Source organism: Arthrobacter nitrophenolicus (genome assembly GCF_045833485.1).
Lineage (GTDB): Bacteria > Actinomycetota > Actinomycetes > Actinomycetales > Micrococcaceae > Arthrobacter > Arthrobacter nitrophenolicus.
This window is the reverse complement of sequence record NZ_CP174504.1, coordinates 1,243,384-1,354,664: the sequence shown is the minus strand read 5'-3', so window position 1 is coordinate 1,354,664 and position 111,281 is coordinate 1,243,384. Positions and strand designations below refer to the sequence as shown.

General features: G+C 67.9%; 104 protein-coding genes, 1 pseudogene and 1 riboswitch (1 of these 106 running past the window's edge). Of the genes and pseudogenes, 49 read left to right on the top strand and 56 right to left on the bottom strand.

Annotated elements, in window-relative coordinates:
- The 5 genes in view from hpaH to ACJJV6_RS06360 are tightly spaced (at most 33 nt apart) and all read right to left on the bottom strand, a layout consistent with a single transcriptional unit that may run on beyond the window.
- Nucleotides 1-192 carry the 5' end (the start) of a 2-oxo-hept-4-ene-1,7-dioate hydratase gene (gene hpaH, locus ACJJV6_RS06380; protein WP_407710201.1) on the bottom strand. 594 nt of this gene lie to the left of the window's left edge, so 192 of the gene's 786 nt are visible here — the first part of the coding sequence; its start codon is at nt 190-192; the stop codon falls past the left edge of the window.
- A 3-nt stretch (nt 193-195) separates the two neighbouring features.
- The gene (gene hpaD / locus ACJJV6_RS06375) at nt 196-1,281 is read right to left on the bottom strand and encodes a 3,4-dihydroxyphenylacetate 2,3-dioxygenase (protein ID WP_407710200.1); all 1,086 of its coding nucleotides are present in this window, start codon (nt 1,279-1,281) and stop codon (nt 196-198) included.
- A gap of 33 nt (nt 1,282-1,314) precedes the next feature.
- Nucleotides 1,315-2,826 carry a 5-carboxymethyl-2-hydroxymuconate semialdehyde dehydrogenase gene (gene hpaE, locus ACJJV6_RS06370; RefSeq protein WP_407710199.1) on the bottom strand — a complete coding sequence of 504 codons (1,512 nt, stop codon included), beginning with the start codon at nt 2,824-2,826 and terminating at the stop codon, nt 1,315-1,317.
- An 11-nt stretch (nt 2,827-2,837) separates the two neighbouring features.
- Nucleotides 2,838-3,521 carry a GntR family transcriptional regulator gene (locus tag ACJJV6_RS06365; protein WP_407710198.1) on the bottom strand — a complete coding sequence of 228 codons (684 nt, stop codon included), beginning with the start codon at nt 3,519-3,521 and terminating at the stop codon, nt 2,838-2,840.
- Entirely contained in the window at nt 3,521-4,984 is a 1,464-nt protein-coding gene (locus ACJJV6_RS06360; protein WP_407710197.1) for a fumarylacetoacetate hydrolase family protein, read from the bottom strand. The genes ACJJV6_RS06365 and ACJJV6_RS06360 overlap by 1 nt, the downstream gene beginning before the upstream one ends.
- Before the next feature lie 220 nt (nt 4,985-5,204).
- Between ACJJV6_RS06360 and ACJJV6_RS06355 the strand changes: the two genes are divergently transcribed.
- Nucleotides 5,205-7,124: an FAD-binding monooxygenase gene (locus ACJJV6_RS06355; RefSeq protein WP_407710196.1), complete on the top strand. Its 1,920-nt coding sequence runs from the start codon at nt 5,205-5,207 to the stop codon at nt 7,122-7,124.
- Here the strand turns inward: ACJJV6_RS06355 and ACJJV6_RS06350 are convergent.
- Both ACJJV6_RS06350 and ACJJV6_RS06345 read right to left on the bottom strand, forming a co-directional pair.
- Entirely contained in the window at nt 7,097-7,951 is an 855-nt protein-coding gene (locus tag ACJJV6_RS06350; RefSeq protein WP_133347638.1) for a prephenate dehydratase, read from the bottom strand. The two genes, ACJJV6_RS06355 and ACJJV6_RS06350, sit on opposite strands and share 28 nt — an antisense overlap.
- Nucleotides 7,952-9,043: 1,092 nt before the next feature.
- Nucleotides 9,044-9,628 (bottom strand): annotated as a pseudogene (locus ACJJV6_RS06345) (alpha-amylase family glycosyl hydrolase); the annotation flags it as partial.
- Nucleotides 9,629-10,006: 378 nt separating this feature from the next.
- On the opposite strand from ACJJV6_RS06345, the gene ACJJV6_RS06340 reads away from it, so the two are divergent.
- Complete coding sequence (locus tag ACJJV6_RS06340; RefSeq protein WP_009357360.1) at nt 10,007-10,390, top strand: VOC family protein; 384 nt, start codon at nt 10,007-10,009, stop codon at nt 10,388-10,390.
- A gap of 10 nt (nt 10,391-10,400) precedes the next feature.
- Here the strand turns inward: ACJJV6_RS06340 and ACJJV6_RS06335 are convergent, their stop codons facing one another.
- Nucleotides 10,401-11,069: a GntR family transcriptional regulator gene (locus tag ACJJV6_RS06335; RefSeq protein ID WP_407710195.1), complete on the bottom strand. Its 669-nt coding sequence runs from the start codon at nt 11,067-11,069 to the stop codon at nt 10,401-10,403.
- 126 nt (nt 11,070-11,195) lie between these two features.
- On the opposite strand from ACJJV6_RS06335, the gene glyA reads away from it, so the two are divergent.
- From glyA to purU, 7 genes are read left to right on the top strand one after another with little or no spacing between them, the layout of a single operon-like run.
- The gene (gene glyA, locus ACJJV6_RS06330; RefSeq protein ID WP_407710194.1) at nt 11,196-12,536 is read left to right on the top strand and encodes a serine hydroxymethyltransferase; all 1,341 of its coding nucleotides are present in this window, start codon (nt 11,196-11,198) and stop codon (nt 12,534-12,536) included.
- On the top strand, nt 12,533-13,753 hold the full coding sequence (locus tag ACJJV6_RS06325) for a sarcosine oxidase subunit beta family protein (RefSeq protein ID WP_133347647.1): 1,221 nt from the start codon (nt 12,533-12,535) through the stop codon (nt 13,751-13,753). Before glyA ends, ACJJV6_RS06325 begins: the two co-directional genes overlap by 4 nt.
- A gap of 28 nt (nt 13,754-13,781) precedes the next feature.
- Nucleotides 13,782-14,192, top strand: a complete 411-nt coding sequence (locus ACJJV6_RS06320; protein WP_407710193.1) for a sarcosine oxidase subunit delta — start codon at nt 13,782-13,784, stop codon at nt 14,190-14,192.
- Nucleotides 14,189-17,131, top strand: coding sequence for a sarcosine oxidase subunit alpha family protein (locus ACJJV6_RS06315; RefSeq protein WP_407710192.1), 2,943 nt, complete (start codon nt 14,189-14,191; stop codon nt 17,129-17,131). The genes ACJJV6_RS06320 and ACJJV6_RS06315 overlap by 4 nt, the downstream gene beginning before the upstream one ends.
- Nucleotides 17,124-17,768: a sarcosine oxidase subunit gamma gene (locus ACJJV6_RS06310; RefSeq protein ID WP_009357355.1), complete on the top strand. Its 645-nt coding sequence runs from the start codon at nt 17,124-17,126 to the stop codon at nt 17,766-17,768. Before ACJJV6_RS06315 ends, ACJJV6_RS06310 begins: the two co-directional genes overlap by 8 nt.
- Entirely contained in the window at nt 17,768-19,183 is a 1,416-nt protein-coding gene (locus tag ACJJV6_RS06305) for an L-serine ammonia-lyase (protein WP_133347654.1), read from the top strand. Before ACJJV6_RS06310 ends, ACJJV6_RS06305 begins: the two co-directional genes overlap by 1 nt.
- Nucleotides 19,184-19,186: 3 nt before the next feature.
- On the top strand, nt 19,187-20,083 hold the full coding sequence (gene purU / locus ACJJV6_RS06300) for a formyltetrahydrofolate deformylase (protein ID WP_407710191.1): 897 nt from the start codon (nt 19,187-19,189) through the stop codon (nt 20,081-20,083).
- A gap of 74 nt (nt 20,084-20,157) precedes the next feature.
- Here the strand turns inward: purU and ACJJV6_RS06295 are convergent, their stop codons facing one another.
- Nucleotides 20,158-20,763 (bottom strand): TetR/AcrR family transcriptional regulator, encoded by a 606-nt coding sequence (locus ACJJV6_RS06295; protein ID WP_407710190.1) that lies wholly within the window; start codon nt 20,761-20,763, stop codon nt 20,158-20,160.
- Between the two features lie 157 nt (nt 20,764-20,920).
- Between ACJJV6_RS06295 and ACJJV6_RS06290 the strand changes: the two genes are divergently transcribed.
- The 3 genes from ACJJV6_RS06290 to ACJJV6_RS06280 all read left to right on the top strand — a co-directional run bounded on the left by ACJJV6_RS06290 (nt 20,921) and on the right by ACJJV6_RS06280 (nt 24,169).
- Nucleotides 20,921-21,265 carry a cupin domain-containing protein gene (locus ACJJV6_RS06290; protein ID WP_009357351.1) on the top strand — a complete coding sequence of 115 codons (345 nt, stop codon included), beginning with the start codon at nt 20,921-20,923 and terminating at the stop codon, nt 21,263-21,265.
- A gap of 8 nt (nt 21,266-21,273) precedes the next feature.
- Nucleotides 21,274-22,602, top strand: a complete 1,329-nt coding sequence (locus ACJJV6_RS06285; RefSeq protein WP_407710189.1) for a flavin monoamine oxidase family protein — start codon at nt 21,274-21,276, stop codon at nt 22,600-22,602.
- A gap of 91 nt (nt 22,603-22,693) precedes the next feature.
- A complete protein-coding gene (locus ACJJV6_RS06280) occupies nt 22,694-24,169 on the top strand; it encodes an APC family permease (protein ID WP_407710188.1) in 1,476 nt (491 codons plus the stop codon).
- On the opposite strand, the gene ACJJV6_RS06275 is transcribed toward ACJJV6_RS06280, so the two are convergent.
- A complete protein-coding gene (locus tag ACJJV6_RS06275; RefSeq protein WP_407710187.1) occupies nt 24,166-24,798 on the bottom strand; it encodes an AmiS/UreI family transporter in 633 nt (210 codons plus the stop codon). The two genes, ACJJV6_RS06280 and ACJJV6_RS06275, sit on opposite strands and share 4 nt — an antisense overlap.
- Before the next feature lie 196 nt (nt 24,799-24,994).
- Here ACJJV6_RS06275 and gdhA point away from each other — a divergent pair, with 196 nt between their 5' ends.
- On the top strand, nt 24,995-26,332 hold the full coding sequence (gene gdhA / locus ACJJV6_RS06270; RefSeq protein ID WP_407710186.1) for an NADP-specific glutamate dehydrogenase: 1,338 nt from the start codon (nt 24,995-24,997) through the stop codon (nt 26,330-26,332).
- A 17-nt stretch (nt 26,333-26,349) separates the two neighbouring features.
- Here the strand turns inward: gdhA and ACJJV6_RS06265 are convergent, their stop codons facing one another.
- The 3 genes from ACJJV6_RS06265 to ACJJV6_RS06255 all read right to left on the bottom strand — a co-directional run bounded on the left by ACJJV6_RS06265 (nt 26,350) and on the right by ACJJV6_RS06255 (nt 29,137).
- The gene (locus tag ACJJV6_RS06265; protein WP_407710473.1) at nt 26,350-27,267 is read right to left on the bottom strand and encodes a helix-turn-helix domain-containing protein; all 918 of its coding nucleotides are present in this window, start codon (nt 27,265-27,267) and stop codon (nt 26,350-26,352) included.
- A 176-nt stretch (nt 27,268-27,443) separates the two neighbouring features.
- Nucleotides 27,444-28,550, bottom strand: coding sequence for an alanine racemase (locus ACJJV6_RS06260; protein WP_407710185.1), 1,107 nt, complete (start codon nt 28,548-28,550; stop codon nt 27,444-27,446).
- Nucleotides 28,547-29,137 (bottom strand): TetR/AcrR family transcriptional regulator, encoded by a 591-nt coding sequence (locus ACJJV6_RS06255; RefSeq protein ID WP_407710184.1) that lies wholly within the window; start codon nt 29,135-29,137, stop codon nt 28,547-28,549. The genes ACJJV6_RS06260 and ACJJV6_RS06255 overlap by 4 nt, the downstream gene beginning before the upstream one ends.
- 123 nt (nt 29,138-29,260) lie before the next feature.
- On the opposite strand from ACJJV6_RS06255, the gene ACJJV6_RS06250 reads away from it, so the two are divergent.
- Both ACJJV6_RS06250 and ACJJV6_RS06245 read left to right on the top strand, forming a co-directional pair.
- Nucleotides 29,261-31,213, top strand: coding sequence for a primary-amine oxidase (locus tag ACJJV6_RS06250; RefSeq protein WP_407710183.1), 1,953 nt, complete (start codon nt 29,261-29,263; stop codon nt 31,211-31,213).
- Nucleotides 31,194-31,616 carry a hypothetical protein gene (locus ACJJV6_RS06245; RefSeq protein ID WP_407710472.1) on the top strand — a complete coding sequence of 141 codons (423 nt, stop codon included), beginning with the start codon at nt 31,194-31,196 and terminating at the stop codon, nt 31,614-31,616. Before ACJJV6_RS06250 ends, ACJJV6_RS06245 begins: the two co-directional genes overlap by 20 nt.
- On the opposite strand, the gene ACJJV6_RS06240 is transcribed toward ACJJV6_RS06245, so the two are convergent.
- The 7 genes from ACJJV6_RS06240 to ACJJV6_RS06210 all read right to left on the bottom strand — a co-directional run bounded on the left by ACJJV6_RS06240 (nt 31,613) and on the right by ACJJV6_RS06210 (nt 39,702).
- Nucleotides 31,613-33,298 (bottom strand): alkaline phosphatase D family protein, encoded by a 1,686-nt coding sequence (locus ACJJV6_RS06240; protein WP_407710182.1) that lies wholly within the window; start codon nt 33,296-33,298, stop codon nt 31,613-31,615. The genes ACJJV6_RS06245 and ACJJV6_RS06240 overlap by 4 nt on opposite strands.
- 74 nt (nt 33,299-33,372) lie before the next feature.
- Nucleotides 33,373-34,119 (bottom strand): ThuA domain-containing protein, encoded by a 747-nt coding sequence (locus ACJJV6_RS06235; RefSeq protein WP_407710181.1) that lies wholly within the window; start codon nt 34,117-34,119, stop codon nt 33,373-33,375.
- Nucleotides 34,119-35,213 (bottom strand): Gfo/Idh/MocA family protein, encoded by a 1,095-nt coding sequence (locus tag ACJJV6_RS06230; protein ID WP_035752305.1) that lies wholly within the window; start codon nt 35,211-35,213, stop codon nt 34,119-34,121. The genes ACJJV6_RS06235 and ACJJV6_RS06230 overlap by 1 nt, the downstream gene beginning before the upstream one ends.
- Before the next feature lie 76 nt (nt 35,214-35,289).
- Nucleotides 35,290-36,204, bottom strand: a complete 915-nt coding sequence (locus ACJJV6_RS06225; protein WP_407710180.1) for a carbohydrate ABC transporter permease — start codon at nt 36,202-36,204, stop codon at nt 35,290-35,292.
- Nucleotides 36,201-37,133, bottom strand: a complete 933-nt coding sequence (locus ACJJV6_RS06220; RefSeq protein ID WP_407710179.1) for a carbohydrate ABC transporter permease — start codon at nt 37,131-37,133, stop codon at nt 36,201-36,203. The genes ACJJV6_RS06225 and ACJJV6_RS06220 overlap by 4 nt, the downstream gene beginning before the upstream one ends.
- Before the next feature lie 2 nt (nt 37,134-37,135).
- Entirely contained in the window at nt 37,136-38,491 is a 1,356-nt protein-coding gene (locus ACJJV6_RS06215; RefSeq protein ID WP_407710178.1) for an ABC transporter substrate-binding protein, read from the bottom strand.
- 212 nt (nt 38,492-38,703) lie between these two features.
- Nucleotides 38,704-39,702 (bottom strand): LacI family DNA-binding transcriptional regulator, encoded by a 999-nt coding sequence (locus tag ACJJV6_RS06210; RefSeq protein WP_407710177.1) that lies wholly within the window; start codon nt 39,700-39,702, stop codon nt 38,704-38,706.
- Nucleotides 39,703-39,942: 240 nt separating this feature from the next.
- On the opposite strand from ACJJV6_RS06210, the gene glnT reads away from it, so the two are divergent.
- From glnT to ACJJV6_RS06180, 6 genes are all read left to right on the top strand, one after another.
- Nucleotides 39,943-41,364: a type III glutamate--ammonia ligase gene (glnT, locus tag ACJJV6_RS06205; protein ID WP_407710176.1), complete on the top strand. Its 1,422-nt coding sequence runs from the start codon at nt 39,943-39,945 to the stop codon at nt 41,362-41,364.
- Between the two features lie 41 nt (nt 41,365-41,405).
- Complete coding sequence (locus ACJJV6_RS06200; RefSeq protein WP_407710175.1) at nt 41,406-42,326, top strand: glutamine amidotransferase; 921 nt, start codon at nt 41,406-41,408, stop codon at nt 42,324-42,326.
- Nucleotides 42,314-43,057 carry a protein glxC gene (locus ACJJV6_RS06195; RefSeq protein ID WP_407710174.1) on the top strand — a complete coding sequence of 248 codons (744 nt, stop codon included), beginning with the start codon at nt 42,314-42,316 and terminating at the stop codon, nt 43,055-43,057. Before ACJJV6_RS06200 ends, ACJJV6_RS06195 begins: the two co-directional genes overlap by 13 nt.
- A gap of 9 nt (nt 43,058-43,066) precedes the next feature.
- On the top strand, nt 43,067-44,437 hold the full coding sequence (locus tag ACJJV6_RS06190) for an FMN-binding glutamate synthase family protein (RefSeq protein ID WP_407710173.1): 1,371 nt from the start codon (nt 43,067-43,069) through the stop codon (nt 44,435-44,437).
- Between the two features lie 98 nt (nt 44,438-44,535).
- Nucleotides 44,536-45,207, top strand: a complete 672-nt coding sequence (locus tag ACJJV6_RS06185; RefSeq protein WP_009359414.1) for an XRE family transcriptional regulator — start codon at nt 44,536-44,538, stop codon at nt 45,205-45,207.
- Between the two features lie 218 nt (nt 45,208-45,425).
- On the top strand, nt 45,426-46,715 hold the full coding sequence (locus tag ACJJV6_RS06180) for an ammonium transporter (protein ID WP_009359415.1): 1,290 nt from the start codon (nt 45,426-45,428) through the stop codon (nt 46,713-46,715).
- 116 nt (nt 46,716-46,831) lie between these two features.
- Here ACJJV6_RS06180 and ACJJV6_RS06175 read toward each other — a convergent pair whose 3' ends face one another.
- Entirely contained in the window at nt 46,832-47,839 is a 1,008-nt protein-coding gene (locus ACJJV6_RS06175; protein ID WP_354175720.1) for a glycoside hydrolase, read from the bottom strand.
- A gap of 194 nt (nt 47,840-48,033) precedes the next feature.
- On the opposite strand from ACJJV6_RS06175, the gene ACJJV6_RS06170 reads away from it, so the two are divergent.
- The 3 genes from ACJJV6_RS06170 to map all read left to right on the top strand — a co-directional run bounded on the left by ACJJV6_RS06170 (nt 48,034) and on the right by map (nt 51,677).
- Entirely contained in the window at nt 48,034-49,080 is a 1,047-nt protein-coding gene (locus ACJJV6_RS06170) for a DUF808 domain-containing protein (RefSeq protein ID WP_009359416.1), read from the top strand.
- Between the two features lie 54 nt (nt 49,081-49,134).
- A complete protein-coding gene (locus ACJJV6_RS06165) occupies nt 49,135-50,823 on the top strand; it encodes a DUF222 domain-containing protein (protein ID WP_407710172.1) in 1,689 nt (562 codons plus the stop codon).
- Nucleotides 50,824-50,894: 71 nt separating this feature from the next.
- Entirely contained in the window at nt 50,895-51,677 is a 783-nt protein-coding gene (gene map, locus ACJJV6_RS06160) for a type I methionyl aminopeptidase (RefSeq protein WP_407710171.1), read from the top strand.
- Between the two features lie 65 nt (nt 51,678-51,742).
- Here the strand turns inward: map and ACJJV6_RS06155 are convergent, their stop codons facing one another.
- Nucleotides 51,743-55,267: a DEAD/DEAH box helicase gene (locus ACJJV6_RS06155; RefSeq protein WP_035753838.1), complete on the bottom strand. Its 3,525-nt coding sequence runs from the start codon at nt 55,265-55,267 to the stop codon at nt 51,743-51,745.
- Nucleotides 55,268-55,486: 219 nt separating this feature from the next.
- Here ACJJV6_RS06155 and ACJJV6_RS06150 point away from each other — a divergent pair, with 219 nt between their 5' ends.
- The 4 genes from ACJJV6_RS06150 (at nt 55,487) to ACJJV6_RS06135 (ending at nt 58,683) form a co-directional block, all read left to right on the top strand.
- A complete protein-coding gene (locus tag ACJJV6_RS06150; RefSeq protein ID WP_009359420.1) occupies nt 55,487-56,338 on the top strand; it encodes a hypothetical protein in 852 nt (283 codons plus the stop codon).
- Nucleotides 56,339-56,496: 158 nt separating this feature from the next.
- Entirely contained in the window at nt 56,497-57,177 is a 681-nt protein-coding gene (locus ACJJV6_RS06145) for a protein tyrosine phosphatase (protein ID WP_354175718.1), read from the top strand.
- Nucleotides 57,178-57,374: 197 nt separating this feature from the next.
- Entirely contained in the window at nt 57,375-57,938 is a 564-nt protein-coding gene (locus ACJJV6_RS06140) for an RNA polymerase sigma factor (protein ID WP_009359422.1), read from the top strand.
- The gene (locus ACJJV6_RS06135) at nt 57,931-58,683 is read left to right on the top strand and encodes a hypothetical protein (RefSeq protein WP_407710170.1); all 753 of its coding nucleotides are present in this window, start codon (nt 57,931-57,933) and stop codon (nt 58,681-58,683) included. The genes ACJJV6_RS06140 and ACJJV6_RS06135 overlap by 8 nt, the downstream gene beginning before the upstream one ends.
- A 55-nt stretch (nt 58,684-58,738) precedes the next feature.
- Here ACJJV6_RS06135 and ACJJV6_RS06130 read toward each other — a convergent pair whose 3' ends face one another.
- Complete coding sequence (locus tag ACJJV6_RS06130) at nt 58,739-59,302, bottom strand: hypothetical protein (protein ID WP_407710169.1); 564 nt, start codon at nt 59,300-59,302, stop codon at nt 58,739-58,741.
- A gap of 177 nt (nt 59,303-59,479) precedes the next feature.
- Between ACJJV6_RS06130 and ACJJV6_RS06125 the strand changes: the two genes are divergently transcribed.
- Nucleotides 59,480-59,977, top strand: coding sequence for a sigma-70 family RNA polymerase sigma factor (locus ACJJV6_RS06125; protein ID WP_407710168.1), 498 nt, complete (start codon nt 59,480-59,482; stop codon nt 59,975-59,977).
- Entirely contained in the window at nt 59,974-60,633 is a 660-nt protein-coding gene (locus tag ACJJV6_RS06120) for an anti-sigma factor family protein (protein WP_407710167.1), read from the top strand. The genes ACJJV6_RS06125 and ACJJV6_RS06120 overlap by 4 nt, the downstream gene beginning before the upstream one ends.
- On the opposite strand, the gene ACJJV6_RS06115 is transcribed toward ACJJV6_RS06120, so the two are convergent.
- Together ACJJV6_RS06115 and ACJJV6_RS06110 are read right to left on the bottom strand one after the other, a co-directional pair.
- Entirely contained in the window at nt 60,620-61,105 is a 486-nt protein-coding gene (locus tag ACJJV6_RS06115; RefSeq protein ID WP_407710166.1) for an SRPBCC family protein, read from the bottom strand. The genes ACJJV6_RS06120 and ACJJV6_RS06115 overlap by 14 nt on opposite strands.
- 42 nt (nt 61,106-61,147) lie before the next feature.
- Nucleotides 61,148-61,996, bottom strand: a complete 849-nt coding sequence (locus tag ACJJV6_RS06110) for a DUF1206 domain-containing protein (RefSeq protein WP_407710165.1) — start codon at nt 61,994-61,996, stop codon at nt 61,148-61,150.
- 259 nt (nt 61,997-62,255) lie between these two features.
- Here ACJJV6_RS06110 and ACJJV6_RS06105 point away from each other — a divergent pair, with 259 nt between their 5' ends.
- Together ACJJV6_RS06105 and ACJJV6_RS06100 are read left to right on the top strand one after the other, a co-directional pair.
- A complete protein-coding gene (locus ACJJV6_RS06105) occupies nt 62,256-63,833 on the top strand; it encodes a hypothetical protein (RefSeq protein ID WP_407710164.1) in 1,578 nt (525 codons plus the stop codon).
- Between the two features lie 2 nt (nt 63,834-63,835).
- Entirely contained in the window at nt 63,836-64,279 is a 444-nt protein-coding gene (locus ACJJV6_RS06100) for a hypothetical protein (protein ID WP_407710163.1), read from the top strand.
- Between the two features lie 26 nt (nt 64,280-64,305).
- On the opposite strand, the gene trmB is transcribed toward ACJJV6_RS06100, so the two are convergent.
- Together trmB and ACJJV6_RS06090 are read right to left on the bottom strand one after the other, a co-directional pair.
- Nucleotides 64,306-65,229 (bottom strand): tRNA (guanosine(46)-N7)-methyltransferase TrmB, encoded by a 924-nt coding sequence (gene trmB / locus ACJJV6_RS06095; RefSeq protein WP_009359575.1) that lies wholly within the window; start codon nt 65,227-65,229, stop codon nt 64,306-64,308.
- A 95-nt stretch (nt 65,230-65,324) separates the two neighbouring features.
- On the bottom strand, nt 65,325-65,759 hold the full coding sequence (locus ACJJV6_RS06090) for a hypothetical protein (protein ID WP_407710162.1): 435 nt from the start codon (nt 65,757-65,759) through the stop codon (nt 65,325-65,327).
- Between the two features lie 134 nt (nt 65,760-65,893).
- Between ACJJV6_RS06090 and ACJJV6_RS06085 the strand changes: the two genes are divergently transcribed.
- Both ACJJV6_RS06085 and ACJJV6_RS06080 read left to right on the top strand, forming a co-directional pair.
- Entirely contained in the window at nt 65,894-67,210 is a 1,317-nt protein-coding gene (locus ACJJV6_RS06085) for an MFS transporter (protein ID WP_407710161.1), read from the top strand.
- 9 nt (nt 67,211-67,219) lie between these two features.
- Nucleotides 67,220-68,605, top strand: coding sequence for an MFS transporter (locus tag ACJJV6_RS06080; protein ID WP_407710160.1), 1,386 nt, complete (start codon nt 67,220-67,222; stop codon nt 68,603-68,605).
- A gap of 2 nt (nt 68,606-68,607) precedes the next feature.
- Here ACJJV6_RS06080 and ACJJV6_RS06075 read toward each other — a convergent pair whose 3' ends face one another.
- On the bottom strand, nt 68,608-69,357 hold the full coding sequence (locus ACJJV6_RS06075; RefSeq protein WP_407710159.1) for a class I SAM-dependent methyltransferase: 750 nt from the start codon (nt 69,355-69,357) through the stop codon (nt 68,608-68,610).
- A gap of 316 nt (nt 69,358-69,673) precedes the next feature.
- Here ACJJV6_RS06075 and ACJJV6_RS06070 point away from each other — a divergent pair, with 316 nt between their 5' ends.
- Nucleotides 69,674-71,563, top strand: a complete 1,890-nt coding sequence (locus tag ACJJV6_RS06070; protein ID WP_133347728.1) for a DEAD/DEAH box helicase — start codon at nt 69,674-69,676, stop codon at nt 71,561-71,563.
- Nucleotides 71,564-71,618: 55 nt separating this feature from the next.
- Here ACJJV6_RS06070 and ACJJV6_RS06065 read toward each other — a convergent pair whose 3' ends face one another.
- From ACJJV6_RS06065 to ACJJV6_RS06035, 7 genes are all read right to left on the bottom strand, one after another.
- Complete coding sequence (locus ACJJV6_RS06065; protein WP_407710158.1) at nt 71,619-72,269, bottom strand: MBL fold metallo-hydrolase; 651 nt, start codon at nt 72,267-72,269, stop codon at nt 71,619-71,621.
- A 36-nt stretch (nt 72,270-72,305) separates the two neighbouring features.
- The gene (locus tag ACJJV6_RS06060; protein WP_407710157.1) at nt 72,306-73,298 is read right to left on the bottom strand and encodes an aldo/keto reductase; all 993 of its coding nucleotides are present in this window, start codon (nt 73,296-73,298) and stop codon (nt 72,306-72,308) included.
- A gap of 29 nt (nt 73,299-73,327) precedes the next feature.
- A complete protein-coding gene (locus ACJJV6_RS06055) occupies nt 73,328-73,954 on the bottom strand; it encodes a nucleoside/nucleotide kinase family protein (protein ID WP_407710156.1) in 627 nt (208 codons plus the stop codon).
- A 46-nt stretch (nt 73,955-74,000) separates the two neighbouring features.
- Nucleotides 74,001-74,390, bottom strand: a complete 390-nt coding sequence (locus ACJJV6_RS06050) for a DMT family transporter (protein ID WP_407710471.1) — start codon at nt 74,388-74,390, stop codon at nt 74,001-74,003.
- Entirely contained in the window at nt 74,390-74,713 is a 324-nt protein-coding gene (locus tag ACJJV6_RS06045; protein WP_009359585.1) for a multidrug efflux SMR transporter, read from the bottom strand. Before ACJJV6_RS06045 ends, ACJJV6_RS06050 begins: the two co-directional genes overlap by 1 nt.
- Before the next feature lie 9 nt (nt 74,714-74,722).
- Nucleotides 74,723-74,788, bottom strand: a riboswitch (guanidine-III (ykkC-III) riboswitch).
- Between the two features lie 88 nt (nt 74,789-74,876).
- Entirely contained in the window at nt 74,877-75,407 is a 531-nt protein-coding gene (locus tag ACJJV6_RS06040) for a ferritin (RefSeq protein ID WP_009359586.1), read from the bottom strand.
- A 109-nt stretch (nt 75,408-75,516) separates the two neighbouring features.
- Nucleotides 75,517-76,101 (bottom strand): HutD family protein, encoded by a 585-nt coding sequence (locus tag ACJJV6_RS06035; RefSeq protein WP_407710155.1) that lies wholly within the window; start codon nt 76,099-76,101, stop codon nt 75,517-75,519.
- A 107-nt stretch (nt 76,102-76,208) separates the two neighbouring features.
- On the opposite strand from ACJJV6_RS06035, the gene ACJJV6_RS06030 reads away from it, so the two are divergent.
- Nucleotides 76,209-76,820 (top strand): phosphoribosylanthranilate isomerase, encoded by a 612-nt coding sequence (locus tag ACJJV6_RS06030; protein ID WP_407710154.1) that lies wholly within the window; start codon nt 76,209-76,211, stop codon nt 76,818-76,820.
- A 112-nt stretch (nt 76,821-76,932) separates the two neighbouring features.
- Nucleotides 76,933-77,334: a YccF domain-containing protein gene (locus tag ACJJV6_RS06025; protein WP_009359589.1), complete on the top strand. Its 402-nt coding sequence runs from the start codon at nt 76,933-76,935 to the stop codon at nt 77,332-77,334.
- A gap of 14 nt (nt 77,335-77,348) precedes the next feature.
- Here the strand turns inward: ACJJV6_RS06025 and ACJJV6_RS06020 are convergent, their stop codons facing one another.
- Both ACJJV6_RS06020 and ACJJV6_RS06015 read right to left on the bottom strand, forming a co-directional pair.
- Nucleotides 77,349-78,191 carry a 2-phosphosulfolactate phosphatase gene (locus tag ACJJV6_RS06020; protein WP_407710153.1) on the bottom strand — a complete coding sequence of 281 codons (843 nt, stop codon included), beginning with the start codon at nt 78,189-78,191 and terminating at the stop codon, nt 77,349-77,351.
- Nucleotides 78,188-79,057: a DUF4031 domain-containing protein gene (locus ACJJV6_RS06015; protein ID WP_407710152.1), complete on the bottom strand. Its 870-nt coding sequence runs from the start codon at nt 79,055-79,057 to the stop codon at nt 78,188-78,190. The genes ACJJV6_RS06020 and ACJJV6_RS06015 overlap by 4 nt, the downstream gene beginning before the upstream one ends.
- A 119-nt stretch (nt 79,058-79,176) precedes the next feature.
- Between ACJJV6_RS06015 and ACJJV6_RS06010 the strand changes: the two genes are divergently transcribed.
- The 5 genes from ACJJV6_RS06010 to clpB all read left to right on the top strand — a co-directional run bounded on the left by ACJJV6_RS06010 (nt 79,177) and on the right by clpB (nt 85,044).
- Nucleotides 79,177-79,587: a molybdopterin-binding protein gene (locus tag ACJJV6_RS06010; RefSeq protein ID WP_407710151.1), complete on the top strand. Its 411-nt coding sequence runs from the start codon at nt 79,177-79,179 to the stop codon at nt 79,585-79,587.
- Nucleotides 79,584-80,381, top strand: coding sequence for a molybdate ABC transporter substrate-binding protein (modA, locus tag ACJJV6_RS06005; RefSeq protein ID WP_407710150.1), 798 nt, complete (start codon nt 79,584-79,586; stop codon nt 80,379-80,381). Before ACJJV6_RS06010 ends, modA begins: the two co-directional genes overlap by 4 nt.
- Nucleotides 80,378-81,226 carry an ABC transporter permease gene (locus tag ACJJV6_RS06000; RefSeq protein ID WP_407710149.1) on the top strand — a complete coding sequence of 283 codons (849 nt, stop codon included), beginning with the start codon at nt 80,378-80,380 and terminating at the stop codon, nt 81,224-81,226. The genes modA and ACJJV6_RS06000 overlap by 4 nt, the downstream gene beginning before the upstream one ends.
- Nucleotides 81,223-82,281, top strand: a complete 1,059-nt coding sequence (locus tag ACJJV6_RS05995) for a sulfate/molybdate ABC transporter ATP-binding protein (protein ID WP_407710148.1) — start codon at nt 81,223-81,225, stop codon at nt 82,279-82,281. The genes ACJJV6_RS06000 and ACJJV6_RS05995 overlap by 4 nt, the downstream gene beginning before the upstream one ends.
- 123 nt (nt 82,282-82,404) lie before the next feature.
- Entirely contained in the window at nt 82,405-85,044 is a 2,640-nt protein-coding gene (clpB, locus tag ACJJV6_RS05990) for an ATP-dependent chaperone ClpB (RefSeq protein WP_407710147.1), read from the top strand.
- A 63-nt stretch (nt 85,045-85,107) separates the two neighbouring features.
- Here clpB and ACJJV6_RS05985 read toward each other — a convergent pair whose 3' ends face one another.
- Nucleotides 85,108-85,827, bottom strand: coding sequence for a septum formation family protein (locus tag ACJJV6_RS05985; protein WP_407710146.1), 720 nt, complete (start codon nt 85,825-85,827; stop codon nt 85,108-85,110).
- Nucleotides 85,828-86,101: 274 nt separating this feature from the next.
- Here ACJJV6_RS05985 and ACJJV6_RS05980 point away from each other — a divergent pair, with 274 nt between their 5' ends.
- Together ACJJV6_RS05980 and ACJJV6_RS05975 are read left to right on the top strand one after the other, a co-directional pair.
- Nucleotides 86,102-86,335: a DUF3073 domain-containing protein gene (locus tag ACJJV6_RS05980; protein ID WP_009359485.1), complete on the top strand. Its 234-nt coding sequence runs from the start codon at nt 86,102-86,104 to the stop codon at nt 86,333-86,335.
- 257 nt (nt 86,336-86,592) lie between these two features.
- Nucleotides 86,593-87,366, top strand: coding sequence for a VOC family protein (locus ACJJV6_RS05975; RefSeq protein ID WP_407710145.1), 774 nt, complete (start codon nt 86,593-86,595; stop codon nt 87,364-87,366).
- A gap of 69 nt (nt 87,367-87,435) precedes the next feature.
- On the opposite strand, the gene ACJJV6_RS05970 is transcribed toward ACJJV6_RS05975, so the two are convergent.
- From ACJJV6_RS05970 to ACJJV6_RS05955, 4 genes are all read right to left on the bottom strand, one after another.
- Entirely contained in the window at nt 87,436-87,741 is a 306-nt protein-coding gene (locus ACJJV6_RS05970; RefSeq protein WP_407710144.1) for a hypothetical protein, read from the bottom strand.
- Nucleotides 87,742-88,122: 381 nt separating this feature from the next.
- A complete protein-coding gene (gene purM / locus ACJJV6_RS05965; RefSeq protein ID WP_133347754.1) occupies nt 88,123-89,280 on the bottom strand; it encodes a phosphoribosylformylglycinamidine cyclo-ligase in 1,158 nt (385 codons plus the stop codon).
- Complete coding sequence (purF, locus tag ACJJV6_RS05960) at nt 89,280-90,947, bottom strand: amidophosphoribosyltransferase (RefSeq protein WP_009359483.1); 1,668 nt, start codon at nt 90,945-90,947, stop codon at nt 89,280-89,282. Before purF ends, purM begins: the two co-directional genes overlap by 1 nt.
- A 47-nt stretch (nt 90,948-90,994) precedes the next feature.
- Nucleotides 90,995-91,309 (bottom strand): hypothetical protein, encoded by a 315-nt coding sequence (locus ACJJV6_RS05955; protein ID WP_009359482.1) that lies wholly within the window; start codon nt 91,307-91,309, stop codon nt 90,995-90,997.
- Between the two features lie 240 nt (nt 91,310-91,549).
- On the opposite strand from ACJJV6_RS05955, the gene ACJJV6_RS05950 reads away from it, so the two are divergent.
- The 3 genes from ACJJV6_RS05950 to ACJJV6_RS05940 all read left to right on the top strand — a co-directional run bounded on the left by ACJJV6_RS05950 (nt 91,550) and on the right by ACJJV6_RS05940 (nt 95,731).
- The gene (locus ACJJV6_RS05950; RefSeq protein WP_407710143.1) at nt 91,550-92,653 is read left to right on the top strand and encodes an S-(hydroxymethyl)mycothiol dehydrogenase; all 1,104 of its coding nucleotides are present in this window, start codon (nt 91,550-91,552) and stop codon (nt 92,651-92,653) included.
- Nucleotides 92,653-93,273: an MBL fold metallo-hydrolase gene (locus ACJJV6_RS05945; protein ID WP_407710142.1), complete on the top strand. Its 621-nt coding sequence runs from the start codon at nt 92,653-92,655 to the stop codon at nt 93,271-93,273. Before ACJJV6_RS05950 ends, ACJJV6_RS05945 begins: the two co-directional genes overlap by 1 nt.
- A gap of 109 nt (nt 93,274-93,382) precedes the next feature.
- Nucleotides 93,383-95,731 (top strand): FdhF/YdeP family oxidoreductase, encoded by a 2,349-nt coding sequence (locus ACJJV6_RS05940; RefSeq protein WP_407710141.1) that lies wholly within the window; start codon nt 93,383-93,385, stop codon nt 95,729-95,731.
- Nucleotides 95,732-95,794: 63 nt separating this feature from the next.
- Here ACJJV6_RS05940 and ACJJV6_RS05935 read toward each other — a convergent pair whose 3' ends face one another.
- The 4 genes from ACJJV6_RS05935 to uraD form a co-directional block, all read right to left on the bottom strand.
- Nucleotides 95,795-98,302, bottom strand: a complete 2,508-nt coding sequence (locus tag ACJJV6_RS05935; protein WP_407710140.1) for an FAD-dependent oxidoreductase — start codon at nt 98,300-98,302, stop codon at nt 95,795-95,797.
- Nucleotides 98,303-98,526: 224 nt separating this feature from the next.
- Complete coding sequence (locus ACJJV6_RS05930) at nt 98,527-99,336, bottom strand: IclR family transcriptional regulator (protein ID WP_009358422.1); 810 nt, start codon at nt 99,334-99,336, stop codon at nt 98,527-98,529.
- A gap of 144 nt (nt 99,337-99,480) precedes the next feature.
- Nucleotides 99,481-99,819, bottom strand: a complete 339-nt coding sequence (gene uraH / locus ACJJV6_RS05925) for a hydroxyisourate hydrolase (RefSeq protein ID WP_133347763.1) — start codon at nt 99,817-99,819, stop codon at nt 99,481-99,483.
- Complete coding sequence (gene uraD, locus ACJJV6_RS05920; protein WP_407710139.1) at nt 99,816-100,313, bottom strand: 2-oxo-4-hydroxy-4-carboxy-5-ureidoimidazoline decarboxylase; 498 nt, start codon at nt 100,311-100,313, stop codon at nt 99,816-99,818. Before uraD ends, uraH begins: the two co-directional genes overlap by 4 nt.
- 260 nt (nt 100,314-100,573) lie before the next feature.
- Here uraD and ACJJV6_RS05915 point away from each other — a divergent pair, with 260 nt between their 5' ends.
- Nucleotides 100,574-101,800, top strand: coding sequence for a GAF domain-containing sensor histidine kinase (locus tag ACJJV6_RS05915; protein ID WP_152419587.1), 1,227 nt, complete (start codon nt 100,574-100,576; stop codon nt 101,798-101,800).
- Between the two features lie 62 nt (nt 101,801-101,862).
- Here the strand turns inward: ACJJV6_RS05915 and ACJJV6_RS05910 are convergent, their stop codons facing one another.
- From ACJJV6_RS05910 to ACJJV6_RS05895, 4 genes are read right to left on the bottom strand one after another with little or no spacing between them, the layout of a single operon-like run.
- A complete protein-coding gene (locus ACJJV6_RS05910; protein ID WP_009358426.1) occupies nt 101,863-102,288 on the bottom strand; it encodes an ATP-binding protein in 426 nt (141 codons plus the stop codon).
- Nucleotides 102,281-102,613 carry an STAS domain-containing protein gene (locus ACJJV6_RS05905; protein ID WP_009358427.1) on the bottom strand — a complete coding sequence of 111 codons (333 nt, stop codon included), beginning with the start codon at nt 102,611-102,613 and terminating at the stop codon, nt 102,281-102,283. The genes ACJJV6_RS05910 and ACJJV6_RS05905 overlap by 8 nt, the downstream gene beginning before the upstream one ends.
- Nucleotides 102,613-104,574 (bottom strand): glycosyltransferase family 2 protein, encoded by a 1,962-nt coding sequence (locus ACJJV6_RS05900; protein WP_009358428.1) that lies wholly within the window; start codon nt 104,572-104,574, stop codon nt 102,613-102,615. The genes ACJJV6_RS05905 and ACJJV6_RS05900 overlap by 1 nt, the downstream gene beginning before the upstream one ends.
- Complete coding sequence (locus ACJJV6_RS05895) at nt 104,571-105,683, bottom strand: PP2C family protein-serine/threonine phosphatase (RefSeq protein ID WP_009358429.1); 1,113 nt, start codon at nt 105,681-105,683, stop codon at nt 104,571-104,573. Before ACJJV6_RS05895 ends, ACJJV6_RS05900 begins: the two co-directional genes overlap by 4 nt.
- A 259-nt stretch (nt 105,684-105,942) precedes the next feature.
- Here ACJJV6_RS05895 and ACJJV6_RS05890 point away from each other — a divergent pair, with 259 nt between their 5' ends.
- Complete coding sequence (locus ACJJV6_RS05890; protein ID WP_009358430.1) at nt 105,943-106,326, top strand: hypothetical protein; 384 nt, start codon at nt 105,943-105,945, stop codon at nt 106,324-106,326.
- 199 nt (nt 106,327-106,525) lie between these two features.
- Here the strand turns inward: ACJJV6_RS05890 and ACJJV6_RS05885 are convergent, their stop codons facing one another.
- The 6 genes from ACJJV6_RS05885 to phnD all read right to left on the bottom strand — a co-directional run bounded on the left by ACJJV6_RS05885 (nt 106,526) and on the right by phnD (nt 111,271).
- Entirely contained in the window at nt 106,526-107,236 is a 711-nt protein-coding gene (locus ACJJV6_RS05885; RefSeq protein ID WP_009358432.1) for a peptidase M10, read from the bottom strand.
- A 74-nt stretch (nt 107,237-107,310) separates the two neighbouring features.
- Nucleotides 107,311-107,946 (bottom strand): TetR/AcrR family transcriptional regulator, encoded by a 636-nt coding sequence (locus tag ACJJV6_RS05880; RefSeq protein ID WP_009358433.1) that lies wholly within the window; start codon nt 107,944-107,946, stop codon nt 107,311-107,313.
- Complete coding sequence (locus tag ACJJV6_RS05875) at nt 107,943-108,704, bottom strand: tyrosine-protein phosphatase (RefSeq protein WP_407710138.1); 762 nt, start codon at nt 108,702-108,704, stop codon at nt 107,943-107,945. Before ACJJV6_RS05875 ends, ACJJV6_RS05880 begins: the two co-directional genes overlap by 4 nt.
- Nucleotides 108,701-109,564: a phosphonate ABC transporter, permease protein PhnE gene (gene phnE / locus ACJJV6_RS05870; RefSeq protein ID WP_407710137.1), complete on the bottom strand. Its 864-nt coding sequence runs from the start codon at nt 109,562-109,564 to the stop codon at nt 108,701-108,703. Before phnE ends, ACJJV6_RS05875 begins: the two co-directional genes overlap by 4 nt.
- A complete protein-coding gene (gene phnC / locus ACJJV6_RS05865) occupies nt 109,551-110,366 on the bottom strand; it encodes a phosphonate ABC transporter ATP-binding protein (protein ID WP_407710136.1) in 816 nt (271 codons plus the stop codon). Before phnC ends, phnE begins: the two co-directional genes overlap by 14 nt.
- The gene (gene phnD, locus ACJJV6_RS05860) at nt 110,366-111,271 is read right to left on the bottom strand and encodes a phosphate/phosphite/phosphonate ABC transporter substrate-binding protein (RefSeq protein ID WP_407710135.1); all 906 of its coding nucleotides are present in this window, start codon (nt 111,269-111,271) and stop codon (nt 110,366-110,368) included. The genes phnC and phnD overlap by 1 nt, the downstream gene beginning before the upstream one ends.
- Nucleotides 111,272-111,281 lie beyond the last annotated feature (10 nt).

Sequence of the window (111,281 nt, the reverse complement as noted above, 5' to 3'; positions counted from 1 at the left end):
GAGGCCGATCTTGCGCCCCACCAGGGTCCTGCCGGCTTCCTCGTTGCGGCGCCGCCACAACTGCTGCACGGCGTAGGAATCCTCCACGGTCATGCCCGGGTACCGGGCCGTCAGGAGGGGAACAGGGGTGCGGGTCCGGCCGGCTTCCACCAGCTCGTCCGCGATGGCCTCAATCGTCGTCGGCTCCAGCATGGGTCAGACCTGCACTCCCAGCTTGAACCCGGTCCGGTCACCTTCCGGTGAGCCGTCCTTGCGGGTGTAGGAGAAGCCGTCGGCGCCCACTGTCACTGCCATTTCGGACTTTTCCTCGCGCTCGATGACCGGCTGCGGGTTGCCGTCCAGGTCCAGGACCAGGGAGGCCTCGGTGTACCAGGACGGGACCACGGGGTTGCCCCACCAGTCGCGGCGCTGGTTGTCGTGGACGTCCCAGGTGATGGTGGGGTTGTCCGGATCGCCGGTGTAGTAGTCCTGGGTGTAGATCTCGATGCGGTGGCCGTCCGGGTCCAGGATGTAGAGGTAGAAAGCGTTGGACACGCCGTGCCGGCCGGGGCCGCGTTCGATCCGGTCGCTGATGCGCAGGGCGCCCATCTTGTCGCAGATCTGGATGATGTTGTGCTTCTCGTGCGTGGCGAACGCGACGTGGTGCATGCGGGGGCCGTTGCCGCCGGTGAGGGCGGTGTCGTGGACGGTCTGCTTACGGTGCATCCACGCGGCGTACGTGACGCCGTCGGAATCCTTGATGTCCTCGGAGACGCGGAAGCCCAGGTCCTCCAGGTACTTGCGGCCGCGGGGGACGTCCGGGGTGACCTGGTTGAAGTGGTCCAGGCGGACCAGCTCACCGGCGGAGTACAGGTCGTAGCGCTGGGTGAGGCGCTCCACGTGCTCCACGTCGTAGAAGAACTCGTAGGGGAAGCCCAGCGGGTCCTCCACGCGGACGGAGTCGCCCACGCCCTTGGTGAAGCCTTCCTTGCGGCGCTCCACCCGGCAGCCGAGTTCCTTGTAGTAGGCCTCGGCGGCGTCCACCTCGGCGGGGGACTTCACCCGGTAGGCGAAGGCGGCGACGGCGGCCACCGGCCCCTTGCGGAGGACCAGGTTGTGGTGGATGAACTCCTCCAGGGACCGCAGGTAGATCGCGTTCTCGTCTTCCTCGGTGACGTGCAGGCCCAGGACGTCCACGTAGAACTCGCGGGACCTGGCGAGGTCGGTGACCACGATCTCCATGTAGGCGCAGCGGACGATGTCCGGTGCCGGGACGGTGGGGGTGGGAACGAAGTTGGTCATGATGGTCTCTCTTCTTTGAAAGGGGCTTGCTGGTTAGGCGCCGAATTTGGGGGTGTGCACGGTGCCGAGGGTGATGTGCACGGCCTGCTGGTCGGTGTAGAAGTCGATGGAGCGGTAGCCGCCTTCGTGGCCCAGGCCGGAGGCCTTGACGCCGCCGAACGGGGTGCGCAGGTCGCGGACGTTGTGGCTGTTCAGCCACACCATCCCGGCCTCGACGTTCTGCGAGAAGTTGTGGGCCCGGGTGAGGTTCTGGGTCCAGATGTAGGCGGCCAGGCCGTACTTGGTGTTGTTGGCCAGGGCGAGGGCCTCATCGTCGTTCTCGAACGGGGTGATGGCCACGACGGGTCCGAAGATTTCCTCCTGGAAGATCCGGGCGTCGGGGGCGACGTCGGCGAACACGGTGGGTGCGATGTAGTTGCCTTCGGGCAGGTGGCCGGGGCGGCCGCCGCCGGCGAGGAGCCGGCCCTCGGACTTGCCGATCTCCACGTAGGATGCGACCTTCTCGTAGTGCTCCGGGTGGACCAGGGCGCCCACCTGGGTCTTGGGATCGTGGGGATCGCCGACGACGATGTTCCTGGCCCGGGCGGCGTACTTCTCGCAGAACTCGTCATAGATGGCCCGCTCCACCAGGATGCGGGAGCCGGCCGTGCAGCGCTCGCCGTTCAGGGAAAAGACCCCGAACAGGGCGGAATCGATCGCGGCGTCCAGGTCGGCGTCGGCGAACACGACGCACGGGGACTTGCCGCCGAGTTCCATGGACAGGCCCTTGAGGTTGGCGGCCGCGTTCCGGAAAATCGTCTGGCCGGTGGTGGTCTCGCCGGTGAAGGAGATCAGCGGAACGTCCGGGTGCTTGACCAAGGCGTCACCGGCTTCCTCGCCCAGGCCGTTGACCAGGTTGAAGACGCCGTCGGGCAGGCCCGCTTCCTTGAAGATGGTGGCCCACAGCGAGGCGGACAGCGGCGTGAACTCGGCCGGCTTCAGCACCACGGTGTTGCCGGTGGCCAGCGCGGGGGCGAGCTTCCAGGACTCCAGCATGAACGGGGTGTTCCACGGGGTGATCAGGCCTGCGACGCCGATCGGCTTGCGGTTGACGTAGTTGATCTGCGAGCCGGGGACCTTCATGGCGTCGTCGAACTGGGCCACGATCAGGTCCGCGAAGAAGCGGAAGTTCTCGGCCGCGCGCAGGGCCTGGCCCTTGGCCTGGGTGATCGGCAGGCCGGTATCGAAGGTTTCGAGCTCGGCCAGGCGTGCTTCCTGGGCTTCGACGGCGTCGGCAATTTTGTTCAGGACGCGGGCGCGTTCGCGGGGCTTCATCTTCGGCCACGGGCCGTTCACGAACGCTTCGCGGGCGGCGGCAACGGCCAGGTCGATGTCCTCTTTCTGGCCGGCTGCGGCGGTGGCGTAGTTGCGGTTGGAAACGGGATCCAGGACGTCGAAGGTCTTCCCGCCCACGGAGTCAACGAACTCGCCGTTGATGTAGTGCTGGATATGGGCGGGCAGGTCCTTGGGGACGTAGTGCTGGCTGGTTTCTACGGAGGTCGTCATCGTTGATGTCCTTACTGGTGCTTTGCTTGGGCGAGGTATGCGTCCAGGGTGGCCGCCCGGTGCTGGCGGGCGGCTTTTTCGATGGTGTCCGGGTCGGCGCCGGATTCGATGAGCTGCAGCAGCCCTTCGTGCTCCGCCACCGATTCGCGGGCCCGGCCGGGGACGAAGCGGAACGTGGAGGACCGCAGGGCGGCCAGCCGGTTCCAGCCGCGGTGGACCAGGTCCAGGATGTGCGGGTTGGGGCAGTGCTCGAAGAGGACGCTGTGGAAGTCCTGGTTCAGTTGGGTGAACCGGACGGGGTTGAAGTGTTCAAGGCATTCGCGCATTTCCTCGTTCACGGCGCGGGCCCGTGCGATGGCCACCGCATCGATCAGCGGGGCGGACAGTGCGGTGGCCGCACCTTCCACGATGCTGAGCGTCTGCATGGTGTACAGGTATTCGGTGGGGTCGATGCCGGCTACGGTGGCGCCCACGTTGCGTTCGAACTTCACCAGGCCTTCGGCCTCCAGCCGGCGGATGGCTTCGCGGACCGGGACCACGCTGAAGCCGAGGTCCTTGGCGATGGTGCCCAGCACCAGCCGGTACCCGGGGGTGTAGGTGCCCTCGACGATCCGCGCCTTAACGGCCTGGTACGCCTGTTCGGATTTGCTGCCGGGAGCGCCAGCGGGGAGGTCGGTGACGGCCGTTTCAGTCATCAGCTTTTCCTGCTTCCCATTCGTTCCCACTCCGCGTACTTGTTCTGCCATTCGGCGTTCATCGGGTAGAGGCCGTCCACGCTGTTGCCCTCCTTGACCATCTCGAAGATGAAGGCTTCTTCCTTCTCCTGTTGGATGCAGTCGTCCACCAGTTCTTCGGCGATGGGCGGCGGGATGACCAGGATGCCGTCAGCGTCGGCCACGATGATGTCGCCGGGCTGGACCGTGGCACCGCCGCAGGCGATGGTGATGTCCGTGTCCCAGGGGATGTGGCGGCGGCCGAGGACCGCGGGGTGCGGGTTGGCGAACCATGTGGGCATGTCCAGGCCCGCCACGGCGGTGAAGTCGCGGACGCCGCCGTCGGTGATGATGGCTGCGGCGCCGCGGACCTGGGCGCGGAGGGCCAGGATGTCACCAACAGTGCCCGTGCCCTTCTCGCCGCGGGCCTCCATCACCAGGATTTCGCCCTCGTTGACCGAGTCGATGGCCTTCTTCTGCGCATTGAAGCCACCGCCGTGGGTCTTGAAGAGGTCCTCGCGGTTGGGCACGTAGCGCAGGGTCCGGGCCAGTCCCACCACGCGGCGGTCCGGGCGGGTGCCCTGCAGGCCGTCGATGCTGACATTGTTCAGGCCGCGCTTGCGCATCTGCGAGGACAGGGTGGCGGTGGCCACGGATTCCAGCTTGGCCTTCAGCTCCGGCGTCAACACGCTGTCAGCGGCGGGAAGTCCGGCCGCTTCGCGCGAGCCGTACGCTTCCTCCCGCTGCAGGTCATCGACCTTGGGCCCGGCACCAAAGTCCGCGAACGGCGTCGTGCCTTCCACAACGGTGGTGGCCAGCCGTCCCGTGGTGAGGTTGCCGGCGGAAACCTCCACCTCGAGCACATCGCCGGGCTTGGCCACCGAAGCACCGGCCGGGGTGCCGGTCAGGATGATGTCCCCCTCCTCCAGGGTGAGCAGCTGGGACAGGTCCGCTACCAGCCGGGCGAACGGGAAGAGGAGGTCTTCCGTGGTGTCGTCCTGGACCAGGTGGCCGTTGTGCCAGGTGCGGATCCGCAGCTGCGCGGGGTCGACGGCGTCTGCCGGGATCCGTGCCGGGCCCACGGGGGTGAAGCCGTCCCCGCCCTTGGACCGGAGGTTGGATCCCTTGTCCGCCCAGCGCAGGTCGTACACCCCCAGGTCGTTGCTGGCGGTGACGCCGGCAACGTGGCTCCACGCGTCCTCGATGCTGACGCGGCGGGCCGCCTTGCCGATCACCAGGGCGATCTCGCCCTCGTAGCCAAGCAGTTCACAGCCCGCCGGCCGCTCCACGGTGCTGCCGGTCAGTGCCAGGGAGCTGGAGGGCTTGAGGAAGTAGGAGGGCTGGGCGGGGGTGCGGCCGCGCTGGGCCGCCCGGCTGGGGTAGTTGATGTGCACCGCGATGACCTTGCGGGCTGATACCAGCGTGTCTTCGTTGACCTGCTCCAAAGCTTCTCCTCATCAGGTACGAAATCGTATACGATCACTATTCACCTTGAGCCGGCGTTCGTCAACCCCCTTTTTCCGCGGGGTTCCGCGGTGATTGAGGGGCACTTGTCGCCCGCGTCACATCGGGCGTACAGTGGATGCCAAGTTCCATCGTTTCCATTATCGAATCACTTGTTCCGATATAGAACACAACAGCCACCACAAAGAAGTGAGGAATACCGTGCAGTTTCACCACCACGGCTACGTATCCGGTGACCCGCGGGTCCAGCCGGCCGCCGGCGTCGGCATCAACCGCCCCGAAGAACTTCCGGACGAAGTGGATGTGCTGATCGTTGGCACGGGCCCTGCCGGCATGCTTGCCGCCGCGCAGCTCTCGATGTTCCCGGGCGTCACCACGCGCATCATCGAGCGCCGCCCCGGACGGCTGGCCATCGGCCAGGCCGACGGCATCCAGGCCCGCAGCGTGGAGACTTTCCAGGCCTTCGGTTTTGCCGAGCGGATCACCGCCGAGGCCTACCGGATTACCGAGATGGCCTTCTGGAAGCCGGACCCGGCCAACCGTGCGAACATCGTCCGCTCCGCCCGCGCCGTCGACGACGAGACGGGCATCAGCGAATTCCCGCACCTCATCGTCAACCAGGCCCGCGTCCTGGACTACTTCGCGGAATTTGCCGCCAACTCGCCGTCACGCCTGAAGCCGGACTTCGGCTACGAGTTCCAGGGCCTGGAGGTCGCGGACAGCGGCGAGTACCCGGTCACGGTGACCTTGCTCCACACGTCCGGGCCCAACGAGGGGCAGGAGCGCGTTGTCCGCGCCAAGTACGTGGTGGGTGCCGACGGCGCACGCAGCAAGGTGCGCCAGGCCATCGGCTGCACCCTCGCCGGCGACCAGGCCAACCATGCCTGGGGTGTCATGGACACGCTCGCGGTGACCGATTTTCCGGATATCCGCACCAAGTGCGCCATCCAGGGCGAAAAGGGCAGCATCCTGCTGATCCCGCGCGAAGGCGGACACCTGTTCCGCATGTACGTGGATTTGGGGGAGGTGGACCCCGCCACCCACCATGCGGTGCGGAACACCAGCATCGACGAAATCATCCACAAGGCGAACGAGATTCTCCACCCCTACACCCTGGACGTCCGCAACGTCGCCTGGCACAGCGTCTACGAGGTGGGCCACCGCCTCACCGACCGGTTCGACGACGTCCTGCCGGAGGACCGCGGCACCCGCACCCCGCGCGTCTTCATAACCGGCGACGCCTGCCACACCCACAGCGCCAAGGCGGGCCAGGGGATGAACGTGTCCATGCAGGACGGCTTCAACATCGCGTGGAAGCTGGGCCATGTCCTGGAGGGCCGCAGCCCGGAGAGCCTGCTCTCTACCTACTCCGAAGAGCGCCAGGTGGTGGCGAAGAACCTCATCGACTTCGACAAGGAATGGTCATCCATGATGGCCAAAAAGCCCGAGGACTTCGAACACCCCTCGGACCTGGAAGACTTCTACGTCCGTACCGCCGAATTCCCTGCCGGGTTCATGACCCAGTACGCCCCGTCCCTGATTGTCGGGACCGACGACCACCAGGACCTGGCCACCGGTTTCCCCGTGGGCAAACGCTTCAAGTCCGCCCCCGTGGTCCGGGTGGCGGACACCAACCCGATCCACCTGGGCCACCACGCCACCGCGGACGGCCGCTGGCGGATCTACGTGTTTGCGGACGCGGCACAGCCGGGGACCGGTTCGGCCACCGACCTGCTGGCCGAATGGTTCGCCAGCTCGCCGGAATCACCCTTGGCTGCCACCCCGGAGGGCGGCGACCCGGATGCCTGGTTCGACCTGAAGGTCATCTACCAGCAGGGGCACACCGCCGTCGACATCAACAAGGTTCCCGCGGTGTTCAAGCCGCAGGTGGGCCCGTTCAAGCTGACCGACTACGAGAAGGTCTACGGCACGGACCCGAACGCGGACATCTTCGACCTCCGCGGCCTGGACCGCAACGGTGCCGTGGTGGTGGTCCGCCCGGACCAGTATGTGGCCAACGTCCTGCCGCTGACCGCCACCGCGGAACTGGGTGCGTTCTTCGCCCGGTTCCTGAAGCCCGGGCAGCAGCCGCGTCAGGCCGTGGCGGCCGCCGCGCGGTAGTCGGCCGCGGCGTAGACGCCCAGGATCCGCACCTCGGTGGTGAAGAAGTCCAGTTCCTCGAGGGCCAGCTTCAGCGGCAGGTCCTCGGGGTGGCCTTCGACGTCGGCCATGAACATGGTGGCGGCGAACTCGTTGCCCACCATGTAGCTCTCAAGCCGGGTCATGTTCACGCCGTTGGTGGCGAAACCGCCCAGCGCCTTGTACAGCGCGGACGGGACGTTGCGCACGCGGAACACAAAGCTGGTGACTGCCGGCCCGGGCAGCTCGTCCCGGGCCGGCAGTTCCTTTTCACGTGCCAGGACCACGAACCGGGTGGTGTTGGAGGGATCGTCCTCCACCCGGGACGCCAGCACCTCGAGGCCATAGATCTGTGCGGCCAGCGGGGGAGCCAGGGACAGCTTGCGGGGATCGTTCCATTCGGCCACTTCACGGGCGGATCCTGCTGTGTCGCCGGCGATGACCGGGCGCAGGCTGGCCTCGCGGATCAGGCGCCGGCACTGGCCCAGGGCGTGGATGTGGCTGTGCACCTCGGTGGCCCCCTCGATGGTGCTGCCCGGAATGCCCAGCAGGTCGAAGTGGATGGGCAGGAAGTATTCGCCCACGATCTGCAGGTTGGACTGCGGCAGCAGGATGTGGATGTCCGCCACCCGGCCGGCAATGGAGTTCTCGATGGGGATCATGGCCAAATCGGCCTCGCCGCTGGCCACCAGCTCGAAGGCGTCCTCAAAGCTCGCGCACGGCACGCTTTCCATGTCCGGGAACATCTGCTGGCAGGCAATATTGGAGTTGGCGCCGGGCTCACCCTGGTACGCAATCTTCTGGGGCATGATCCGTATGGTTTCACGGCCCGGGGCCGGTTGGGAAAACGGGCGCCGGTGCTAGCCGGGCATGACGCGCAGCCAGAGATACTGGCGGGGGAGCAGCGTGACGCCTTCGCCCAGGTCCAGCGTGGCTTCCGAGAGAAGGTCGACGGCGGCAGGCAGGTATCCGCCGAAGGTTTCCGCTGGGAGCTGCTGGGTGGAGTCGCCGAAGTTGGCGAGGGCAAGGACCCGCGTCTGGCCGCCGTCGGCCGCGCTTGCCGGCCGCTGGTACGCCAGGACGCTGCGGTTGTGGGTATCGAAATCGAGCAGCGTGGTTCCGGCCAGTTCAGGGGCGGCGCCGCGGACTTCGATCATCCGCTTCAGCCCCGCGTACACGGCGCCTTCCGGTGTGGCGGGGTCGTTGCGGCGGGCATACTGCGCGGCCGGGTAGTGCGGCCGGTGCACCCAGCGGCTGTCCTCCCCGTGGCCCGGCTCCCGGGCATAGTCGTAGTCGTTGAGCTGGGCCACCTCGTCGCCCAGGTACAGCAGCGGGATGCCGCCGGTGCTGAAGGCAACCGAGTGGGCCAGGAGGATCCGTTCCACCGCCTCGGCGGGGTTGACCTCCATACCGCACAGAGACGCCGTCGTGCCTGAAATGCGGCAGTCGCCGGTGCGCGGGTTGTCCTGGAAGGGGACGCCGCGGGCGAAGCTGCCGGGGAACCGGTTGACGTAGAAGGAATTCAGGAAGCGGCGGTGGTCGAAGCCGTTGATGCCCAGTTCCGCGGCATCCTCGTCCGCGAAGGTCCAGCCGATGTCGTCGTGGCTGCGGACGTAGTTGACCCAGGACGTGCCGGCCGGGATGTTGTGCCGCCGCTCCAGGGCCTGGGCCAGCAGCGAGGCGTCCCGCGTGGCCAGGGACTCCCAGATCAGCGCCATCTGCAGCGGGTTGTAGGAAATCTGGCATTCGGCGGGGTCGATGTAGAGCGCCACCTCGTCCGGATGCACGATGGCCTCGGACTTGAACAGCAGCGACGGCGCCGCCAGCCGGCACACCGCGTTGAAGGCGCGGAGCAGGGTGTGCGCCTCGGGCCGGCTCTCGCAGGAGGTGCCCAGCTCCTTCCAAATGAAGGCCACGGCATCCATGCGGAGGATGTCCACGCCCTGGTTCGCCAGGAACAGCATTTCCCCGGCCATGGCGCGGAAGACGTCCGGGTTGGAGTAGTTCAGGTCCCACTGGTAGGTGTGGAAGGTGGCCCAGACCCACCGGCCGTCCGCCATCTGGATGAAGGATCCGGGGTGGTTTTCCGGGAAGATCTCACGCACGTTCTGCTCGAAGGCGTCCGGCATGGTCCGGTCCGGGAAAATCCAGTAGTAGTCGCTGTATTCGGGATCGCCGGCAGCCGCCTTGCGGGCCCACTCGTGCTCGTCCGAGGTGTGGTTGAAGATGAAGTCCACCACCAGGCTGATCCCGTTGCTCCGCAGGTCTGCCGCCAGGGACCGCAGCTGCTCCATGGTTCCCAGCTTCGGGTTGACCTCCCGGTAGCTGGACACCGCGTAGCCGCCGTCGGAGTGCGGCTCGGGGGCCAGGAACAGCGGCATGAGGTGCAGGTAGGTCAGGCCCAGCTCCTTGAAGTACGGGATCCGGGCGCGGACGCCCTCCAGGCTTTCCGCATAGCGGTCCACGTAGCAGACGCCGCCCAGCATGGTGTTGGACTGGAACCAGCCGCTGTCGCCTTCGCACTCTGCGTCCAGGTCCTTCAGCCCGGCAGGCCGCTCCTGCCAGGACCGGGCTGCCTGCACAATGAGGGCTGCCAGCTGGTCCTGCCAGTCCGGCCGCGAGCTGTACAGGGAGCCGAAGAGATCCGCCAGCAGGGGCAGGGTCCGCTCCAGGCGGCGGTCGAAGGCCGGGTCCGGCAGCAGCCCCTTGCCCCGTTCACGGGACAGTGCTGCCAGCACGTGCTCCAGCGGCGTTCCGTCCACCCTGGCGGTTTCCTGCATTCGTGTGGCCCTTCCTGCGTCCGCCGGCGGTTCCGGCTTGCCTCTACGGAAGTATTCCACGTCACACCCAATACACTGGACACCATGTCATGCCGCATCAGCGAACTGGTCCTCAACTGCGCCGACCCCGAAGTGCTCGCCCGCTTCTGGTGCGACGTCCTGGGCTACGTGGAGCTCGACCGTGAGGACGGGGCGATCGAAATCGGTCCCGCCGCCGGGTTCGGGGGCCTGCAGCCCACCATCATCCTGAGCCCCAGCAGCAATCCGCGGACCGGAAGGCTGCCGCTGCACATCGACGTCAACCCGGTGGACCGGGACCAGGCCGCCGAGCTGGAGCGGCTGCTCGCCCTCGGCGCCCGGCCGGCCGACGTGGGGCAGGCCGGCGACGAGCCGTGGCACGTCCTGCAGGACCCGGAGGGCAACGAGTTCTGCCTCCTGCGGAAGCGGCTCGACCCCCTGGATTCCTAAGCCTGCCAGCCTAGAGCACGCTGCGGATGGCCTGCTCGAAGCTGGTCACGTGCTCCAAGGCGAGCTTGCCCGCCCGCTCCGCATCGCCGTCGGCAATGGCCTCCAGCAGCTCCACGTGCTCGGAAACGTGACCGGCCACGGACGGCACTTTGTCCAGAACCATGCACCAGATCCGGGTGGCGAGGTTGTCGTAGCGGATCAGGACATCTTCAAGATGGGCGTTTCCAGCCGCGCGGTAGATGAGGCGGTGCACCGTGATGTCATACCGCATGAGGTCGTAGGGATCCTCCGCGGTGGCCATTTTCGCAATCGAGGCCGCAGTATTGCGCAGTTCCGCGCGAATCGCCGGCGTGGCCAGCTTGGCGGCGCGCCGTGCGGCCAGCGGCTCCAGTGACTCCCGCAGTTCCGAGACGTCGGCCAGCTCGGTGATATCCACGATGGTGGCGAAGGTGCCGCGCCGCGGGTAGGAGATCACCAGGTGGTCGCTTTCAAGCCGCTTCAGCGCTTCCCGGACGGGAGTGCGTCCGATGCCCATCTCCGCGGCCAGCTTGCCGTCGTTGATGGCGTCACCGGGCCGGATGTCCAGCATGATCAGCCGGTCCCGGAGATGCCGGTAGGCACGCTCGGCCAACGAGAGATCGCCTTCGATCTCCAGGTGGTTCTCCAGCATCAGGCTCATCAGGGACTCTCCAAAAAGTTGCTGTTGACTGCTTCGTGACCTGCAACATACTATTGCGTTAGTTCTAATATATCAGTTACAGATCAGTTGTGGATCAGTAACCCAAGGGCTTTTTCAAGGAGAAACATGCAGAACGTACTGAACGCCTCACTGGCCCAGGTCGACGCCGATGTTGCTGCCGCCGTAGCAAAGGAGCTGGAGCGGCAGCAGTCCACGCTCGAGATGATCGCCTCGGAGAACTTCGCTCCGTCCGCCGTGATGGAAGCCCAGGGCTCGGTCCTGACCAACAAGTACGCCGAGGGCTACCCCGGAAAGCGCTACTACGGCGGCTGCGAGCACGTGGACGTCATCGAGCAGCTCGCCATCGACCGCGTCAAGGCCCTGTTCGGTGCCGAATTCGCCAACGTGCAGCCGCACTCCGGCGCACAGGCCAACGCTGCCGCCATGTTCGCCCTGCTGAACCCGGGCGACACCATCCTGGGGCTCTCCCTGGCCCACGGCGGACACCTGACCCACGGCATGAAGATCAACTTCTCCGGCAAGCTCTACAACGTGGTCCCGTACCACGTCCGCGAATCCGACCTCCGCGTGGACATGGCCGAAGTGGAGCGCCTGGCCCTGGAACACAAGCCCAAGCTGATCGTGGCCGGCTGGTCCGCCTACTCCCGCCAGCTGGACTTCGCCGAGTTCCGCCGCATCGCCGACCTCGTGGGTGCCTACCTGATGGTGGACATGGCCCACTTCGCCGGGCTGGTGGCTGCAGGACTGCACCCCAACCCCGTCCCCTTTGCGGACGTCGTCACCACCACCACCCACAAGACCCTGGGCGGACCCCGCGGCGGCGTCATCATGGCCAAGGAGGAGTACGCCAAGAAGATCAACAGCGCCGTGTTCCCCGGCCAGCAGGGCGGACCCCTGGAGCACGTCATCGCCGCAAAGGCCGTGGCCTTCAAGCTGGCTGCCGCCCCTGAATTCAAGGAACGCCAGGAGCGCGTCCTGCACGGCGCCAAGCTGATCGCCGAGCGCCTGCTGCAGTCCGACGTCGGGGCCGCCGGCATCTCCGTGGTCAACGGCGGTACGGATGTCCACCTGGTCCTCGTGGACCTGCGCAACTCCGAACTCGACGGCCAGCAGGGCGAGGACGCGCTGCACCGGATCGGCATCACGGTCAACCGCAACGCCGTCCCGTTCGACCCCCGCCCGCCGATGGTTTCCTCCGGCCTGCGCATCGGCACGCCGGCCCTGGCCGCCCGCGGCTTCGGTGCCGCCGAGTTCGCCGAAGTCGCTGACATCATCGCCACCGCGCTCATCGCCGCCGCCGGCACCGGCACCCTGGCCGACGACACCGCCAGCGAACTCCGCAGCCGCGTCACCGCCCTTGCCGACAAGTTCCCCCTCTACCCGCACCTCAACGACGACGCCGCCCTGGCCGCCGCCGAGGCAGACCTGATTGGAGCCGCCCAGTGAGCACGCACCAGCTTCCGGAGCACCCGGATTTCCTCTGGCGGAACCCGGAGCCCAAGTCCTCCTATGACGCAGTGGTAGTGGGCGGCGGCGGGCACGGCCTGGCCACCGCATACTTCCTGGCGAAGAACCACGGCATGACCAACATTGCCGTCCTCGAAAAGGGCTGGCTGGCCGGCGGCAACATGGCCCGGAACACCACCATCATCCGGTCCAACTACCTCTGGGACGAGAGCGCAGCCATCTACGAGCACGCCCTCAAGCTGTGGGAAATCCTGCCGGAGGAGCTGGAGTACGACTTCCTCTTCAGCCAGCGCGGCGTGATGAACCTGGCCCACACCCTCGGCGACGTGCGCGAAAGCATGCGCCGCGTGGGCGCCAACAAGCTCAACGGCGTGGACGCGGAGTGGCTGGACCCGAAGCAGGTCAAGGAACTCTGCCCCATCCTGAACATCAACGACGACATCCGCTACCCCGTCATGGGCGCCACCTACCAGCCGCGAGCAGGCATCGCCAAGCACGACCACGTGGCCTGGGCCTTCGCCCGCAAGTGCGACGAAATGGGCGTCGACATCATCCAGAACTGCGAAGTCACCGGCTTCCTGAAGGACGGCAACAAGGTGGTGGGCGTCAAGACCACCCGCGGCACCATCAACACCGAAAAGGTGGGCCTCTGCGCCGCCGGGCACAGCTCGGTCCTGGCCGAAATGGCCGGCTTCCAGCTGCCCATCCAGTCCCACCCGCTGCAGGCCCTGGTGTCCGAACTCCACGAGCCGGTCCACCCCACCGTGGTCATGTCCAACCACGTCCACGTCTACGTCTCCCAGGCGCACAAGGGCGAACTGGTCATGGGCGCCGGCATTGACTCCTACAACGGCTACGGCCAGCGCGGCTCCTTCCACGTGATCGAGCAGCAGATGGCCGCCGCCGTCGAACTCTTCCCCATCTTTGCCCGGGCCCACGTGCTCCGGACCTGGGGCGGAATCGTGGACACCACGCTGGACGCCTCCCCGATCGTGGGCACCACGCCGGTGGACAACATGTTCGTGAACTGCGGCTGGGGCACCGGCGGGTTCAAGGGAACTCCGGCCGCCGGAATGACCTTCGCCCACACCATCGCCACGGGCGCCCCGCACAAGCTGAACCAGCCGTTCTCCCTGGAGCGCTTCGAAACCGGCGCCCTCATCGACGAACACGGCGCCGCCGCCGTGGCCCACTAGCCGCCGCCACCACAGAAAGACAACGCACATGCTGCTGATCTCATGCCCCAACTGCGGCCCCCGGGATGAAACCGAATTCCACTACGGCGGCCAGGCCCACGTGGCATACCCCGAAAACCCGAACGAACTGAACGACGTGGAGTGGTCCCGGTACCTCTTCTACCGCGAGAACCCCAAGGGCACCTTCGCCGAGCGGTGGGTCCACAGCACCGGCTGCCGCCAGTGGTTCAACATGCTCCGGGACACCGTGAGCTACGACATCAAGGCCGTCTACCCGATGGGCACGCCCCGGCCGGACCTGGCCGGACGGCAGACCGCGGAATTCGGCACCGCCAGCACCGCCGCGGACAGCACCACCACCGGGACCGCCGCGCCCGACATCTCAGGCACAAGCATTTCCCCCGCCACCCCCGCAGCCCCGGAAGGAGCAGCCCAGTGACTTCCCAGAACGCCCGCCTCGCATCCGGCGGCCGCATCGACCGCACCATCTCCTGGCGTTTCACCGTCGACGGTGAGGAATACACCGGCCACCCCGGGGACACGCTCGCCTCGGCGCTGCTCGCCAACGGCCGCGTCGCCGTCGGCAGCTCCCTCTATGAGGACCGCCCCCGCGGCATCCTGGCCGCCGGCGTGGAGGAACCCAACGCCCTGGTCAAGATCGCTCCCCGCTTCCCGGGCCACGTGGCAGAGTCCATGCTCCCCGCCACCACCGTGTCCCTGGTGGACGGCCTGAAGGCAGAACTGCTGAACGGACTGGGCCGGCTGGATCCCGACGAGGACCGCGCCGAGTACGACAAGAAGTACGTCCACACCGACGTCCTGGTGGTCGGTGGCGGCCCCGCCGGCCTGGCCGCTGCCCGCGAAGCCGTCCGCACCGGCGCCCGCGTCATGCTGCTGGACGACCAGCCCGAACTGGGCGGCTCCCTGCTCTCCGGCTCCACGTCGCCGGAGCTTGCCGAGACCATCGAGGGCAAGCCCGCACTCGAATGGGTTGCCGACGTTGAAGCCGAGCTGGTGTCCGGCGCGGAATCCACCGTCCTGAACCGCACCACGGCGTTCGGCGCGTACGACGCCAACTACGTCATTGCCGTGCAGAACCGCACCGACCACCTCTCCAGCCCCGCCGCTCCCGGAGTGTCCCGACAGCGGATTTGGCACATCCGTGCCAAGCAGGTTGTGCTGGCCCCCGGTGCCCACGAGCGTCCGCTGGTGTTCGAGAACAACGACCGCCCGGGCATCATGCTCGCCTCGGCAGTCCGCAGCTACCTGAACCGCTACGCAGTGGCCGCCGGCCAGCGCGTGGTCATCAGCACCACCAATGACAGCGCCTACGCCCTGGCCGCCGACCTCCAGGCTGCCGGCGTCAAGGTCGGCGCCGTCGTGGACGCCCGGCCGCAGATCTCCCCGGTGGCAGCCGCCGCCGTCGAGGCAGGCACCCGGGTGCTGATCGGCAGCGCCGTTGCCAACACCTCCGCAGATGCGGACGGCCGCCTCAACGGCGTCACCATCCGCAGCATCAACGACGACGGCGAGCTCACCTCGGGCGTCGAGCAGATGGCCTGCGACCTGCTGGCCGTGTCCGGCGGCTGGAGCCCGCTGGTGCACCTGCACTCCCAGCGCCAGGGCAAGCTGCGCTGGGACGAGGATCTCGCCGCGTTCGTGCCGAGCACCGTGGTCCCCAACCAGCAGACCATCGGCTCCGGCCGCGGCTCCTTCGCCACCCAGGATTGCTTCACCGAAGGCATTTCCGCGGGCGCGTCCGCAGCCATCGCCGCCGGCTTCAGCTCCGCCGTCGAGCCGTCCCCGCTGGACGAGCCGAAGGCCGCCGCACCCACCCGCCAGCTGTGGCTGGTCCCGGGCGAGAACGGCACCCCGGACGACTGGCACCACCACTTCGTGGACTTCCAGCGCGACCAGTCCGTGGCCGACGTCCTGCGCTCCACCGGAGCCGGCATGCGCTCAGTTGAGCACGTGAAGCGCTACACCTCCATCAGCACCGCCAACGACCAGGGCAAGACCTCCGGCGTCAATGCCATCGGCGTCATCGCCGCGGCACTGCGCACGGCCGGCGAAGCATCCCGCGGCATCGGCGACATCGGAACCACCACGTACCGCGCACCGTTCACCCCGGTGGCCTTCGCGGCACTGGCCGGACGCCAGCGCGGCGAACTTTTCGACCCCGCCCGCATCACGTCCATCCACCCGTGGCACGTGGCCAAGGGCGCCCTCTTCGAGGACGTGGGACAGTGGAAGCGGCCCTGGTACTACCCGCAGGCCGGTGAGGACATGGACGCCGCCGTGCTGCGCGAGTGCGCCGCCGTCCGCGAGTCCGTGGGCTTCATGGATGCCACCACCCTGGGCAAGATCGAGATCCGCGGCAAGGACGCGGGCGAGTTCCTGAACCGCGTCTACACCAACGCGTTCAAGAAGCTGGCCCCGGGTTCGGCACGGTACGGCGTCATGTGCACGCCGGACGGCATGATCTTCGACGACGGCGTCACGCTCCGCCTCGACGAGGACCGCTACTTCATGACCACCACCACCGGCGGTGCCGCCAAGGTGCTGGACTGGCTGGAGGAATGGCTGCAGACCGAATGGCCGGAACTGGACGTGCACTGCACCTCGGTGACCGAACAGTGGAGCACCATCGCCGTCGTCGGGCCCAAGTCCCGCGCCGTGATCGCGAAGCTGGCACCGGAACTCGCTGCCGACGGCGGCCTGGAGACCGAGGCCTTCCCGTTCATGACCTTCCGGGAAACCACCCTCGCTTCCGGCGTCCGTGCCCGGATCTGCCGGATCTCCTTCTCCGGTGAACTGGCCTACGAAATCAACGTTCCCACCTGGTACGGGCTCAACACCTGGGAAGCGGTGGCCGCCGCGGGTGCCGAGTTCAACATCACCCCGTACGGCACCGAGACCATGCACGTGCTGCGTGCCGAAAAGGGCTACCCCATCGTGGGGCAGGACACCGACGGAACCGTCACCCCGCAGGACGCGGGCATGGAATGGATCGTCTCCAAGGCCAAGGACTTCATCGGCAAGCGCTCCTACTCCCGGGTGGACCAGCAGCGCGAAGACCGCAAGCACCTGGTCAGCGTCCTGCCGGTGGACGGCACGCTGCGGCTGCCCGAAGGCACCCAGCTGGTGGAAAAGGGCCGCTCCACCAACCCGGCCTACGGGCCCGTGCCCATGGAGGGCTTCGTCACCTCCAGCTACCACAGCGCAGCACTGGGCCGGTCGTTCGGCCTGGCCCTGATCAAGAACGGCCGCAACCGCATCGGCGAAACCCTGGTGGCCGCCGCCGGCGACCAGCTGGTGGACGTGGTTGTTGCAGAAACAGTGCTTTTTGACACCGAAGGGACCCGTAAAGATGGCTGAAACAGCAGCATCCCCCGCCCAGAGCTCCGCGGAAAAGAACCTCTCCGTCCGCATCAGCCCGGCAGCACAGCTGCGGGAGGCCTTCACGGCCGGCTCGCTGGCAGGCACGGTGGAACTGGGCGAGCTGCCCTTCCTCACCCTGGTGGGCCTGCGGGCTGACGCCGGCTCCGAAGCGGGCCAGCGGCTCGCCGCCGTCACAGGCGGCCTGCCCGCTAAGTGCGGCGAGGTCGTGAAAAAGGGCGATGTCTCGGTCCTCTGGCTGGGACCCGCCGAGTTCCTGGTGGTTGCCCCCACCGAGGCGCACGAGTCCCTGGGCGGCGACCTGATCCAGGCCCTGCAGGATGCCCTGGCCGACGGCCAGGGCCAGGTGGTGGACCTCTCCGCCAACCGGACCACCTTCGAGCTGAGCGGCCCCCGGGCGCGGGCCGTCCTCGAGAAGGGCTGCTCGCTGGACCTGCACCCCCGGGAGTTCAAGGCCGGGACCGCCTACTCCACCGAGATCGGGAACATCCCCACCATCCTGTGGAAGACGGGTGAGGAGTCCTTCCGGATCTTCCCCCGGGCGTCCTTCGCCGAATTCCTGGGCCGCTGGCTCCTGGACGGCATGCGGGAGTACGCCTCACCTGAGGTTCCCTGATGGCGCTCAGCGTCCTGGACCTGTTTTCCGTTGGCATCGGGCCCTCGTCGTCACACACGGTGGGCCCGATGCGGGCGGCCAAGCAGTTCGCCGACGGCCTGAAGGCTGACGGGCAGCTCAGCTCCACCGTCCGGGTCCAGTCGGAACTGTTCGGCTCGCTCGGCGCCACCGGGCGCGGGCACGGCTCCGATAAAGCCGTTGTCCTGGGGCTGCAGGGCCTGGAACCGGAAACCGTGAACACCTTCACGGCGGACGACCAGGTGGCCGCGGCCGCCCTGGACGCTGAGCTCCACGTTGCCGGCACCCACCGGGTGGACTTCAACTGGGACGAGGACGTGGTGCTGCACCGGCGCAAGTCCCTTCCCGCGCACCCCAACGGCATGACGTTCCGGGCCCTTGACCACACCGGGTCGGTGCTCAGCGAGCGGAGCTTCTATTCAATTGGGGGCGGCTTCGTCGTCGACGGCGACGCCGCCGGGGCGGACAAGGTGGTGGCGGATGACACGGTCCTGCCCTACCAGTTCAGCACCGCTGACGAACTGCTGGAGATCTGCAGCCGCGAAAACATGTCCATCTCCGACGTTATGCTCGCCAACGAGCTGACCTGGCACACCGAGGCCGAGCTCCGGGAAAAGCTGCTGGGGCTGTGGGCCGTCATGCGCGAATGCGTGGAGAACGGCTGCAACGCCGAGGGCATCCTGCCCGGCGGGCTGAAAGTGCCCCGCCGCGCGCCCGCGCTGTTCCGCACCCTGACGGCATCCGCGGCCAGCGCGGAAGCGGCGGCAGCAACGCCGTCGCCCGTCCAGGCGCCGGCCGACCCGCTGCTGGCCATGGAGTGGGTGAACCTGTTCGCCCTCGCCGTGAATGAGGAGAACGCCGCGGGCGGGCGGATCGTCACCGCCCCCACCAACGGTGCGGCCGGCATCGTGCCCGCAGTGCTGCACTACTACGTGAAGTTTGTTCCGGGCGCCGACGACGACGGCGTGGTCCGCTTCCTGCTGGCGGCGGCCGCCGTCGGCATCCTCTTCAAGACGAACGCCTCCATCTCCGGCGCCGAGGTCGGCTGCCAGGGCGAGGTGGGCTCGGCCTGCTCCATGGCCGCCGCCGGCCTCTGCGAGGTGCTGGGCGGAACGCCCGCCCAGGTGGAAAACGCCGCCGAGGTGGGGATCGAGCACAACCTGGGCCTGACCTGCGATCCCGTGGGCGGCCTGGTGCAGATCCCGTGCATCGAGCGGAACGCCATCGCCAGCGTCAAGGCCATCAACGCGGCCCGGCTGGCCCTGCACGGGGACGGCAGCCACAAGGTCTCCCTGGACAAGGCCATCAAGACAATGCGTGACACAGGAGCTGACATGAAAACCAAGTACAAGGAAACCTCCCGCGGAGGCCTTGCCGTGAATGTGATCGAGTGCTGAGCCATGACTGCCACTGAAACCCACCTGCCCGCCCCGAAGGCACCCACCACCGTGGAGCACGTCCTCACCCTGGACTGCCCCGAAGGCCCGGGCATCGTCCACGCCGTCTCCGGTTTCCTGCTCGAACACGGCTGCGACATCATCGACAACAACCAGTTCGGGGAGCGGTCGGAAGGCCACTTCTTCATGCGCGTGCATTTCGCCTCCGAGGGGGACGACTCCACGCTGCAGGCCCTGCGGGACTCGTTTGCCCCCGTGGCCGAAAAGTTCGGCATGCGGTGGCAGCTGGAGCGCCACGGCTCCAAGCGCAGGGTGCTGATCATGGTGTCCAAGTTCGGGCACTGCCTGAACGACCTGCTGTTCCGGGCGCGGATCGGCGAGCTGCCGGTGGACGTGGTGGCCGTGGTGTCCAACCACCGGGACCACCAGGACCTGGTGGAGTGGCACGGCATCCCGTTCCACCACATCCCCGTTACGGCCGACACCAAGCCTGACGCCGAAGCCCGGCTGATGGAGCTGGTGAACGGGCTGGACGTGGAGCTGGTGGTGCTGGCCCGCTACATGCAGGTCCTCAGCGACGACCTGACCCGCAAGCTGGACGGCAGGGCCATCAACATCCACCACTCGTTCCTGCCCAGCTTCAAGGGTGCCAAGCCGTACCACCAGGCCTACGCGCGCGGGGTCAAGACCGTGGGCGCCACCGCACACTACGTCAACGCCGAGCTGGACGAGGGACCCATCATCTCCCAGCAGGTGGTGGACGTGGACCACACCTACGGCCCCGAGGACCTGGTGGCCGCCGGGCGCGACACCGAATGCAAGGCCCTGTCCAACGCCGTCCGCTGGCACTGCGAGGGACGGGTCATCCTGCAGGGGAACAGGACCGTGGTGCTCCGCTAGCCGGACCTGCCGTCCAGAAAAAGTGTTCATGCCCCTGTCGGGCGCCAACTGGCGCCCGGCAGGGGCATTGTGCGTTAAAGTCCGGCGCTCCCGGCCGGCCCGTCCCGGCGCAGGATGATCACCTGGTGCACTTCCTCCAGGGCGGCTGCGATCTCTTCCCGGTCCACGCCGGCCAGGAACTGGAGGACCAGGCCATCCAGGGCCGCGAACAGCGCCCTGGCCACCACCCGCACCGATCCACCCACCCCGAACGCTTCCAGCCCCTCCGCCAGGGCGCTGACGTAGCTCTCATAGAGCTTGGATACCGGCCCGGCCAGCTCAGGGCGCCGCCGCGCCTCCAGGATCATCTCGTACTGGAAGACCTGCAGTTCGGGCTCCGCGAGCAGCAGCGCCATCAGGGCCTCCGTGAGGGTGTCCTCCTGCTGCGCGGCCTCCTGCAGACGGGAGGCGGCGATGGACTGCTCCGAAGCCCAGCCCAGGGCCGCCGCGATCAGCGCGTCCCGTGATCCGAAGTGGTGGGCCACCAGGCTGTTGTTGACCCCTGCCTCCTCCGCCACCGCCCGGTAGGTCATGCCCCGGAGGCCCTTGTGCGCCACCACGTGCACCGCGGCGCGGAGCAGGGCCTCGCGTCCGGTGCCGTATCTGGAGGAAGCGGCAGCGCGGGAGGGTGAAGAGGCCATGCCGTCGATTCTAGCGAGCCCTTCCGCAGGCACGCGGGGCTCTTGACTTAAAACTAAGCAATTGCTTAGATTGCTCCAGCGGTGATGCCGGTCACAAGCGCACCGCCCTTTCCACTCTTCCGGCGGCGAGCCCGCCCCCATCATTTCCGGAGCATCCATGTCACTGTCACCTGCCTTCACCACCTCATCCACCCTGGATCCCGCCAAGAACGAGCCCTTCGAACTCGGCCAAGTCCAGTGGGTGCGCCGTTTCGGCGAGGGGGACCGCCCCGCCCTGGCCTGCGGCTACTGGCACGTCACCCCGGCCGAAGCGCCGGAACCCTTCGACCTCCTGATGGAGGCCGACGAAACCATCCACATCATCGAGGGGCACCTGCGGATCGAGGTGGAGGGCGGTGAGGCCTATGACCTCACTGCCGGCAGCTCGGCCTCCTTCAACAAGGGCGCCAGGACCCGCTGGTCAGTGCTGGCGCCCACCGTCGAGTTCTTCGTCTACTCGTAGGAACAGCCATGGAGCACGCAAACGTGGACGTCATAGTGGTGGGCGCCGGCTTCGCAGGACTCACAGCGGCGCGGGAACTCACCCGGCAGGGCTTCGCCGTCCAGATCGTGGAAGCCCGGGACCGGATCGGCGGCAGGACCTGGCTGGACAGCCGCCTTGGCCGCGACCTGGAGATCGGCGGCACCTGGGTGCACTGGACGCAGCCGTACGTCTGGGCCGAACTGAAGCGCTACGGGATCGGCACGGTGCCCAGTCCCGAGCCCCAGCGCGCCTACTGGTGGGCCGACGGCGGCCGCCACGAAGGCTCACCCGCTACCTTGCTGGAGTTGATTGGCCGCCACAACAGCCACTTCGTCAAGGAGGCCCGGACCTACTTCCCGCAGCCGTTCCAGCCCCTGGCGCAGGACACGTTCAAGGAAATCGACGACGTCTCCGTCCGGGACCGCATCCGGGAGCAGTTCACGCCCGGGTCCGCCCGGGACATCCTGGAATCCTTCTGGACCCTGAACTTCAACGGTCCGCTGGACGACGCGGCACTCACCCAGGCCCTGCGCTGGGTGGCACTCACCAACGGCGACTGGGCCGTCAACTTCGAGGCCTGTGCCACGTACAAGATCGACGGCGGCACGGCTGCCCTCGCCGAAGCGATCCTGCGGGACTCCGGCGCGCCCATCCACTACGGCTTTCAGGTGGCGGGCATCACGGACGGCGGCGGATCCGTCACCGTCCGCAGTGCCGACGGCCGCACCATCGGTGCCAAAGCCGCCGTCGTCACCATTCCCCTTCCTGCCATGCCAGCGGTGGCATTTGAGCCGCCACTGCCGTCCGGCAAGGCGGACGGCGCCGCACGCGGCCAGGTCTCGAAGGGCGTCAAGGTCTGGATCCGGCTGCGCGGTGAACACACGCCGTTTGTGGCACTGGGAAATGCCGACTGGCCGCTGAATTTCTTCCAGGTCGAGTACGCGCTCGACGGCGACACGATCGCCGTCGGCTTCGGTCCCGACGCCGCCAGGATCGACGCCGGTGACCCGGCGTCCGTCCAGGCGCAGCTGGAACGCCTGGTCCCCGGACTTGAGGTCGTCGACGTCGCGACGCACGACTGGGTGGCTGACCCGCTCGCGGGTGAAACGTGGCCCATGCACCGCACTGGCTTCCTCGCCACCTCCCTGGCTGCGCTGCAGGCACCGCACGGCAATGTGCTCTTCGCCGGCTCGGACATCGCCAACGGGTGGGGCGGCTTCATTGACGGGGCCATCGAAAGCGGCATGGAGGCCGCACTCCAGGCTGCTTCCCTGCTGGCCGCTCCGCGCGGCGCTGCGCTGACCGACAACAACTGATCGCTGCAGGACAAAGCGCCGCGGACGTCCTTTGCCAAGCTGAATTCCATAGCCATTTCCCCCCCAACTCATGACCGCTAAGAGGGATCCAATGAGTATTTCCAATTCCGAGTCCCGGACCACTGACGCTCCGGCCAAGGAGCATTCCACTGCCCTCCGCGCCGGCAGCATCGGCGTGCTGGGCATCCTTTTCTTCGTTCTTTCGGCGCAGGCGCCCCTGACCGGCATCGTGGGCGCCTCGCCGCTCGCCGCAGCGCTCGGCAACGGTGCCGGCGCCCCGGGCGCCTACCTGATCGTGGGCATCGTGATCGTCGTCTTCGCGGTGGGCTTCGTGGCGATGAGCCGCAGGATCCAGGCCAACGGCGCTTTCTACGCCTACATCACCGCGGCGTTCGGCAGGCGGGTGGGGGCCGGCGCCGCGTGGTTGGCGCTGCTGGCCTACAACACCGTCCAGGCCGCGATGTATGGGCTCTACGGGGCCGTGTTCTCCGGGTTGCTGGCCTCGATGGGGCTGGAGGTTCCGTGGTGGCTGCTGGCCCTGGCCACCATGGCGGGTGTGCAGGTCCTCGGCTCGCTGAACATCGAGCTCGGTGCCCGGGTCCTTGCCCTGCTGGTGGGCCTGGAGGTTGCCGTGCTGCTGCTGTTCGGCTTCACCGTGCTGTTCCGCGGCGGGGGGCCGGAGGGCCTGGACCTTGCTGCGTCCTTCTCGCCCGCGGCAATCGGTGCCGGGGCTCCCGGTGTGGCCATCATGTTTGCCGTGGCGTCCATGTTCGGTTTCGAATCAACCGCCATCTATTCGGCTGAAGCCAAGGACCCGCACCGCACCGTTGCCCGTGCCACCTACCTTTCCGTGGGCGTCATCGCGGTCTTCTTCTCGTTCATCTCGTGGATGCTGGTCAGCTACTACGGCCCCTCCCAGGTCATGGATGCCGCCGGGGCGGCCCTGGAATCAGGGGACGCCACCGTCTTCGTCCTGGGGCCCATGGTGGAACTCTTCGGCCCGTGGGCCGGGGTGGTGACCGGGGTCCTGCTGGTCACCTCGCTGCTGGCCGGCATCATCGCCTTCCACAACGGCATCAACCGGTACCTGCACTCCCTGGCCCTGAACGGCTCCATGCCCGCAGCCGTCGCCAGGACCAACCGGCACCGGGCCCCGGCCGTGGCCGCCTGGATCCAGACCGGCGCCGCCGTCGCGCTCGTTGCCCCCTTCGCGCTCCTGGGCCTCGACCCCGTGCTGAGCCTCTTCTCCTGGTTCAGCGGGCTGGCCGTGGCGGCACTGCTGGTGCTGTACATCCTCTGCTCGGTGGCCGTCGTCGGGTTCTTCCGCCGGGAGCGCATCACCGGCCAGCCGTGGCAGACCCTGGCGGCTCCGGCGCTCGCCGCCGTCCTGCTGGCATGGATCCTGTTCCTGGTGGTCAGCAACTTCACCGCGCTGATCGGCGGCAGCACCGAAACGGCGGTGGCCCTCCTGGCGGCTGTCCCCGCCGTCTACGTGGCCGGCGTGCTGGTGGAGGGACAGGTGCAGCGCCGGCAGGCAGCCGCGGACCTGGGAACACGCCGGCCCTAGGACGCCCTGCCGGCAGGACCGGGAGCCACCTTTTCATTGGCCCGCGGGGGAGCAGCAGCTCCCCGGCGGGCCAGTCTCTGTGCCAGCACGAAAATACCCGCGAGCAGCACCGCCGCAACCCCCGCCGCGCCGCCCCCGGAAGGCCACAGCCCGGCCAGGCCCAGGAGGGCCGGAACCGTTGCCGTGACCTGGCTGGACAGCACCAGGCTCCAGCCGGTCAGCGGATCCAGCCGCGTGACGCCCAGGGCCGCGGAGGCAAAAAGCAGGCCCCAGAGCACGGCCCAGCACAGCCACAGGACAGCCAGCAGCGGGTCGGAGCCCAGCCAGGCTGCGGCGAGGACCAGCCCGACGGCGGCCACCATCCCGCAGAACCATCCCAGGCCCTTCGATCCGAGGCCGAGCAGGACATCCAGTCCCACATAGGCGTAGGTGGTGCCGAACAGGAACATCCCTGCGGCAGTCAGCGGCGCAGTGCCGCCCACCGCCAGGCAGGCGATGCCGAGCGCCAGTTGGGTACAGCCCACCAGGAGGCTGAACACCCCGGCATCACGGCGCGGAAGGAACCCCAGTGTTCCCAGGCCGTTGATCAGGAGCGCCGCCCCGGAGAGCAGCAGGCAGATATGGGCCATCAGTTGGCCATCCGGGCGTCGGCGCAGGTCCCGGACCTTTTCATAAAGCGGAATTGGAATGTCACACTGTGGATATTAGGCTGGAATCCGGATCGCCGGCTACAGGCCGCCGGTCATAATCGTATAAGTTGAAGTATCAACTTTTATTCGCGCCGGTACCCGCCGGTGCGCCGGAGAACAGGCAAGGAAGCAGTTCATGGACGCACGGCTGGAGGCCATTCGGGACACCGTCCTGGCGCGCAACCCCGGTGAGGCGGAGTTCCACCAGGCGGTGGTGGAGGTCTTTGAAAGCCTCGGCCCGGTCCATGACCGGCACCCGGAGTTCCTCGACGCCGCCATCCTGGAGCGCCTCTGCGAACCCGAACGCCAGATCATCTTCCGCGTGCCTTGGACCGACGACGCGGGGCGGGTGCAGATCAACCGGGGCTTCCGCGTGGAGTTCAACTCCGCGCTGGGCCCCTACAAGGGCGGGCTGCGGTTCCACCCGTCCGTCTACCTGGGAATCGTGAAGTTCCTTGGCTTCGAGCAGATCTTCAAGAACGCCCTCACCGGGATGCCGATCGGCGGCGGCAAGGGCGGCTCCGACTTCGACCCCCGCGGCCGCAGCGACGCCGAGGTAATGCGGTTCTGCCAGTCCTTCATGACCGAGCTGTACCGGCACATCGGCGAGTACACGGACGTGCCGGCAGGCGACATCGGCGTGGGCGGACGCGAGATCGGCTACCTTTTCGGCCAGTACAAACGCATCACCAACCGGTATGAATCCGGCGTGCTGACCGGCAAGGGGATCTCCTGGGGCGGCTCGCTTGTCCGCCCGGAGGCCACCGGCTTCGGCACCGTGATCTTCACCCAGGAAATGCTGAAGACCCGAGGCGCCTCGTTCGACGGCCAGCGCGTGGTGGTGTCCGGCTCCGGCAACGTGGCCATCAACGCCATCGCCAAGGCCCGGTCCCTGGGCGCCACCGTGGTGGCCTGCTCCGACTCCTCCGGCTACATCGTGGACGAGGCGGGGATCGACGTCGGGCTCCTGCGCGAGGTCAAGGAAGTGGAGCGCGGCCGGCTCAAGGATTACGCCGTCCGCCGTCCCGGCGTCTCCTATGTTGACGGCGGTTCAGTGTGGGACGTCGATGCCACCGTGGCGCTGCCCTGCGCCACGCAAAACGAGCTCGACGGCGGCGCTGCCGCGAGGCTGGTGCGGGGCGGCCTCCTCGCGGTGGGTGAAGGGGCCAACATGCCGTCCACGCGGGACGCCGTGGCAGTCTTCCAGGAGGCAGGGGTGCTGTTCGGCCCCGGCAAGGCCGCCAACGCCGGGGGCGTGGCGACCTCGGCGCTGGAGATGCAGCAGAACGCCAGCCGTGACTCGTGGTCCTTCGAACACACGGAGGAGCGGCTGACGGACATCATGGTGGGAATCCACCACCGCTGCGCTGCCACCGCCGACGAATACGGCGAGCCGGGCAACTACGTCCTGGGCGCCAACATTGGCGGGTTCGTCAAAGTTGCAGAAGCCATGCTGGCGCAGGGCCTGATCTAGCAGGCAGGGCGTAAGCCTTAGCCGCCGCGCCGCCAGTCGCTGGGGGAGACACCGAAGGCATCGCGGAAGGTCCGGCTGAAGTGCGCGGCATCCAGGATTCCCCACCGGGCGGCGATGGCGCCCACCGGCTTTCCCGCATGCAGGGGGTCCCGCAGGTCGCGGCGTGCGCCGTCCAGCCGCTGGCTCCGGATCCAGCTGGCCACCGTGGTGCCGGATTCGTGGAAGACGTTGTGCAGGTGCCGCGTGGAGATGAAGTGCGCCGCCGCGATACTGGCCGGTGACAGCATCGGATCCGACAGGTTCGCCTCGATGTACTCCCGGATGGACACCGCGAGCAGTGCCTGCGGTTTCATCCGGTCCGGGGTCATGTCCATCTCGGCGTGCAGCATGGTGGAGACCAGGTCCAGGGCGTTGGTTGCCAGGCGGGAGCCGCTGGGGCCGTTCAGCACCTCCAGGTTCTCCGAGAGCTGGCGGATGAACTGCCCCACGATGCCGCTGAGGCCGGTGGCGTCCATGCGGACGGCGGCGAGCTGCCCCACGTAATCCGGGGGCAGGGACAAGGCGTCGCAGGGGAACATCACCACCATCATCCGCGCCTGCTGTTCGAACGTGAGGGTGTAGGGGCGGTTGGTGTCGTAGATGGCAAGGTCGCCCGGCTGGAGGACTGCCTCGCGGTTGTCCTGGATCAGCAGGCCGGTGCCCTCCAGCTGGAGGTTGAGTTTGAAGTAGCGCTCGCCGGCCTGGGCGATCAGCGCCGGCGTACGGTGCACCTCGTGCGACGTGGCGGTGACTTCCACGATGGACATGCGGTCCAGCACGCGGGAGCGCAGCTGTCCGCGGAAGCCGTCCACGTCTGCGGTCCTGGCGGCCAGCGGCACGAAGGACTCAGCCACCAAGTGCTTCCAGTGGTCAAAGGATGCGGCGGTGCGGGACATAAGCTGCTGCCCGGCGGGCCGGGACGGGCTGTGTACTGGCATGGATAATCCTGACGACGACGGACGGCCATCTGACGTTCCCCCGGGACTGTGTCATGGAACACAGTCCACTCAGGTTAATGCTTGGCGAATCTTTTTTCAACGATTGGCGAAAAAAGACCCTTCCTGACGAGGGATTAGGAGTTCTTGCCGCGGGCGGCCACGCGCCAGCGCTCCACCAGGCTTCCGTGACTGACGACGGCCACATCGTCCACCAGGTTCATGGCCAGGCAGACGTGGTTGGGGATGGCGCCCAGCCGTTCGCCCAGCGCAGGCGGACCTTCGGGGCTGTGCCACTCCACGGTGGCGTGGTGTTCCGAGAGTGCCGTAATCCTTGCCTCCGGATGGTCAAGCAGCCGCCCGTAGCCGGTTGCCCAGGCGGGCTTGTCGCTGCCGAGGATCTTGCTGCCGGCGTCGATGATGAAGCGTGGCGGTGTCCCGGGTTCCACTGCATGATGGCTCACCACGGTGGCGGCCACGGTGAGCGCGATGTCCTCCGGGGCGCAGCGGCCCAGCTCAAGCTGCTGGGCGTCACCGAACACGTAGACCCCCGGGCGGACCTCCGTGGCGGCGGAATCTCCAGTCAGCAGCGCGGTGGGCGTCGATCCTCCGCTCCGCACCCCTGCCGTGAACCCGGCCGCCGCCAGGGCTTCCGCCGCGAGCCGCAGCGCCTCCTGTTCCTGCGCGGCCGCCGCGGCCGGCATGCCCGGAGCGTAGCTGTGGCCTGGAAAGGTGAACACGCCCGCAACGTCCAGGCCTGCGTCGGAAGCTGCCCGCGCAACGTCGGCTGCGGCGTGCGGGCGGACGCCGCTGCGGTGATGGCCGCTGTCCACCTCCACCAGCACCCTGACGCTTCCCGCCGCCGGCCCCAGGCCCTGGCCAAGCCGGGCAGCGCCTTCAGCCGAATCCACGCCGATGGTGAGCTTTGCCTTTCGAGCGAGGTCCCGAAGCCGGCGGGCCTTCCGGTCCGACAGCCACAGGGGGTAGGCGATGAAAAGGTCGTCCACCCCGGCGCCGGCGAACACCTCCGCCTCGCCGATGGTGGCAACGGTCAGTCCGGTTGCACCGGCGGCAAGCTGGCGGGCGGCAATCTCCGGGATCTTGTGCGTCTTGGCATGCGGCCGAAGGGCCAGTCCCTTGGCCCGGACGGTGTCCGCCATGCGCGTGATGTTCCGGTCAAGCACGTCCAGGTCGACCAGGATGTCCGGCGTCTCCACGTCCGCGGGGATCATCTGCGCCGTCATGCGGCGAGCAGGGTGAGGTAGCCGTCAAGCTGGGCGGCGTGGCCGAAGTCGGTCCCGCTTTCCGGGGATAGCGCCGCTTCGATCTGGGCGCCGAGCAGCATGTTGAGGAGCTGGCCGGCCAGGATGGAATCGTCGACGGCGGCACGGACCTCCCCGGCTTCGCGCGCCTCTGCCAGGAATTGCCGGATGGTGTCCAGCCATGCGGCCATGGACTGCTGGTGGATCTGCGCTTTCTGGGCGTCATTGACGGCCTTCTGCCAGAAGGGGATCACGATCCGCGCTTCGTTCACGCGCTCCTCGTCCAGGGGCAGGACCTCCAGGCAGAAGGCCCGCAGGGCTTCCATCCCGCTCTTGCCCCCGGTGACCTCGGCGATCCGCTGGTTGGTCCGGTTGAACACGTGGCCGAAGGCGAATTCCAGGAGTGTGTCCTTGGTAGGGAAGTAGGGCTTCAGGGCGCCGTTGGCGAACCCGGCCTCCATGGCGATCTCCCGCATGGTGGCCCCCTCGAGGCCCTGCCGCGCGATGATCCGCCACGTGGCGTCCACGAGCTCCAGACGGCGCTCGTCATGGTCAACTATCTTCGGCACCGCTGGCACTCCCGGGAAATATTTCGCTCAGACTCTTGTGAGCCATGTTACGGACGTTTATTCTCTACAACTATAGAAAATAAACCACCAGTGGCCGGCAGCGGCCCGGACGAAGGTTTCACCATGACTCTTGCACCAACCCGCACCGCATCCGCCTTCAGCCTGGCAACGGCGCCGGAAATCCTCGAAGTACGCTCCGTCCTGCAGGCAGCGGGCCTGCTGGAACCGCAGCACCGGATCGCCTACCTGGGCCTCCTGGAGCCGCCCCGCGGAACCGCCGCGGACGACGCCGACCGTCGCTTCCGCGTCTTTGTCCACGACGTCTCCGGCGCGGCGCCGCGCGACGTCACCGTCTCGGTCACGCAGCAGAAGGTGCTGTCCGCCGTCGAACTCGATACCGCGGCGACCGGCGAACTGCCGGTCCTCGAGGAGGAATTCGAACTGGTGGAGTCCCTCCTTGCCACCGACTCACGCTGGCTGAAGGCGCTGGCGGACCGGGGCCTGGACGTAACCAAAGTGCGGGTGGCCCCGCTCTCGGCGGGCGTCTTTGAATATGCCGGGGAGAAGGGCCGCCGGATCCTGCGTGGCCTGGCCTTCGTCCAGGACTTCCCGGAGGACAGCGCGTGGGCCCACCCCGTGGACGGGCTGGTGGCCTACGTGGACGTGGTGAACAAGGAGGTCACACAGGTGATCGACCTGGGCGCCATGCCCATACCCGCGGAACACGGCAACTACACGGACCCTGAGCTGACCGGGCCGCTGCGCACCACCCAGAAGCCCATCAACATCACCCAGCCCGAAGGCCCCAGCTTCACCGTCACCGGCGGCAACCACGTGGAGTGGGAAAAGTGGAGCGTGGACGTGGGCTTCGACGTCCGGGAGGGCGTGGTCCTGCACAACCTGGCGTTCCGGGACGGCGACCGGCTGCGGCCCATCATCAACCGCGCCTCCATCGCCGAAATGGTGGTCCCGTACGGCGACCCGTCGCCCATCCGGTCCTGGCAGAACTACTTCGACACAGGCGAGTACCTGGTGGGCCAGTACGCCAACTCGCTGGAGCTGGGCTGCGACTGCCTGGGCGACATCACCTACCTCAGCCCGGTCATCAGCGACGCCTTCGGCAACCCGCGCGAGATCCGCAATGGCATCTGCATGCACGAGGAGGACTGGGGCATCCTCTCCAAACACTCCGACCTGTGGTCCGGCGTCAACTACACCCGGCGCAACCGCCGCCTGGTGATCTCCTTCTTCACCACCATCGGCAACTACGACTACGGCTTCTACTGGTACCTGTACCTGGACGGCACCATCGAGTTCGAGGCCAAGGCCACCGGCGTCGTCTTCACCTCCGCCTTCCCGGAGGGCGGCTCGGACAATATCTCCCAGCTCGCCCCCGGCCTGGGCGCCCCGTTCCACCAGCACCTCTTCAGTGCCCGGCTGGACATGGCCATCGACGGGTTCACCAACCGGGTGGAGGAAGAGGACGTTGTCCGCCAGGCCATGGGCCCGGGCAACGAACGCGGCAACGCCTTCTCCCGCAGGCGCACCGTCCTGGCACGCGAATCCGACGCCGTCCGCGAGGCCGATGCCCGCGCCGGCCGCACCTGGATCATCTCCAATCCCGAGTCCCGCAACCGCCTGGGCGAGCCGGTGGGCTACAAGCTCCACTCCCACAACCAGCCCACCCTGCTTGCCGACCCTGAGTCCTCGATTGCCCGCCGCGCGGCGTTCGCCACCAAGGACCTCTGGGTCACCCGCTACGCCGAGGAGGAGCGGTACCCCACCGGGGACTTCGTCAACCAGCACCCCGGCGGCGCCGGCCTGCCCGGCTACGTGGCCCAGGACCGGGACATCGACGGCCAGGACATCGTGGTCTGGCATACCTTTGGCCTGACGCACTTCCCCCGGGTGGAGGACTGGCCCATCATGCCCGTGGACACCGTGGGCTTCAAGCTCCGCCCCGAAGGGTTCTTCGACCGCAGCCCCGTCCTGGACGTGCCCGCCAACGTCAACGCGGCATCGGCGTGCCACAGCGGAGGCAGCAGTGACGGCAGCAATGCTGGCTCCTGCCACTAGCCCGGGGTTTCATTCCCGGCTGTGCGCGCTGGTCACCGCGGCGTCCTGCCTGGTGCATGTGTGGGTGGCGGCCACCGGCGGGCACGGCGTCTGGCTCGGGCTCCTGATGGTGGCGCTCGCCGCCGTCTGCGTCCCCTGCACCGTCCACATCTGGCGCCACGGCAAAGCGGGGGCACTCCACAGGGTGGCCGCCGCCGCCGTGGCGATGGCCGGCCTGCATGCGGTCCTGCTCCTGGGCGCGGGCGGCGGGGGACACACCCATGGCGGCGGGCCGCCGTCGGTCGCTGCGGAGGTGACGGGCAGCAGCCAGCTGCTGCTGGTCATTGGGCTGGAGCTGGCGACGGCGTTGCTCGCCACCACGCTGGTGGCACGCCTGCGGCGGCAGGCAGGGGATGTGGGCTAGCGGGGCTCCCTGGCCGGTTCGCCGGCCTTGCGCGGAGCAATGGTGACGTCCGCGACGCGTTCCAGCTGCGGGTGGGCGTTGTCGCCGTCACGGACCACGCCCCGCTGCCACCACAGCTTCAGCCCCTCGGGGGCAATTTCGAGGCAGGCCAGGTTGTTGTCGAACCAGGGACCCTTGACCGTGGACCAGTGCAGTCCCGGGTCCGGAACCTTGGCCGAGCGGGCGGCCAGCGCGCCAAGGGGCGTGGCCAGGCCGTAGGACATAAGGGCGCCGAAGGACCGCAGCAGCCGGGGAAGGGGGTTGCGGATGGGGGAGCAGACCGCCTGGATGATCCTGCTGCCGGAGCTGCGCTCCACCTCGGAGACGTAGGAGAAGTGGACGTCGCCGGAGAGGAACGCCACCGTTTCCGGTGCCGGGCCGCGCCGGCCGTCCGCAACCTCCCCGGCCATCGCCGCCACCCGCCGGAAGCTCTTTTCGAAGGCGCCCCAGTGCTCCAGGTCGAAGGTCTGCCGCAGCTTTTCGCCAGCGCGGGCCGCGAGCCTGCCCCAGGCGCCCTCGGAGATGGCCTCGTCCCAGGACTCGAGGTGGTGCAGGCCCATGGGGAGCAGGAACGGCAAGGATGTGCCCACCAGCAGGTGCCGGAAACCGCCCTGCATCCGGTCATCCAGCCAGGCCATTTCGACGTCGTCCAGCAGGGCGCGGCGGTCCGGCGCCAGGTTGCGTGCGGCACGGGAGTCCACCACGATCAGCCGGGTGTCGCCGAAATCGCGGCAGAAGCTCCAGCGGTAGGATTCCGGTTCGCGGTCCGCGCGTTCGGCCAGGCTGTCCAGTTCCCGGCTCACATCGGGCTCGCCGTCGCCGTGATGCCCGGCAATGACCTGCCAGACCGGGTCGGCGGCACGGTCCTGCGGGGAGAGGTTCCCCAGGTGCTGGTACACCCAGTAGGAGGCCAGTCCGGCAACAATGCGCTGGTGCCACCACGGCTTCTGCTGCATCGCCTCCCGCCAGGTCCGTGAGGCGTTCCAGTCGTCCCGGATGTCGTGGTCGTCGAAGATCATGGCGCTCGGCAGGGTGGAGAGCAGCCACCGGTTGGCGGGATCGGACCACGCCAGGTAGTAAAGGTGGGCGTACTCCTCGTAGTCCTGGAGCTCCTCGCCGGGAGGTTCGCTGATGTCCCGGCGGGATTTGATGAACTCCTGCATCTGCTCACTGGTGAGGTCTGCGTACACCTGGTCGCCGAGGAACACCACCAGGTCCGGCCACCGCTCATCCGTCCCGGAGATCATCTTCAGCGCGTAGGCCCGCAACGCGTCCACGCCGTGGGTGCGGTTGCCTGAGGCGTCGTGCGGGACGCTGGTCCGGCAGGACCCGTAGGCCAGCCGCAGCGGTTTTCCGGGCTTGAGCGTGGCGACCACCGGGGGCGGGAACCCGTGCTCCGGTTCAGGCCAGACCTTGCTGCCGTCGACTTCCACGGAATACGGAGTCACCGTCCCGGGCTCGAGCCCGTGCAGGTCAACCAAGGCGTAATGGTGCCCGTGCACGGCGAACGTTGAAGCAGTCCACTGCCTGCCGCCGGCGTGCACGGACACCTGGGAAAAATCGCGGGTTTCCACCCAGACGCTCGCCGTCGTCTCATCCACGAACCGCATCATGGGCCCTAGCACCAGCGCTGAGGAAGTCATCTCTCAGTTGTACCCGCTGGGGCGCGGGGCGGCTATGGGGAAACCCGCAACTTGTCTTCCCACCGCTCCGCGAACTACCGCTCCGCGAACCAGTCCCGCGGGGGGTTCGTCACGGCGGGCGCCGAACGGTCCAGTCCGGGCTGGGCAGCCCAGCGGACGCCGTTCGCCAGGACACGCTGGATCTGCGGGTGGTGGTACACCGGGTATTCCTGGTCGCCGGGGCTGAAGTAGAAGATGCGTCCCTTGCCCCGGGTGAACGTGACGCCGGACCGGAACACCTCGCCGCCGGCGAACGAGCTGATGAAGATCAGGTCGTCCGGGTCTGGAATATCGAACAGCTCGCCGTACATCTCCTGCTCTGGGATGACGATGGGGCTGTCCACTCCTTCGGCAATGGGGTGTGACGGCTTCACGGTCCACACCAGCTCGCGCTCGCCGTCGTTTCGCCAGGCCAGCGAGCAGCTGGTGCCCAGCAGCCGGGTGAAGATCTTTGCGAAGTGCCCCGAGTGGAGCACGATCAGTCCCATCCCGCCCAGTACATGGCGCTGGACACGGTCGACGACGGCGTCGCCCACCTGGTCATGGGCGATGTGGCCCCACCAGAGGAGGACGTCCGTCTCGGCGAGCACCTCCTCGCTGAGCCCGTGCTGGTCGTCGGCGAGGACCGCCGTCGTAATCTCCGACTCCGGGTAGAAGGCGCGCAGCCCTGCTGCGATGGCGCCGTGGATGCCGTCCGGGTAGATTTCCCCGATGTGGGCCGGCTCGTTGTTGGCCTCGTGGACGCCTTCGTTCCAGACCAGGATCCTCAGTTTTTCACCCATTAGAGACGAACCTCCCTCTGCTCCCGTGCGGACTGGTAGCACGCGTCGATGATCTGTGCGCGGTAGAGCGCCAGCGAACCGTCATGCCCGCGCCAGGCCTCGGGGCCGCCGCGGACGGCTGTCACGAAATCCTCCACCACCGCATCGTGCGCCCGGCCCGGAAGGACGGGCGGGACATAATCCGCGGATTCGCCGTCCTTGTCGGTGAACACCCGGAGCTGGCCGACCGGGGGGAAGGGCGCGCCCTGCACCTTGAGCTCGGCGCCGCCGTCGGTTCCGTAGACGGTGAAGTCCAGCAGGTCGTCGGTTTCCCGGTACGTGGCCCAGCTGGCCTCGATGAGGAGCGTTCCGCCGCCCTCAAGCCGGAGGAAGGCGGACGCGAAGTCTTCCACCTCGAACGCGTGGCTGGTGGCCTGCGCGGAGTACCTGCTGCCGCCGCCCCGCCCTTGGGGACCCAGCTCCGAATGGGTGGCGGCGGACACTGCCAGCACCTTGGGTTCGCCGAGCAGGTGCAGGGCGTAGTCCAGGGCGTGGACGCCGATATCGGCCAGCGGCCCGCCGCCGGCGAGTTCGGGGTTGGTGAACCAGCTGCCCAGGGTGGGGATGCCGGAACGGCGCAGCCACGAGGCCTTGGCGTAGTAGGGGCGGCCCAGGCCGCCGTCGTCAATGACCTCCTTGAGTGCGCCGATGTCACCGCGGCGGCGGTGGTTGAAGGCAACATCCAGGACGCGGCCCGCCTTGCGCGCGGCATCCACCATGGCCTGGCCTTCGATGGCGTTGCGTGCGATGGGCTTTTCGCTCAGCACATGGATCCCGCGTTCCAGGGCGGCGATGGCAATGGGTGCGTGCAGGAAGGTGGGCACTGCCACGCTGATGGCATCCAGGCCGCCGTGCTCCAGCATCTCTTTCCAGTCGGCAAAGGCATTCGGAATGGAGTACTCAGCCTGCAGCGAATCGCGGAGCTCCTGTTCCATTCCTGCCAGCGCCACGATGCGGACGCCTTCCAGGGCGTTGTAGGCCATCAGGTGCTGCTGCCCGGCCCAGCCGATGCCGACCACGCCCACCCTCAGTTCCTTGGTGTCTGGTTCCGGCAGGGCGGATGCCTGCTGGCCGGGGGACTGCTCGTTGCTCACGGGTTTTCCTTCTTCTTGTGGTTGTGGATGTGGGGTTCTAGCCCTTGACGGCGCCGGCGGTCATGCCGGAGACGATGCGTTTCTGGCACAGGAGCACCAGGATGACGAGCGGGACTGTGATGACCACCGAGGCCGCGCTGATGGTGCCGAGCGGCTGGTCAAACTCGCTGGTCCCGCTGAAGAACGCAATCGCCACCGGGACCGGACGGGCCTCGGGGGAAGTGGTGAGGGTGACGGCAAGCAGGAATTCATTCCATACCGAGATGAACACGAGGATCGCCGTCGTGGCAAGGCCCGGGACCGCCAGGGGCAGGATGACTTTGCGGAAGGCGGTAAATGGCGTCGCGCCGTCCATGTAGGCCGATTCCTCCAGCTCACGCGGGATCTCCCTAAAGAAGGAGGTCAGCGTGTAGATGGCCAGGGGCAACGCGAACGTCAGTTTCGGGATAATCAGGCCAAGGAGTGTGTCGTACAGGCCGATCTCGCGCCAGATCGAGAACAGCGGGGCAGCAATGGCAATGGCCGGAAAGGTGGTGACCGACAGGATGAGGGTCAGGATCAGGGCTTTGCGGCGCATTTTGAGCCGGGCCAGCGCGTAGGCGGCGAAGGAGGCGAACACCAGCGCCACCGTGGTGGTGACGACGGCGATAATCACCGAGTTGCGCAGGGCCAGCAGGAACTCGGCGCTCTGGAACACGGCCTGGTAGTTCTCGAAGGTCGGCTGGCTGGGGAAGAGTTCACCCTGGGAGAGGCTGGCGCCCTTCTTGAGCGACGTGTTGACCAGCCAGTAGAACGGGATGAGCGAGAAGCCCATGACGGCTATGACGAATACCCACACGACGGGATGCAGCCGGGCCTGGCCGCGGGGCCTCCGCCGCGGCGCCCTGCCCCTGGATGGCCGGCCGCGGCCGGCGGGTGCCGCCGTCGTCCGCTGTGCAGTCAGCGTGCTCATTGTTCCTCCTTGGCAACTTCGCGGATGTTGCCCCCGGCGAAGCGGATGTACACCACCGAGACCGCCATGACGGTCAGGAAGGTGAGGATGGACAGCGCCGACCCTTCGCCCACAAGGCGGTTTTCCCGCAGCTGTGCGTAGGCCAGCATGGACATCGACTCGGTGCCGTTGGCGCCGCGGGTGAGCACGAACGGCAGGTCGAAGACGCGCAGGGCATCCATGGTCCGGAAGATCGCGGCCAGCACAATGGCCGGGCGGAGCAGGGGAAGGGTGACGTGGATGAAGGACTGCCACTTGCTGGCGCCATCAAGTTCCGCGGCCTCGTAGGTCTCGGTGGAAATGACCTGCAGGCCGGCCAGGATGATCAGGGCTGCGAAGGGTGTTGTCTTCCAGACGTCGGCCAGGACGATGACTGCCATGGCGTAGCCGTGCTCGCCCAGCCAGACAACGTCGCCGCCGGGCAGGCCCAGCGTTGACAGGACGTTGGTGACCAGGCCCAGGTTGGGCTGGAACATCGTTTCCCAGGTGATGGCACTGACCACGGTCACCACCGCGTACGGCAGCAGGACCACGGTGCGCAGGAGTGCCCGGCCCTTGAAGGCGAGGTTAAGCAGCAGTGCCATGCCCGTCCCAAGCACCAGCTCGAGCGAGACCGAGAGCCCCGCGAACAGGAACGTCTGGCCGAACGCCGCCCACCAGTGCGGCCCGGTGAGGGCCGAAATGTAGTTCTCAAGTCCGACGAAGCGCGAGAGTCCGGCGGTGCGGACGCTGTACTGGTTGAGGGAAAGCCAGAGCGCGTACCCGATGGGCGCCGCCGCCACCAGGGCCATGAGGACCAGGGAGGGGGCAGTCATCCGGAACGCGAGCCGCCTCTCCTCCCGGTCGCGGCCGTTGATGCCGCGGCCGGGAGCAAGGAACTTGGTGGCCATGATCAGAAGCTCGCCTTTGCGGCCGTGATCTCTTCAGCCATGGTCTTCACGGCGTCCTCGGTGGTGGCGGTTCCGGAAAGGACCGCGTAGACGTTCTTGTAGATCGCCTGGGAGATCTGCGGGTAGACCGGGGAAATGGGGCGCGGCTTGGCGTTCTTGACGGAGGCGAGCAGTTCAGTGGCGAACGGCATCTTCGCCAGGACGTCCGGGTCCGAGTAGGCGGCCTCGTTGACAGGCGCCTGCGAGAAGTCCATGGCCACGTGCTTCTGCCACTCCGGGGTGGTGGCGAAGTCGATGAAGGCCACGGCACCCGCCTGGTTCGTGGAGTGGGCCGAGATGGCCAGGTTCCAGCCGCCCAGGACGCCGGAGGCCTTGCCGCCTTCCCACGCCGGAAGGGGAGCCACGCCGAACGTGCCCGCCAGCGGCGTGGCGTTGAGCAGGCGGTTGACGTGCGGCCAGTTGCGCTGGTAACCGAAGTTCCCCGATTCGTAGGCCAGGCGCCCGGCGTCCTCGTTGTACGTCAGCACCGCGCGGTCAGCCGAGCCGTCCTTGAGGCCCTTCACCATGAAATCGAGCACCTCCCGGGTTTCCGGGGAATCGATGCTGACCTCGCCCTGGTCATCCAGCACCTCGCCGCCCGCGCTGTAGAGCATTTCGAGGAAGTTCACGGTGAGGCCCTCATACTGCTTGCCCTGGTAGACGAAGCTGTTGCCCGGGGCGCCGGCTGCCTCCGCATACAGCTGCTGCCAGGTATCCGGCTTGGCCACCTTGTCCTTCTGGTAGTAGATGAGTCCCGCGTTGGTGAAGAACGGGGACGCCCAGTACTTGTCCTCGTACTTGGCGGTTTCCACGGTGGAGGGAATGAGGCGGTCCTTGTTGGCTTCCACCAGTTCCGTCTGGTCAAGGATCCAGCCCTGGGAAGCGAACTCGGAAGTCCAGATGACGTCCGTGAGGAACAGGTCGCATTCCGCTGACTTGCCTTCGAGCCGCTGCACTGCCTGGGTCCGCATCTCGTCAGTGGTGGCACCGATTTCGGTGTATTTGGCCGTGACCTTGCCGTTTGCCTTGGTGAAGGCCTCTGCTGTGCCTTTGTAGATGCCGGAGGCGTCCTTGCCGCCGCAGATGTTGATGCTGCCGCTGGCGCCGGCTCCTGCGGCCGGATCGGCGGCAGGGGCCTGGTCCGCGCCGGGAGCGGCCGCACCACCTCCACAGCCGCTCAGCAGCAGGCCCGCGGCCATGGCTGCCGCCACCGCCAGGGTTCGCCCGCTGGTCCGGCGTGATGCGGGCGCCAGGGCGGGGGCGGGCATGGATGGTGCAGTGTCCTCATGGCGCGGAGATGCGTTTTGAATCAGGTCCACAAGTGGCTCCTTTGGGGGTCGGGAGGGATGCTCGAGGAATGGCAGCGTGCAACGTCGCCCGCATACCTCAGCGTGGCTTCGTTGCCTGGCCGGCTTTTGGTCAGTCCTATTTGGAATCGATTCCAAATTCCGCCCAATAACCAGTCGGGCTAACTTTGGAATCGATTCCACAGCAGTGTGTCAGGGGTCACGTCAGCCTGTCAACCCCTGGCTCAGCTGTTGGTGGAGTCCCGCACGACGAGTTCGTGGGGGAGGTACATCCGGCCCCTGCGGTGCGGGCCCGCCGTGGTCATCCGTTCAAGGAGCGCCTCGAAAGCCAGGCGGCCCATCGAGTACGCGGGCTGCCTGATGGTGGTCAGTTCCGGGACGCACATCTCAGCCTGGACGGAGTCGTCAAAGCCAGCCACGGCGATGTCCTCCGGTACCCTCAGCCCGGCGTCGGTGATCGCACGGACGCACCCCGCTGCCACTGTGTCGTTCCCGCAGAACACGGCATCGGGGCGCGGGGTTGCGTCAAGGAGTTCTTCGGCGTGGCGGCGGCCAGTGTGGAAATCGAAGTCACCGTCCACGAACAGTATCTGGTCGGCGGGCATACCTGCCTCTGCGGCGGCGAGCCGGAAGCCCTCCTCGCGCAGGCGGCCGGAGCGGGCCGCCCTGTTGCCGATCATCGCCAGCCGCCGGGCACCGGTGGCGATCAGGTGCCGGGTGATGTCCACGGCCGCCTGCCGGTCGTCGATGGCAACGCCGAAGGCTGCGTCGGCGTCGGCGATTTCGCAGACCTGGACGACGCATTGCTGCTCGGCCATCTGTCCGATGTCCTCGTCGGGCATGGTGGGGGAGAACATCACCAGGCCGTCAACCGAGCCGTTGCGCAGCATGTCCACCAGTTGCTGTTCACGCTCCGGATCACCTGCGGTCGGCGCGATGAGGCTGACATACCCGGACAGCGCCCCGGCGTCGCTGACTCCGCGGAAAGCCTCGCTGATCACGGGCGAGTTCAGGTTCTTGGCAATCGCGAGGATGCGCATCGTCCTGTCCCGCCGCAGGTCGCGGGCGGAGGCAAGCGGCCGGTAGTTGAGCTGGTGGATGGCAGCGGTGACCTTTTCCTTGCTCGACTCGCTCACGGCAGGGCTTCCATTGAGGACCCGCGACACCGTGCCCACGGATACTCCGGCCGTCCTGGCGACGTCCTGGACTGTCGCTCGCGCCATTCCCCTGATCCTTTCGCGGCCGGCGGTGATTGCCGGAAATCTTCCCCAGCTTAGCGGGGCGTGCACAGCCGGGGACGCGAGGCGGCGTCACCCGGCGCGTGCTTGCGGCCCGCCCGCCTGCCGGTCAGGCGCCGGCAACATCCAATTAACATCCCAGCCGGACGCACGAAATCTTCGCTTGGCTACTCTGGTGCAACAAGGTTTACTAGTAGCTAACACCAACCCGACAGGATTGTTTCGATGACCAGTGTCGCAACCCCTGCTGTAACCCCCTCGGCCGGGCTCGCCGGCCGGGCCAACGATGCCCTTTCCCAGCCCGCCATCTCCCTCGCGGACATTGCCCGCGCCCACGACGTCCGCTTCCTCCTGGCCACGTTCGTGGACATGACCGGCAAGCCCTGCGCCAAGCTGGTCCCGGTGGAGGCGGCGGACGAGCTGGAATCCGGCGCCATGGGCTTTGCCGGCTACGCCGCGGGCCTGATCGGCCAACAGCCGCAGGACGCGGACCTCATCGCCGTGCCGGACCTCTCCTCATTCACCCCGGTCCCCTTCATCAAGGAGGGGCTGGCGATCATCCACTGCGATCCGCACGTCAACGGGCGGCCGTGGCCGTACGCGCCGCGCGTCATCCTCAAGAACGCGCTGGCCCGGCTTGACCGGAAGGGCATGCAGGCAAAAGTAGGCGCCGAAGTGGAGTACTTCCTGGTGAAGAAAAACGACGACGGGACGCTGAGTACCGCCGACGACAAGGACGATTCGCCGCGCCCCTGCTACGACGCCCGCGGCGTGACGCGGATGTACGAGCACCTCACCTCGATCTCGGATGCCATGAACAGCCTGGGCTGGGGCAACTACGCCAACGACCACGAGGACGCCGCCGGCCAATTCGAGCAGAACTTCAACTACGCCGACGCCCTCACCACGGCGGACCGTGTTGTCTCGCTGCGCTACATCCTCAACATCCTGGCGGAGCAGCGGGGCATGACGGCCACCTTCATGCCCAAGCCGTTCACGGACCGCACGGGCACCGGCCTGCACTTCCATCTCTCGCTCTGGTCAGGTGCGGACGCGCTGTTCCCGGCCGGCGACGGGAAAGCGGACGACGGGAAAGCGGACGACGGCGGCCGCGGCCTGGGGCTCTCCCGCCTCGCCTACTCCTTCATCGGCGGGATCCTGGACCACGCTCCGGCCCTGCAGGCCTTCCTGGCGCCCACCGTGAATTCCTACAAGCGCACCGGCGCCACCACCAGTTCCTCCGGAGCCACGTGGTCCCCGCGGAAAGCGTCCTTCGGCGGCAACGACCGCACCCACATGATCCGGGTCCCGGACAACAAGCGGATCGAGCTGCGCTCAGGTGACGGTTCGGCCAACCCGTACCTGGCCATCGCCACGGCCATCGCCGCCGGGCTGGACGGCGTGGAGAAGTCCATCGATCCCGGCCTGCCGTCGGGGCCGGGGGAGTCGAAGCCGGACGCCCACTTCCTGCCCGCCACCCTGCTCCACGCCGTCGAGGCCCTTCGGAAGGACCCGGTGATCCTGGCCAGCCTCAGCGGCGATCCGGAGATCGGCGCCTACTACGCCACGGCGAAGGAAGAGGAATTCCTCAGCTGGCACAACCAGGTCAGCGACTGGGAAATCCGCACCTACCTGACCTCGATCTAACCAACCCGACCCGAACAGACCCAACCAAGCAAAGGATCGTTATGTGCGGAATCGCCGCGCTGCAGCTGCGCAACCCCTCGCTGCATCCAAAGATGGGCAGCCTGCTGTCCTCCATGCTGTGCCAGATCGTGGACCGCGGACCGGATTCCGCCGGCCTGGCCGTCTACAACACCCCGGGCCTGGTGTCCCCGGGCACCTCCACGCTGAGCCTGCTGGGCAGGGACCAGGGCATGCCGACGCCGGCCATCACCGAGGGCGTCGCCGGGCTCCTCGCCGGCGTGCTTCCGGCGGACGCCGGCGTCTCGGTGCAGGTGGTGGGTGACACCACCCTGGTGGGTGCCGCCGTCGGGACCGACCTCCTGGTGAAGGCCGTGACAGAAACCCTGCCCGCCGCCACCGTTATTGGCCGGGGGGAGCACGTGGCCGTCATGAAGAGCGTGGGCCACCCCATGGAGATCGCCGCGGAGCACGGGCTGGAAGCCATGGCCGGCAGCCAGGGCCTGTCCCACACCCGCATGGCTACCGAGTCTGCCGTGACCGCGGGCGGCTCGCACCCCTTCTCCGTGGCGGACGACCTGTGCCTGGTGCACAACGGATCCTTCTCCAACCACGCCACCGTGCGGCGGGACCTCAAGCGTGAAGGCGTGGTGTTCGACTCCGAAAACGACACCGAGGTGGGCGCCCGCTACGTGGCCTCCCGCCTGCAGCAGGGTGACACCCTCGAGGAAGCGCTGGTGAACCTGGGCAAGGTCCTGGACGGTTTCTACACCCTGGTGGTCACCACCGCGGACAGCATGGCCGTGGTCCGTGACCCCATCGCGTGCAAGCCCGCCATCATCGCCGAAACCGACGACTACGTGGCAATGGCCTCCGAATACCGCGCCCTGGCAGCCCTGCCCGGCATCGACAACGCCCGCATCTTTGAACCGGAACCCGGAAAGGTCTACACATGGTCACTCTGACAGCCCCCGAAACCACCGCCCCCGAACCTGTAACGGACGCCCCTGCGGCACCCGAAACAACCGTGGTGGACCTCGCCGGTGCTCCGGTCCGGGGCCTCAACCAGGCACTGCACGACGCCGTTGACGGCCAGGCCTGGACCGTCACAAACCCCGGCGGCAAGCACAGCCTGGCCGTTGGCATCAACGCCGACGTTGCGGTGACCATCGAAGGCCATGCCGGCTACTACGCGGCCGGGATGCACCAAAAGGGAACCGTGACGGTGAACGGGAACGCCGGCGTCGGACTGGCCGAGAACATCATGTCCGGGACGGTCCATGTGAAGGGTGATGCCTCGCAGTCCGCCGCTGCCACCGGGCACGGCGGCCTGGTGGTCATCGACGGCAATGCCGGTGCACGCTGCGGGATCTCCATGAAGGGCGTGGACATCGTGGTGGGCGGCAACATCGGCCACATGTCCGCGTTCATGGCCCAGGCCGGCCGGCTGGTGGTCTGCGGCGACGCCGGGGACGCGCTGGGTGACTCCATCTACGAGGCCCGGATCTACGTCAAGGGAACCGTCGCCTCGCTCGGCGCGGACTGCATCGAAAAGCCGCTGCGGGAGGAGCACCTGGCCGAACTCGCGGAGCTCCTGGCGGCCGCCGGCCGCACCGACAACCCGGCCGACTTCAAACGCTACGGCTCAGCCCGCAACCTCTACCACTTCCACGTCGACAACTCGACTGCCTACTAGGAGGCCCCCATGACCATCACCTCCGTTCCCGCCCCGGCACCGGCGTCCGCCGACATCACTGCGTCTGATTCCGCTGCGCTGGGTCTCCGCGAATCCGCCACGTTCGACCGCGCCACCATCGCCGACATCCAGCGCGCCGCGGCCACCGGCGTCTACGACATCCGCGGCTGGGGAGCCAAGCGCAAGGTCCCGCACTTCGACGACCTGCTCTTCCTCGGTGCCTCCATGTCCCGCTACCCGCTGGAGGGGTACCGCGAAAAGTGCGATACCGACGTCGTCCTCGGCGACCGGCACGCCAGCAGGCCGCTGCACCTGCAGACCCCGGTGACCATCGCGGGCATGAGCTTCGGCGCCCTGTCCGCCAACGCCAAGGAGGCGCTGGGCCGCGGCGCCAGCGAGGTGGGCACCTCCACCACCACGGGCGACGGCGGCATGACGCCTGAGGAGCGCGGCCAGTCCAGGCACCTGGTGTACCAGTACCTGCCCTCCCGCTACGGAATGAACCCGGACGACCTCCGCAAGGCCGACGCCATCGAGATCGTGCTCGGCCAGGGTGCCAAGCCGGGCGGCGGCGGGATGCTGCTGGGCCAGAAGATCACCGAGCGCGTCGCCGGGATGCGCACCCTCCCGGTCGGGATCGACCAGCGCTCCGCCAGCCGCCACCCGGACTGGACCGGCCCGGACGACCTGGAAATCAAGATCGGCGAACTCCGCGAAATCACGGACTGGAAGACCCCCATCTACGTCAAGGTGGGCGCCTCCCGGCCCTACTACGACACCGCGCTCGCCGTGAAGTCCGGCGCCGACGTGGTGGTGCTGGACGGCATGCAGGGCGGAACCGCCGCCACCCAGCAGGTGTTCATCGAGAACGTCGGCATCCCCACGCTCGCCGCCATCCCGCAGGCCGTCCAGGCACTGCAGGAACTCGGGGTCCACCGGAAGGTGCAGCTCATTGTCTCCGGCGGCATCCGCACCGGAGCCGACGTGGCCAAAGCCATGGCACTGGGGGCTGACGCCGTGGCGATCGGGACCGCGGCCCTGATCGCGCTGGGCGACAATGATCCCCGCTACACGGCGGAGTACTCGGCCCTGGGCTCCGCCGCCGGTTTTTACGACGACTTCCAGGACGGCCGGGACCCTGCCGGCATCACCACCCAGGACCCGGACCTGGCCTCGCGGCTGGACCCGGTGGCCGCGGGACGGCGGCTGGCCAACTACCTCCGGGTCCTCACCATGGAAGCCCAGACCATTGCGCGGGCCTGCGGAAAGTCGCACCTGCACAACCTGGAGCCCGAGGACCTGGTGGCCCTCACCATCGAGGCGTCCGCCATGGCCCGCGTTCCGCTGGCCGGGACCAGCTGGATCCCCGGCGCGCCCTGACAGGGGTCCGTTCCGCGGGCGCCGGCACGGCCGGCGCCCGCCCCTCGCCCGCCGCGCCCCTCGCCCGCCCCCTGGAGGGCCTGCCTATGATGGCTCATATGACCAACCATGCCCGGGACGACGCCGACGCCGCGATTGACCCCGACGGCGGCACCGCCGCCGGGGATGCCGCCACGGGAGGCGCCGCCCTCGGGGATGCCGCCGCCGTCGCGGGGAAGCTGGAGCAGGTCATCGCCGCGCAGGTGCGCCACTACCGCACGGCCGGCGGGCTGTCCTCGGCGGAACTGGCGGCGCGCACCGGGTTGTCGAAGGCCATGATCTCGCGGGTCGAAACGGCCACCACGTCCTGTTCGCTGACCACCCTGCAGCGGCTGGCCGACGGGCTGAACGTGCCGGTCACCGCGCTGTTCCGCGGCGCGGACACGGACCGGGACGCCACCTTCACCAAGGCCGGCCAGGGCAGCCTGACGGTCCGCAGCGGCACCCAGCACGGTCATGAATACCGGGTGCTGGGCACGCTCAAGGGCAGGACCGACGCCCTGGAACCCACCCTGGTGACGCTGACGGACGCCTCGGACGTGTTTCCGCTGTTCCAGCACCCGGGCACAGAATTCATCTACATGCTCTCCGGAAAGATGGTGTACGGCCACGGCGCCTACGAATACACCATGGAGGCCGGCGATTCCCTGCTGCTCGACGGCGAGGGCCCGCACGGCCCGCTGGAACTGCTGGACCTGCCCATCCGGTTCCTGGCTGTCTCCGCCAGGTAATCACTGGGGACTGCGATACCCCTGAAACTCGCGTGTGGATGACTGAAACCATCATTTAACACACCCGAAACCCAGTTCATAACCCGCGCCATACAGTTGGAACCAGACGGCAATAGCCGCCCTCCGCTGAACGCGGTACTAACTCCGCGTCCCTCCTGACGGAGTGGCTCTGACGCGCGATTTCCGTTCTCTCCTCGCATCACGAAAGGGGTTTCCCAATGGATTCGGGAAATGTCGCTTGGATTCTGGCCAGCGCAGCGCTGGTTTGCATGATGATCCCCGCCCTGGCCCTGTTTTACGGGGGCATGGTGGGTTCGCGCCGCATCCTCAACATGATGATGATGTGCTTCGGCGGCGCCAGCCTGGTGGCCGTCCTGTGGGCGCTGTTCGGGTACTCGCTGGCCTTCGGGAACTCCGTGGGCGGCCTGGGGCTGATCGGTGACATCACCGAGTTCCCGGGCATGGGACAGCTGCTGGCCGCGGACGAGGGGGCGTCCATCCCGGTCATCCTGTTCGCCGCGTTCCAGCTCTTCTTCGCCTGCGTCACCACGGCCCTGGTGGCCGGTGCGGCGGCAGGACGCATGAAGTTCGGCGCCTGGATGCTGTTCGCCGGTATCTGGGCCACCATCGTCTATTTCCCCATTGCGCACTGGGTCTTCGCCTTCTCCTCGGCGGACGGCAGCGTGACCGGCGGCTGGATTGCCAGCGGCATCAAGGCCATCGACTTCGCCGGCGGCACGGCCGTGCACATGAACGCAGGCGCCGCCGCCCTCGCCCTGGCACTGGTCCTGGGCAAGAGCTCGGGCTGGCCCAAGATGGAACACACCAAGCCGCACAGCCGGCCGCTGGTCCTGGTTGGCGCCGGCCTGCTGTGGGTGGGCTGGTTCGGCTTCAACGCCGGATCGGCACTGTCCGCCGGCCAGTCGGCGTCGGTGGTCTTCCTGAACACCGCCGTGGCAGCGTCCGCCGGCCTGCTCGCCTGGGCCCTCGTTGAGCGGCTCCGCAACGGCGCCGCCACCAGCATGGGCGCGGCATCCGGCCTGATCTCGGCACTCGTCGCCATCACCCCCGCCTGCGGCGCCGTCAGCCCGCTGGGAGCTGTTGCCATCGGCCTGATCGCCGGCGCTGTCTGCTCGCTGGCCATCGAGCTGAAGTTCCGGCTCGGCTTCGACGACTCGCTCGACGTCGTCGGCGTCCACCTGGTAGGCGGCATCCTCGGCACCCTGCTAATCGGACTCTTCGCCACCGACGCCGCCCCCAACGCCGTCAACGGGCTCTTCTACGGCGGTGGCCTTGAACTGCTTGGCACCCAGGCCCTTGCCACGGTCACGGTGCTGGCCTACTCGTTCGGCATCACCTGGATCCTGGCAAAGATCCTGGACAAGACCGTGGGCCTGCGCATCAAGCCGGAGGACGAGATGCGTGGCATCGACCTCGCCGCCCACTCCGAACTGGCGTACCTGACGGACGAGGACCCGGTGGAGCTCGGCTCACCGCAGCGCGGCTAGCCGCACCAGGGCCTCGGGCCCGCCCACGAATCAGGCAGAGGGCCAGGCCCTGGACCGGTGCCAGCAGCAGCTGGCTTATAGTTCCAGGGCTTGGCCCTTTGTCGTGCGCGCTGCCGTCAGTGCTCCATGCACATCAGGACGCCGTCGCGGACTTCCAGGACGGCGGCCCGGACGTGGCTCAGGCGCGTGCGCGGGTCCGCGTCCATGGCGCCGATGTCCTCCCCGCCCCAGTGCGGGTGCGTGAAGTAGACCAGCAGGGCCCGCTCCGCACCGTCTTCGCCGGCGGAAAGCGGCACCACGTCCGCGTGGCGTCCGACGACGGGCCTGCCGCCCGTCATTTCGGGCGCGGTGAGGATGAGGCCGTCCAGGTGCTCCTGCCGGGTCCAGTTGCCCGCGGCATCGTCAGAGCGGTAGACGGCCTGGCCCCGCCATTCGTCCACGATCATCCAGTACGTCCCGGCGAGCCGGAACACTTTGGGTCCTTCGTGGGGGCGCCCGGGAATCGCGACTCCTTCCAGGACCCACGATGCAGGATCCTCCGGCGTGTCGCTGACAGCGCTGAAGGTGTTGCAGTCGCGCTTTTCGTCCTTGTACCAGAGCCGGTAGCGGCCGTCCCCGCAGCGTGCCACGGCCGCATCGATGACGCGCGGGGAGTCCAGGTCAACGGCACCCAGGTATTCCCAGTGCTCCAGGTCCTTGCTGGCGAACTGCACGATGCCCGCCTGCCCGGTCCAGTCCGTCCGCACCCCCGGCAGCACGGTCAGGTACATGATCCACTGGCCGCCAATGCAGACGACGTCGGGCGCCCAGAGGGTTGCCGGCTGTCCGGTTCCCGGCGGCACGAGGCCTTCCGCGGTGCCCTGATAGGTCCAGGTGGCGCCGCCATCCGGGGACCGGGCGACGCCGATCCCCGTGCCGTGCACCCATTCGACCCCCGTCAGGCCCGCTTTCGTCGCGCGGCGCTGCGTGTAGAACAGGACCCACTCGCCTTTGAGGTGGTCGGCCACCAGGACCGGATCCGTGGGACCGTCCCACACCGGGTCGCGGTAGGGAACCCTGAAGGCGTCGGGGCGCAGGGGAGCCCGGGTGGCGGCGGACTCCTCCGTGGCGGGTGTAGCCGGCACAATTTCTCCAACGTTGTAGTTTTGGTTTTGATCCAGCATAAACCGCAATGTCCGGCGTGAACATCGGCTGCTGCGTTGCTGCTTGGATCCTCCACCGTCATGCGTGCGACGTATACTCCGAACATGCCAATCACGAGCCTCAACCGAAGCAAGCACGCTCAGCAGTCCGCCGTCGGGAAGCGCGGGAGCGAACTGTGAGCGGCGGTCTCGTTGCCCTGCTGGATGACGTCGCGGCCCTGGCCCGGATAGCGGCCGCCTCGGTGGATGACGTCGCGGCCGGGGCAGCCAAGGCGGGTGCCAAGGCCGCCGGCGTCGTCATTGACGACGCCGCGGTCACGCCGCAGTACGTCTCCGGCAGGGACCCGTCCCGCGAGCTGCCGATGATCAAGAAGATCTTCTGGGGCTCGCTCCGCAACAAGCTCCTGATCATCCTGCCGGCCCTGCTGCTCATCAGCGCCTTTGCCCCGTGGGCCATCCCGTTCATCCTGATGCTGGGCGGCACCTACCTCTGCTATGAGGGCGCCGAGAAGGTCTGGCACAAGATCCGCGGCCACCACACGGCGGAAGAAGACTCGCCGGCGGTGGACCGCGGACCAGGTGCCGAAGCCAAGGTGGTCAAGGGCGCCATCACCACCGACTTCATCCTGTCCTGCGAGATCATGGTCATTTCGATGAACGAGGTGGCCGCTGAGTCCCTGTGGATCCGGGCGCTCATCCTGGTAGTGGTGGCCCTCGTCATCACCGTGTTGGTCTACGGTGCAGTTGCCCTCATCGTGAAGATGGACGACATCGGCGTCCACCTGACCACCAAGGACTCCGCCGGCTCCAAGCGCTTCGGCGAACTGCTCGTCAAGGGGATGCCCGCGGTGCTGGCAGCGATCACCTTCATCGGAACCATCGCCATGCTGTGGGTTGGCGGCCACATCATGCTGCAGGGCGCCTACGACCTTGGCTGGCACGCGCCGTACGACCTGGTCCATGTCCTGGAGAAGCCCTTCGCCGGCATCGCTGTGGTGGGCGGCTTCCTCGCCTGGCTCGTGAACACCCTGTGCTCGGCAGTGCTCGGACTGGCCTGGGGGCTGCTGATCATGGCTGTTGTGCACCCGCTGCTGAAGGCCCTGCCGATCGGCAAGAAAACGGGCGGGCACGAGGAAGGCGACATCCGCGCCGAGCTTGCCGGATACCGGCCGGCGAAGCGGGACGCTGATACCGCCCAGCGGGAAGGTGATTCCGCACATTAGCCCGTAGCCAACGGCCCCCGCTGTTTTGTCAGACCGTCCTGCCATGCTTTGGATATGGGACATGGAGCCGCTTATGGCGCAGGCAGCGGGGCCGGGATTGCGGCTGCCGTGGCGTCGGTGGGCGGCTTTGTTGAGGATCTTGATGGTCTTGTGAACGGGCCTGCGTTTGTCGAAGCTGATGACGTTGCTGCCGCCGGAGGTGGGGATCCGTTGCGGGCGTTTGCTGATGGGTGCCTGGAGGGGTTGGCGATAGTCCGCCGGGCTGAGGCTGCTTTGGCTGCGGTGAAGGTGCGCCTGGTGGACGGGCATGTGGGCGCGGTGCACGCGTTGGAGGATCCGGCTGCGGATCCGGGGTGGGCCAAGGGGCAGGAGGCGGCCGTGGTGGCCGAGGTAGCATGTGTCCTGACCATCGGCGAACGTGCCGCGGGTTCCTTGATCGGTGCCTCGCACGCCTTGACGAGTTCCCTTCCGGCCGCGCTGGACGCCCTGCAGGCCGGTGCCGTCCCGTGGCAGAACGCCCAGATCATCGTCGATGAAACCGCGGGCCTTGGTGCGGACGCCACGGCGGCCCTGGAAGCGCGCTTCCTCGGACTGGAGGGAACCAACCCTGACGCTCATGCTGCCGTACCTGGTGGCATTGCGGGCGAGTTGCCGCCGTCGAGGTTGCGGCGGAGGGTGCGGTCCTGGCGGGAACGCCACCAACCAGTGTCGATCGAGAAACGCCACGCGAGGGCTGTGGCCCAGCGGCGGATGGAGTATTCGCCGGACCGGGACGGGATGGCCTGGGTCTCGCTGTGCCTGCCCGCGGACCAGGCCAACGCGGCGTGGAACCGGACCCGCGCGCTGGCCCGCGGACTGCAGGGCCCGGACGAGCCCCGCACTTTGCCCCAGCTGATGGCCGATATCGGTGTCACCGCGCTCCTGGGCGCCGGAACACGTGGAGGGGCAGGTCCTGATCTGGCGGAGGTCCCTGTGCTGGGAGCGCAGGTGCTGGTCACCGTCCCGGTGTTCGCCCTGCTTGGCCTCACGGATGAACCTGCCGTGCTGGATGGCCATGGCCCGGTTCCGGCGTCGATGGCCCGGCAACTCGTCGCCGGCGGTGCGGCGTCGTTTTACCGGGTGCTGGTGGACCCGCGGGACGGGGCGCCGCTGGAGATCGGCCGAACCAGCTACCGGATTCCTGTGGCGATGCGCCGGTGGTTGAGGTTGCGGGACGGCAAATGCCCGTTCCCCGGGTGCAGCAACAACTCGCTCGACAACGAAGTCGACCACTTGTTGGCCTGGCACCATGGCGGCGCCACCGGAATCAGCAACCTGGGACAGCTCTGCCCGAAACATCACCGCATGAAACACACCTCCGGCTGGGAACCCACCCCCGCCACCAAGAACCGCCCACCCGGCTATGTCTCACCCTTCGGCCGAAGCTACACCAGCGAACACCAGGACTGGGAACCACCCCACCTGCCACAGCTGGGCGAGGCGCAAGGCCTGCAGGAGGCAGATGGCTCGAGGATCCTGGCAGAGGCTGGTGAGCGACAAGGCTGGCCAGGCATGCCGCACCCGGACACTTGGCCGGACTTCGCCCGCCTGTACCCCGAACCGCCCATCGAGGAGCCGCTGAGCAGGAACCTTGAGGACCCCGACGACCTTCCGGCTGATGATGACCTCTGGGAGGAGTTCTACGCCCTGCCGTTTGTCCTGCCAAAGGACCCGTTCGAGGACCGGGAGCAGGCGCCCGTGTAGCGGCTTGCGCATCATGCTGTCTCCGCCGCAGGATGGGGCCCGTACTGTAGTTGGTTCGAGGAGGCTGCCCCATGATTGAGATCCTGAATTCCGCCGAGGTGGCCAGGGCGAAGGAAACCGGCGCCCTGGTGGCCAACATCCTACATATGCTGAAGGGCCGCACAACGGTGGGCACCAACCTCCTGGAGATCGACGCCTGGGCCAGGGACATGATCCTCGAAGCCGGTGCCGAATCCTGCTATGTCGATTACGCGCCGTCCTTCGGGCGCGGACCGTTCGGCCACTACATCTGCACGGGCGTCAACGATGCCGTGCTCCACGGGCTGCCGCACGACTATGCCCTGGCCGACGGTGACCTGCTGACGCTTGACCTCGCCGTCCTGAAGGGTGGCGTGGCGGCGGACTCTGCCATCAGCTTCATCGTGGGCGAAACCAGGCACCCGGAGAGCGTGGCCCTGATCGAGGCAACAGAGCGGGCACTGCGCGCGGGAATCGCCGCTGCCGGGCCGGGGGCGCGCATCGGCGACATCTCGCACGCCATCGGCTCGGTCCTCAGCGACGCGGGATACCCCATCAACACCCAGTTCGGTGGCCACGGCATCGGATCCACCATGCACCAGGACCCGCACGTTCCGAACGCCGGACGTCCCGGCCGCGGCTTCAAGCTCCGGCCCGGGCTGCTGCTCGCGCTGGAGCCGTGGGTCATGGCGGACACCGCAGAACTGGTCACCGACGCCGACAGATGGACGCTCCGGAGCGCCACGGGCTGCCGGACCGCGCACAGTGAGCACACGATCGCGATCACCGAAAGCGGCGCCGAGCTCCTGACCCTGCCGCCGCAGGGGCTTTCGTAAGTAGCCCAGGGCTTTCCTAGATAAACGCCGGGCAGCCTTGGTTCCGCAGGGCAGCGAACAGCCCCTTACTCCTTGAACAGCCCCGCAAGGTCCTCGGCCGTGATGGCACCGCCGGCCAGGGCGTCGCCCTCCATGACGTCGGCGAACAGCTGCGACTTCCGGGCCTTGAGCGCCATGACCTTTTCCTCGATGGTGTCCTTGGCAACCAGCCGGTACACCATGACGTTCCGGGCCTGCCCGATCCGGTGCGTCCGGTCCACGGCCTGCGCCTCCGATGCCGGGTTCCACCAGGGGTCCAGGAGGAAGACGTAGTCGGCCTCCGTGAGGTTCAGCCCGAAGCCGCCGGCCTTCAGCGATATCAGGAACACCGGCGCGCTGCCGTTCTTGAACTCGCTGACCACGTCGGCACGGTTGCGGGTGCCGCCGTCGAGGTAGCAGTACTCGATGCCCTCCTCGTCAAGCCGCTCGCGCACCTTCCCCAGGAACCCGGTGAACTGGCTGAAGATCAGCGCCCGGTGGCCCTCCGCCACGAGGTCCTCGAGCTGCTCGAACAGGACATCCAGCTTGCTGGACCGGATCCCGGACAGGCCCGGGTCAACAAGGGACGCGTCCAGGCTCAGCTGCCGGAGCAGCGTCAGTGACTGGAAGATGGTGAACCGGTTCTTATTCACGTCCTCGATCAGCCCCAGGATCTTCTGCCGTTCGCGCTGCAGATGCGTCTGGTAGACCTTCTGGTGCCGCGGGTTCAGCACCACCTCCAGGATCTGCTCCTGCTTGGGCGGCAGGTCCTTGATCACCTGGTCCTTGGTGCGGCGCATCATCAGCGGACGGACCCGGCGGCGGAGCTTGTCCAGCTGCCCCTTGTCCCCGTTCTTCTCCACAGGCTTCTGGTAGTACTCCGCGAACCGCTTGGGACTGGAAAACAAGCCTGGCGCCACAATGGAGGTCAGCGCCCAGAACTCCATAAGGTTGTTCTCCAGCGGCGTGCCGGTGATGGCCAGCTTGAAGGCGGCCGGCAGCTTGCGGGCGCACTGGTAGGCCTTGGACTGGTGGTTCTTCACGAACTGCGCCTCGTCCAGCACCAGGCCGGACCAGGAGCGGGCGGCATAGGAGTCGTAATCGATGCGGAACAGCGCGTAGGACGTGATGACAACGTCCGCGTCCGCGAGTGCCGCCGCCGGATCCTGTCCGTTCTTGGCGAACGTCTCGCCCACCGCCTGCACCTTCAGTCCCGGCGCGAAGCGGGCCGCTTCGGCCGCCCAGTTGCCCACCACGCTGGTGGGCGCCACCACCAGGAAGGGCGCGACGGCGGCGGGCCGGGTGACGCCATCCGCTGCGGAGCCGGCGGCAGCACCGCCGTCGGGCGCCTCCGCATCAGCGCCGGCTGCCGCCAGCGAGAGTTCCTTCGCCGCGCACATCAGCGCCAGCGCCTGCACGGTCTTGCCAAGGCCCATGTCGTCGGCAAGCACGCCTCCCAGGCTGTGCTTGTACAGGAAGGTGAGCCAGTTGAAGCCCTCCAGCTGGTAGGGGCGGAGCTCGGCGTTCAGCGACGCCGGCAGCGGAAGCCCGTCCGTGCCGCCCTCCAGGAGGCCGCCCACGGCGGAACGCCAGGCGGCAGCCTGTTGGTCCACGATCCCCAGCTGCGCCAGCTCGTCCCACAACCCGGCCTGGAAGCGGCTGATCTGCAGCGGCGCGTCCTTGTTGTCCTGCAGCGATCGTGCCTCTTCAATCAGCGCCCGCAGCTGGTGCAGCTCCGGCAGGTCCAGGGAGAAGTACGCGCCGCTGGGCAGCAGCATCTTGGTCTGCCCCGCGGCCAGCGCGGAGAACACGGCAGCGAAGGACACCGGCTGCCCCTCGAGGGAAATCTGGATGCCCAGGTCGAACCAGTCGCGCTGCTCGGTGGCCTTGGTGGAGATGGAGACCACCGGTGCTTCCTCGGCCTCCCGGTAGTCGGCGATGTCGCCCGCTGTCTCCACCTCAACGTCCGGCGCCTGGCGGAGCCGCGGCAGCACCTCCTCGGTGAAAGCCAGCGTGTCCAGGCCTGCCAGCTCGGCCGACGCCGCCAGCCGGGGAGTGCCCCAGCCGCCGGTTGCGGACTCGCCCAGGGCGGGAACCACGTCCCACGGCTGGCCGATGCCTTCCAGGATGCGCGCTTCTGCAGTGTCGTCGCGGTAGCCATGGTCGCCGGGATGGCGCCACAGCGGCTGGGCCGTGACCAGGTTGCCGCTCTTGTAGTGCCACTCCCAGTGCAGGCGCACTCGGTGGTCGGCCCCGTAGTTTGCCAGCAGCGAGAGCGTGGGAACAGCAAGGGCCGGCAGCTCCACCGATTCATCGCGGGCGGTGACCCGCGCCTTCTGCTTGAGCTTCGGATAAAAGCCGGTGAGGAAGCGTGATTCGTCCTTGGCAGGAATATGGAGCGTGCTGCCGGCCGTGACGAAGGCCAGCAGTTCCTCGCTCAGGCCGGTCTCCAGCGGTGCCAGGGTGATGACACCGTCGGGATCGGGGACCCCCGGCAGCGCGGCCTCGCCCGTGGTGAAGAACAGCCCGTGCGCCGGCCGTCCTATCGTGCCCACCGCCGCCGGATCAACCGGGCTTCCGTCCACGGTGATGGTGGGCGCTAGTTCCAGTCCGCCGTCGGGCGCGGCGTCCTGTCCGCCGCCGCCCTCAGCCTGTGCGCCGTCCCGTCCCGCGCCGTCCGGTCCCGCGCCGTCCGGTCCCGTGCCGTACCGTCCAAGGTTGAGTCCGACGGCGGCAGGGGCCTCGGCGATCCGGACCGGCTCGGTGCCGCGCGAGTGCACCAGCGCGAGCCCGATCTTGCGGGCGTCGGACAGCAGGCTCCACAGGTTCTTGCCCGAGTAGGAATTCAGGCCCAGCCACAGCCCGGACGAGTTGTGCATCCGGCTGGCGGAGGCGGAGTGCGCAGCCAGGAATTCCTGCATCCACTCGATATGCGCCTCGTTGCACTCCCGGCGGAAGTTCAGGTAGCTCAGGGTGTTCCAGGAGACATCGCCGCGGATCCACTTGCCCTTGGCGCCCATGATTACCGGGCGGGCCTTGAGCTGGCGGACGCTGCGCACCGGATCCCGGCGGCCGGTGTAGGAAAAGTGCGGTGCCGGCTCCTCGATTTCAAACTGGAGCGCCAGCGGGACGCCGTTGGCTGCGGGGGCGTTTCCGGCCTGCGAGATGAGCGGGCTGAGCGCCTGCTCCCAGTCGGACAGGACAGCGCCGGCGGGCTCCCGGGACACCTGGGTGGCAACCCCCGGGGACAGCAGCTGCACGCGGATGGCCGGATTGTCCTCCGCGGCAAAGAGCAGGGCAGCCACGTGCTTGCAGTCCTTGCGCACCGGGCAGCTGCAGACACCAACCGTGCAGCTCCAGCCGCCGCCCCTGCGGACCAGCTTGGCGGTGGTGGAGTAGGGCACGTCGGCGCCGCCCCGGACCTTGCCCAGCATGAGCCCGGTCCCGGCGTCGAACGAGATCCCGGAGACGCGGCTGCCCATGGCATAGGCAAGCCCGGCCGCCAGGGAGCGGTCGTTGATGGCGGGGGTCTGTATTGCCAGATCCGTACTCGCGTCCGGTTGGGATGGAATGGCGTGCGCTACTTTCGGCAGGACACGGCGGAGCCGCGTCCGGTGGTTGGCTATCTGATCCATCTTAGTTCGCCGGGCCCCGCGGTGAGTTCGGCGGCAACTACGGCTCCCTACCGAAACTTCGCTTGACGTTCATTTCTTCCTCAACGGCGCGGTACCCCGGCGCACGTAGCGTGAAAAGCGTCCCAAGCAGCACCGCCATCAGCAGTGAGGATTTCCATGATCACCAGCCAGCAGCCCGTCATCCTGACCAGCAGCAGCATCGAAGCACGCGATGAGGAGGTGGTGGATGCGAACGTGAGCGTGGTGGACGCCATGCACACCGCGCTCCTGCACACGGACGAGATGTCGCCGGTGGCCGTCCGCAGCTACTACGTGGACTTCTACCTCACCCAGGCGCTGGAAGGCGGCTTCGCGCAGTACGCCTTCGTCGCCGTCGACCGGGCCGAAACGGACACCTACGTCCGCGAGGGGATGGCCGGCATGGGCGCCGCCGCCCACCTGGAGCTCTTCAACCGCGCCGTCGAAGCGTACGACCACCTCTCCGAGGAGGAAGAGGAGTTCTACCTCGACGGCGGGCTGGACGACACCGAGGAGACCCCCGACGCGGTCCTCCGGATGGAGGAGCTCGACGGCGAGTTCGAGGCACTGCTTGAGCGCGAGAACATCACGGCGCTCAACGCCGCCTGGCTGCGCGGGCAGGCCGACCTGCTGGTCCTCGACGACGAGGAGGTGGGCGCGTACATCCAGCAGCTCGTTGCCCAGATCCCGGACCTGCCCGAGCGCCAGGCCAAGGCAGAAGCGGAGGCACTCGAGGATGCACCGGACTTCGAACTCATCATCCGTGAGCTGTGCAGCATCGTGGGCTACGAGCTCGTCAGGATCACCATGGGCGATCCCAACTACATGCACGACGGCGAAAGAACCCTCGCCTGGCACTTCTCCACCGACCACGGTGACTTCCTGATGGTCGAGGAGGATGACGAGGCCTTCATGATCAACCCGGAGACGCTCGAGATCGTCGCCGCTGTGGAGTTCGAAGAGGCCGGCGCGGATCTGGTCGGGGCCTAGCAGGCACGCGGGCTCCGCGGCGGAACAATGACGGAACAAAGGCGGCCGGAAAAAATGTTTCCGGCCGCCGTAACCTTTCCGCGGCAAGGGGCGATGTAGGAGGTGATGGGTCCGCCCGGCGGGCCCGATCCGATAGTTGTCTAGGTTTGGAGTGCTTGATGTCTTTGTTCACCGTTCTCGCCAGCAGTAAAGTCGCCGCCTCAGTCCTGGCCGCCGGCACCCTGGCCGTTGGCGGAACCGGCGTCGCTGCCGTTTCCGGCGCCCTCCCCGCCGAAGCCCAGCAGACCGCCCACGAACTGTTCGGCGCCCCCGCCCCGGAGCTGGCTGCCGACGCAGCTGCCAAGGGACAGGCCATCGCTGAGGCCGCCACCGGAGCCGCAGCCGACGCCGACGCTTCCGCAGAAGCCGATGCTGCTGCTGACGCCACCGTGAGCGAAGACAGCGTGGCAGCCCAGGCTTCGGGCTCGGCCGCCGCCAACACCGCCGTCGACGCTGCCGGTGCAGCAGCCTTCGGCCTGTGCACCGCCTTCACCAACGGTGGCCTGAACGCCAACTCCGAGGCTTTCTCCTCGCTGGTAATTGCCGCTGACGGCGAAGCCAACGTTGAAAGCTACTGCGCCGATGTTGTTGCCGAGGCCGGCGCCGCCGCCGAAGCAGGCGCTGACGCCACCGGTTCCGCCGCCGTCGAGGTTGAGCGTCCCGAGGTTCCCGCAGTTCCCGCCGTTCCGGCCGTTCCGGATGTTGACGGCGAGCCCGCCGTTCCTGCTGTCCCGGCCGTTCCTGCCGTTCCCGCCGAAGCCGGCGACGTCGTGGAAGCCCCCTCGGTTTCCGTCCGCTAACCACGGTTAGCTAGGGTGGACCGCAGCTGTTGACCGCTTCGGTCCACCGCCCGGACTGCAGGACCCGCCCCCCGTCGGGGTCCTGCGGTCCGGCGCTGCCGCCGCGTACCGGGGCAGCTACAACCGACCATGGGGACTGGCAATCCACACTGGATAACCGGAGCGGCAGGAGCCGCCTTCCGGGATGGGAGCCGCTGGTGCTGGACACTCTGGCCCAAGAAGAAACCGACATATTCGACGATGCAGCCGGAACAGATCCCGCTGTGCTGTTCGGTGCTGCCTATCGGTCCTTCGCCGGCCCCGTCCAGGGCTATCTCAAGGCCCGCGGCGTGGATGATCCCGAAGCCGTCACCCAGGACGTGTTCATGGCGTTCTATCCCAAAATCGACGGGCTGACCGGCGGTTTGCAGGGTGCCAAATCACTGATTTTCTCCATTGCCCACGCCCGGATGGTTGACCACTACCGCCGGCTGGAGCGCAGGCCCCAGCTGACCCCCTACGACCCGCAGCATGATGCCCGCACCACGCCCTCCGCAGAGGACCACGCCGTGGAGCTGACCGGCGGAGCCGCCGACATGCTGGCCGGACTCAGCGAGGAACACCAGGAAGTCCTGGCACTGCGCGTCGTGGCGGACCTGTCCATCGAACAGGTGGCCGCCATCATGGGCAAAAGCGCCGGCGCCATCAAGCAGCTGCAGCGCCGGGCCCTTCAAAATCTCAAGGCACAAACACTCTCAAGAAACCAGGCGAATCATGAGTGACACCGCAGGATCCCGCAGCGACGCAGTCGTTGACCAGCTGCTGCTGGAAGCGGAACTGGACGACGACGGCCAGCTCCGCCCCGCCCTCCTGCAGCTCCGGGCCCTGGGCGACGTGACGCCGGAACCCTCTGCCGACGTCGCCGCCCTGCTGCAGCGTGCGCAGGCCGTACAGGCCGCCGCGCCATGCAATGCCGCGCCCTGTGACGCCGTGCCATCTGCCGCCGTGCCCGCGCCCGTTGATGAACTGGCCGCCAGGCGCCGCGCGAAGCGCCGCGTTGCGCTGACGGCACTGTCCGTGGCCGTCTCGCTCTCCGCAGGCGGTGCTGTCGCCGCCGCCTCGGACCGAGGCTTCCGCGACTCCTTCAACAATCTGCACCGGACCGTCACCTCGTTCGTCACCGGAACCGCGCCTGCCGCTCCCGCCGGCAACCAGGCGGAGGAGCCTGCCGCGCCGGCCCCGTCCGTCCCCGCTGCTCCCGCCACCGTTCCCACGGCGCCCGCAACGGCACCCGAACCCGGCCAGCCCGCGGAGGCAGCGCCGTCGGACGTTCCTGCCGCCCCGGCGAAGGGCACCGGGGAATCCGACGCTCCCGGCAGGCAGCTGGAGGTCCCCGGTGCCAAGGACCTGCCCACCGCCGTCCCCGAAGACCTGACGAACGGGGTGGGCCAGCAGCCGCAGGTGCCCGTTCCAGGCCCGTCGGATCTGCACCTGCCTGAAACGCTTCCCGCAGTTCCGCTGCGGTAGCGGCGCCTGCGGCCCGATTGGTCAGCCGGTACGGCTGCGCGGGAACCAGCGGTCCCTAATAGGCGGCGCCGCCCATCTGGATCATGCCGCCGGCGGGGTCGGCCAGGTACCAGACGTTGTTGACTCCCTGTCCCAGGATGTCGCCGGGCTTGGCGTCCTGGGCGAAGTAGTACAGCGGCAGGCCGTTCAGGGTGACCTGCTGCTTGCCGTCCGGCGTCGTGATGGTGCCGAGCTCACCCGTCACACCCTCCGCCGACGGCGTGGCGGACGTGGTGAGTACCGGCGGCCACGCTGCCAGGCAGGCATCCGTGCAGGCGCTGGTTCCGGAATCCTTCACGTCCTTGGTGAAGAAGTACACGCTCCTTCCGTCCGCATCCACCACGATCTCCCCGGCGCTCGAGGAGGCGGTCATAAGGTCGACGGCGGCACCGGCCGTGGTGGTCGGCGTCGCCGACGGCGGCGAAACAGACGCGGCGGGTGCGGTTGCCGAAGCAGGGGGAGCGCCAGTGGTGACAGCCGGGCTGGTGTCCGCCGGCGTCGTTCCGGTGCTGCCGCCGCAGGCAGCCAGCGCCGCGGAAAGGGCCAGGATGGCGAGGCCTGCGCCCAGATGGTGTTTCATGGGGTGCTCCTTGGCTGGGCCCGGCGTCGGATCACCGGACGCTAACCGTATGACGCATCCGGGTGAAGAATGGTTCACAGCGGCTGCCCCCTGGCGTGAACTTTTGTTTGAACTTTTCTGTGGGTGGCAGCGTCTTCAGGTGGTAGGCAGAAACGCGGAACATGCGGGAGGGACGTCATGCCGCTCGACGAGGACGTGGTGGAGGCCATCTACCGCGAGCACGGCGCTGCCCTCCGGCGTTTCGTCCTCAGTGCCTCCCGGGATCCGCAGCTGGCGGAGGACGTGGTCCAGGAGACCGTGCTGCGGGTATGGCAGCACGCTCCGGAGATCAGCGGCAGCCTGCGCAGCTACCTGTACCGGACGGCCAGGAACATCATGATCGACAACTACCGCCGGGCGCAGCGCCGGCCGGAATCCCTTGAAAGCAGCCTGACAGATCCCGCCGACGCCCTGGAAAAGGTGGACGGGCTGCTCAACCGGGTGCTGGTGGAGGAGGCCCTCCTCCGCCTGAGCAGGGAACACCGGGACGTCCTGGTGGCCCTGCACTACCGCCGGTTCACCGTCAACGAGGCCGCCGTGCAGCTCAACATTCCCAGCGGAACGGTGAAGTCCCGCGCGTATTACGCGGTGCGGGCACTTCGGACAATCCTGGACGAAATGGGGGTGGAGGGATGAACGGCGCGGATCCCCATCAGCTGCTCGGTGCCTACCTGCTCGGCGGCCTTGACGCGCCGGACCGGGAAGCTTTCGAAGCCCATCTCCGTGCCTGCGGCGCCTGCCGGGAAGAACTGGCCGGACTGGAGACGCTGCCGGCAACCCTGGACGCACTTCCCGTTCCGGATGCGGTGGCGCTGACGGTCGCGTCAACCCTTGCCGCCGCTCCCGACGCCCCCGCCCCGCCGCCGCTGCTTGCGAAACTCGCGCGCCGCCGTCGGACCGTCCGACGGCGGTGGGTGGCGCTGGTGGGCGCGGTCGCTGCCGCCTGCCTTGCCGCGGGGATCCTGGCCGGGCCGCTGCTGGCGCGGCCCGAGCCGCCCGACGCCACGTATTCGGTACAGTCCGGAGGCGGGCTGCAGTTCAGCATCGATCTCGCCAGGAAGACCTGGGGAACGGAGCTGGCGGTGAACGGGAGCAGCCTGCCGCAGGACGGGACGCTCTCGCTCTGGGTCCGCGACCGCGCCGGCAGCGAGGACCGGGCCTGCTCCTGGACGGCAACACCCAGCGGCCGGGCGCGGGTCACGGGGGCCACGCCGATTCAGCTGGGCAGCATTTCCAGCGTGGAACTGCGGGACGGGACGCAGAACGCGGTGGCCGTCATCACCGTGCCCTGAGGTCGGCCCTGAACTCGGCCACCAGCGCCGGGTCCTCGCAGGCCCGGGCGAACGCCTCGATCCGGCGCTCGATCTCACGTCCCAACAGCCAGGTGCCCACCCGTTCCATCAGCGGCCGCAACACAGCCGGCCGGCACGAGAAGGTGTACTTCCAGACAGCCCGGGTCCCGCCGTCGTCGGGGGTGAAGCGCCAGCCGCCGCCGAAGTTCCCGAAGAACCAGGGCCCGGAGACCATGGTCATGCCAACGTTGCGGGGCGGGGCGTAGGAGACGTATTCGCTGACCATCGTCAGTCCCAGCCGTGAGCGGGTCCGGGTGCGGACACCCTTGCCCGCCGAACCGGCCCCGTCCAGGAACCCTTGGGAGGAGATGAACGGATCCCACTTGAGCCGGAAGGAGCCGGTGGTCTGGGAGAAGGCGAAAACGGTCTCCGGGTCGAGGCGGATGAGGCGTTCAGCGCGTACCTGGGGCATGGTCCCAGCCTAACGAGCCGCCACAGGATCCCGGTGCGGGTGTTACTGGGTCATCTTGGCAAGCCGCGCCCGCACGATCATGAACACCCCGTAGCAGATCAGCCCGGCGCCCACGGCCGCCAGCAGGTAGACGCCCAGGGGCTGGTCGCGGAGCGCGCGGAGGCCGCCGTCCAGGCCGGTGGCGTCCTCCGGGTGGGCCTGCAGCGTGGCGATGGCGATGAGCAGGCCGGTCAGGAACAGCACGATGCCCTTGGCCACGTACCCGGTCACGCCCAGCACGGTGACGGCCGTCCTGGCCTTCTGGTTGGCCGGCATCACCAGGTGCTTTTCGAAGGACTTCCGCAGGCCGCGGATGGCATACACCACGCCCGTGACGGCGATGGCGATGCCCAGCACCACCAGCAGGGCCACGCCGCCGGGCGCCTTCATGAGGTTGACGGTCATGTCGCTGGCGGCCCGCTGGTTGTCACCGCCCGAACCCGTGCCCCGGGCGAAGGACAGCAGGGTCAGCGCAAGCCCGGCAAAGACCAATGCCTGTGCCCCGGCCTTCGCCTTCTTCCCGGCCTTTTCCTTGGTGGGGAGGCGGTTGTAGTCAAAGATGGCGTCGCTGGTCTGCCACAGCGCCAGCGCGGCGCAGGCCGCAAAGCTGGCCCACAGCAGGAAGGGCCCGGCCGGCTGGGTTGAAAGTTCCGCCACGGCGCCGCTGAAATCGGCATTGCCGCTGCCGCCCATGGCCAGCCGGATGGCGATTGCCCCCACCAGCAGGTGCAGGATGCCGCTCGCCGCAAATCCTGCCCTCGCCAGCACCTCCAGTGTCCGCGAGTTGGTGACGTTCTCTGCGGCGCTTACGGCCTGCTTCAGTTCTCTTTTGATGGCTGTTCCTTTGTGCATGCGCGGCACCCGCGCGGTGGTTCACTGGTGTGCGTGCCCCACACAACCGTAATCGTCCCACGCGGACGGGGCCCGGAACAGTATGCGTGGCTCAGGGATTGCCAAGGGCAACTGCCGGGTGCCGGCATCGCGAATTCCGGCCGGAATCCCGGAGGGCGGCGATCCGATGGGGAGGGATCCCCATCGCCCATTGAGTGCGCTCCGTGCAACCATGGGCACGGCGGTTGAACACGCAGCGCACACTTTCCCGGGGGACCACATGACTTTTTACGGCGCCGACGTCAGCCAGTTGAGGGCGCTGGCCAAGGCGGCCGAGCAGGCCGCATCCCTCCTGAGCACCCGGGCCGGCGTGCTGCACGGCCAGATCCAGGCTGCGCCGTGGAAGGGCGCGGACGGGGAACGCTTCCGGCGGGAATGGACCGGCACCCACCGCCCCGGGCTGGAACGGGTGGTGGCCGGCCTGCGTGAAAACTCGAAGCTCCTGCTGCAGCACGCCGATGAGCAGGAGAAGGCCTCGTCGTCCTCCGGGTCCGGCGGCACCAGCCTGTGGGACCGGATGGCCATACTGGCCGGGCAGGCGAGGGACTGGCTCCAGGAGCAGGCCGCGGCAGCGGCCGCCGCCGCGGAACACCGGAAGGAGTTGGAGGCCGGCCTGGAACGCATGCTTGATGCCGGCCCCAGGGAGCAGGCGGAGTGGTGGGCAGGCCTGTCCGCCGCCGACCGGAAGTACCTGATCGAAGGCGTTGGCGAGGACGGCCCCTTCGCCGAGGACCTCATGCGGATGGACGGCGGCATCCCTGCCTCGGCCCAGGAACAGGCCAAGGACTACCTGCAGGAACTGGCCAAGGCGGACATTCCGGTTTACTCCGAAACCGGGAAGGCGTCCATCGAGGCGCGGGTGGCCTGGGTCCACGGCGGCGCGGAGGTGGGGACCGAAGTGGTGGAGAACGCGGACGGCTCCGCCACCATGAAGGTCTACGGAAACATGGGGCTGGGAGTCAATGACACCACCGGAACCGCCGGCGTCACCCTGAACGGGCAGGTATCCCGCGAGTACACCTTCGGCAGCGTGGAGGAGGCCATGGCCGCCCGCGAGCAGATGTACCGGGACCTGCCGCCGGACAGTGTGGGCGAGATCAAGGATGTGGCCGGCAACCCGCCGGACTACATCCTGGACACCATCAACAACGCCGCCGGCGACAACGGATCCACCGGCCAGACAGACAAGGCCAAGGGCACCCTCTCACTGGAGGCCGAAGGGGAGAGCGGCGCGGCAGCCGGCTCGGCGAAACTGGACCTGGCCTACGAACGGAACCTCACGGACGGCACTGCCACGGCCAGCGGCGAGGTATCCGCGCAGGGCAAGCTGAACCTCGACGGCCGGGTGTTCGAAGCCTCCGGCAAGGGAGGCCTGCAAGTCGCCATGGACAAGGACAGCAACATCTCCTCCGTTTCCGTCACCATGGACGGCACCGTGGCGCAGGGCGTGGTGGCCGGCACCGACGTGAAGGCGGTAAAGGTGGAGTCCTCCGTGTCCGTGGGGACGCAGGGCACCGTGAAGATCGACGTCGACTACTCACCGGAGAACCGCCCCGTCATCGACAGCTACCTCCGCAACGTGGCCCTTGGCAATGACATTGCAGCAGCCCGGGACGCCGCCCGGCTCTACGAGGCAGGGTCCGCCACAGTCCAGGTCAACAACGTTGTCACTGCTTCCAGCGAGGCAGGGCTGGACGTGAAGGTGGGTGAGGTGGAAGTCAGTACCGAGAACCAGTCCACCACCAACGTGTCCACTTACTATAAGGTCCCCAACGACACCAAGCTCGAGAGGCTGTGACCATGTCCGTCCACATCGAATCCCCGCTGGGATTCACGGCAGACTTTCCCGAGCACACCCAGGTCCTGGAGTCCTCCACTGCCGGACCAGGCAGTGAGCAGTACGGCCTGCCGGGCGGTGTCCTGGTGACCGTTATCAAGGACGAGACCTCCGTCCGGGATGCCCCGCAGGCCACTGGATGGGCGCATCTCATGGCCGGCTTCTACCTTGAGGAGCGCGGCGGGACCCTGCTGGCCGAGGGCGAACTGGACCTGCCCGGCAAGGCCGCCTACGCCGTGGTGGCGGGCTACGGCGACGCCGGCTCAGGCAAGGTGGCTGCCACCGTGGGTGTCTGGGAAAACGAACGGTTCATCGGCATCGTGGTGCTCTGGCCGTACGCCAGCCCCGAAGTGGAACCCCGGCTCGGCATGCTGAAGGAGATCGTGGCCGGCATCAGCGTCGGCTGACCCGGTTGTGCTGTTGGGCGTCTCCGCTATCGGCGGCGGTAGCAGAGATCGAAGATCAGCCGCCCGGCCTCGTGGGCCTTGGCCTCGAAACTGGTGCGGATCCTGCCTTCGAACCGGGGAGCCCAGCCGCCGGTTTCGTCGATGCCTTCGTTGGGGCCGGTGTGTTCCGTGCTTACCGGTGCGCGGCCTTCACGGACGGGGGCGCCTCCCACGACGGTTTCGACGCCGGACTGCCAGACCTGCGTGAGCGGGCTTTCGGGTCCCCGGCGCTCGCCGGTGTGCAGGTTTTCGAAGTCCTGGGAATCCGCCAGGACGTCGCGGACGTGGATGGCGTAGTTGGACCAGTCGGTGGCGATCCGCCAGAGCCCGCCGGGCTTCAGGGCGCGGGCTGCCAGCGCGGCGAATTCGGGCTGGATCAGGCGGCGCTTGTGGTGCCGGGACTTGTGCCATGGGTCGGGGAAGAAGACCCACAGTTCGTCCACGGACCCGGCCGGCAGCATGGTGGCGAGGACCTCGGGAGCGTTGGCTTCCACGACGCGGACGTTGGTGAGCCCGCGGCTGTTGATCTTGATGATGGTGTTGGCCAGGCCGGGGGTGTAGACCTCCACGGCAAGGAAGTCAGTGTCCGGGTTCTGCTCCGCGGCATGGCAGATGGCGTCACCCAGGCCGGAGCCGATTTCCACGATCAGGGGCGCCTTGCGGCCGAACTCCGCCTCGGCGTCGAACGTGTAGTCCGGGTGGACGGAAGTGTTCGCGACGTGCCGGGGGACGTCCACTGCCCACCGGTCCGCATGTTCTTCCCAGGCGGCCTGGCGGCGGCCCTGCAGGCGGGTGCCGCGGCGGACGAAGCTGACCGGCCGGCCGCCGTAGGTGCCGAAGGAGGCCTGTGTTCCGGGCGTGACCGGCCTCGGGACATGCGGCTGCTGGGGGTTTTCCGGGGATTCACTCATCCCTTCAAGGATACCGGGGCGGGAACCGCCGGAGGGTCCCGCCCCCGGCCGGCGGGGACAGCCGCGGCCGATGGGGACAGCCGCGGCACGGGGCGTCAACGCATCATGGACACGAACCGCAGGGTCATGATCAGCCCCACGATGAAGATCACGCCGTTGATGCACAAGGCCGCCAGCGCCAGTCCGGACCCCTTGGTCCGAAGCCCGGACTTGCGAAGGGCGTAGCCGCCCAGCGAGGCAGAGATGGTGCCGAAGATCAGGGGCAGGCTCCAGAACACCAGGGGAGCCAGCCACGGATTCTGTGAAGGGCCGCTGTAAGGGAAGGTCAGGAGCATGGCAAAACGGGCGAACGGGGCCGTGAGCAGGAGGCTCGCGGGGGCAACGACCGCCAGCACAAGGCCGGCAACGGCTTTGCTGTTATGGTCGCTGCTTGCCGGTGCCGGAACGGCCTGGATGGGCGGGGCGATGTTCGCCGCCCCGACGTTCCCCGTCCCGGTGTTGATGTGCCCGGACTGTGGTGGCGTGTCCATGGTTCTCCCTGGTTGTGAGTGACTGGCCCGGCAGGTGCCCTTCAAACCTAGGGAGGCTGCCTGGCTGCCAAAAGGGCGCGGATGCCGTATGTGGACAACTCCTGCCCGCGGTGGGCGCCTGCAACAATGGGCGGGTGACGGAAGCGACGAACGCCGAGGCAAGGAAGCAGCGGCCGGGAAGCCCTGCCGGGAAGGCGCTGCATGCCCGGGCCGAGCCCGGCACCCTGGTGGACGCCGAGATCGATGAGTTGCCCGCGCCGCAGCCCACCCGGGTAGGAAGCCGGCGCCAGCTTGCCTACCTCGGCCTGTGCCTGGTGCTCATCGGGCTCAACCTGCGGACCGTGTTTTCCAGCTTTTCCGCGGTGCTGCCCGAGGCTTCCTCGCAGGCCGTCCTGCCCGGATGGGCGGTGGTGGTCCTGACAACCGTTCCAGTGACGCTTCTTGGGGTGTTCGCTCCGCTTGCCCCGGTCCTGGCGCGGAGGTTTGGCGCGGAACGCGTCCTGCTGGGTGCCATGGCCGTCCTGACGGCGGGGCTCCTGCTGCGCCCGGTGGAACTTCCGGCCGCAGGCCATCTGCCCGCCCTCCTCGCCGGCACCGCGGCCTGCGGCGCCGCGATAGCCCTCTGCAACGTCCTGCTTCCGGGCCTGGTGAAACGCGACTTCCCGCACCGGCTGGGCCTCATGGGCGGGCTGTACACCACTGCCATCTGCGCATCCGCCGCGCTGGGGGCGGGCTTTACCTACCCGGTCTACACAGCGACGGGGGAGTGGACAATGGCCCTGTGGTTCTGGGCGCTGCCCGCCGCCGTCGTGCTGCTGCTGTTCCTCCCGGTGGCCGTCCGGCAGCGGCCGGTCCGGCACACGGCCGTCAGGGACGGCGTCAACGTGTGGCGGTCCGCAGTGGCGTGGCAGGTGACGCTCTTCATGGTGCTGCAGGCCATGATGTCCTTCAGCGTGTTCGCCTGGCTGGCGCCTATCCTCCGAGAGCGCGGGGTGGACGGCGGGACCGCGGGCCTGATGGTGTCCGCCAGCATCGTCCTGCAGATGCTCGGCTCACTGTTCGCGCCGGCGCTGGCCGCGAGGTTCCGGGACCAGCGGGCCGTCAATACGGCGGTTGCCCTGATGACCGGCGCCGGATTCGCCCTCTGCATCTTCGGGCCGCTGGACCTGGTGTGGGTATGGGCGGGCCTGCTGGGGCTGGGGCAGGGCAGCCTCACGGCCGTGGCGCTGACGATGATCATGCTGCGGACCCGGGACGGGCACACCGCCGCGCACTTGTCCGGGATGATGCAGGGCGTGGGATACGGCCTGGGCTCCACCGGGACGCTGATGGTGGGGCAGCTGCACCAGGCCACCGGGTCTTTCGCGGCGGCCGGATTCCTGTTCCTGGGGGTCGGGCTGCTGGCGGCGGTCTTCGGCTACCGCGCCGGCCGCGACAGGTTCGTTGGCTAGGCCGTGACCGTGCCCGATCCCACCCTTCCAGCCACACATCCCGGCGCCGGGATCCTGCAGCGGCCCTACCTCTGGGTCACTATCGGCACGTGTGCCCTGGTGTTCCTCGCCGCGTTCGAATCCCTCGCGGTGACCACCATCATGCCCCTCGTCAGCCGCGAGCTGGACGGCGCCGGGCTCTACGCCCTGGCGTTCGCGGGCCCGCTGGCCACGGGTGTCATCGGCATGGTGGCGGCCGGCAACTGGTCCGACAGGCGCGGCCCCACCGCACCCCTGTACTCCTCCGTGGGGCTGTTCGTCCTGGGCCTGCTGATCGCGGGGACGTCCGCCAGCATGCCGATGCTCGTTTCCGGCAGGCTGGTCCAGGGCCTGGGCGGAGGCGCCCTCACCGTTGCCCTGTATGTGCTGGTGGCCCGCATCTATCCCGGTGTGCTGCATCCGAAGATCTTCGCGGCGTTCTCCGCGGCCTGGGTGATCCCGTCCCTCGTGGGCCCGTTTGCCGCCGGGATCGTGGCGCAGGTCTTCAGCTGGCACTGGGTGTTCCTCGGCGTGGTGGGCCTGGTCATTCCGGCGCTGCTGATGATCGCGCCCGTCCTGCGGGGAATGGCGCCGCAGTCGGCAAAAGCCCCAAAGGTCCCCTGGGCGGTGGGCCGGCTCGCGTGGGCGGCGCTCGCCGCGGTGGCCGTGCTGGCGCTGAACCTGTCCGCGGAGGTTCGTATCCCGGGCCTTCCCGCAGCCACGGCGCTCCTGGCCGTTGCCGCCGTCGTCCTGGCCCTGCTGGCCGTCCGCCCGCTGGTTCCCCGCGGCACGCTCCTGTCCCGGCGCGGGCTGCCCAGCGTCATCCTGGCCCGCGGACTCGCCTCGGCCGGGTTCTTCGGCGCCGAGGTCTACCTGCCGTACCTGCTGATCGAGCAGTACGAATTTTCGCCCACCTTTGCCGGCCTCACCCTGACCTGCGGCGCGCTTGCCTGGGCAGGGGCATCGGCAGTGCAGGGCCGGCTGGGAACCCGGCTTCCGCACCGCGCCGCGGTGACGATCGGGGCGCTGATGGTCCTGACGGCGGTGCTGCTCGCCCTGGCCACCTCCGCGCTGTCCTGGCCTGCCGCCGTCGTTATCGGTGGCTGGATCTTTGCTGGCGGCGGGATGGGCCTGCTTTATCCGCGGCTGAGTGTCATGACCCTGGCCCTGTCCACCAAGGACAACGAGGGTTTCAACAGCTCCGCCATGTCCATCGCAGACTCGCTCGGCGGGGCATTGGCGCTGGCCACGACGGGCATCGTCTTCGCGGCATTTACGACGCCGGCGGCCTCCTTCTCCGGAGTCTTCGCCCTTGCCGCCGTGATCGCCGCAGCCGCGGCACTGGTGGCGCCGCGGGTCACCACCAGGCGGCCGTAGGGTCAGGTCAGACGGGTGGCCCGCAGGACGACGTCCGCGATGGTGGCGTGCTCGCCGTCCGGCCCGGTCACCGGGCGTTCCCGGCTGGTGAGGACCTCAAGCTGCCACCCGGGACCGTCCAGCCCCAGTTCCCTGACCAGTTCATCCCCGGTGTAGAACATGTCCCGGTGGTTGTGGTGGCTGGCACCCCACGGTGGAAGCCGGTCCGGATGGTGCCCCACCACCAGCAGCGTCCCGCCCGGTTTCACCGCAGCCGCCGCCGTCCGCAACGGCCCCTGCCAGGCGAGTTCCTGGGAGTGCAGGAACTGCGAGGTCACCAGGTCGAAGGCCCCCTCCGGCTGCCACTGTTCCAGGTCGGCCTGCTGCCAGGTGATACGGCTGGCAATGGCACCGTCGGCCGCGTGGACGCTTTCCCTTGCCAGCGCAGCCTTTTCATGCGACTGCGCGCGTTCCAGTGCGACGGCGGACACGTCGACGGCGGTCACCGTCCACCCCTGCTGCGCGAGCCAGATGGCGTCTGCACCCTCGCCGCAGCCCAGGTCCAGCGCCTTGCCCGGCTTCAGTCCGCCGGCTTCCCGCACCAGCTGGGGGTTGGGTTTGCCGCTCCACATCTGCGGCTTGGTGCGGTAGCGCTCGTCCCAGACCGAGGCGGCGTCATCGCCGCGGATCCCGCTGCCGATGCCGCCGGGACCGCCGCCCGGGAAGGGATCGCCGTGATGCCTGTCGTGGTGCTGTGCAGCCTGTTCGCTCATGCCTCAACACTGCCCTGCCCCGCCTGCTGAGGCAACGCCCCCGGGCCGGCGGGGCAGGGCTAACCCGCGCGGGATGCTAGACTGGTGAAACTTGATGTGCAGTGATGCCCGGGTTCCCTCCATTTAGGGACTGGGCTTTTTTCATGTGAGAGGCACATCCTGCGTCGATGAACGCGTTCCATTTGGTCCCGGCCGTCGCTTTGCATAAGCGGCAGCAGGCTGGTGTGACCACCTGAATTTTCTTCGGCGAAACCCCTGGGCCAACCGGCGCCGGGGGCCGATATCCGTACGGATACCGCCTGAAAGACCTTTGACTTTGACTACTTTTGCTGCCCTCGGCACGCCCAAAGCCCTTGCCGATACCCTTGCCGCGCAGGGAATCGAATCCCCGTTCCCCATCCAGGTGAAGACCCTGCCTGACACGCTGGCCGGACGCGACGTCCTGGGCCGCGGCCGCACCGGCTCCGGCAAGACCATCGCCTTCGCCATTCCGCTGGTGGCCCGCCTGGCCGAACGCGAAGCGCCGTACTTCCGCAAGCCCGGCCGCCCCATGGGCCTGGTCCTGGCGCCCACGCGTGAACTGGCGACCCAGATCAACGCCACCATCGAACCGCTGGCCAAGGCCGCAGGCCTGAACACCACGGTGATCTACGGCGGCATCTCCCAGGCCCGCCAGGAGAAGGCGCTGCGCGCCGGCGTCGATATCGTCATCGCCTGCCCCGGCCGCCTGGAGGACCTGATCCGCCAGCGCATCCTCACGCTCGAAGCCGTGGAGATCACCGTCCTGGACGAGGCCGACCACATGGCCGACCTCGGCTTCCTGCCCGTGGTCAAGAAGCTGATGGACATGACCCCCAGCCAGGGCCAGCGCCTGCTCTTCTCCGCCACCCTGGACAACGGCGTGGACAAGATCGTCCAGCGCTACCTGTCCAACCCGCTGACCCACTCCGTGGACGATCCGCAGGCAGCGGTGACCACCATGGAGCACCACGTCCTGGTGGTGAACGACCAGACCGTCAAGAAGCAGCTGATCGTGGAGCTCGCGTCCGGTGCCGGCCGCCGGGTCCTCTTCATGCGGACCAAGCACCACGCCCGCAAGCTCGCCAAGACCCTGACCGACGCCGGGATCCCCGCCGTGGACCTGCACGGCAACCTGTCGCAGAACGCCCGTGACCGCAACCTGGCCGAGTTCTCCTCCGGCGAGGTGCGCGTGCTGGTGGCCACCGACGTCGCTGCCCGCGGCGTGCACGTGGACGACGTCGAACTGGTGATCCACGTTGATCCGCCCACCGAACACAAGGCCTACCTGCACCGCTCGGGCCGTACCGCCCGAGCCGGTTCCGACGGCACCGTGGTCACGCTGACCCTCCCGGAACAGCAGACCGATGTCAAGAAGCTGATGAAGGCCGCAGGCGTGGACGTGAGCTTCGAACGCGTCACGGCCAGCTCGCCCATCGTCGCCGAGCTGGTGGGCGAGATGGCGGACAAGGTTGATCCCCGCACCCGCGCCGCACTGCTGGCAGCCAAGGCCCAGAAGCAGGGCGGCGGCACCTCCACCGGAGCCAACGCCGAACGCAAGCGCGCCCGCCGCCAGGCAGCCCCCACCGCGGGAGGCCGCGGCGGACGTGGCGGCCGCGGCAAGGTCTCGGCCGAGCCCGCCCGCACCGACGTTCCCCGCGCCGAGCGCCGCGCCGCCACCTTCGAAGGCCGCACCGAGGCACGCGCCGCTGCCGACTTCGTCCGCGAGCAGAACGAGGACCGCGCCATTGCCGCTGCGGCTGCACGGCGTAACGCCCGCGGCCGCGGCACCACCGGCAGCACGCACCGCAACGACGTTCCCGCCGCAGGCGGCCGCGCAGCAGCCGGCCGGGGTTCCGACGGACGCAGCGCCGAAGGCCGCACGGACTCACGCATCACCCGCAGCGACGCCCCCCGCGGCGGCACGGGACGCCCCGCTTCCGGCGGGCAGCGCTCCGGACGTCCGGCCACCGGCCAGCGCGCGGCTGCAGGTGCCGGCCGCTCAGGCGGACAGCGCTCCGGCGCGGGTGCGTCCAACGCGGGCGGCAGCAAGGCTGTCTGGTCCTCGAACACCGGCGGAACGTCCGGCGGCTCCTACGCCGGCAACGGCGGCGGTTCAGGCCGTCCCGCCCGCAGCGGTCCCCGCCGTGCTTCGGCTCCGGCGTCGAACGAACGCCGCGGCCGCTAGCAGTAAGTAGGTTTCGACAGGCTCAACCACCGGTGGTTGAGCCTGTCGAAACCCTTCACCAGCCCCGGGCGCGCCACTCCTCCAGGTGTGGCCGCTCGGCGCCGAGCGTCGTCGGCTTTCCGTGGCCGGGATGCACGACGGCGGCATCCGGGTAGGTGCCGAACAGCCGCTCCGTCACGTCGGACAGCAGCTGGTTGAACCGCTCGGGATCCTTCTGCGTGTTGCCCACGCCGCCGGGAAAAAGCGAGTCGCCGGAGAAGATGTGGACCGGGCCTTCCGGGTCCTGGTACACAAAGGCGATCGAGCCCGGCGTGTGTCCGCGAAGATGGACAGCCGTGAGCTCGAACCCGTCCACGCCAACCCTGTCGCCGTGCCCAAGGCGGCGGTCCACCGGAACGGGCAGCGCCTCGGCGTCGTCAGCCCCTGCGGCGGTGGGCGCGCCGGTCGCCTCAACCAGTTCCTTGAGCGCCCGCACATGGTCCCAGTGCTGGTGGGTGGTGGCGATCAGCGCAAGGCTGGGCGCGGCGGAGGTGTCCGAAGCCCCGTCCGCCAGCAGCTGCCGGATGGCGGGCGCATCGTCGGCCGCGTCGATCAGCACCTGTTCACCGCTGGCCTTGGCGGTCAGCAGGTACACGTTGTTGTCCATGTCGCTGACGGAGACGCGGCGGATGGTCAGGGCCGGCAGGTCGTGAAGAAGTGAGTCCATGGGCTTCAGTCTAGGGACCGCAGCCCGCGGGATGGGCTACTCCCGGCCCTGGGACACCCAGGTGGGATCGGCTGAGCGGGAGCCGACGACGGCGTCCGAGGCCTGGCCCAGCGCGTCCAGTTGGGCGGGGCTGAGGTCCAAGGCGAGGGCGCCCAGGTTCTCGTCGATCCGGTCCCGCTTGCGGGTGCCCGGGATGGGGACCACGGGAAGGCCCAGCCGCCTGCCCTGCGCCAGCAGCCAGGCCAGGGCAACCTGCGCCGGCGTTGCACCCAGCTCATCGGCCACCGCCCGGACGGCGGCCACCACTGCCTGGTTCGCCGCTGCGGCGTCCGGGGCAAACCGGGGGATGTTGCGGCGGAAATCGTTGTCCCCCAGGCTCGCGGCGTCCACCGTGCCGGTGAGGAATCCCCGGCCCAGCGGCGAGTACGGCACGAACCCCACCCCCAGGGCGGCGGCGGCAGGAACAACGTTGCGTTCCACGTCGCGGCTCCAGATGGACCATTCACTCTGGACCGCCGCAATGGGGTGGACAGCAGAGGCTTCCTCCAATTCCTGCGCTGTCACTTCAGACAGGCCCAGGTGCCGGACCTTTCCCTGCTGCACAAGCTCCGCCATGGCCTCCACGGTTTCCACAATCGGAACGTGGAGGTTACGGCGGTGCATGTAGTAGAGGTCGATGACGTCGGTGCCCAGCCGCCGCAGGCTCCGGTCCACGGCCTCGCGGATGTAGGCGGCATCGTTCCGGACGTCCGTATAACCGCCGGCAGGACTCCCCACCAGCCCGAACTTGGTGGCCAGTTGGACCTCGCCGCGCCGCTCCCGGAGCAGGCGGCCAATTAATTCCTCGTTGCTGCCCCCGCCGTAGACGTCGGCGGTGTCGATGAAGCTGACACCGGCGTCCACGGCATGGTGCAGGGTCCGCAGCGCATCCGCAGGGTCCACCTCACCGTAGACGGGGGTCAGGGCCATGCCGCCGAAGCCAAGGGGACTGACGGACAGTCCGTCGCCGAGTTGTACTGCTGGTGCCATTCGTGGCCTCCTTGCTGGGTGGGAGCATTTCAGCTCCAGGGGATGATGCGGTCCGCGGCAGGCCGGGTGGCCTGGACCAGCCGGGCGTTGTTTTCGTCCGGTCCCGCCGCCCACGCCTCCGCGGCGGCCTGGTCCATTCCGAATGAGGCATGCCGAGCCGCCAGGCGGCGAAGCCGCAGTTCCTGCGGGGTGTCCACGAACCAGACCTCATCCAGCTGTGCCCGGACCTCCTTCCACGGCTCCTGCTCGGCTAGCAGGTAGTTCCCCTCCGTGATAACCAGGGGTATCTCGGCGGGGACGGCGATGGAAGCGGCTACCGGTTCGTCCAGGGTGCGCCGGAATTCCGGGGCGTACACCACCGGCTCGTCCCGGCGCGCCAGGCGCCGGAGCAGCGAAAGGTACCCGCCCGCGTCGAACGTGTCGATGGCGCCCTTCCGCTGCCGCAGCGGCGTCCCGTCGATAATGGCGTTGCCCAGGTGGAAGCCGTCCATGGGAACCACCACCGCCGTCGCCGGGCCGAACTGCTGCTGGATCCACTCGGCAAATGTGGATTTGCCCGAGCCCGGCGCGCCGGTGATGCCCAGGATGGTGCGCGCGCCGGGAACCAGGCGGCGCCGCAGGGCATCCATAGCCTGGCTGATCTCGGGGGAGTCCATGGCAAAAGCCTAGACTGCCCGGGCCTCTAGACCGCCCCGGCCTGCATCAGCGGCGGGCGGGCCCGGCAGGTTCCGGGGCCTGCTCGGCGGCGGGCGCCTGCTTCCGGGCCGGGAGCAGCTTCAAACCGGCGGCACAGGCCACGATGCCGGCGATGAACAGCACCTTGGGCGCGCTGAAGGGTTCCACGCCGGTCGCCATCGCCCAGCCCACAGTCAGTGCGGCACCAATACCCACCCAGATGGCGTAGGCGGTGCCCAGCGGGATGCTGCGGATCGCCATGCCCAGGCCCAGCATGCTCAGGGCGGCGGTGACGATGAATACCAGGGTGGGCAGGGGCCTCGTGAACCCGTCGGAGAGGCCCAGGGCGGTTGCCCAGACAGCTTCGAGGACTGCAGAGGCCAGGAGCACCAGCCAAGGAACGGAACGCTTCAGCATCACGCCACCACCTTCAGGCCAACCACGCACGCGGCGATGCCGGACAGCAGGAGCAGGCGCGCCGCCGTCGGGCGTTCCACCTTGGTGGCGATGGCGTACGCCGACGTCAGGACCACGCCGACCCCCACCCAGACGGCGTAGGCGGTGCCGGTGGGGATGGTCTGCATGGCAATGGCCAGGCCGGCGGTGCTGGCCGCGACGGAGACCACGAACAGGAGGGACGGTGCGATCCGGCGGCGGCCTGTTGCCTGGAACGCGCGGTGCAGGGCTGCGGCCCAGACGGCTTCAAGGGCCCCGGAGAGAAGGAGAATTAGCCACGACATGACAGATCCTTTGGCCAGTCTTGTCGCGTGCCGGGTACTGAACCGTCGTCCGGAGGCTCGGGTGCGGAGCCTTGGTTTCCAGCGTAGCAACGCACGACGGCGGCTGGCCACGTTGGTGGCCAACCTCACCAGCCGCGTGCCGGTACCTAGTTGGGATGGGGGGTTAGAGCGCGCCGCCTGCGGCTTCGGGGGCAGCGGTGTCGCGGCCGCCGTCGCCGATGGTCTCGCGGGCAATGAAGTTCTCGATATCGAAGAGGTTGTCCGCCCGCTCCGCGATGTTCAGCAGCGTGGTCATGGACGCCACCTCCTCCACCTGCTCTTTGAGGAACCACAGCATGAACTGCTCGCCCAGGGCGTCGTTCTCGCTGCGGGCAGCCCGGAACAGGTCCTCGATGTTGCGGGTGACTTCCTTTTCCTGGTTCAGGGCAAGGGCCAGCGGCTCGGTGACTTTGGAGAAGTCGTTGCGGACGGCCGGGACACCCGGGATGGTGAAGGGGATGTCGCGGTCCAGCATGTACTGCACCATCATCATGGCGTGGTTCCGTTCCTCCACCGACTGGCGGTAGAAGTACTTGGCCAGCTGCGGAAGGTCCTGGTTGGCGAACCAGGTGGCCACGGCAATGTACTGCTGCGATGCGGTGAACTCATTGGCGATCTGGGTGGACAGGAGCGCGTTGAACGTTGTTCTGGTCATAGCCTGAGTCTAGGGACGGCGGCCACCGGTAACCAGTGTGGAAAGGCTCGTCTTCCCAAGGCGAGGCTGGCCTATCCAGCAGCGCGGATCAACCCAAGATCAGCCCGGATCAGTCTTCGACCGGGTCGATGGACACCACGGCCAGGAACCCCCGGCCCAGGATCTCCGGAGTGCTGCTGTCCGAGCCCATCACGGCGTCGTACCGGTCCAGCGCCACCGGTTCGTCGGATGCGTCGGCCACCGTGGCCTGGCCCTGGAGCAGGACGCCCAGCTGCCCGTCCCACAGGGGCTTGGACCGCTTTTTGGAGAGCTCGATGATGGACGTGTACGCCTTGTACGCCCCGGCCCGCGTGATGACGTTGAGGTTCCGGATATCGCCGGTGGGCAGGGCACCCGCGGTGGCCGCCCCGCCGTCGAACCGGAAGGGCCGGTACTTTTCCACCGGATGCTCGGCGCCTCCAACGGTCAGCAGCAGCAGGTCCCCCTCGATCACGGTTAGTAGCCGCTCCATCCCCGGGAAGGGTGAGAAGTCGCCGGCCCTGGTGACGTCGGCGATGCTCACGCGCCAGTCCCAGGCTCCGCCCTGGCCGTCCTCCCCGCCGGCCGCCGAGTGCCTGCTGGCCAGCTGGCGCGTCACGCCGCCGCCGTTGCGCCACGGTTCGGCCTTAAGGTCTGCGAAGCGGATGATCTGCATCAGCCCAGCCTAGTTCCCCGGCTGTGCCTCCCGCCGTCGCGCGTCACAGCCTTCCCTGCTACTCTCCTCCGGGGGGTCATCACGAAAACAGCCTGAAGGAGCCGGGAATGTTCGTCAAAGTGTGTGGTCTCAGTACCCCGGAATCGGTCCGCGAAGCGGTTGATTCCGGAGCGGACGCCGTGGGTTTCGTGCTTACCGCCAGTCCGCGGGTTGTCTCGCCCCACCAGGTGTCCTCGCTCCTGGCGGAGGTCCCGGGCCGGGTCACCCCCATCGGCGTGTTCCGGCATGAGCCGGTCGCCGACGCCGTCGCCATCGCCCGCGCCGCCGGGCTGGAATGGGTCCAGTTGCACGGCGCCCGCACCCGGGAGGACATTGCCACGGTGCACGACGCCGGCATGAAGGTCATCAGGGCCGTCACCATGGATGCCACGCGGCACGAGATTGAAGACTGGGGCGAGGACCTGCTCCTGATCGATGCCGCCGTGCCGGGCTCCGGCGAAACCTGGGACTACGCCGCGATGGCCGAGGTGCCCGAGCTGCAGGGACGCAAGTGGCTGCTGGCCGGCGGACTTGACCCGGAGAACGTGGGCCAGGCAGCTGCGTCCGCCCAGGCGTGGGGCGTTGACGTGTCCTCCGGCGTGGAGGCATCCCGCGGGGTGAAGGACCTGGCCAAGATCCGCGCCTTCGTGCACGCCGCGAAGTCGGACGCCACGGTCTGACGCCGGACCCGAGACGCTTCCGGGGCCGGTGATTCCAGGGGCCGGTGATTTCAGGGTCCGGTCAGGGGCTTCCCCCACCATGGCGTGGCACCTGCCGGGGGACAATGGATGAATGAAGACGCTGCTCAACATCATCTGGCTGGTTTTCGGCGGCCTCTGGCTCGCCCTGGGATACTTCGTGGCCGGCGTGGTCTGCTGCCTGCTGATCATCACCATCCCGTGGGGCATCGCCTCCTTCCGGATTGCCGCCTACACACTGTGGCCTTTCGGCCGAACCGTGGTGGACAAGCCGGGCGGCGCGGGCATCTTCCCGATGTTGGGCAACGTCATCTGGCTGCTGGTTGCGGGCATCTGGATCGCCATCGGCCACGTGGTCACGGCCTTCGCCATGGCAGTGACCATCATCGGCATCCCGCTGGCCATCGCCAACCTGAAGCTCATTCCTGTCTCCCTGATGCCGCTGGGCAAGCAGATCGTGCCCACCAGCACGCCGTTCGTGAAGGCCTACCGGTAAACCCCAGGCCGCGGTCAGGGGCGCGGGCTGGCGGGTCCAGCGGTAGACCGGAACGCGCCGTCCACGAGGATGGCGACGGCATCGCTGTCGTCCAGTTCGGCGGCGATGTCCACGTCCCCGCCATAGCCGGCGCCGGCAAGTTCCCGTCCGCTGGAACAGCCGTTCAGCATTTCGCGGAGGTCCGGCTCGGCGGCTTCGAAGACGGCCATGGCCAGTTCCGCTTCCGGCGCGTAGCCGTGCCTGCCGTCCCGGCCCTCCGCCGCCTCGTAACCGCCCTTGCCGGAGGCTGCCAGGCCGGCGATGAAGGCGCCGGCCCCGATCTGGTCCTCGACGGCGGGGCGGAGGCTTCCGTCCGGCCAGCGTTCACCCGCGGCCACCACGGCAATCACGGCGTCCTCCGGAAGGTTCGCCGCCACCCAGTCGGCGGTGGCCGCCGCATTCCGCAGGCATACCGCGGCCACCAGCGGAACTTCCCGGGCCAGCGCATGGCACAGGGCTGAGCCATTGGGGGAGGGCAGGACCACGCGCCCCAAGCGTTCCGCCGCCCGGAAAGTGGCAGGGGACAGGCTGAGCCCGCCGCCGTCGCGGGGTCCCGCCAGCCGGGCCTGGTGGCGGGCTGCGAAGTCCTCCGCGCCGGTGTCCTTCCAGGGGTACGGAAACACCTCCGCGCCCCGGTCGAGGGCAACGCTGACGCACGTGCCGAAGGACAGGACATCCACCACCACGGCAAGGTCCGCCCCGTGCGCCACGGTCCTGGCGCCGTCGAGCCCCCACTCCATCCGTACCGTGTAGGGGAGCTGCCGGTGCGCGGCATTCGCGGAATGCACGTGCAGGGTCTTCGAAGAGGGGGCGTTCATACCAGTTCACCTTCCAGGTTCCGCTGCGCGGCATCCAGCCACAGCTCCTTCGCCCGGCCGGTGTGGAAGAGCGGGTCCAGTTCCAGCAGGCGGCGTACGACGGAGGCACGCCCGGCTGCGAAGTCGGCGTCGCCCACGTGGGCGTAGTCCTTCCTCACAGCTGCGAGGTAGCGGGCGTACTCGTCCGGGTCACCGCCAAGGACTGACAGGTCGGCGTCACACAGGAGGGCGCCGTCGCTGTCCCCTGCCTCGGGGCGATGGTCGCCGGTCAGCCGGACCAGCCGCGCCACCTCTGCCACGTCGGCGTCCGGCAGGCCCGCGTCGCTGAGGCGGTCCTCGGCGAGCCGGGCGGATTCCTCTTCATCCTGCAGGGGAATCCCCTGGTACACGGCGTCGTGGAACCAGGCGGCCAGGAGGACGGTGCGGGGCGGGTCGGCCGGCTCGGTGAGCAGGTCCAGGGATTCGAGCACCGAGAGCAGGTGCGTGCAGCCGTGGTAGTGGCGGTGCGGTTCGCTCCAGCGGTCCAGCAGGTCAAGGAACAGGGCGTCGTGGCCGGGCATGATGGCATCCCAGCGGAGCTGCAGCGGCATCTTGAGCGACTTGTTCCGCTGCCGGGCGGGGATCCGCAGGCCGCTGGAGATCAGCTTGCGGACCAGCATCCTGGCCTCGACGGGCATTGCACCGGCCGCCACCAGTTCATCGAAACGGCGTTCGGGAACGTCGTAGTGGTCGCCGTCGAAGGCCCGTTCAGGGATCCCCGCCGCCGCGGCGAAAGTGTGGAGTTCGGCCAGGGAGGTGTCCGAGACCAGATGGGAGAAGTGCGTGCCGTGTGCAGGCCATAGCGGCGGGTCGATGTAAATGGCCATGCAGGAAGTCTAGTAGTGCCGGGCGGGGTGCCCAGCGGCGGACCGAGGCGGGCAGTCATAAGTCGAAAAAGCGGAGGAAAGGAATGAATAGTTCCGCAAATGCGCCCTATAGTGGGCGAGTGACCATCATCCGCGTCTCCGAGGCCGCGCGCTTCCTCGGTGTCAGTGACGACACCGTGCGCCGCTGGACCGACAACGGTTCCCTCACCCCGCTGCGGGACGACGCGGGCCGGCTCGCCGTCGACGGGCTTGAGCTTGCCCGCCATGCCCGGAAGCTGGCGCAGCTGCCGGACGATCCGCACCGGACAGGCAGCTCGGCCCGGAACAGGTTCATCGGCCTGGTGACGGACATCAAGGCGGACAAGGTCATGGCCCAGGTGGAGCTGCAGTGCGGCCCGTTCCGGGTGGTGTCCCTGATGAGCAGCGAGGCCGTCCGGGAGCTGGGGCTGGAGCCGGGGTCCATTGCCACCGCCGTGGTGAAGGCCACTAACGTGATTATCGAAACCCCGCAGGGGAAGGGCGCGCTGTGAGGCGGCAGGCCGGCGTCGTGCTTGCCGCCCTTGTCCTGGCAGCCGGGGTCCTGGCAGCCGGGCTCGCCGGCTGCTCCGGGGGCAGCGCCGCTCCCGGCCACTCCACCGGAGGAGCCGGCGGGACCCTGACCGTCTTCGCTGCCGCCTCGCTGAAATCCAGCTTCACCGAACTGGCCGGGATGTTCGAGGCGCAGAACCCCGGTACCGACGTCACCCTGAGTTTCGCCGGCTCGTCGGACCTGGCCACGCAGATCAGCCAGGGCGCACCCGCGGACGTCTTCGCCTCGGCGGACACCAGGAACATGGACAAGCTGCGGAACGCCGGGCTGCTCGACGGCGACCCGCAGGTCTTCGCCACCAACACCCTCGCCATCGCTGTCCCGCCCGGCAACCCTGCCCGCATCCGCTCCTTTGCCGACCTTTCCAGGACAGGCACACGGCTCGTCACCTGCGCCGTTCAGGTGCCGTGCGGTGCAGTGGCAGCCGCGGTGGCGGAACAGCAGGGGGCGGACCTGCAGCCGGTCAGCGAGGAAAACTCCGTCACCGACGTGCTGGGCAAGGTGGTGTCCGGAGAGGCTGATGCCGGCCTGGTCTATACGACGGACATCCGTTCCGCCGGTGACAAGGTGGAAAGCGTCCCGTTCCCCGAAGCGGCGGGGATGGTGAACAGCTATCCGGTCGCCGCAATGGCCGGCGGGAACACCACAGCCGCGCGCGCGTTCGTGGACCTGGTGGCCGGCCCCGAAGGCCGGCATGTGCTGGAACGGGCCGGTTTCGGGGCCGGCACCCCGTGACGCGGACGGCCTATACAGGCGTGCCCCGCTGGCTCTACGTCCTGGCAGTCCTGGCAGCCCTGGTCATTGTCCTTCCCCTGCTCGCCATCGTCAGCCGGGTCAACTGGGGCAATTTCCTGCCGCTGGTCACCTCGGAATCCGCCGTCACAGCGCTGGGACTCAGCCTTCGCACCTCGGCAGCGAGCACTGTGCTGTGCATCGTGCTCGGCGTTCCGCTGGCCCTTGTCCTGGCGCGCGGACGTTTTCCCTTGCTGGGCCTGCTGCGCTCGCTGGTGCTGCTGCCGCTGGTGCTGCCGCCCGTCGTCGGAGGCATCGCACTGCTGTACACGTTCGGCCGGCAGGGCCTGCTGGGCGGGACACTGGACGTGCTCGGACTCCAGGTCGCCTTCTCCACCACGGCGGTGGTCCTGGCCCAGACGTTCGTGGCGCTGCCGTTCCTGGTGGTCAGCCTGGAAGGGGCGCTGCGGACTGGGGGGCAGAAGTACGAGGCCGTGGCGGCCACGCTCGGCGCGCCGCCCGGCGTTGTTTTCCGCCGCGTCACGCTGCCGCTGATGCTGCCCGGCCTGGCGTCCGGCGCGGTGCTGTCCTTTGCCCGCAGCCTGGGCGAGTTCGGGGCCACCCTCACGTTTGCCGGCAGCCTGCAGGGGGTCACCCGGACCTTGCCGCTGGAAATCTACCTGCAGCGGGAGACGGACCCGGATGCCGCCCTCGCGCTGTCACTGGTCCTGGTGGCGGTGGCTGTGGCCGTGGTGGCACTCGCCTACCGGCGCCCCCGCAGCAGCGCCCGGCAGGCTTCGGGTGAACGGACGACGGCGGCCGCCCCGGCGGGAGGGGTTCTGCCGTGACGTTCTCCTACCACGCAGCCGTGGCTGAGCGGGGCTTCGACGTGGCCCTGGACGTGGCACCGGGCGAAACGCTCGCGGTCATGGGCCCGAACGGGGCGGGCAAGTCCACCCTGCTGTCCACCATCGCCGGCCTGCTCAAGCCGGACACCGGCCGCGCGCACCTCGATGGCCGCGCGCTCTTCCACCTGGACGGCACCACCCGCCGGTGGGCCCCGCCGCACAGCCGGGGTGCCGCCCTCCTGGCACAGGAAGCCCTGCTGTTTCCGCACCTCACTGCCCTGGAGAACGTGGCCTTCGGGCCGCGGAGCAGGGGGGCCTCCCGGCGGACAGCCGAGGGCGAGGCCCGGCGCTGGCTGGCGGAAGTGGAGGCAGCGGACCTGGCCGGGCGGCGTCCGGCCGAGCTCTCCGGCGGGCAGGCGCAGCGGGTGGCGGTGGCACGCGCGCTCGCCGCCGATCCCGCCCTCCTCCTGCTGGACGAACCGCTGGCGGCGCTGGACATCCACTCAGCCCCGATGCTGCGCCGCCTGCTCAAACGCGTGCTCGCCGGCCGGCAGGCCATCATCGTCACGCACGATGTGCTGGACGCGCTGATGCTCGCGGACCGGGTGGCCATCCTGGAGGGTGGCCGCATCGTGGAGGTAGGCCCCACCCGGCAGGTGCTCGAACGGCCCCGGAGTTCCTTCGCCGCCGGCCTGGCCGGGCTGAACTTCGTGCCGGGCACGCTGACGGCCAACGGGGTCAGGACCAGCCAGGGGCGGGAGGTTTACGGGCACCTGGAGGATGCCGGCCAGGTGCGGGCGGCGGGCCGGCCCGGCGTGGCGGTGTTTCCGCCGTCGGCCGTGTCGGTGTTCGTGACCGACGCGCACGGCAGCCCCCGCAACTCCTTCGCCGTCGCCATCACGGACCTGGAGCCCCACGGCGACCAGATCCGGGTCCGGGCGGGCGGGATGGCGGCGGACATCACCCCGGCGGCCTCGGCCGACCTGGGGCTGGTTCCCGGCATGACGGTGCATTTCGTGGTCAAGTCCGCCGAGGTGTCCGTCTACGAGGCATGACCGGGGGGACTTCCGGCTCTGGACAGGGGTTTCGCCGTGGGCAAACATGGCTAGTGAATCAGTCGTCACAAAGTTGAGCGTAGTAGACTCAACTTAGGAAAACTGCCCTGAAAGGAGCTCTCTTTGGACGTCAAATTCACCACCAAGAGCCAGGAGGCTCTTTCGGCTGCGGCCATGAACGCCTCCACGGCCGGCAACCCGCAGGTGGAGCCCGCGCACCTGCTCAAGGCGCTGATGGACCAGCGTGAAGGCGTTGCCGTTGCGCTGCTGCGCGCCACCGGCGCCGAGCCGGACGCGGTCAGCGTCCAGGCCAGCAGCGCCATCAAGGCACTGCCCGCCACGTCCGGCGGTTCCAGCCAGCAGGCGCAGCTCTCCCGTCCCGCGCTGCAGGCCATCCAGAACGCCAAGGAGGAAGCCGACCGGCTGGGCGACACCTTCGTCTCCACCGAGGTCCTCCTCCTGGGCCTTGCGGGCGGAAACGATGCAGCGGCGCGGGTGCTGCGCGACGCCGGCGCCTCCCGCGAAGCACTGCTCGCCGCCCTGCCGGGTGTCCGCGGTGACCGCAAGGTGGACAGCCCGGACCCGGAGAATACCTTCCAGGCCCTTGAGAAGTACGGCGCGGACCTCACTGCCATGGCCCGTGCCGGCAAACTGGACCCGGTAATCGGCCGTGACTCCGAAATCCGGCGCGTGGTCCAGGTCCTGAGCCGCCGCACCAAGAACAACCCGGTACTCATCGGTGAACCGGGTGTGGGCAAGACGGCCGTGGTGGAAGGGCTGGCGCAGCGGATGGTGGCGGGCGACGTCCCGGAAAGCCTGCGCGGCAAGACGCTGATCTCGCTGGACCTTGGTTCCATGGTTGCCGGCGCAAAGTACCGCGGCGAATTCGAAGAGCGGCTGAAGGCCGTCCTTGAGGAGATCAAGGGCTCCGAAGGGCAGATTGTCACCTTTATCGACGAGATCCATACCGTTGTGGGCGCCGGTGCCACCGGCGATTCCTCGATGGACGCGGGCAACATGCTTAAGCCCATGCTGGCCCGCGGCGAGCTGCGGCTGATCGGTGCCACCACCCTGGATGAGTACCGCGAAAACATCGAGAAGGACGCGGCGCTCGAACGCCGGTTCCAGCAGGTCTATGTTGGCGAGCCCAGCGTGGAGGACACCATCGGCATCCTCCGCGGCCTGAAGGAACGCTACGAGGCGCACCACAAGGTGTCCATCGCGGACTCTGCCCTGGTGGCCGCCGCGACGTTGTCCAACCGCTACATCTCGGGCCGGCAGCTGCCGGACAAGGCCATCGACCTGGTGGACGAGGCCGCGTCCCGGCTGCGGATGGAGATCGACTCCGCTCCGGAGGAAATCGACCAGCTCCAGCGCCTGGTGGACCGGCTCACTATGGAGGAGCTGGCCCTGCAGGACGAGAAGGACGAGGCGTCGGTGGAGCGGCTGGCAGCCCTTCGCGCGGACAAGGCGGACAAGGAAGAGGAGCTCAACGGGCTGAAAGCCCGCTGGGAGGCAGAGAAGGCGGGCCTCAACCGGGTGGGCGACCTGAAGGCCAAGCTGGACGAGCTGCGGTCCGCCGCGGACAAGGCCCAGCGCGAAGGCGACCTGGAAACTGCTTCCCGGATCCTCTACGGCGAGATCCCTGCGCTGGAACGCGAGCTGAACATGGCTGCGGAAGCCGAAGCCGCCGTCACCGACAAATCCTCACAAATGGTGGCCGAGGAAGTGACGGCCGAGGACATCGCCGAGGTGATCTCCGCCTGGACCGGCATCCCCGCTGGCCGCATGCTGCAGGGCGAAAGCCAGAAGCTGCTGCACATGGAGGAGGAGCTGGGCAGGCGGCTGATCGGCCAGGCCAAGGCCGTTGCGGCGGTGTCTGATGCCGTCCGGCGTGCCCGGGCCGGCATCAGCGACCCCAACCGGCCCACCGGCTCGTTCCTCTTCCTGGGTCCCACCGGCGTCGGCAAGACCGAACTGGCCAAGGCCCTGGCTGACTTCCTGTTCGACGACGAACGCGCCATGGTGCGCATCGACATGTCCGAGTACGGCGAGAAGCACTCCGTGGCACGGCTTGTGGGCGCGCCTCCGGGCTACATCGGCTACGAGGAGGGCGGCCAGCTGACCGAGGCCGTGCGCCGCAGGCCGTACTCCGTGGTGCTGCTGGATGAGGTGGAGAAGGCCCACCCCGAAGTCTTCGACATCCTCCTGCAGGTGCTCGACGACGGCCGGCTCACCGACGGGCAGGGCCGCACCGTGGACTTCCGCAACGTCATCCTGGTGCTGACCTCCAACCTGGGCAGCCAGTTCCTGGTGGATCAGTCCCTGGATGCCGAAGCCAAGCGGAACGCCGTCATGGCCACCGTCAACGCGTCCTTCAAGCCGGAGTTCCTGAACCGGCTGGACGAGGTGGTGCTGTTCGACGCGCTCAGTGTGGAGGAACTCTCGCGGATCGTGGACCTGCATGTTGCCGAACTGGGGCGCCGCCTGCACGAACGCAGGCTGACCCTGGACGTCACCGACGCCGCCAAGGAATGGCTGGCCATCTCCGGCTTCGATCCCGCGTACGGCGCCCGTCCGCTCCGCCGGCTGGTGCAGCGCGAAATCGGCGACCGGCTGGCCAAGTCCATCCTGGCCGGGGATATCAGCGACGGCGACACCGTGCTGGTGGATACGGCGGACGCCGGGGAGCTTTCCAGCGACGACGTCGACGCCCTGACCGGTGCCCTGAGCTCGGGCCTGTCCGTGCGGCGGAAGGGCTAACGCCCCGCTGGCCCTGACGGGCCGGCCGAATATCAGCAGGCGTGCTGCCCTGGCGGTTTTCCGCTAGGGCAGCACGCTTGCGTTAATGACGTTGCCGCCGGGGGCCGAGACGTAGCAGTCCACCCTGCGGTCCCCGGAATCCCAGCTGGTGCTGCTCGGAAAGCTGCGCTGGAAGTTGAGCTGGTATTCGTTGGCGGCCGGGCCCAGCTTCGCCGCCTGGCACGCTTCCAGCGCCTTGGCCTTGAGCGCTTCGGCGCCGGGGTAAGCCTCGGAGTCCGGGTAGCGGAAAACGGCCACCAGCTGCGCGGAATGGGCCGTATCGCAGGGCACCATCCTGGAAGCCAGGGCCTCGGGGTCGAAGTCTGCAAAGCAGTCGCCCAACGCATATTCGCCAGGCTGCACGCCTTCACGCGGCAGGGGGAGCGGTGTTGCCCGCGGCGTGACGCTTGTCTCCAGGACGCCGGGATTGCCCCGGGCCTCTTCCGACCCCGCCCCCGAGTTCAGCCACATTGCGAGCCACACCAGGCCACCAACCACCGCCACGAGGACGACGCCGAACAGCACCTTCCACAGCGTCCGCTGCGTTCCCGGCCGCACCCTGCGGGACGGTGGCTGCTCAGGTTCGGGCAGTGGCCGGGACCACGTGACGGACGCCGGCGGCGGGGCCGGTGCCGGGTTTGGTCCGGCGGCAGGGTTCTGGGCGGCAGGGTTTTTGGCGGGCACCTTGGGGAGCCCGGCTGTGGGCGGCGAGGCGGGCTTCGGCGGGACGTCCTGGTGGTTCACGTGGGTGCATCCTCCTGCAGTCTGTCCGGGTGGGCAGCGGGTCAGCCATCCAGTTTCGGCAGTTGTTTAAGCGACTCTACCGAAGAAAAAAGCTGGAAACTCGGGGGCGCAGCGGGGGAATGGTAGCGCAGGGCACTGTAGGGGGCCCTGACTGGCAAGCAGGGGCCGCCGAAAGCATGTAATCTAGGTGTACGACAAATTGACCAAACATTCCGGGGCCTCACCATCGCCAAAGGTGACCACCTCCGGTCCAAGTACAAAAGGGGGTCACGCCATGGGGCGCGGCCGTCAAAAGGCAAAAGCTACCAAGCAGGCTCGGGATATAAAGTACTACTCCCCGAACACTGACTATTCGGCACTTCAGCGTGAGCTGACGGGCCCAAGCAGTCGTGCCACGAGCCATTACGCGAATGAGCCGGTTGAGCCGGACTATTCGGCGTATGTGGATAAGTACGCGGATGATTTGGAAGAAGACGACGACGAGGTAGACACCCGTCGCATCGGCTAGTTGTCGCAAGCTGCCAGGCCTACAAGAGGGCAGCCCTGTGACGCCGCCGCACTAACGGAAACAGCACCTTACCCTGCCGTGCCCGCCGGTGCAGCGCTTCTTTTTCGGTACCCGCATCCCGGCGGATGCAGGTCCTGACATCAGTTAGGAAGCCCGTTGTTTGCACTCATTGAGTGCAGGCAGCGGGCTTTTCCTGGTTCCCCCAGCCCCCTGGTTCCCCGAGCCTGAATTTCTCAGCCCCCGTGTAGCGTTGGGGCATGCCAAAAGTTGACGCATACCAGCACGGCGAGCCCTGCTGGGCTGACCTCCAGACCGCCGACGTTGAAGCAGCCAAGAACTTCTATTCCGGGGTGTTTGGCTGGACGTACAGGGACTTTCCCACGCCGGACGGCCGCAGCTACTCGCAGGCTTTCACGGACGGAGAGCTTGTCTCCGTTATTGCTCCGCAGAACCCCTCGCAGCAGGCGGCCGGCGATCCGGCCCGTTGGAACGTGTACTTCGCGGCCACGGACGCCGTCTCGCTGATGCAGGATGCGGTGCACGCCGGCGGGACAGCGGAGTTTGGGCCCGAGGACGTGGGCGACACCGGGGTCCTCGCCTTCCTGGCACCACCCGGCGGAGGAACCACAGGTATCTGGCAGGCGGGAACCCATCGTGGGAGCAGCCTGTCCAACGAGCCCGGCGCCCTGTCCTGGGCGGAACTGTCCACGCCCGAACCCCAGGCCGCCGTCGGCTTCTTCCAGGAACTGTTTGGGCATGAGGTCACCGAGTACCCGCAGGACGACGGCGCGAGCTACAGCGCCCTGATGGCCGGGGGCAGGGAGGTGGCCGGCGTCCTCCCCTCCGACCTGGGTGCGACGGCGGAATGGCACATCTACTTTGGGGTGGCGGACCTGCGGGCAGCCGTCAAGGCTGCACTGGCCGCAGGCGGCCAGGTCCTGGTGGAGCCCGCGGACGATTCCGCGGAGGGGCCGGCCACCATCCGCGATCCGCAGGGCGGGGTCCTGAGCCTCGTCCAGGTTGCTCCTTAGGCCAGGGAAGCCGCACGCGGAAGAGCCCCAGCCGATGGCTGGGGCTCCGCGTGAAACTATGCTCTTGTGCTAGTTGTTGACGATGCGGACCGGCCCCGTGGCGGTGTCGCAGACAGTTTGCTCGGTGCCGGTGGCATCTACTGCTTCGCCGAGAACTGCCACCGATCCGATGTCAGCGACGTCGCAGAGGGTTGCTGCCACGCTGGCGGCCACATTAACGTCAACGGCATCCTCGACGGTGATGTCACCGACCGTGACACTAACAAGGCCGTCATTCAGCGTGGTGTTGTCCGCTGCCTGCGACGGGCCCGCAACGGCGCCCGTCAGGAACAGGCTTCCAGCGGCTGCGGCGGTGACTTTTTTCAGAACTGACATAGTTTCGCTCCCTTGATTTCAACCCTTGGTTCCCCTGGCAGACAGTCCGCTACTAGGTCTGGACTGCTGTAGCCGTGCTGCTGCACGGCGCAGGAACCGGGCGTCTCGGTGGTTGCTTCTTCTGGCGTCCGCCGGATCGGCGGTGGGAAGGCGGTTCAACCGGGTGGGCGCCCAAGCGCCGGTGGATTCCGGCGGGGCATCAAGCCTTGGAGAGCCCGATTGACTATTCTGTTATGCACTTCCAACTTAAACCCTAAAGCTAAGTATGCTTAGTAGTCAAGGGCGATGAGCCTCATGGGTTCCCTGTTAAGCGCATTCGAGTGCTCCGTATCAGCCGTTCTGAAGCGTCAAAACGGCTGATACGGAGCACTCGAAAAAAATCTAAGCGTAGGCGTTGACCAGGCGGACCGCGCCGCCGTCCACGCCCTTGGCGCCCTGGACGTAGTCCGGCCCGGACTTGAGGATGGAGTCCGAATCCTCGGTGACCGTGCCCATGATCCAGGACGGCAGGCCCCGTTCGTTCAGGCGGGCGACGGCGGCGTCCGCTGCCTCCGGCGACACGATGGCAACCATGCCGACGCCCAGGTTGAGGGTGCGCTCCAGATCGGCCAGCGGGACATTGCCCAGCTCGGACACCAGCTTGAAGATGGCGGGCAGTTCCCAGGTGGCGCGGTCCACGGTGGCCACCAGGCCCTGCGGCAGGACGCGGGCCAGGTTGGCTGCCAGCCCGCCGCCGGTGACGTGGCTGAAGCCGTGCACTGCCGCCGTGCCCGTGACCGGGAAAGCGCGGGCAAGGTCCAGGCAGTCGGCGGCGTAGACGCGGGTGGGTTCCAGGAGTTCTTCGCCCAGGGTGCGGCCCAGCTCGGAGACCTGGCGGTCCAGGGCCCAGCCAGCGTGGTTGATGACGCGGCGGACCAGGGAGTAACCGTTGGAGTGCAGGCCGGAGGAGGCCATGCCGATCACGACGTCGCCCGCGCGGACGCGGTCCGGGCCCAGCAGGGCATCGGCTTCCACCACGCCGGTGGCGGCACCGGCGACGTCGTACTCGTGCTCGCCCAGCAGGCCGGGGTGCTCGGCGGTTTCGCCGCCCACCAGGGCGGTGCCGGCCACGGAGCAGGCGGCCGCGATGCCGCGGACGATGCCGGCGATGCGCTCGGGCACCACTTTGCCGCAGGCGATGTAGTCAGTCATGTAGAGCGGCTCGGCGCCCACCACCACGATGTCGTCCACCACCATGCCCACCAGGTCAAAACCGATGGTGTCGTGGATGTCCATGGCCTGGGCGATGGCCACCTTGGTGCCCACGCCGTCGGTGGAGGTTGCCAGCAGCGGCTTCTTGTACGTCAGCAGCCGGGACACGTCGTAGAGGCCGGCGAAACCGCCCACCCCGCCGATGACGGAGGAGTTGTGGGTTGCCTTGACGGCATCCTTCATGAGTTCGACGGCGAGGTCCCCGGCTTCGACGTCGACGCCCGCGGAGGCGTAGGTGATGCCTGCCTTCTCAGAGGCGGAGCCGGCGGCGGTGTTGGCGGAAGTCATCAGGACTCTTTCTTGTCGGCGCCTGCGGCGGCGTGTACATCTGGCACGAGGTCGGCGTCGGTCAGCAGGTTTTCAAACTCGGAGTCGGGCCCCGGATCGCAGCCGGTGGCACCGGCCTTCTCGGCGGGATCTTCCTCGGAGTCCACGGCGAGTGCTGCCGTTTCGCCGGGAAGGGCCGACGGCGACGGCGTCAGGCCGCCAAGGTCCGTGCGCTCGAGCAGGTTCTTGCCCAGCTTGTCAGCGTCCGGCAGCTTGATGGGGTACTTGCCGGTGAAGCACGCGGTGCAGAGGCGTTCCCGGGGCTGGCGGGTGGCGCCGATCATGCCGTCCTCGGAAATGTAGGCCAGCGAGTCGGCGCCGATGGCCTGGGAGATCTCCTCGATGGTGGCGCCGTTGGCGATCAGTTCCGCGCGGGAGGCGAAATCGATGCCGTAGAAGCAGGGCCACTGTACGGGCGGCGACGAAATCTTGACGTGCACTTCCGCGGCGCCAGCTTCACGGAGCATCCGCACAATGGCCCGCTGGGTGTTGCCGCGGACGATCGAGTCGTCCACCACCACAACGCGCTTGCCGCGTATGACGGATTCGAGGGCGTTGAGCTTGAGCCGGATGCCCAGCTGGCGCAGGGTCTGCGAGGGCTGGATGAAGGTACGGCCCACGTAGGAGTTCTTGACGAAGCCGTGCGCGAAGGGGATGCCGGATTCCTCGGCATAGCCGACGGCGGCCGGGGTCCCGGATTCCGGGACGGGGATGACGATGTCAGCGGCGTGCGTGTTTTCGCGGGCCAGCTGGCGGCCCATCTCCACCCGGGACTCGTAGACGGACCGGCCGGCAATGGCGGCGTCCGGACGCGCGAGGTAGACGTACTCGAAAACGCAGCCGGCCGGCGTCGGCTCGGCAAAGCGCTTGGAGCGCACGCCCTGTTCGTCGATGGCGATGAATTCGCCGGGCTCGATTTCGCGGATGAAGCTGGCGCCCACGGTGGCGAGGGCGGACTGTTCGGAAGCCACAACCCAGCCGCGCTCCAGCCGGCCAAGGACCAGCGGGCGGATGCCGTAGGTGTCCCGCGCTGCATAGAGCGTGCCTTCGTCCATGAAGACGAAGCAGAAGCCGCCCTTGATCTTGGGGAGGAGGTCCGTAGCGGTTTCTTCCAGGGTCTTGCCGGGCTCGCCCTCCAGCAGGGCGGTCACCAGGGCGGTGTCCGAGGTATTGCCCTGCTTCATCTCGCCGGTGAGCTGGCCGCCGTTGCGCTCCTGGATCATGGCGTTCAGTTCGGCGGTGTTGGTCAGGTTGCCGTTGTGCGCCAGTGCCACGGTGCCGGTGCTGGTGGCGCCGAGGGTGGGCTGGGCGTTGGCCCAGTGGCTTGCGCCGGTGGTGGAGTAGCGGCAGTGCCCCACCGCGAGGTGCCCGGTCAGGGTGTTCAGCGTGGTCTCGTCGAAGACCTGGGAGACGAGGCCCATGTCCTTGTAGACGTTGATCCGCTTGCCGTCGCTGGTCGCAATGCCAGCCGACTCCTGGCCACGGTGCTGCAGTGCATACAGTCCGTAGTAGGTAAGTTTTGCTACTTCTTCACCTGGTGCCCAGACCCCGAAGACGCCACAAGCGTCCTGCGGGCCTTTTTCGCCAGGGAGAAGATCATGGGAAAGTTTTCCATCGCCGCGTGCCACTGGTCGATTATCTCACGATATGCGGTATGACTTTTCCGGCGCTGCCTTTATGACTGGGGATCGGTGTCCGGCTCGGAGTCGGGGACAGATTCCACCACGGCGCGCTGCTGGCGCTTGACGCTCCGCCGGTCAAGGATCAGGGCCACCACCGCGCCCAGGATGGCTCCGCCCCCGGCAAACATCACCATGAAGAATCCGAAGACCGCGCCGGAGTCGAAGCTGTCGCTGCCCGGAAGCCCGTAGGCCACTACTGCCGCGGCCGCGATGCCCACCAGTGCGCCCAGGATCAGGAAGGGCACGTACTTGGGGGCGCGGCGCACCGTAACCTGGCGCCGTTCCGCGGGGGGTTCTTTCGAAGACATGCCATCCAGCCTACTGCGGCGCCCGCAAACGCGCCCATCACTGATATATCTATTGACAGCGGCTGTGGCCACTGTCATATTTTCCTGTAGCGCTTTATGCGTTTGGTTGCGTAATGCGCAATTCTCCGCGCGGCTGGCGGACCGGGAGCGCAGCTTCGGCAGGCACACTGCGTCAGCTAGATTGGCACGTGGTGCCGACTCACCGGATCCGGCCGGATCCAGGAAAGGAACACGAGAACAATGGTCCATAAAGTTCAAGCTGTCATTGCCCGGGAGAAGGACGCACCGGTAACGCTGGAGACCATCCTGGTGCCGGATCCCGGTCCGGGGGAGGCTCTGGTGGACATCCTCACCTGCGGCGTCTGCCACACGGACCTGCACTACAAGCAGGGCGGCATCGGCAACGACTTCCCGTACCTGCTGGGCCACGAGGCCACCGGCGTGGTCAGCGCGGTGGGCCCGGATGTCACGTCTGTGGCGCCGGGTGACCGGGTGATCCTGAACTGGCGCGCGGTCTGCGGCCAGTGCCGGGCGTGTGCCAAGGGCCAGCCGCAGTATTGCTTCAACACGCACAACGCCACCCAGAAGATGACCCTGGAGGATGGCACCGAACTTTCCCCCGCGCTGGGAATCGGCGCGTTCGCGGAGAAGACCCTGGTGGCTGCCGGGCAGTGCACCAAGGTAGACCCTGAGGCCGACGCTGCGGCGGTGGGCCTGCTGGGCTGCGGTGTGATGGCGGGCATCGGTGCCGCCATCAACACCGGCGAGGTCAGGCGCGGTGAGTCCGTGGCCGTGATCGGCTGCGGCGGTGTGGGCATCGCTGCGATCGCCGGGGCCAGGCTGGCCGGTGCGACGACGATCATCGCCGTGGACATCGACGACAACAAGATTGAGATGGCCAGGTCCCTGGGCGCCACCCACGGCGTGAACTCCCGGCAGGAGGATGCGGTGGAAGCCATCCGTGCCCTCACGGGCGGCAACGGAGCGGACGTGGTGATTGACGCCGTCGGCCGTCCCGAGACCTACAAGCAGGCCTTCTATGCCCGCGACCTCGCCGGCCGCGTAGTCCTGGTGGGCGTCCCGACGCCGGAGATGCAGCTGGAACTGCCGCTGCTGGATGTCTTCGGCCGCGGCGGGTCGCTGAAGTCCTCCTGGTATGGCGACTGCCTGCCGTCCCGCGACTTCCCCATGCTCGTCTCCCACTACAAGCAGGGCAACCTGGACCTGGACGCGTTCGTGTCCGAGCGGATCAGCATCGACCAGGTGGAGGAAGCGTTCCAGAAGATGCACGAGGGCAAGGTCCTGCGTTCTGTTGTTGAACTCGGTTCGGTGGGGGAGCTGTAATGGCGGTCCGGATCGAGAACCTGGTCACGTCGGGCACGTTTTCGCTCGACGGCGGCACCTGGGACGTGGACAACAACGTCTGGATCGTTGGCAACGACGAGGAGTGCGTGATCATCGACTCCCCGCACGACGCCGCCGCGATCATCAACCAGGTCAAGGGGCGCAAGGTCCTGGCCATCCTGCAGACCCACGCGCACAACGACCACATCGGCGCCGCCCGTGAAGTGGCCGACGCCGTGGGCGCACCGATCTACCTGAACCCCGAGGACCTGGTGCTCTGGGAACAGGTGTACCCGGATTCCAAGCCGGACCGGGAACTGGCCGACGGCGACGTGTTCGAAGTAGCCGGGGCGACGCTGCGGGCCATCCACACTCCGGGCCACTCGCCGGGGTCCACCTGCTTCTACCTGGAAAGCGAAGGAACGGTCTTCACCGGGGACACGCTGTTCAACGGCGGCCCGGGTGCCACCGGCCGATCGTACAGCGACTACCCCACCATCCTCACCTCGATCCGGGAGAAGCTGCTGACGCTCCCGGCCGAAACCGTGGTCCGCACCGGACACGGCGACAACACCACCATCGCGGCGGAACGGGAAACCCTGGCCAAGGTGGCCCAGTAGCCAGCACAGCAAGCACTGCCAGCAAAGGCGCGCCAGGAACCGTGGCGCGCCTTTGCTGGCGTCCGGATCGAAAAGCACCGTGCACGTTGCCGGTTAGGAAGTTGGAACAATGAAGTTCGGTAAGCAGCCCGCCCCCGTCGCGGACATCAACGAGGACAACCTTGTTGTCCACAAGCCCAAGACCGAGGCGGCCGGGGTCAAGGCCGTGATGGTCGCCCTTGAGCGTGCTGTGGCCCAGGCCGGCGTGGCCAGGACGGCGCACTCGCTGTTGCGGCTCAACCAGCGCGGCGGGTTCGACTGTCCGGGCTGCGCGTGGCCGGAGTCGGACAAGAAGCGCAAGGCTGCCGAGTTCTGCGAGAACGGGGCCAAGGCGGTGGCCGAGGAGAACACCCTGCGGACCGTGGGGGCGGAGTTCTGGGCCAAGCACTCCATCGCTGAGCTGTCGACCAAGACGGAGTACTGGCTGGGGAACCAGGGCCGGCTGAGCGAACCGGTGGTCATCCGCGAAGGCGAGACGCACTACTCGCCCATCTCCTGGGCGGACGCGTTCGAGCTGATCGGCGAGCACATCCGGGCATCCACTCCGGACCGGTGCGTCTTCTACACCTCGGGCCGCACGGCGAACGAGACCGCGTTCATGTACCAGCTGTTCGCCCGGTCGCTGGGCACCAACAACCTGCCGGATTGTTCGAACATGTGCCACGAGTCCTCCGGTTCTGCGCTGAACCCGACCATCGGCATCGGCAAGGGCACCGTGTCCCTGGACGACATCCACGACGCCGAGCTGATCTTCGTGGTGGGCCAGAACCCGGGCACCAACCACCCCCGCATGCTCTCCGCGCTGAAGGAATGCAAGGACAAGGGCGGCAAGGTGGTGGCCGTGAACCCGCTGCCCGAGGCCGGCCTGTTCAACTTCAGGGACCCGCAGACCGTCTCCGGCGTGGTGGGCGGCGGCACCCCGCTGGCCGATGAGTACCTGCAGATCAAGGTCGGCGGGGACCTGGCCCTGTTCCAGGCACTCGGCCACCTGCTCCTGGAAGCCGAAGAAGCCAACCCGGGTACCGTCGTAGACCATTCCTTCATCGCCGCGCAGACGGACGGCTTCGACGCCTACCGCGAAGCCCGCGCCACCCTTGACTGGGACGAGACCGAGCACGCCACCGGTCTGACCCGGGAACAGATCGAAACCGTGGCCGGGATGCTGATCAAGTCCAAGGCGTCCATTTTCTGCTGGGCGCTGGGTGTGACGCAGCAGCCGCACTCGGTGGACACCATCAAGGAAATGGTCAACGTCCTGCTGCTGCAGGGTAACTTCGGCAAGCCCGGCGCCGGGGCCTGCCCGGTCCGCGGACACTCCAACGTCCAGGGCGACCGGACCATGGGCATCTGGGAAAAGCCCAAGGAATGGCTCCTCACGGCCCTGGACACCGAGTTCGGCATCACCTCCCCGCGGCACCACGGCTACGACGCCGTGGAATCCATGGAGGCGTTCGAACGTGACGAGGTGGACGTGTTCGTCTCCATGGGCGGAAACTTCTCCCTCGCCTGCTCCGACACCGAGGTACTGGAAGCCGGCATGCAGCGGATCGGGCTGACCGTGCACATCAGCACCAAGCCCAACCGGTCCCACATCGTGCACGGCCGCACCTCGCTGATCCTGCCCACCCTGGGCCGGACGGACAAGGACGACAAGCACCCCAAGGGCGCCCAGTTCCTGTCCGTGGAGGACTCCATGTCCGTGGTCCACTCCACCCAGGGCCGCCTCACCCCCGTCCCCGGGCACCTGCTCGCCGAACCCGTCATCGTGGCACGGATGGCCGAAGCCACGTTCGGCCCGGACCACCCCGTGGACTGGAAAGCGATGGCCGAGGACTACGACGTCATCCGGGACCACATAGCCCGCGTCCTGCCCGGTTTCGAGGATTTCAACGCCCGGGTAAGGACCAAGAACGGGTTCGTGCTGCCCAACCCGCCCCGCGACACCCGGTCCTTCGCCACTGACATCGGCCGCGGCCGGTTCACCGTCAGCCCGCTGGAATACCTCACCCCGCCCAAGGGCCACCTGGTCCTGCAGACCATCCGCAGCCACGACCAGTACAACACCACCTACTACGGCCTGGACGACCGCTACCGCGGCATCTCCGACGGCCGCCGCGTCATCCTGATCCACCCCGAGGACCTCACCGAACTCGGCTTCAACGACCGCGATTTGGTGGACGTCGTCAGCACCTTCGGCGGCGTCGACCGCCGTGCGGACAAATTCCGGCTCGTGGCTTACCCCACAGCCAAGGGCTGCGCCGCCGCATACTTCCCCGAAGCCAACGCCCTGGTCCACAAGGAAAACGTCGCCCGCGAATCCAACACCCCCGGCTTCAAAGCCATGTTCGTCCGCTTCGAACCCCACACCGGCGACGCCGCAGCGGCCGAAGAACCGGCCTTCCAGACGGCCGGCGCCTAACGGTACCAGCGCAAAAAGTGCCCCGCCTCCGGACAGGAGGCGGGGCACTTTCAGTTGGTGGGGTCAGCCGCGGAGGCGCTCCATGCCGGGGTCGAACAGCGGCTCGGCCGTCACGGTGGCAGCCACGCGCCGGCCGAAGTATTCGATCTCGACGGCGTCGCCCACCCCGACGGCGGTCGGCAGCCAGGCGTAGGCGATCGGCCTGCCGATGGAGAAGCCGTACGCGGCGCTGGTGACGTAGCCGGCGGCCTCGCCGTTCACGTAGACAGGTTCCTTGCCCAGCACCACCGACGTGCCGTCGTCGACCGTCAGGCAGCGCAGCGTCTTGGCGGCCGGCTGCTCCTTGCGGGCCGCGAGGGCATCAGCGCCCACGAACCCGGTCTTGTCCTTCGCCACCGAGAAACCGAGGCCGGACTGGTAGGGGTGGTGCTCCGTGGTCATGTCCGTGCCCCAGAGCCGGTAGCCCTTTTCCAGCCGCATGCTGTTGAAGGCGCCGCGGCCCGCGGCGATGATGCCGTGCTCCCGGCCCGCTTCGAAGAGCAGGTCCCAGAGCTTCAGCCCGTACTCGGCCGTGGTGTACAGCTCCCAGCCGAGTTCGCCCACGTAGGACAGGCGCATGGCCGTGACGGGAATGCCGCCCACATTGATTTCCTTGGTGCGGAAGTAGCGCAGGCCGTCATTGCTCAGGTCGTCGGTGCTGACTTTGCCCATCACCTCGCGCGCCAGCGGGCCCCACAGGCCGATGCAGCAGGTGCTGCCGGTGATGTCCGTGACGTGCACCCAGCGGGCGGGATCGGCCGCCGACTGCTGCCGTGCCTCCACGCGCAGGTAGTCGAAGTCCACGTTGCTGTTCACGCCCAGCTGGAAGTCCTGCTCCCCAAGCCGGGCCACCGTGACGTCGCTGCGGATGCCGCCGTCGTCCGCCAGCAGCAGGCAGTAGGTGACGGCGCCGGGCTTCTTGGCGATGTTGCCCGTGCTGAGCCGCTGCAGGAGGTCCAGCGCACCCGGCCCGGTGACGGACAGCCGCTTGAGCGGCGTCATGTCGTACAGCGCGACGGCGGTCCGCGTCTTCCACGCCTCGGCGGCGGAAATGGGGGAGTGAAACATGCCGGCCCACTCATCCCGCTCCGGGACCTGCCACTCGGCAGGCAGGTGCTCCAGGAGGCCGCGGTTGGCCTCGAACCAGTGCGGACGTTCCCAGGCTGCCGATTCGAGGAAGAACGCGCCAAGTTCCTTCTGCCGCACGTTGAACGGGCTCACCCGGACATCTCGCGGGGATTCCCGCGGCTGGAGCGGGTGCAGGACGTCGTAGATCTCCACGAAGTTCTGCTGCGAGGTGTCACTGACGTACGCATCGGAGGTCTGCACCTTCTCGAAGCGGGTCAGTTCGCAGCCGTGCAGGTCGGTGCGGGACTGTCCCTCCACCAGCAGTTCGGCCATGGCCTTTGCCACGCCGGCGGAATGGGTGACCCACACGGCCTCGGCAACGAAGAACCCGTCCAGGTCCGGGGCCTCGCCCATCAGCGGGCCGCCGTCCGGGGTGAAGGAGAAGATGCCGTTGAACCCGTCGTGGATCTGGGCGGTGTGCAGGGCCGGCAGCAGGTCCTGGCAGTCCTCCCAGGCCGGGGCAAAGTCCTCCAGGGTGAAGTCCAGGCGGGAGGGCATGTTGTGGTCCGACATCTCGTCCGCGCCGACGCGCGGAAGGCGCGCCATGTCCACCGGCATGGGCTTGTGGGCGTAGCTGCCGACGCCGATCCGGTCGCCGTGCTCGCGGAAGTACAGGTCGCGGTCCTGGTAGCGCAGGATGGGCTTGCTGGCCCCGTTGGGCAGTTCGTTGGCGCCGCGCAGCGCCTTCACCGGGGTGGTCTTGACGTACTGGTGGGCCAGCGGCAGCAGCGGGACCTGGAGGCCCACCATTTTGCCGAGCTCGCGGCCCCAGAACCCGGCGCAGGACACCACGATGTCTGCCGGGATCACGCCGTCGGGCGTCTGGACGCCGGTGACCTTGCCGCCGGCCTGCTCGATGCCCGTCACGGGCGTGGAGCCGCGGAAGGTGACGCCCGCCGCCCGGGCCTTGCCGATCAGGAGCTGGACGGCGCGGGCGGCGGAGGCGAGGCCGTCCGAGGGGACGAACAGGCCGCCCAGGATACCGCGGCCGTCGGCGAGGGGTCCGTTGTTGAGCAGCGGCCAGAGCTTTTCGCACTCGTCCGCGTCGACCAGCCTGCCGTCCACGCCCCAGGAGGTGGCGTAGCCGAGCTTGCGCTTGAGGTCCTCGAGCCGGGCCTCGGTGGTGGCCAGTTCGAGCCCGCCCACCTGGTTGAAGCAGGAGACGCCGTCCGCGGTCAGGGAGAGCAGCTTGTCCACAGTGTAAGTAGCGAACTCCGTCATGGTCTTGGACGGGTTGGTCTGGAACACCAGGCCTGGCGCATGCGACGTGGACCCGCCGGCCAGTTCCAGCGGCCCCTGCTCGACGACGGTGATGTTGGTCCAGCCGCGGCTGGCGAGTTCGTCGGCAAGGTTGGTGCCGACAATGCCGGCTCCGATGATGACGACGCGCGGTGATGCGCTCATGGTCTGTGGTTCTCCTGGGGCGTGGGCTGGCAGGGCGGCGTTACGAGCAGTGCGTGGTGCTTCAATTCGTCTTGAGCAACACGCATCGCTATATGCAACACCGTGATGCAGGCCACGCCCAATGTCAAGGGTTTCCTGCTTTGTTGCCTGCCGGGATGTCCAGATCCACGCGCGCGGCCGGACAAAAGAAAATGCCCCTGGACTCCGGTCCAGGGGCATTTCGTTCAGTGCCGGGTGTATCCCATGTTGGTGCTGACCTTCAGGCCAGCCTGTTTGAGCGACTCCAGCAGGCCCGGGGTCTTCTCGGGATCGAACCGGAAAGCCGGCCCGGAGATGCTGATGGCCCCAATCACCACGCCCTGGTGGTTGAAGACGGGAACCGCCACCGCGTTCAGGCCGATCTCAAACTCCTCGCGTACCACCGCATATCCGTTGGCGGCGGCCTCATGAAGCTGCTTGTCCAGCTCCTTCCGGCTGGTGACCGTGCGGGAGGTGCGGGCGGTCAGGCCCGTCTCCTTCAGGATGCGGTCCCGCTCGTCGGCGCTCAGGGCGGCCAGCAGGATCTTCCCGCTGGACGTGGCGTGCAGCGGCGTCAGGCTGCCCACCCAGTCGTAGGTGGCGAGCGTGGAGGGGCCCATCGCCTGGTCCACGTTCACGGCATAGTTGGAGCGCAGGACTGCCAGGTTGACGGTTTCCTTGTATTCCAGGGCCAGGCTTTCCAGCACCGGCCTCGCCTCTCGGACCAGGCTCAGCCGGCCGGGGATGGAGCTGGCCAGGCGCAGGATGCCGAACCCCAGCTGGTATTTGCCGCGGTCGCTGTTCTGGTGCACCATGTCACGGCTCACCAGGGAACCCATCAGCCGCGAGACCGTGGACTTATGGATACCCATCTCCTCGGCGATCTCGCTCACGCCGGCATGGCCCTCGCGGGCAAGGATCTCCAGGACGGTCAGAGCGCGTTCCACCGACTGGACACCGCCCTGCTGGCCGCCCTCGGCCTCGGCGTCGGATTCAAGTTCGTTTTTAGGGCCCATACTGCCGATCCTATGTCGGGAACGGCGGCCGGACGGATATTCCGGAAGCCGCATACCGCCCCAGGTTGGGAGTTTTTGTCCAGATATGGCGACTTCCGGTGCCGGGAGCCCGCCGTATCTGGACAACAACTCCTGGTTGCGGGATTAGCTGCCGCGGTAGGTGGAGTACGCGAACGGGCTCAGCAGCAGCGGTACGTGGTAGTGCTCGGGGCCTGCCACTTCAAACACGAGGTCCACTTCCGGGAAGAAGGTGGCCGTCTGCAGTCCGGCGTAGTAGCTGCCGGTGGCGAAGTTGAGCTTGTAGTGGCCCGGTTCCAGCTGCTCGGGACCCAGGTCCTTGGCCCTGCCGTCCGCATCGGTGATGGACTTCGCCAGCTCCAGCCAGGTGCCGCCGTCGTTCTTCAACAGCACGACGGCGACCCCCGCCGCCGGGCGTCCGGCGCCGGTGTCCAGGATGTGGGTGGTGACGTGGGAGACGCTCATTCGGTGATCAGTCCTTCCAGCCGCAGGACGGCTATTTCGCGCAGCTGCTGCGCCACGATGGTGTCTTCCTGGGCGGGGGAGTTGGCGAGGCGTTCATTGAGGGACTGCAGGATTTCCGGGGCGGTGCGGCCGGCGGCGCGGATCAGGAAGACCCGGCCGAACTTTTCCTCGTAGTCCCGGTTGCCCTTCGCCAGGGCCTCGGCGGCTGCCGCGTCCGCCGGGTCGACGCCCGACTGCTCGGAACGGGACATGGACGCTTCGGCGGTGGCCGCCGTCGGACGTTCCCCGATCCTGGGGTGGTGGGCCATGGCCGCCTCCACCTCGGCGGGAGTGAAGGGGTTGGCAGCCTCCGCCGCGAAGGCCAGGAGGTCCTCCTTGGTGGAGAAGGGGCGGGCGGCGGCGACGGCGTCAACCCACCTGCTGACATCGATGCAGGGCCGGAGGGTGTCCGCGGCCGCGGCGGGGTCCGCGGTGTTGAATTCGGCAAGCTTCATGCTGGCTGGTCCTCGGTACGAATGCTGGCATCCATGGTGACGGCTATGCGGAGACCGGACTTCCCGGACCTGCCGGCAGGGTGCACGACAAGCTTCCGCATCATGGAACTGTTATTTCAGCATACGTAATATTCAAGGGCAGCTGCTGCCCGGTGTCAAGAGACTACAACACCGCCTGTGCATGACCGGTATCATCACGGAAGGGCCGCTGGGGCCCGGGCTGAAATGCTGGGGAAGAAAAGAATATGGACGGTGCGGCTATGCAAATGCTGACCGATCGGGACGCCGGGCGCGAGCTTGGCCTGAAGGAATACGGGCTCCTGCCCGCGGCGCCGGGGGAAATACCGGCACTGGCGGATGAACGGGCCCAGGGCACGCTGGACAGCCTGGTCCGCGTGGCTGCCTCGCTCTGCGGAGTGCCGTACAGCGTGGTCAACATCATCACCGCGGACCAGCAGCTGCAGATTGCGGCCTCGGGCATCGACCCGGGGATCTGCTCGCGCGAGGACTCCATGTGCGCCACCGTCTTCCTTAATCCCGGCACCACCGTTGTGCGGGACGCCTCCCATGATCCGCGGTTTTCCGCCAACCCCTTCGTCACGGGGGAGATCGCCCACGTCCGCTTCTACGCGTCAGTGCCGCTGGTGACTGGCGGCGGGCTGGTGCTTGGCTCGCTTTGCGTGTTCTCGGACCAGGCGGAGCTTCCCACCCCGGAGCAGATCGGCCTGCTGGAGGTCCTTGCCCGGCAGGTGGTGGAGCTGCTGGAGCTGCAGCACCGCACGCTCCAGCTCGATGCTGCACTGGCGGAACTGCAGCGCAGCAACGCCATGCTGGCCGAGTTTGCCGGCCGGGTCAGCCACGACCTGCGGTCCCCGCTGACCACCATCCTGGGCTACGTGGAGCTCGCCGAGGACGATCCGCAGATCCCGCCGGGGAACCGGTTTGGGGAGTACCTGTCGCTCATCAGGAACGGCGGCGAGCGCATGCTCGCCACGCTCGACGACGTTCTGGACTACTCCCGTGCCGACGGAGCCCTGAAGCCCGAGCGGGTCTCCCTGCTCGCCGTCACGGCAGAAGCCGCGCAGGACGTTGGTGTGGACCTGGGGCTGGGCAGCGGGATTTTGTGCGAAGACGCGGAACTCTTCGCGGACCGGGGGCAGCTGCGCACGCTGGTGCAGAACCTGCTGGCCAACTCGCTGAACTACCCGGACCCGCGGCGGCAGCTTGAGGTCACCGTCACCGCCGAACCCTGCCCCCTGGGTATGACCATCCACGTGGCGGACAACGGCAAGGGCATCCAGCCTGCCGACCGGCAGCGGGCGGTGGAGCCGCTGGTCCGGCTAAACCGTCCGGGGGACGGCCCCGGCACGGGACTGGGCCTGGCCACGTGCCGCCGCATCGCGCAGGCGCACGGCGGCGAACTGTCCATCAGCGAGACTCCCGGCGGCGGCACCACCGTCTCGGTGCTGTTCCCCGCTGAACCCTAGGCCAGGACTCGTTTTCCGGTGGTTGAGCACCGGTTTCGACAGGCTCAACCACCGGACGGGAATTACCCTTGGGAGGACGTCCGGGACAGCACCCAGGTGTTCGTGCTTTCCTGCCGCTCGAAGGTGACAGTGGTGACCAGCGCCTCGATCAGGGCCAGGCCCCGGCCGGACTCCGAATCTTCGCCGGGGACTGCCGGTTCCATCGGGCCGAACGGCGGCTGGGCGTGGAAGGCGCTGACGCGGGCCTGGAGCAGCGCGGGCTGGACCGTGATGTCCACGCCCAGCTCCACCGGTTCGTCCCCGGCCGGCTCGGCATGCTGGATGATGTTGGAGACGGACTCGATGACCGCCGTCGTGAACGTCATCTGGTCCATGTCCTGGACGAAGGGGACGTCCAGCCACAAGCTGTCCAGGTCGTTGTGGACGGATTCGACGGCGTCCTCCGCAGCAGGTCCCCGGAAGCTGCGGGAGGCGAGGACGTCAGTCATTGCTGAACGCCTCGTCGGCCGACGGGTACGCGGTGAGGACCTTGTCCATGCTGGTCAGCTGCAGGACCATCTTCACCTGCGGCTGGACGGCAGCGATCCGGAGGTCGCCGCCTGCCTGCCGGGCCGCCTTCAGGCACCCGATCAGCGCACCGAGGCCCGAGGAGTCCATAAAGGCGGTCTTTTCCAGATTGACCACGATCCGGTTGGACCCGCCGGCAATCACATCCGTCACGAACTCGCGCAGCTTGGGGGCGGACACCATGTTGAGCCGCCCGTCCGCCTTGACCTCCGCGTACGAATCTCGCACTTCGTAACTGAATTCCATCAGGACTCCTTCTCTGTAACTGCGGGTTCTGCGGCCGGTTCATACCCCTTGTAGAGCACGGCGCGGACCAGGATGCTCATGACCACCAGGTCGAAAATGACCCAGGCGACGTTCACCAGGGTGCCCAGCGGTTCCGCCAGTCCGGTGGCCAGCCGGATGATCCCGACGACGGCGGCCACGGCCAGCAGCGCCGACACCACGATCTGGGGCTGGATCAGGCTCCAGCTGGGTCCGCCGCTCTGGCGGGCCTTGGGGGTGACGGCAAACCCGAGGGGACGGCCGAACCAGACGTTCCGGGCCGCCGTCGAGCACGCCTTGATCCAGGTGGGGAACAGGGCCAGGCTGTACTGCTGCCCGCGCCAGGTGGGGATGCCCCGGCCGGCCACGGCGAACAGGATCTGGTTGACCACCATGAAGGGGATGAACCGGATGAAGAAATCCCAGCTCAGGCTGGTGACCGGGAGGATGCCCAGCAGCAGGTAGATGATCGGTGCGGCGAAGTAGATGACGGCCGCATAGCCGCTGAGGTAGGTCCACATGGTGGCGAAGTACATCAGCCGCTGGCCGAGCTTCAGGCCCTTCTGCACCAGCGGGTTCTCGCGCAGCAGCACCTGGATGGTGCCCTGGGCCCAGCGCAGCCGCTGCGTGAGCATGGTCTTCAGGTCCTCCGGCGCCAGCCCGTAGGCAAGGACTTCGTGGTGGTAGACGCTCTCCCAGCCCATGGCGTGCATGCGCATGGCGGTGGCCATGTCCTCGGTGACGGAGATGGTGGCCAGGGGCATGACGGGCTGGGCCTCGTCATTGCGTTCCACGGACAGTGCGTCCAGGACCGCCTGCACGGATTCGAGGGCGCCCAGCGGGGACCAGTCGCGGCGGGACATGCGCTGGACGGCGTCGTCGGCCACTACCGGGACCCCGGCCTCGCCCACATGGGCGAGTTCCATGGCGGCGATCTCTTCGAGGTCGGACTGCAGGGCCTCGACGTCGGCAAGGACCAGGGTCTGCACGGCGGCATCGACGCGGCGGCGGACACGGTAGGTGATCTCGCTGAGCGACTTCCCGGCGTCGAGTTCCTTCTGCGCTTCCCGGGTGGCCGCCTCCACCTCGTCCAGCACCTCGGCCACCAGCGGTGATTCCATGTCGGCGGATTTCCGCGCCTTCTTGATCGCGGTCTGGGATGCTGCCAGCGCGCGGCGGATGCTCTTTTCGGTTTCCTTGACGTAGCCCACCAGGCCCAGCTGCATCAGCGCCTCGCGGCGCAGGATGGCGTTGGAGCCGCAGAAGAAGGCGGCATTCCAGCCGTCCTTGCCCTGCTGGATGGGGCCGTAAAACAGGGGCGCCTGGCTGCCGAGCGGGTCATCGGCGGGAACGTTGCTGAAGTACTGCGGTGTCTGGACCAGGGCCACGCGGCGGTTGTTGAAGTAGCCGAGCGTCTTTTCTAGGATGTCCGGTTCGGGGATCTGGTCCGTGTCCAGGATCAGGAGGAACTCGCCGTGGGTCTGCATCAGGGCGTTGTTCAGGTTGCCGGCCTTCGCGTGGCGGGGAAGGTCCGAGGTCCAGTCCTCGCTGCGCGTCACGTAGCCCAGCCCATGTTGTTCGGCGAGTGCCTTGAGTTCGGGGCGGGCGCCGTCGTCCAGGATCCAGGTGCTGTGCGGGTGCCGGATTTTCTGCGCCGCCAGGGCGGTGGTCATCACCATGTCCAGGTCTTCGTTGTAGGTGGTGATGAAGACGTCCACGGTGGCATCCGGCGGGGGCGGCGGCGCGCCCTTGCGGATCTTCAGCCGCCAGACGGTCATGCCGAAGAGCATGACGTCGATCAGGCTGTAGGTTTCGGCGATGACCAGCGGCAGGGCGATCCACCAGGCGTCCCAGTTCAGCGATGCCAGCCAGCGCCAGGTGATGTAGTTGACGCCGGTGATGACGGTGAGCACCACTACCAGGCGGGTCAGGAAGCGGGTCATGCCGTGGCTTTCTCAGGCAGCCGGCGGACCACGACCACCGTCACGTCATCCTCCGCCGTCTCCGCGGGGGCCAGGGCCATAATGGCGCTGCTGGCGGCATGGGCGGAGCCATGGCCCAGCGTGGCGGTCCGGACGGCGTCGGTGAAGTCCTCCACTGACTCGAAAACGTCCAGGACACCGTCGCTGACCACCACCAGGGAATCGCCGGGGGCCAGCTCAAAGGCCGACTGTGGCCAGTCCGTTCCCGTCCAGGCGCCCACGGGCGGGCCGCCGGAGGGCAGCCGCTCAGCAGTCCCGCCCGGCTGGACGTGCAGCGCCAGCCCGTGGCCGGCGTCGACATAGCTGACCTTCCCCGAGGCCGCCTCCAGCCGCGCATGGAACAGGGTGACGAAAGAGTTGGAGGAGTCCAGGTCCGTGGCGATGGCCTTGCTGGCGGAGGCGAAGGCGCCGTCCAGGTCCGGCCGGTGGCCGGTGGAGCGCATGACGGCACGGACCGTTGCGGCGATCAGGGCAGCGCCCATGCCCTTGCCCATGGCGTCGGCGAAGGTGAGGTGCAGCCCGTCGGCGGTCTGGTACCAGTCGTAGAAGTCGCCGCCCACGCTGCGTGAGGGGCGGAAGACGCCGGCCACGTCGTACCCCTCCACCCGGATGTCCTCCTTGGGCAGGAGGCTCTGCTGGACCTCTGTGGCCCGTTCCAGTTCGCTGCGGGCGGCCGAGTCCGCGGCGGCCGAGGGCCTGCGGCGGAACAGGGCGTTGATGCGGGACTGCAGCTCGCGCGGGCTGAAGGGTTTGCTGATGTATTCGTCGGCCCCGTTGTCCAGCCCGGTCAGCTTGTCCAGTTCGTCCGCCCGGGCGGTGAGCATGACAATGAACGCGTCCGAAAACTCGCGCAGCAGCTTGCAGACTTCCAGGCCGTCCAGGTCCGGAAGGTTCAGGTCCAGCGTGACCAGGTCCGGCTGGACGCGGCGGACTTCCGCAACGCCCGGCAGCCCTGCGGCTGCCTGCGATACCTCAAACCCCTGCTTCTGCAGCACCCGGACCAGCAGCCCCCGGATGTCCGGGTCGTCCTCGATGACAACGGCGCGACGGATTTCGGAGGTTGAGACCATAGCTCTACTTCTACCGTATTAACCGCGACGGGGCATGTCGTAGGACTTCACAGTGCTTTTCAGGCTTGCCGCACCCCGCCCGCATGCCGTTTGCGGCCTTTACTGGAGCCCTTGGAGGATCTTGCGGCAATCTTGGGATCCGCTTGCCCGGATGTTGAGCATGGTTCGGGACACTCGAAGTGACAGATCTTCCGGGCAGGAGAACGGTCGACGGCGGCCCACCGGAAGCTGGACGGCTTGCGGGAAGGCGGGAGCAGCCATGGGGAAAATGAAGATCACCTACCGGGCGCCGGCGCCCGCCGGGCCTGCTGTTGCTGTGCCTGCCGTTGCCGCGCCCGGGCCGGCAGCTGACGTGGAGGTCCCGCCGGGACTGGTCCGGACGGGCCTCGATAAAGCCAGGGCGCTGCTCCGTGTCTACGTCCACTCGCGGAAAGTTCGAGCCGCGGCGAAGGCGCTCGCGGCAGCCCTTGCGGAGTCGCGGGAAGTCTCGAGCTGGCCCGGCGACAGGCTGCCGGTGGGCGCCGCGATGTCCGACCAGGTGGAGAAGCTGACGCGCCGGCTGAAGCTGGAGACCGAGGCGCACAACAGGCTGGAGGCACTTTTCAGGTCTGTGGATTTGGGGCGTTCCGCCGCAGCGGTTTAGGTGTCACACTTAGGAGCAATCGAGTGGCTGGGGGAGACAGTCAGGAGATTGCAGTGGGTTGGATGGCCGGTTGGGCGTACCTTATCGCCGGACTCATGACCGTGGATGCGCTGCTCTTGGCGCTCTGGGCCATGGAGCGGGACTGGTCCCGGAAATGGTGGAAAAAACCCTAGGCGCCCGTCTCCCTGGCAATGGCCAATCAAACTGACCCCGTGAAGCTGTAGGGGTGAACCAGGCGGATCGGCGTGCCGTTGATGCTGGCCAGATGGCCGCTCCACGCCAGCCGGTACAGCTCCTTCAGATCACCCAGGTCCGCGTCAGTGAGCTTGCTGTTGGCCCCGTAGTTCATGATGGTGAACGGTTCGTGCGTTCCAAAGACCTCCGAGGGCCAGGCGGTTTCCCGGATATTGGCGAAGAAGTGCCGCAGGCCGAAGACGTGGCCGAACTCGTGGATCATCGTCTCAACCTGTTCCTCGCGGGACTGCTGGAACATGGTGGGGTAGATGGTCAGCTGGTGCCGGCCGCCGTCGGGAAAGAACGCACTGGCCAGGACGCAGCCTGCGGGCGTGCAGTCCGGGGCGTTCCGCAGCACGATCTCGAAGTCCCACAGATCGTCGTCCCGGGTGAACCGGATCGGAGCGGCGGTGCCCCAGCGGAGCAGGCATTCGCCCATCAGTTCTCTGACCACGCTCTTGCTTTGTTCCGCGTTGGGGGCGAGTGCGAAGGACCGCTCCTGGAACCGCCACTTCAGGATGGTGCCCGGATGCCACAAGGGAACGAAGCCCTCCGTTGCATCAACCACTATTTCGCTGGGCGGACGCCCGCCGGGGGTCGCGTGCCCGCGTCCCTCGGTGGCGCAGGCGAAGGTGTTCCCGAGGCGGTGGACGAGTTCTTCAGCGGCCGATTCCATGGTTGTTCCTGCCCTTGCGCACGCTCCGTTGATCCTGACGTCCCGATGCTAGGAAGTGCTGCGTTACGGGCGCGTTATTGCTCGGCGGCCATGCCCCGCCAGGCTACGTCGACGGCGGCCCGGCAGCGTTCCATCGTCTGGGGCTCGTCCATCCGCTCGCCGCGCACCACCAACTGGTAGTAGAAGACACCGGCGATGAGGTCGAAACAGGCTTCCGGGTCCAGGCCGGCACGGAAGCCACCACGTTCGATGCCGGCGCGGAGGGCGTCCACGATGGGCGCCCGGCGGCGTGAGACATGCGAAGCCCAGTAGGCCTTTTGCAGGGTGCGGTCGGCCATGGCCAGCCGGATCCTTTGGCGGAACCTTTCCTCGGGGTAACCTGCGTTGTCGCCCTCCAGCGGGGTTCCCAGGATCGCCTCCATAATGGCATCCCGAAGGTTCCCGTCCGTGGGAATGGGCGGCGGAACGTAGCGGCCGACGTCGAGTGCTGCCGCCACCAAGGTGGTCAGTGACGGCCACCGCCGGTACAGTGCCGCGCGGCTCACCCCGCTGCGGGACACGATGCGGGCGGCGGTGACTTCTTCCTTGTCGTCGATGAGTTCCAGGACGGCGGCGAGGACCTGCGCGTCGATGTCCTCGTTCCGGGGACGGCCGGGGCCCCGGCGCGGGGTGCGCGCCGGGGCTGCCGTCTCAGGGGCAAGAGTGGTCATGCCAGGGCACGGTGGCGCAGGCGGGCGATGGTGTCCGCACCCAGCCCGGCGGCGCGCAGCGGTGCCAGTGCATCGCCGTGGCGTTCCCGCAGCCGGGCGAGCATGGTGTGCATGGAGATGTCCATCGGCTCATCCGGGAAGGTCACGGCCATGGCGTCCAGGTCGAAGCCGAGGCGGGCCATCAGCGCGCCCATGGTGGGTTTCATGCGCTGCATGACCGCCGCCATGTTGCCGTGCGTCCGGGCGTAGTCGGCCACGATGTCGTCATCCGTTGCGCCGAGCGCCAGCAGCAGCATTGCGGCAAGGACGCCGGTCCGGTCCCTGCCCGCTGCGCAGTGGAAGGCCGTGGTCCCGGGGGCGAGCGCAATGATGCCCAGGGCACTGGCGAGCTGGGGTGCAGCAGCCTCCACCATGCGTGCGTACATCATGCCCATGGCCACGTGCTCGATGACCGGTGCGTCGCCGTCGGGCATTCCGGCGCTGATGCTTTCCATGAGGGGGAGGTGGTGGTACGCAACCGGGTAGCCGGCCAGCGGCCCGCGGCCCGTGAGGGCTGCCTCGTCCTTGGTGCGCAGGTCGATGACCGCCGCCAGCCCGCCCTCAACCAGGATCCGGGCGTCCTCGTCCGTGATGACGGAGAGGTCATCGGCGCGCAGGGCGAGGCCGTTTCGCAGGAGGCCCCCTTCGACCGGGATGCCGCCGAGGTCCCGGAGGTTGACCGGAGCGCTGAGCTCGATATCGGTAATTGTTGCTGTCATGTGATTCTCCTTCTGATGAGGGCGCTGCCCTGGTCGATCACCGTGACCAGCACGATGATGCAGATGATGATGGCGCTGAGGTGGCCGTAGTCGTACATGCGCATGGCGGTGGTGAGTTCCAGGCCGATACCGCCCGCGCCCACCAGGCCCAGGATGGTTGCGCCGCGCACGTTGCCCTCGAAGAGGAGCAGCGTGTACGAAACAAGCAGCGGCGCGGCCTGCGGGACAATGCCGTACTGGATGACCTGCCGTTTGGAGGCCCCGACCGCTTCCATGGCGGTGACGGGACCGCGGTCAACGGACTCCATGGCCTCGGCGAAGATTTTGCCAATCGAGCCGAGGGAGCCAAGTGTCATGGCGAGGATTCCGGCGAACGGTCCCAGGCCGACGGCGGAGACGAACATGAGCGCGAACACCAAGTCGGGCACTGAGCGGATGATGTTCATGACCCAGCGGGCGGGGAAGTAGAGCCAGCGCGGGGAAATGTTGGATGCGGCCGTGAACGCGACCAGCAGGGACAGGACCGTGCCAAGTACGGTTCCCACGATCGCCATCTGCAGTGTCTCCACCAGCAGCGTGACGATGGTGCCGAACTTGCCGAAGTCGGGCGGGAAGAGCCGGGTGAGGAATTCGCCCATGTTCGCTGTTCCTTCCCCGAGCTTGGCGAAGTTGAACTCTGCGCCCTGGAATGACCAGGCCAGCAGGACGAGCGCAACCGGAATGCCGGCGAGGAACCGGGCGCGGGGGATCGAGAAGGCCCGTTCCAGGCGGAGCCGCTCTGCCGGGTCAAGCTGCCCGGGCATGCCTGGTGCTGCCGTACCGGCGGATCCTGTGGCAGGGGTGTGTTCAGTGGTGGTCACCGGGCTGTCCTTCCTCGTCATAGAGCACGGAGAGCTGTTGGGCATCGAGTTGGGCGGCAGGTGCGGAGACGATGATCTTGCCTTGCCGCAGCCCTACGATGCGGTCGCAGTGCCGCAGCGCGAGTGGCAGGACATGCAGGCTCACAAGGACGGGGATGCCGTCCTCCCTGGCGATTTCCCTGAGCAGCTCCAGCACCGAGCCGGCGAGTTTGGGGTCCAGGGAGGCGACCGGCTCATCGGCGAAGATGACGCGGGGCTGCTGCATCAGTGCCCGGGCGATGGCGACACGCTGCTGCTGGCCCCCGCTGAGGGAACGCGCAGGGTCCTTGGCCTTGTGTGCGATGCCCACCCGGTCCAGGTACTCCATGGCCTGCCGGCGGTGCTCGCTTCCGAAGCCGCCGGCGAGGTTGATCGGGCCGGCCTCATGCAGGGCACCCGTGAGGACGTTGGTGAGCACGCTGAGGCGGGGGATGAGGTTGAACTGCTGGAAGACCTGCCCGACGTCGGAGCGCAGCTTCCGGAGGTCTCCCCGCCTGAGGTTGGTGACGTCGTAGCCCGCAACACGGGCGGTGCCCGCGGTGATGGGTGCGAAGCCGGTGAGGCTCTTCATCAGGGTCGACTTGCCCGAGCCTGAGGCGCCAAGAAGGGCCACCATCTCGCCCGGCCGGACGTCCAGGTCCACCCCGGCCAGCACGGGTTTGCCCGTGTAGGCGACCTCCAGGTTCCGGACCGAGACCAGGGGAAGCGCCTGCCGCAACTGGCCGGTGGTCGGTACGGCGTCAGTGGAAGCGGGGGCGGTCATCAGCCCAGGTCCTCAAGCTTCACGTCGGCAACCGCGGCGATGTCGGCGAAGGACTTATAGATCTCCGGCTGGGGGTCCATGATCTCCTCGAGGCCGATGAAGCCCTTTCCGAGGGCGCCGAGTGCCTCCGCGTTCGGCTCCGAGAACACCTTGGGCAGTGCTACCTTCAGAAGCGCCCGCGTCTCGCCGTCGAGTGACTGCCGGGACAGGACGCTTCCCATGACGTCCATGGCCGGGCTCTGCCCGATGCCGCGCCACTCGCCGTCCGCGAAGGGGAACATGGGTGCTCCGAGTTCGGTGAGCATGATGGCGGTGCAGGCGGCGTCCACCTGGCCCTGCTTGAGGGCCGCGAACCTGCCTTCGTGGCCGCCGGCGAAGATTGCCTGGTAGTCCTCGCCCTTGGTCAGCCCGGCCTCGTGCAGCATGTAGACCGGCATGAAGTAGCCCGAGCTGGAGGCCTGGTCTGCGAAGGCGACGGTTTTTCCGCGCAGGTCCTCCAGCTTCTGCACGGGTGACCCGTCCAGCACCACGCAGGTGGAGACGGGGTCCTCGCTGCCGGCCCATGCCATCAGGGAGTCCACCTCGCCGGTGTTCACGGCCAGAGCTGACGGGAAGCCGCTCATGATGCCGATGTCCACGTGGTCACCGCGGATCGCTTCCACGACGCTGAGGTAGTCGGGGACGTCGGTGACCTCCACCTCGCGTCCTGTTTCGGCTTCGAGGAGTTCCGCGAATGCCTCGATCGGGTTCTCCTGGGTGGGGTCGTCGCCCAGGGGGATAGTGGCGATGGTAATGGGTGCGTTGACGGCGCTGGCTTGTTCGGCGGCGGGGGCCTGGCAGCCGGTCAGTGCAATAAGGGCGCCGGCACTCAGGATGCCCAGGACGGGCAGGGTGGGATAACGCATGGTGTCCTTC

What these genes read in the sequence shown, in the direction of transcription:
- ACJJV6_RS06335 (WP_407710195.1), bottom strand. Translation starts at nt 11,069, where the DNA reads ATGAGCCTGATGCTGGAGAACCACCTGGAGATCGAAGGCGATCTCTCG.
- ACJJV6_RS06025 (WP_009359589.1), top strand. Translation starts at nt 76,933, where the DNA reads ATGAAGACGCTGCTCAACATCATCTGGCTGGTTTTCGGCGGCCTCTGG.
- ACJJV6_RS05945 (WP_407710142.1), top strand. Translation starts at nt 92,653, where the DNA reads ATGGCGGTCCGGATCGAGAACCTGGTCACGTCGGGCACGTTTTCGCTC.
- map (WP_407710171.1), top strand. Translation starts at nt 50,895, where the DNA reads ATGATTGAGATCCTGAATTCCGCCGAGGTGGCCAGGGCGAAGGAAACC.
- ACJJV6_RS05970 (WP_407710144.1), bottom strand. Translation starts at nt 87,741, where the DNA reads ATGTCAGTTCTGAAAAAAGTCACCGCCGCAGCCGCTGGAAGCCTGTTC.
- ACJJV6_RS05975 (WP_407710145.1), top strand. Translation starts at nt 86,593, where the DNA reads ATGCCAAAAGTTGACGCATACCAGCACGGCGAGCCCTGCTGGGCTGAC.
- ACJJV6_RS06115 (WP_407710166.1), bottom strand. Translation starts at nt 61,105, where the DNA reads ATGCCCCAGGTACGCGCTGAACGCCTCATCCGCCTCGACCCGGAGACC.
- glyA (WP_407710194.1), top strand. Translation starts at nt 11,196, where the DNA reads ATGCAGAACGTACTGAACGCCTCACTGGCCCAGGTCGACGCCGATGTT.
- ACJJV6_RS06245 (WP_407710472.1), top strand. Translation starts at nt 31,194, where the DNA reads ATGCTGGCTCCTGCCACTAGCCCGGGGTTTCATTCCCGGCTGTGCGCG.
- uraH (WP_133347763.1), bottom strand. Translation starts at nt 99,819, where the DNA reads ATGAGCGTCTCCCACGTCACCACCCACATCCTGGACACCGGCGCCGGA.
- ACJJV6_RS06035 (WP_407710155.1), bottom strand. Translation starts at nt 76,101, where the DNA reads ATGCAGATCATCCGCTTCGCAGACCTTAAGGCCGAACCGTGGCGCAAC.
- ACJJV6_RS05955 (WP_009359482.1), bottom strand. Translation starts at nt 91,309, where the DNA reads ATGTCTTCGAAAGAACCCCCCGCGGAACGGCGCCAGGTTACGGTGCGC.
- ACJJV6_RS06280 (WP_407710188.1), top strand. Translation starts at nt 22,694, where the DNA reads ATGAGTATTTCCAATTCCGAGTCCCGGACCACTGACGCTCCGGCCAAG.
- ACJJV6_RS06090 (WP_407710162.1), bottom strand. Translation starts at nt 65,759, where the DNA reads ATGGACACGCCACCACAGTCCGGGCACATCAACACCGGGACGGGGAAC.
- ACJJV6_RS05900 (WP_009358428.1), bottom strand. Translation starts at nt 104,574, where the DNA reads ATGACCCGCTTCCTGACCCGCCTGGTAGTGGTGCTCACCGTCATCACC.
- ACJJV6_RS06120 (WP_407710167.1), top strand. Translation starts at nt 59,974, where the DNA reads ATGAACGGCGCGGATCCCCATCAGCTGCTCGGTGCCTACCTGCTCGGC.
- glnT (WP_407710176.1), top strand. Translation starts at nt 39,943, where the DNA reads ATGACCAGTGTCGCAACCCCTGCTGTAACCCCCTCGGCCGGGCTCGCC.
- ACJJV6_RS06195 (WP_407710174.1), top strand. Translation starts at nt 42,314, where the DNA reads ATGGTCACTCTGACAGCCCCCGAAACCACCGCCCCCGAACCTGTAACG.
- ACJJV6_RS06340 (WP_009357360.1), top strand. Translation starts at nt 10,007, where the DNA reads ATGTCATGCCGCATCAGCGAACTGGTCCTCAACTGCGCCGACCCCGAA.
- ACJJV6_RS06295 (WP_407710190.1), bottom strand. Translation starts at nt 20,763, where the DNA reads ATGGCCTCTTCACCCTCCCGCGCTGCCGCTTCCTCCAGATACGGCACC.
- ACJJV6_RS06225 (WP_407710180.1), bottom strand. Translation starts at nt 36,204, where the DNA reads ATGAGCACGCTGACTGCACAGCGGACGACGGCGGCACCCGCCGGCCGC.
- ACJJV6_RS06030 (WP_407710154.1), top strand. Translation starts at nt 76,209, where the DNA reads ATGTTCGTCAAAGTGTGTGGTCTCAGTACCCCGGAATCGGTCCGCGAA.
- ACJJV6_RS05905 (WP_009358427.1), bottom strand. Translation starts at nt 102,613, where the DNA reads ATGGAATTCAGTTACGAAGTGCGAGATTCGTACGCGGAGGTCAAGGCG.
- ACJJV6_RS05940 (WP_407710141.1), top strand. Translation starts at nt 93,383, where the DNA reads ATGAAGTTCGGTAAGCAGCCCGCCCCCGTCGCGGACATCAACGAGGAC.
- ACJJV6_RS05890 (WP_009358430.1), top strand. Translation starts at nt 105,943, where the DNA reads ATGGGGAAAATGAAGATCACCTACCGGGCGCCGGCGCCCGCCGGGCCT.
- ACJJV6_RS06015 (WP_407710152.1), bottom strand. Translation starts at nt 79,057, where the DNA reads ATGGCCATTTACATCGACCCGCCGCTATGGCCTGCACACGGCACGCAC.
- ACJJV6_RS05980 (WP_009359485.1), top strand. Translation starts at nt 86,102, where the DNA reads ATGGGGCGCGGCCGTCAAAAGGCAAAAGCTACCAAGCAGGCTCGGGAT.
- ACJJV6_RS05930 (WP_009358422.1), bottom strand. Translation starts at nt 99,336, where the DNA reads ATGGGCCCTAAAAACGAACTTGAATCCGACGCCGAGGCCGAGGGCGGC.
- ACJJV6_RS06045 (WP_009359585.1), bottom strand. Translation starts at nt 74,713, where the DNA reads ATGTCGTGGCTAATTCTCCTTCTCTCCGGGGCCCTTGAAGCCGTCTGG.
- ACJJV6_RS06125 (WP_407710168.1), top strand. Translation starts at nt 59,480, where the DNA reads ATGCCGCTCGACGAGGACGTGGTGGAGGCCATCTACCGCGAGCACGGC.
- hpaE (WP_407710199.1), bottom strand. Translation starts at nt 2,826, where the DNA reads ATGACGACCTCCGTAGAAACCAGCCAGCACTACGTCCCCAAGGACCTG.
- ACJJV6_RS06065 (WP_407710158.1), bottom strand. Translation starts at nt 72,269, where the DNA reads ATGGACTCACTTCTTCACGACCTGCCGGCCCTGACCATCCGCCGCGTC.
- ACJJV6_RS06240 (WP_407710182.1), bottom strand. Translation starts at nt 33,298, where the DNA reads ATGACTTCCTCAGCGCTGGTGCTAGGGCCCATGATGCGGTTCGTGGAT.
- ACJJV6_RS06135 (WP_407710170.1), top strand. Translation starts at nt 57,931, where the DNA reads ATGAGTGACACCGCAGGATCCCGCAGCGACGCAGTCGTTGACCAGCTG.
- ACJJV6_RS06250 (WP_407710183.1), top strand. Translation starts at nt 29,261, where the DNA reads ATGACTCTTGCACCAACCCGCACCGCATCCGCCTTCAGCCTGGCAACG.
- ACJJV6_RS05915 (WP_152419587.1), top strand. Translation starts at nt 100,574, where the DNA reads ATGCAAATGCTGACCGATCGGGACGCCGGGCGCGAGCTTGGCCTGAAG.
- ACJJV6_RS06075 (WP_407710159.1), bottom strand. Translation starts at nt 69,357, where the DNA reads ATGAGCGAACAGGCTGCACAGCACCACGACAGGCATCACGGCGATCCC.
- ACJJV6_RS06310 (WP_009357355.1), top strand. Translation starts at nt 17,124, where the DNA reads ATGGCTGAAACAGCAGCATCCCCCGCCCAGAGCTCCGCGGAAAAGAAC.
- ACJJV6_RS05895 (WP_009358429.1), bottom strand. Translation starts at nt 105,683, where the DNA reads ATGGTCTCAACCTCCGAAATCCGTCGCGCCGTTGTCATCGAGGACGAC.
- ACJJV6_RS06105 (WP_407710164.1), top strand. Translation starts at nt 62,256, where the DNA reads ATGACTTTTTACGGCGCCGACGTCAGCCAGTTGAGGGCGCTGGCCAAG.
- ACJJV6_RS06210 (WP_407710177.1), bottom strand. Translation starts at nt 39,702, where the DNA reads ATGGCGCGAGCGACAGTCCAGGACGTCGCCAGGACGGCCGGAGTATCC.
- purM (WP_133347754.1), bottom strand. Translation starts at nt 89,280, where the DNA reads ATGACTTCCGCCAACACCGCCGCCGGCTCCGCCTCTGAGAAGGCAGGC.
- ACJJV6_RS06130 (WP_407710169.1), bottom strand. Translation starts at nt 59,302, where the DNA reads ATGAAACACCATCTGGGCGCAGGCCTCGCCATCCTGGCCCTTTCCGCG.
- ACJJV6_RS06285 (WP_407710189.1), top strand. Translation starts at nt 21,274, where the DNA reads ATGGAGCACGCAAACGTGGACGTCATAGTGGTGGGCGCCGGCTTCGCA.
- ACJJV6_RS06265 (WP_407710473.1), bottom strand. Translation starts at nt 27,267, where the DNA reads ATGTCCCGCACCGCCGCATCCTTTGACCACTGGAAGCACTTGGTGGCT.
- ACJJV6_RS06150 (WP_009359420.1), top strand. Translation starts at nt 55,487, where the DNA reads ATGATCACCAGCCAGCAGCCCGTCATCCTGACCAGCAGCAGCATCGAA.
- ACJJV6_RS06190 (WP_407710173.1), top strand. Translation starts at nt 43,067, where the DNA reads ATGACCATCACCTCCGTTCCCGCCCCGGCACCGGCGTCCGCCGACATC.
- ACJJV6_RS06050 (WP_407710471.1), bottom strand. Translation starts at nt 74,390, where the DNA reads ATGCTGAAGCGTTCCGTTCCTTGGCTGGTGCTCCTGGCCTCTGCAGTC.
- ACJJV6_RS05885 (WP_009358432.1), bottom strand. Translation starts at nt 107,236, where the DNA reads ATGGAATCGGCCGCTGAAGAACTCGTCCACCGCCTCGGGAACACCTTC.
- ACJJV6_RS06145 (WP_354175718.1), top strand. Translation starts at nt 56,497, where the DNA reads ATGTCTTTGTTCACCGTTCTCGCCAGCAGTAAAGTCGCCGCCTCAGTC.
- hpaD (WP_407710200.1), bottom strand. Translation starts at nt 1,281, where the DNA reads ATGACCAACTTCGTTCCCACCCCCACCGTCCCGGCACCGGACATCGTC.
- ACJJV6_RS06275 (WP_407710187.1), bottom strand. Translation starts at nt 24,798, where the DNA reads ATGGCCCATATCTGCCTGCTGCTCTCCGGGGCGGCGCTCCTGATCAAC.
- ACJJV6_RS06100 (WP_407710163.1), top strand. Translation starts at nt 63,836, where the DNA reads ATGTCCGTCCACATCGAATCCCCGCTGGGATTCACGGCAGACTTTCCC.
- ACJJV6_RS06185 (WP_009359414.1), top strand. Translation starts at nt 44,536, where the DNA reads ATGACCAACCATGCCCGGGACGACGCCGACGCCGCGATTGACCCCGAC.
- ACJJV6_RS05935 (WP_407710140.1), bottom strand. Translation starts at nt 98,302, where the DNA reads ATGAGCGCATCACCGCGCGTCGTCATCATCGGAGCCGGCATTGTCGGC.
- ACJJV6_RS06165 (WP_407710172.1), top strand. Translation starts at nt 49,135, where the DNA reads ATGGGACATGGAGCCGCTTATGGCGCAGGCAGCGGGGCCGGGATTGCG.
- ACJJV6_RS06365 (WP_407710198.1), bottom strand. Translation starts at nt 3,521, where the DNA reads ATGACTGAAACGGCCGTCACCGACCTCCCCGCTGGCGCTCCCGGCAGC.
- gdhA (WP_407710186.1), top strand. Translation starts at nt 24,995, where the DNA reads ATGGACGCACGGCTGGAGGCCATTCGGGACACCGTCCTGGCGCGCAAC.
- ACJJV6_RS06220 (WP_407710179.1), bottom strand. Translation starts at nt 37,133, where the DNA reads ATGGCCACCAAGTTCCTTGCTCCCGGCCGCGGCATCAACGGCCGCGAC.
- ACJJV6_RS06305 (WP_133347654.1), top strand. Translation starts at nt 17,768, where the DNA reads ATGGCGCTCAGCGTCCTGGACCTGTTTTCCGTTGGCATCGGGCCCTCG.
- ACJJV6_RS05875 (WP_407710138.1), bottom strand. Translation starts at nt 108,704, where the DNA reads ATGACAGCAACAATTACCGATATCGAGCTCAGCGCTCCGGTCAACCTC.
- ACJJV6_RS05880 (WP_009358433.1), bottom strand. Translation starts at nt 107,946, where the DNA reads ATGACCACTCTTGCCCCTGAGACGGCAGCCCCGGCGCGCACCCCGCGC.
- ACJJV6_RS06055 (WP_407710156.1), bottom strand. Translation starts at nt 73,954, where the DNA reads ATGGACTCCCCCGAGATCAGCCAGGCTATGGATGCCCTGCGGCGCCGC.
- purU (WP_407710191.1), top strand. Translation starts at nt 19,187, where the DNA reads ATGACTGCCACTGAAACCCACCTGCCCGCCCCGAAGGCACCCACCACC.
- ACJJV6_RS06110 (WP_407710165.1), bottom strand. Translation starts at nt 61,996, where the DNA reads ATGCACAAAGGAACAGCCATCAAAAGAGAACTGAAGCAGGCCGTAAGC.
- ACJJV6_RS06350 (WP_133347638.1), bottom strand. Translation starts at nt 7,951, where the DNA reads ATGCCCCAGAAGATTGCGTACCAGGGTGAGCCCGGCGCCAACTCCAAT.
- phnD (WP_407710135.1), bottom strand. Translation starts at nt 111,271, where the DNA reads ATGCGTTATCCCACCCTGCCCGTCCTGGGCATCCTGAGTGCCGGCGCC.
- ACJJV6_RS06260 (WP_407710185.1), bottom strand. Translation starts at nt 28,550, where the DNA reads ATGACGGCGCAGATGATCCCCGCGGACGTGGAGACGCCGGACATCCTG.
- ACJJV6_RS05950 (WP_407710143.1), top strand. Translation starts at nt 91,550, where the DNA reads ATGGTCCATAAAGTTCAAGCTGTCATTGCCCGGGAGAAGGACGCACCG.
- ACJJV6_RS06235 (WP_407710181.1), bottom strand. Translation starts at nt 34,119, where the DNA reads ATGGGTGAAAAACTGAGGATCCTGGTCTGGAACGAAGGCGTCCACGAG.
- ACJJV6_RS06060 (WP_407710157.1), bottom strand. Translation starts at nt 73,298, where the DNA reads ATGGCACCAGCAGTACAACTCGGCGACGGACTGTCCGTCAGTCCCCTT.
- trmB (WP_009359575.1), bottom strand. Translation starts at nt 65,229, where the DNA reads ATGAGTGAATCCCCGGAAAACCCCCAGCAGCCGCATGTCCCGAGGCCG.
- ACJJV6_RS06320 (WP_407710193.1), top strand. Translation starts at nt 13,782, where the DNA reads ATGCTGCTGATCTCATGCCCCAACTGCGGCCCCCGGGATGAAACCGAA.
- ACJJV6_RS06200 (WP_407710175.1), top strand. Translation starts at nt 41,406, where the DNA reads ATGTGCGGAATCGCCGCGCTGCAGCTGCGCAACCCCTCGCTGCATCCA.
- uraD (WP_407710139.1), bottom strand. Translation starts at nt 100,313, where the DNA reads ATGAAGCTTGCCGAATTCAACACCGCGGACCCCGCCGCGGCCGCGGAC.
- ACJJV6_RS06020 (WP_407710153.1), bottom strand. Translation starts at nt 78,191, where the DNA reads ATGAACGCCCCCTCTTCGAAGACCCTGCACGTGCATTCCGCGAATGCC.
- phnC (WP_407710136.1), bottom strand. Translation starts at nt 110,366, where the DNA reads ATGACCGCCCCCGCTTCCACTGACGCCGTACCGACCACCGGCCAGTTG.
- ACJJV6_RS06180 (WP_009359415.1), top strand. Translation starts at nt 45,426, where the DNA reads ATGGATTCGGGAAATGTCGCTTGGATTCTGGCCAGCGCAGCGCTGGTT.
- ACJJV6_RS06290 (WP_009357351.1), top strand. Translation starts at nt 20,921, where the DNA reads ATGTCACTGTCACCTGCCTTCACCACCTCATCCACCCTGGATCCCGCC.
- ACJJV6_RS05910 (WP_009358426.1), bottom strand. Translation starts at nt 102,288, where the DNA reads ATGACTGACGTCCTCGCCTCCCGCAGCTTCCGGGGACCTGCTGCGGAG.
- ACJJV6_RS06040 (WP_009359586.1), bottom strand. Translation starts at nt 75,407, where the DNA reads ATGACCAGAACAACGTTCAACGCGCTCCTGTCCACCCAGATCGCCAAT.